The sequence below is a fragment of the Bacillus sp. CH_48 genome (genome assembly GCF_038008465.1).
Classification (GTDB): domain Bacteria; phylum Bacillota; class Bacilli; order Bacillales; family Bacillaceae_G; genus Bacillus_A; species Bacillus_A thuringiensis_S.
In genome coordinates, this window is the sequence record NZ_JBBOZF010000001.1 from 3661589 (window position 1) to 3776931 (window position 115343).

Here is a 115343-nt window from a genome sequence, read left to right on the forward strand (position 1 = left end):
TTAATGGCCTGAAGAATACCATTTAACAGTTTTCGGTTATTATATTGGATCGTTATCTCTAAGTTTAATGTTCGGAACAGCTCAAACGCCATGCTCATGAGTTCCGCTTCAGCCATGACTGATTCTACACCGACTATATCAACGTCGCATTGTATAAATTCACGAAATCTTCCTTGTTTAATTGGCCCATCTCGAAATACTTTCCCAATTTCATAACGTTTAAACGGAAGGCGGATGTTCGGATTCATTGCCACGACTTTTGCGAATGGAATAGTTAAATCGTATCGTAAGGCAAGGTCACGTTTTCCTTGATCCTGAAGTGTATATATTTCTTTTAATATTTCATCGCCACCGCCGTACTTGTAAGACATAAGCTCATACATATTTAACATTGGTGTCTCTAACGGTTTGCATCCGTATCGTTCAAATGTATCTTCGCAAGTTCTTTTAATTTTATTTCGCAGCACTTGCTCCTCTGGTAAATAGTCTTTCGTTCCTTTTACATTTTTCATTTCCATTGTAATCACTCCTTTTTTAATTAAAAAAAGCTATGCAGGTATAAAAATACCCACATAGCTTTATGAACGCTTCGTGGGTCAACAGGAAAAGCCCTGTACCCACGAAGAAAAATTTTTCTTCGGATACACGGCGTTACGTATGATGATGAAGTTGGAAAGAAGTATTAAAATTTCGCATTGCAAATCTCTCCTTAACGTAAGTTTTTCCAAATTATATCAGATGATTTTTGAATTATCAATATTTTTAGTTTTGAAATATACGTGAAGTTATGTAGGAGAAATGGAAAAGGGTGTATAATAAAACTTAATAATATGAAATAACCTTTTAAGGAGAACGTTATGAAAAAAGATAAAACAAATGCGATGCGAATATTAGATAAAGAAAAGATCGAATATTCGATGATGTCATATGATCCAGACGATGGGAAAATTGATGGCGTATCAGTAGCCGAGAAAATTGGACGAGAAGTGAGAGAAGTATATAAAACGTTAATCGCTCAAGGGAATAGTAAAAATTATCATGTTTTTATCATCCCAGTAGATGAGGAATTAAATTTAAAAGCTGCCGCAAAAGCAGTAAGTGAAAAGAAGATTGAAATGATTCCTGTAAAAGATATTACGAAAGTGTCAGGATACATTCGCGGTGGTTGTTCACCAGTCGGAATGAAGAAGTTATTTTCTACATGTATCGATGAAAGCGCCCAATCACTTGAAACGATGATCGTAAGTGGCGGGAAGATTGGTATACAAATTGAGCTGAAAGTGGATGACTTGGCGAAAGTGACGAGAGCGCAGTTTGGAGAGGTAACGAAGTAAATATACATATAAAAAGAAGTTCTAGTTTTATGGGACTTCTTTTTATTTTAGGAAGATTTTCATTAACGATTGCTGTAGGATAAACTAGTTTAGTATATAATTTTTTTACGATGTAAGTTATTTGGGAAGGTTATTTTTTTATCGGATTTATCTTTAAAAACGAACATTTTTAAAAACTTAACGAAAAATGTTCATGTTTTAATTGCGCGCACACTAATAGTTTGTTATATTATCCATATAATAATTTTGAATAACATCACTCGTATATACTCGGTAATATGGTCCGAGCGTTTCTACCTAGTTCCCAATGAAAGAACTGGACTACGGGTTAAAGTATTCGGCCGTTCTATTCTAATGAGCGCTACCGATCTATAATTTGGCATTTGTTTTATCTTTTGCTCAATTAACTTTGACTACCGTAGTTCTAGAAAGTAGAGATTCTTCTACAATTTCTAGAACTTTTTTGTTTGGACCAAAAGCATCGAGTATAGAAAACACAACAAGAGAAAGAGGAGAGATTATTTATGAAGAAGAATACGTTGAAAAAATGTGCTGCCCTAGTAACTACTGTTGCATTGTCATTCTCGATACTTGCGGGATGTAATGCGAGTCCGAAACAAGTTGAGGAAAAAAGCAATCAAAAACCTATCTTAATTCAAGGGCCAATGCCGATAGAAGCAGAAAAGTTTGCGAAAAGGCTAAAAAATGTGAAAGAAGAAAAGTCTGGAACTTTTGTATTTTATAAAGGAACTGTCGACAATTATCCTGTAATCGTTGCGAAAACAGGTAAAGGAATGGAGAATACAGCAGCTGCTACAGCGGTGGCTATTGAAAAATATAAACCTACAGCAATTATTAACCAAGGAACATCAGGTGGACATGATCCAAATTTAAATGTATTTGATATTGTATTAGGAAAACAAGTTGCAAATATAGGTTCATTAAAAACAACAAATATGGATGAGAATCAAGGAATTGAGCCGACAAAATGGATATCTATGGACTTAATGGCTTCTGAAGGAAGTGCAGGAGAAGATCCAAATGCTGAGAAAATCCGATACTACGAAGGAGATAAGGATTTACTTGCAGCAGCTAATGCGGTAAAAGATAAATATACAAAAGGTAAAGTGGTTGAAGGTACTATAGGCTCAGCAGACCTTTGGAATAATGAAGTAGATAGAATTAAGTGGTTCCATACAAAATACGGTACATCTGTAGAAGAAATGGAAGGAGCTGCTGCAGCTCAAATCGCGAAAGCTTATGATGTCCCATTTTTAGGGATTCGAGTATTATCTAATAATAAAACAAACGGCGGGAAATATAACCCAAATACAGCAGCCGCAAATCAAGAATATGTATATGAAGTAGTTAAAAAATATATAGATTCAATGCAAAGTAAATAGTAGTAGTTCTGCTCCAGCATAAACGTCAAGTAACTGTAAATGTTTTTGAGACGGATAAACTTGTCTTAGGAATGGTAGTTGAAAAAAAAAGCTTGTTTCTTATAGAAAATATAAGAAACAAGCTTTTTTATTTAAAATAAATTGGGTAATTAAACTATAACGTCAATATATACCGTTGAATATCATAATAATATAATGGGGGTGATGTTATATGGCACTTACTACAGGACCAATTGAAAACGTAGGAAATCAACCTGCTAATGCAAATAGAGTTAGGGTAAAGATCCTTAACCGTACTGCGGGCCCACTTACTGGAGTAGCTAGAGTTTTTAGACTTGACGGTTCATTAGTATTAATTGAACAGGTAAACTTCAATGTGAATTCTAATGCTTCTACTTTTGCAACTCTAAGTTTAGTTCATCCTGCTTTTGGACAAGCATTTGAATATGAAGTTCAAATTGTTCCTAATCAACCTGGTGGACTATATAGTGTTTATGGACTAACAGCTGACAGTGTTATCATTACTGCACAACGTGTTGTGAACTCAGAATTGACACAGTTTCTTTAATTAAAATAGATTGGTGCCTACATGGTATCCAATCTATTTTTGTACGTATTATTCAGAGAAAGAAAGGTTTTACACAAAAATAAAGACAGTTATAGAAAAGGGAAAAGTCGAGCTATCATCTTGATTTTTATTATTTCTGTCTTAGATTGTATCTGTTTTGTGGCATGGTTTTCTTTGAATGCTTTTTATTCAAACTGTTTTTTAAAGTATTTATCAAATATGCATTATTGCATAAATAAATTTAAATTTATAAGTTAATATTAAACTACTTTTTAATTGTAAAGAATATTTTAATAATCTTTATAAGAGAAGGATATTCCATGTAAAAAGTGAAATTGTTTGGAATGTGAATAAACAAAAAGTTTAGAAGTGATACAGACTGGATAGAGTCGTGTATTAAATAAACAGAAAAGGGGTATGGATTTCTAAAAGGTTTCGGGGGTTAGAAAGCACTTTTTAGTGAATAGCTTCAAATTATATTTTAAAGGGGAATGGGTATATGAAGTTTCGAAATACAAAGATTGCTATGATTACACTATCTTCATTTTTTATTTTAGGTTCTGCATCGCTATCATTCACAGATACTATACACGGTGAAGTAGCTCCTGCATCAGCACAAGAGATTATTGTAAAAAGTTATGACGATACATATTATAATAACGCAATAGGAAAAACGGGGTTAGAATTAAAGAAGGAACTGCATAATATTATTGATAATCATACAAAGTTATCATACAGTGCGGTTTGGGAAGCACTAAGAGATACTGATGAAGATCCAAATAATAAAAATAATGTGTTACTCTTATATACTGGTCGTTCGCAAGGGAAGCTTACGAATGGATCAGGAGTAAATAACTGGAACCGAGAGCATGTTTGGGCAAAATCTCACGGTGACTTTGGAACGACTGCAGGACCTGGAACAGATCTACATCATTTAAGAGCGACGGATGTATCTGTAAATAGTTCACGTGGAAATCTGGATTTTGATAACGGTGGTGTAAATCACTCTGAAGCGACAGAATGTAAATATGATAGTGATTCTTGGGAACCTCGTGATAGTGTAAAAGGAGATATTGCTAGAATGCTGTTTTATATGGCTGTTCGTTACGAGGGGGACAACGGCGAAATAGATTTAGAACTAAATGAAAAAGTGAATAACAATAAAGATGCATACATGGGGAAACTATCTGTTTTATTAAAATGGAATGAACAAGACCCGGTCGATGATTTAGAGCGAAAGCGTAATGAAGTGATTTTTACAAAATATCAACATAACCGCAATCCTTTTATTGATCATCCTGAATGGGTAAATAAAATTTGGAACTAAGATTTTTAAAGGTATTATATTTTGATAAAAGGGATTGATCATTATGATCAATCCCTTCTTATATGTTTACTAGAATAAATGATTTTTATAGGAGTGAAGAGGAGAATAGGATAGATATTTTATCAAGTTAAGTATATATGGGTATTTTAGTACGGTCCCCACTCAATATTCACCCCAATAATAAGAAAAACAAGTCCAATGATAAACCAAATGAATGCAAGTGGAGCCATGAATCGAATCCATTTGCCGTAAGAAATGCCGCTTGCTGCGAGAACGCCCATTAAAACACCGGAAGTTGGATTTAAGCAGTTGACTACACCTTCTCCAAGCATAACAGCCTGTACTGTAACTTGGCGTGTAATGTGCATGAAATCAGCTAATGGAGCTAATATCGGAATAAAAATAACCGATTCTCCTGTCCCGGATGAAATAAGGAAATGTAATGCGGCACTACTTACGTACATACCGATAACACCAAATACAGGGCTTTGTCCTTCGAGAGTTTGTGCGAGTTGGTTAACAATCGTATCAAGCAATTTTCCTTGTTCTAAAATGACTGAAATACAGCGAGCCATTCCAACGATTAAAGCACCGTATATGAGATTTTGGCAACCTGCTAGAAAAGTAGAAGCGATATCGTTTGCTTTCATACCACCTATTATTCCCGCTGTAATTGCTATGAAAATAAAAGTAGCAGTCATTTCTGCGTCCGTCCAATGTAGACGAAAAGCGCCTATTAAAAATGCAATTAATGATAAAGCTGAAACGAGTAAAATTAATTTATGACGTATAGTCCAAGGAACTTCTTTTTTCTCTGTTTCTTTTTCGCTTGAAAGAGCGTTACTTGGAAACCAGTTATCGCCAAGAATGCTTCCTTTATTCGATTTTTTCAAGCGCTTTACATACCAATTTATATAAAGGATAGTGGCAAGTAAAAAAGATATATAGATTGCGGTGCGTAAACCAATTCCGGAAAACATCGGAAGTTCTGCAATCTTTTGTGAAATGCCTAAAGGTGAGGGAGATAAAATAGTAGCATTAAAGCCAGCATAAGTACCTAAATAAATAATTGCTACACCGACGATAGCGTCCCATTTTAATGTGCGTGCAACGATGATGCCGATGGGGATAAAACCGATAACTGAATTAACGATAATGCCAGTCGTTCCAAGAATAGAAAAAAGTGCAGCAACGATACAAATGAAAAGTAATTGCTGATTACGAAATTTGTTAATAACATGATAGATTAAACCGTCAAGGGCACCTGTTTTTTCAAGAATTGCAATGGCTCCACCTGTAAATAAAATTAGAAAGATAATAGGAGCAGCAAGTGTCATTCCTTTTTCAATAGCGGTAAAAAAAGCAACAAATCCTACGGGTGATTGGGGAACAGAATGGTAGCTACCTGGTATTGTTGTTGTAACGGTCCCGTTTGTAACCCTTTTAAATTCTCCAGCAGGAACGAAATACGTAGCAATGGCGCAAAGTAAGGCAATAAAAAATAGTAGTACGTAAGCATCAGGCATTTTAAACTTTTGTTTACTAGGTTGTTTTTTTGCCTCAGTTTGTATTTGCATAAAATCCCCTCCTTCTTCACTTGGTTAATTTTTAATATTCTGAATTTAATCTGTGAAATAGATTATAATAAAGGTGGCTTCTTAAGGCAATAGTTTTTGTATCCTTTCCCGTACATACAAATTATTGCAATGTTAGACAGGGAAACGAAAATAAGCCAAGAATATGTTATGTAGAAAGAAAAAGGAAAAGAGGGAATAAGATGTGGAAAACTACGGATCTATGTGATGAATTTGAAAAGGAATTACAAATATGTCGTCAGTCTTTTCGATCTTTTGGGAAGAAAGAACAATTCCACGGGAAAATTGCAACTGTAAAAGTGAAAGATGATAATGTACTAGTGCAGGAAGGATTGCAAACATTACCAGAAGGAACAGTATTAGTTGTTGATGGCGGAGCGTCTACTAATTGTGCGTTACTCGGTGATAATTTGGCAGCTATTGCGGAAGAAAGAAAGTTAGCAGGAATTATTGTGAATGGGTATGTTCGTGATTCTAGTGAACTAAAGAATATTAATATTGGTATTTTAGCGTTAGGAACGATGCCAAATAGAAGTGTGAAAGAAGGAAAAGGAGAACGAAATATTTCATTGCACTTTGGAAAAGTGGATTGGAATCCAAATGAATATGTTTATGCGGATGAAGATGGCGTCATTATTAGTGAAAAGAGTTTACATAGTTAAGAGTTAATAAGTTATTATTCTTAGAAAATAAATCCGATAAAGCATGGACAAAATTCTTTGTCAATAGTAAAATAATACAGAAATTTAAAATTTACAGAATGTATAGGTTTATCGTTTTACGATAACTTAAATGGAAGTAAGTTGTGCCAAGAAAAGTGAATGTTATCACAATGATACGTTCATAAACAAAATTATTTTTCCTATACAAATATAGCCGCGAATAATGCGGGTAGGAGGTGTTGTACATTTTTGTTCGACACTTACAAAAAGAGAGTGTCAATCGCACGCCCTTGAAGGGCCTTTTTTTGTGTAAATGGTAGTAAGGGAGGAAATTTTGGGATGGCAATGTTGAAAAAGTGGCTGCTTACGTCGTTAATGGCAGTGACACTTGTATTTGTTTCTTTTGCGAATACAGTACATATTACGTTTGCTGAAGAAAATACAGCAAAACTTGCAATTATTGGGGAATCACAAAAAGGCATTATGTTATGTCCGAAAGAAGAGCAAATTAAAGATGGGGAAACAGCTTTAAGTTTGCTGCAAAAGGTCATGGGGGACAAGGTAGAATCTGAAACGATGTCGTTTGGAACATATGTAAAAGGCATCGATGGCTTAATGGCCGGGGCTATAAGTGGTTGGACATACGATGTAAATGATACATCTGCACAAGTTGGGGCAGATAGTTATAAATTAGAGTCTGGTGATGTTGTTGTATTCCGTTTTGTTTCAGACTGGAGCAATATGAGCCAGGAAACATTGAAAGAAACGTTAGATAAGTTCGGGACTTGTAAAACAGAAGAACCTAACGGTGGCAAAACAGAAGAACCAAAATCAGAAGGTCAAGATGATAAAACGCCAGATGGGAAAAACCAAGGCGACCAAGACGGTAAAACGCCAGATGGGAAAAATCAAGGTGACCAAGACGGTGAAAAACCAGATGGAAAAAACCAAGGTGACCAAGACGGTAAAACGCCAGATGAGAAAAACCAAGGTGATCAAGACGGTAAAACGTCAGATGGGAAAAAAACAGAACAACCACAGCAAGAGAACATTCAAGATCCAAGTGCACAATTAAACGAAGCCATTTCTAAAACATCAGATAAGATGTTACAAGATGGAATTGAAAGTGACTGGGTAGCTGTAGCGCTTTCTCGTTCTGGAAAGAATGTGCCAATTGAGGCAAAATTAAATTATGTTAAGTCAGTAACTGAAAAAGTAGAAAAGCGTATTAACCGTTTTTCAGCGACAGATTTAGCTAGAACAATTATTATGATGAATGCAATGAATGCAGACCCTAAAAATGTAGGTGGACATAATTTAGTTCAAAAATTGTATGAGTCAGATAAAGTGAATTCTGTTACAGGTTATGCATTTGCTTTACTTGCATTTGATACGAAGAAGTATGAGATTCCAGTTGAATCAAAATGGAACAGAGTTGCTCTAGTGGAAGCACTGTTAAATAATCAGCATACAGACGGTGGATGGACTTATAATAGTTCAGGTAGTAAAGATAGTGCTAGTAGCGTTGATGTAACAGGTATGGTTTTATCAGCATTAGCTCCTTATCAAGAGCGATCAGATGTGAAACCAGCTATACAAAAAGCTGTTGCGTATTTATATAACGAACAGCTGCAAAATGGCGGTTTTTCAGCTGATGGACAAGAAAATTCAAATAGTACTGCGCAAGCAATTATTGGATTATCACTTGTTAAAGATGTAGATCAAAATCGTCTTCATAAGGCAATGCAAAACCTATTATCATATCAACTTTCAAATGGTGAATTTAAATGGTTACCAAGTGATCAAAATGGTAACGGAATGGCTACAGAACAGGCTCTTTTAGCATTACTTCAATTTAAGGAAATGGGAAAATCTATTTATGATTGGTCTAATGTAGACGCTGGTGATGTAATTAAGCCAAAACCGATTGAAGAGCCAGAAAAGGTCGTTGAACCAGAAAATAATGTAGTAGAAAAAGAAGTTACTGAAGAACCGAAAGAACAAAACCAAGTACAACAAGAAACAAAAGATGAAAATCTAAAAGTAGTTGTAGATAACGAACCGGTTAAGAATAAAAAAATCGGAAACGGTAACAGTCTACCAAAAACAGGAGCATCTTCTCATAGTGCAGCAACAGAAGTAGGTATGGGTGTATTATGTATTGCTTCTGCATATGTATTATGGAGACGTAAAGCAGCTTAACAAAAAATTAGGAGCAATTATTTGCTCCTAATTTTCGTATGAAAGGTGAGAGATAGGATGAGTAAGGTGAAATGGTTCATTTCTTTACTGCTTTCGCTCGGGCTACTTGCCGGATGTGAAGAGGCAGCTGTAAAGCCTGAGAAGAAGGTAGAACCGAAGCAAGAAGAGGTAGCGAAACAAGAAGAACAAAAAGATGAAGCGAAGCCGGAAGAAAAAACAGAAGAAAAGCAAGCTGAATCAGAGCAAAAGCAGCAAGAAGAGCAGAAAGAGAAACAAGAACAAAAAGTAGAAGAGAAGCCGAAAGAGGAAAAGCCGCAGGCACAACCAGAGGTAAAGAAAGAAGAGAAACAACAGGAACAACCGAAAGAACAGCCGGCTGTAAATAAGCAACCAGAGCAGCAACAAGCACAAGAAGAGAAACAACAACCGAAAGCACCAGAAGTAAAAGAAGAAGCAAAGGTTGTGAATCAGCCGAAAGAAACACCGAAGCAGGAGCAAAAGAAAAAGTCAGAAGAGAACAATAGTGTACCAGCTCCACCAACACCGGTACCACCACCAAACCCAGTGCCACCACCAGTACCACCAGTACCTAAAGCAAAACAAGTAACAATCTCGGTAAAAGGAAATAACGGATATATAATGGGTGCGAAAAAGATGGATGTACAAGAAGGCGATACAGTGTATAAAGTATTACAACGTACAGGATTAGATGTTGATGCAAGCGGATCTAGAGATAGTATTTATGTAAAAGGTATTAATGATTTATATGAAAAAGATATTGCGGATACTAGTGGATGGAAATATCGTGTGAACGGTGCTTTTCCAAACCATAGTGCTGGTGTAGCTACGGTAAAACCAGGAGATACAATTGAGTGGGTATACGTATTACAATAAGAAAGGCATTCGGTAAAGGGCTATGAAAATAAGTTTTTCTTCTTTACATCCTTTTGTGAATTTTTTCTATTATATCGGGGTGATGATACTATGTATGATGTGTCTTCATCCTCTTTTTTTAATTGGAGCAATACTATTAATTGTTATTTTAAATGTGATGCAAGGGAATAGCGAAAAGATAAGAAAGATGTTACCAAGCACAATTATTTTCTTTTTTATGGTCATTTTATTTAATTCGTTATTAACGCATAGAGGCCGAACGACATTATTTTGGTTAGGTGATAGCCGTATTAAGCTTGAGGCGATTATGTTTGGAATAGTAATGGGGTTATTACTAGTTGCAGTTATGTTTACGTTTGCGTCATACAATGATATTATTTCCAGTCATAAATTTTTATATCTGTTTTCAAGAATTTCACCGAAAGTTGCATTGTTAACGATGATTACAGTGAGATTTGTTCCTTTGTTTATAAGGCGATTAAAGAAAATCACACTCATTCAAAAGACGAAAGGTGTGCAGGTAGATTCAGGTTCGATAATTGAACGCGTCAAAAATGGTATGCAATTGCTGCAAGTATTATTAATTTGTTCATTGGAAGATGCACTGCAAACGGCAGATTCTATGCAAGCTCGTGGATTTGGTGTAACGAAACGTACGACATATATTCGCTATAGAATGGAAAAACGAGATTGGTATACGCTCAGTTATTTAAGTATTCTATTTATAATTGCTATCATATGTAGTACGTATGGCGGAGGAAAGTTAATCATTTATCCGAAAGTCGAATCTATTTTATTTCAGCAATACGATGGGATGATGTTTATCGTATTTACGATGTTTATTAGTTTACCAATTATAATGGAAGGAAGGGAATGGTTATGGTGGCGCATGCAGAAATAAACAATTTATCATTTGTATATGCTGATGAAAATGAAAAAGCGTTACAGCATATTTCTCTTTCTGTTCAAAAAGGTGAGTTTATTGCACTTGCTGGAGAATCGGGATCTGGGAAGACGACGTTATTAAAACATTTTAAAAAGGAGTTACTTCCAATTGGTACGCGTTCTGGAGAGATATTTTATGAGGGTGTTTTAATAGAGGAAGTAGCTGATTTGTTATCTGCCCAAGAAATTGGGATGGTATTTCAAAACCCAGAAAACCAGATTGTTATGGATACAGTGATTCAAGAATTAGCATTTTCTTTAGAAAATATCGGATTACCATCACATATTATTCAAAAAAGAATAGCAGAGCTTATTAGCTTTTTAGGATTTCAAGATTTATTGCATCAATCTGTTCATACGTTATCTGGTGGGCAGAAGCAGCTTGTCAATTTAGCTGCGGTATTAGTTATGCAGCCGAAATTGCTATTATTAGATGAACCGACAGCGCAGTTAGATCCAATCGCTGCAAAAGAGTTTTTAGGATTATTAAAACGGATTAATGAAGAACTTGGAATTACGATTATTTTAAGTGAACATCGTTTAGATGAAGTTATCCCGCTTGCAACACGCGTTGTTTGTATGGATAATGGCCGTATTATGTATGATGGTAGTCCTAAAATGGTTATTACGGATATGTGGGGAGTAGAAACATTCCGTCCATTTATTCCGCAAATTCCAAGGCTATTTTTAGAGTGGAATGTGAGAGATATTCCGTTTACAGTGCGAGAGGCGCAAATGAAAATGAATGATTTTACAGCGATATCATATGTAAATGAGCCAATAGCACAAAGTGAAAAGCAAGAGGTAATTTTAAGCGCAGAGCATATTTCGTTCCAATATGAAAAAAATAGTCCGCTTATTTTACGTGATTTATCAGTTTCGATTGAAAAAGGAAAATGGGTAGCGCTCGTTGGGAAGAACGGTACAGGTAAGTCTACACTGTTAACGATTTTAGCGGGATTGCAAAAAGCGAGAAGAGGGAAAGTAAAGTGGAATGGGAAAGTGATACATAAAATTGATTCGAAAGAACGATTTAAAAGTATTGGGTATGTATCGCAGCATCCATATTATCATTTTACATTTGATACAGTGTGGGAAGAAGTGTATGAACGTGCACGTGAATTATACGGAGAACAAGGAAAAGAAATAGCAGAAGATACGCTAAAACAGTTTTGGTTGTATTCGCTTAAAGAACGCCATCCGCACGATTGTAGCGGAGGAGAGCAACAATTACTTGCGTTATGTACGACGTTATTATCAAAGCCGACTTTATTATTACTTGATGAACCGACAAAGGGGTTAGATCCATGGAAGAAAGAAAGAGTAGGAGAACTATTTAGGAAGCTGCAAAAAGAAGGAACAACAATTGTAATGGCGACGCATGACATTGAATTTGCAGCGAAATACGTTGATCAATGTATGATGTTATTTGATGGAACAGTCATTATGAATGATGCACCGAAAGAATTTTTTAGCGGCAACTTCTTTTATACAACATCTATTAATCGATTCATTCGAAAAGAATTGCCATATGCATTAACGTGGGAGGATGTGTACGAAGCGTGTCCAAACGATATGTTGCATTCATAATATGTATCTTTGCAGTAATAATCGGCACATTACTTCTTACGACACTTGTCATGGACGGTTATTACATGTTAAGTAGTTTGTTTATATTAGCAGTTATTATGTTACCTTTCTATATCCGTTTTGAAAGAAAGGCGTTTGTTTCACGTGAAATTGTTCTCGTTGCTGTATTAGCGGCAATTGCAGCAGTAAGCCGGGTGCCATTTTCTATTTTACCAAGTGTACAACCAACTTCTTTTGTCATTATCGTTTCTGCAATTGTATTTGGAAGTGAAACTGGTTTTATGATTGGTGCTACAGCAGCAATCGTATCCAATATTTTTTTAGGACAAGGTCCATGGACACCGTGGCAAATGTTTTCATGGGGCATGATTGGTTTTATAGCAGGTCTACTTCGTAATACATTTTTTATGAAAAAGCTATGGGGAAGACTTCTTTACGGAGTAATTGTTGGCTTTTTATTTGGCTGGATTATGAATTTCTGGGGCCTTCTCGGTTTTATACGAGAAGCAACGTGGGAAACTGTCATTTCGTATTATATCGCAAGTTTTTACTTTGATTTGAGCCATGCGATTTCGAATGTTATTTTCTTATTACTATTTAGTACTTCATGGATTACGATTCTTACAAGATTTAAAAAGAAATACGGTATATTAGATGAGCATAACGTGACATAGAAAAGCATACTCATATAAGGTAGGGTCGCGACTTACATATTCGTTTGCCTCTTTCATGCTTCTTACATATTGTAAGGAGCATTTTTTTGTCAAAAAATTGATTTAATATGCATCCGTTATTATATAAAATTATTTGTATAATGGTAGGTGAGAACTTTTTTCAAAAGTGAGGTGTATAGTTAATGAAGTTAGTTATTCCGAAGCAACATGGTGCATGGGCCATGCTTGTTATTCCTTTTTTATTAAGTGTCATACTTGGGAAACCTACTATTTATCATATTCCATTGTTTTTAGCGTGGTTTTTTATCTATTTAGCCACGTATCCATTTCTTACGTACATAAAGCAAAGACGAAAAAAAGAGTTTTTACAAGCTGCCATTGTTTATTTCAGCATTGCGTTCCTATTTGGGATGATTTCTTTATTATATGAGTGGCGAATTCTTTTATTCTTAATAGTAATGATTCCATTATTTATAGTGAATATGTATTACGCCCGTCAAAAAAATGAAAGAGCACTATTAAATGATATTTGTGCAATCATTGTGTTTTGTATCAGTGGGTTAATTAGTTATTACTTTTCAATGAAGCAAATCGATCATACAGCTTTATTCATTGCACTTATTTCATTTTTATACTTTTTAGGTAGTACGTTCTATGTGAAAACGATGATTCGTGAAAAAAATAACCCGAAGTATCGTCTTATATCTTGGGGATATCATATCTTATTAACGATAATTGTATTTGCGATTAATCCGTGGTGTTCTCTTATTTTTATACCAAGTGTCATTCGAGCAATTGTGTTGTATGGCAAAAAAATTTCTATTATAAAAGTAGGAATTTTAGAAATTGCTAATTCTGTATATTTTTTAATCATAACGGCAATAATTATGAAGTATGCCATTTGAAAAAACTTCCCATCAATAGATGGGAAGTTTTTAATCTTTTTCTAAAATGTGAACGGTGTACTCGCAACGTTGAATAGCTTGTTCAACAGCATAAAGTGATTGTTCAATACGAGCGCGATTAAAATCTTTTTCAACTGTTTCGAGCGCTTCTTCTAAACAATTTTTAGCTTCTTGTAATGATTGAAAAGAATCTTGTACATATCCGCGAGCATTTTGATGCATTTCATAATCCTCCTTGCATGTTCGTATATGGGTAGTATGAACAGTAAGGAAGAAAATATAATTTGTTATATTTATTATATTTGTTTGACAATTAAAGTGGAATTACGTATAGTAAGAATTAAGTGAATATTTTCTTATCCAGAGAGGTGGAGGGACTGGCCCGATGAAACCCAGCAACCGCGATGCAGGTGCTAATTCCAGCAGAACATATTTGTTCTGGGAGATAAGACGAAGATATATACGTAACTTCTTCTTATCGGAGAGGTTTTTTTATTGCAAAAAAACCGATTACGAAAATTTATATTAAGAAGAAAGGGGTTGCGCATTACTGTGACACTCGAAAAATACGTAAAACTGCGTAGTACAGTTTATGAATATATGATAGAGCAAGATAAGCCGATATCATTATTAGATATTCAAGAACATATCGTTTCGCATCATGAAGGAAAATTCACGAAAAAGATGTTGCATCAATTTTATTTATCAAGATTATTAGACGAACTAAAACTGGATGGGAAAATTACATTAGCTGATGAATATCTCTATGCTGAAAAAGGGGTATTGTATAAGGCGAGAAAAGGGAGCTAAGCTCTCTTTTTTTCTTAAAATAACGGAGTATGTAGAGTAAAAGACTGCTAAAGCAGCCTGATACAGGGAATGGTGTTGAGTGTGTAGTGTCAAAAATTGAATGTGCCTGAAAGAGGCAATTCATATCGGCTGCAAATGAAAAGAGACACCTTCGCCGAATAGGTGTCAGTCATTTTGTCATATAGACTTGCTATTTGACAGTTATTAGAATAACATGCAGGGGTTGTGGAAGTCAAAAGGGAATTAAAGGAAGAGGTGTTGTTATGTATGCTTATTTAATAAAAGAACTATATAGGCATATTCCGAAATATATTATTGATAGAGGATATGAATATTATGAAGATGGACATGTAGAAGATGTTGAAGTACATGATAATAAAGTATTTGCTTTTGTGAATGGTAATGCAGGAAATTATGAAGTCGTTATCGACCTCAAAGATTTTTCAGAAAGTAACTGTGAGTGTCCCTATGAAAATTATTGTAAACATATGGCGGCAGTTGTTTATGATATTCAAGGCACTGGTGAGAGTGCAGTTAAAGAGAAACTGAAAGATTTAGAAAAGGAAGAGTTACTTACTGTATTAAACCGTTTATTACAAAGTTCGAAAAACGTGCAAATTGTAGAGAAGTTGTTAAAGAAGGGGAAACTTTAACTTATAGAGGGAGTTGTTATGTAGTGAATGTACTAATTGTATACGCTCATCCTAATCCTTCAAGTTTTAACGCGGCGATTTTAAATCATGTGCAAAAAGGACTACAGGAAACAAATCATTCAGTTACCGTACTTGATTTATACAAAGAACAATTTGATCCAGTCCTCGTGTTTCATGAAGAGAAGAAAAGACGTGATTTAGTAAATGAAGAGGAAACAGCTCGGTACAGAACGTTAGTAGAAGAAGCAGATACACTTCTATTCATCTATCCAATATGGTGGTGGGGGATGCCAGCAATTTTAAAAGGATTTATCGATCGTATTTTCGTAGCTGGATTTGCTTATAAATATGAAGGGGCTCTGCCGAAAGGATTATTGCAAGGGAAAAAAGCATGGGTTATTAATACGTTAGACTCGCCTCTATGGTACGTCGCATTGTTATATCGATCAGCAGATTGGATTATGATGAAGAGAGGTGTTTTACGTTTTTGTGGCATTCGCGATATAAAACGGTCAGTGTTTCAATCTGTGAAAACGAGTAAAGTATCAAAGCGTGAAAAATGGTTATTACAAATAGAAGAAAAGGCTCGTACATTATGAATGAAGTCGACCGTATTATAAACTGTGTTCAGTATGATGGCGAACTTTTTCGGAAGTATGTTACGCGTTTACTTCAATTGAAAAAATGCAGCGATACATTTCAACAAATTCAAATTGAGTTAAGAAATGACTACTTGATAAGAGGAATTTGTGAAAGAGAAGTTGATGAGGTAGTACGGGGAAGTAAAGAATATGAAATGCATTTTCTTCCTAAAGTATTACAGTGGAATTTTTTGAGGGAAAATCCATATCTAATTGAAAAAGTGTGTGAAGATTTTTTTGCGTTTGAGGCATTACATCTTAAGGACGTAGAGTGGAATACAGTTATAAATTGCATGGGAAATAAATGATTTATTATGTAAAAAAACTAGTATAAAACTAGCTTTTCGTTTAAATAAATAAGAAGTATAGACTAAATGATAAAACCCGCATATAGTAAGTTCACAACACAAAATCCCATAATGTCACGAGCACCTAAACCAGCTATCGCTAATGCTGGTAATGCCCAGAAAGGTTGAAAGGAACGGTATTTGAATATTGATCTAGTTGATTAATATGCAGCAAGTGCAAAAGGATTTTATTTTCTTTTGTGGAATGTTATTTATATTTACCTTATTAAAATTTAGAAAGGAGAATATTTATGAAACATTCCTTAATGGAGACAAATTCAGAACCAGAAAAGAAAGAATCGTTGCTTACACGATGTGCAAATATATTTTCGAGATGGTCTCAGAAATATGTCCCGGATGCCTTTGTTATTGCAGTGCTGCTCACTTTATTTACTTTCATTATAGCTTTGTTGATGAATCCCTCAAATCCGTACAAAATCGTAAAATCTTGGGGGGATGGGTTTTGGACTTATTTAACGTTTACAATGCAAATGGTATTGCTAATGGTTACAGGGATGACGTTAGCTTCTGTCCCGTTTATTAATAGAGCCTTGCAGTCTGTTGCAAAGTTAGCCGATACACCTCAAAAGGCCTATACGATGACATTTTTGATCAGTGCAATTGCATACTATATCAATTGGGGGCTAGCCGTAGTTGTGGGAGCTATCATTGCAAAGGAAGTAGCAAAAAAGAATGCGAATGCACATTTTCCATTACTTGTAGCAGCTGCTTATGCTCCGACAGCCTTATATAGCGCAGGTCTCTCCAGTTCTATTGGCCTGACAATTGCCACAAAGGATCATTTTCTTGTAGATATGATTGGAATTATTCCTACCTCACAAACAATCTTTAGTTACTCTACTTTAATTATTTTTTTCACTCTATTCATCACGATGCCAATTATTATTGTACTTATGGCTCCCAAAAGTGGGATTATCAGCTATAAAGCAATCGAAACTGATACAAATTCTTTTGTAAAACCTCCTCAAAAAAGTTTAACTCCTGCGGAAAAACTGGAATGGACACCAGTTTTAGGAATAATATTAGGCGCAATCGGCACGTTGTATTGTGTTTATGAATTCATGAACGGTCATAGTTTAGATTTAAATATCATTAATTTGTTTTTCTTGTCACTTGGTTTGCTCCTACATGGTTCTCTTGGTAACTTTGCACAAGGATTTAAAGAATCTGCGCAATCCATTTCTCCAATTATCTTACAGTTTCCATTTTATGCAGGGATTATTGCTGTTTTAGGTAGTTCAGGTTTGGGAAGCTCAATCATTGAATGGATGGCATCCATTGCGTCAAAGGATACATTTGATATATTTACATATTGGTCAGCGGGGCTGGTAAACTTATTGGCGCCATCTGGCGGGGGGCAATGGGCTTTACAAGGACCACTGCAGGTCCCGGCAGGATTGAAGTTAGGTGTAGATCCGGCTACTATCGCTATGGCGGTAGGTTGGGGGGACGCATGGACAAATTTGATTCAGCCGTTCTGGGCATTACCTCTTTTAGGTGTGCTGGGATTGAAAATTAAAGACATTATGGGTTATTGTTTCATTCTTTGCATTTGGGTTGGCATAGTTACAAGTTTATTGATGTTATTTGTATATTAGCTTTAATAGGAATGCCAATACTATCAAGTAATACTATTAAAATGAAAAAACCTATTCTTTCTATAAATATATAGGAAAGGATAGCGTTTTTTTATGTCTATTCTTGTATCTGATGAATTACAATTATTTGCTTAAGAATTTTAAAGATTGTTATCTCCAAATATCTTACGAGAGATTACTAGGGATGTTGGTTTTGTGCAACAAACAGATAGGTACCAAGCAAGTATTTAGTTACTTTATATGCTTGGATGAGTCAAAATACCACTAAAACTTCTTTCACATGTATGGAATGTACGGTTTTTTATCCACAAGCTGTTCTTTATCAAGCTCAGCATGATGATCACCATTAACATTATGGTTGAAAGTATACAATATGGTATGGCAGAACCGAGAGTGTTGGAAGTACTACGAGAACTGTTGGACATTATTAATAAGCGACAATAAAAATTTTTTCCTGAACGCAAGAGGAGTTTTTTATTGGGAATAGTAAGGATGAGGGGAGGTGCATTACATATGGGAAAAGGTAGAAGTAATAATGCAGGTAAAAAGCAACCAAATTTCGATGATTCATCTAATTTCGCTAAACAAAGCCAACCGACAGAAAAGAAGAAGAAATAAAAAAAAGGATCTCTCTATATCAAGAGAGATCCTTTTTTACTATATTGACGTTTTAGCACAACAGATCGAGTGTTCAATTGAATAGTCATAACTGTGCAAGGTTTAAACTCCTGCTTCCACTACTGTGGAAGCTTTTCTAAATGATGTGCAATATCAATATACATATTTGAATAAACCGAATGTATTTCATTACTTGGCGTTGCGTTAGAAGAGAAATGAACGATTACCATATTTGCTTTCGGATCGATGTAAAGTGTTTGTCCGTAACTACCTAACACTTCGAAAGCACCTTGTTCATTGTGGGGAATCCACCATTGATTATGATAAGAAATAGAAGCGCCAATACTAATTTCAAGTTCACCTTCTTGTACATTTTTTACACTTTCTGTAATAGAAGAAGGGAGAATTTGTTTTCCGTTATATTCCCCGTTGTTTAATAGTAATTGCCCGAATCTCGCCATATCTCTAGCAGTTGCATTTAAGCCAGCGCTTGCTTGTTCTATTTTCATTTCATCTGTAACGTAATACGCGTTTTCTTCCATACCAATTTGAGACCAAATTCGTTCGCTTACATTTTCAGCTAGTGATTTACCAGTAATAGTTCTAATAATCCAAGCAAGCGTTTCTGTTGATCCGTTATTGTAAGAAAAGGAAGAACCAGGCGGTGCAGTTTCTTCGGCTTCCCGTAACATATCATAAATTTTCATCGGACCGTCGTAATTTTTGCCGCGGGGTAAAATATTGCTAGCTAAATATAATTGTGCATCTTGATTTTCTAGCCCAGGTTGCTCATATCCATGAGTAGGATATTCAGCTGAAACTTGCATGTCCATTAATTGCTGAAGTGTGGCATTACCGAACGGTGTGTTTTTTAATTCTTTTATGTAAGTGTCAGCTGTTTTTTCTAAGTCAATACGTTTTTCTTCAGCGAGAGATTGTATAATTGCCCCGGTAAAGACTTTTGCTAATGATGCCATACCATGAGGTTCATTCTGTTTATACTCATTGAAATATCGTTCATAAACAAGTTGTCCATTATGTACAACGACAAAAGCATCTGTTTTGTTATCGTCTAAAAGTTTTTTTAGAGGAGTTGTATTTCCGAATCTACGCTCCACAGCAAAATCATCTAAGTTTTGCAATGCGGAAGGGAAGTGAGCAATTTGGTCAGGATTGTTTTTTACGTTATTAACTAAAGTGAATTCTTTCATATGGGTATATGACCAACGTAAGTAAGGGTCATTTAACCAGTTTTCTTTTGTCACATTATGTTTTGATGGGGTCGTTTTATTTTGTTTGAAGTAAGTAAACCCAAGCCCTGTAATTACAAATATGAATGTTAGTATAAGTAAGAGTAGGGGAGATCTTTTTAGTTTCATATATGGCCCTCCTTTTTATTTCTACTATAAGTATACGCTCGTCTTGAAAGAAATACAAAATAAGGAAAGTAAACGGGGAAGTTTACTTTCCTTATTAACGTTAAGCGGAAATTTTTCCGTCTGTAGGTTGTTTCTTGAATTTTTGTTTTCGTCCGTGTAATCCATAATATAAAAGTAAAGTGAACGCAACGATAATAGCTGCGATAAAATACATATTATGATAACTGGATTTCGCTGCGACAATACCTAAAATGAAAGAACCAAAACCAATACCACTATCAAAGAATGAGAAATACGTAGCTGTCGCAGAACCACGTCTATGGTTTGGAGCGGCAGAAATCGCAATCGTTTGGAAACTCGGAATTAATGTTCCGTAACCTAAACCGATTAGCATACCTGCGCCAAGGAACCAAAATGAAGTTTGTGCTTGGCTTAATATGAACATTCCGATTGTGAAAATAATGATAGCAGGGTAAACGAGTACATTTTCACCGAAGCGATCAAAAATCTTTCCTGTAAATGGACGAGAAATGACAACAACAAGTGCGTATAAAATAAAGAAGTAACTTGCAATTTCACTTAAACCGAGTTCTTTCGCATAAATAGGAATAAAGGATAAAATACCACTATAAGAAAAGGCTAAAACAAATCCTGTAAGTGCAATTGGAATAGAAGATGGTTCGATTAAGTCTTTCCATTTCATTTTTTCACGTTTTTGTTTGCTAACAGGTGCTTCGTGAGGAATATCGACAAGTAGTCCTAATAAAAATGCAAGTAATGAAAATACGGAACAAACGATAAATAACACAGTAAACGAAAAATGAGAAATAATTGTTAAACCTAAAAAAGGACCAATTACCATCGGTAGACTCATAAATACGCCGAAATATGCAAGTGCTTCGCCTCGTCGATGAGCTGGCGCAACATCAGTTACGATCGTACCAGTAGCTGTCGTTGCCATCCCGAACCCAATACCGTGTAAGAAGCGAAGGGCAAGTAATAAGAATAAACTTTGCGCACCGAAATACATAACAGTAGCGGCTAAAAATAATGAAAGTGAAATAAATAATATTTTCTTTCTTCCTAAATCATCGAGCCATTTTCCTGTGAATGGTCTACATAAAACAGAAGAAATAAGAAACACAGTTGCAACTAAACCAATTTCCTCAGGTTTTCCTTTTAGGCCGTCTATTACATAGACAGGCAGAGTAGTCATAAGCATGTAAAATGTTAAGAAGAGAAATAGACTACTAAAACAAGTTCCGAGGAAATCCTTCGTCCAAAGTTTCTCACTTTGCATCGTCATCCCTCCAATTTAATCTAAATTTTTAATAATTTGTTGTAACATTTGAAATGCTTGATGTAAATCATCTTCGTTAATACCTTCTAGCGTTTTTTCTTCGAAAGTATCAACTTCTTCTTGCCATACTGGAATCATCTTTATCGCTGTTTCGGATAAAGAAATAAGCTTCTCGCGGCGATCTTTACCTTCTGTACGAATAATCCATCCCATCGTTTCCATACGTGTTAACGTACGAGTCATCGTTGGTGATTCAACATTTAAATACTGGCACAATTCTGTTTGCGTACAAGAACCAGTTTGATTAATGCGGAAAATAACAGCCCATTGCGCACTAAATAACCCTGTTGGAGATACACGTTCATTAAATTTCTTCGTAAACTTTCGAGAAGTCTGGCTGACGATGTGAAAAAAATGTTGTTTTTCGTCCATGTATTTTGATCCTTTCAAATTAGTTACCTAGCTAACTATATACTTTTTTATAATAATTGTCTAGTAATAGACATGTTGATTTATGTAAAAAATTCTTATAGGTTTTATGTTGCGAACGTACATTCTACGTGCTATTCTTTAATTAAGTAAAGAATTTTCTTTCTATTAAATAGAATGGGGGAACTTGTGATGATTAAGCCTGCAACAATGGAGTTTGTTTCACTATCGAACGGAGAAACGATTGCATATCAGGAAGTTGGAAGGCGAAATACAGATATTCTTTTACTCATTCACGGGAACATGACATCGTCACAACATTGGGATTTAGTTATTGAAAAGTTGCAAGATCAATACCATATTTACGCTCTTGATTTAAGAGGGTTTGGACAATCAACGTATAATCAGTCCATAGATTCATTACAAGACTTTGCAGAAGATGTAAAATTATTTATCGACGAGTTAAAGCTAGAGAAATTCTCATTAATGGGCTGGTCAATGGGCGGTGGCGTTGCGATGCAATTTACAGCGAATCACCCAAATTTTGTAGAAAAGTTAATTTTAGTAGAATCAGTAGGAATGAAAGGATACCCAATCTTTAAAAAAGATACGAATGGGCAGCCGATTGTATCAAATTTAGTAAAGACGAAAGAAGAAATTGCGCAAGATCCAGTACAAATCGCTCCAGTATTAGATGCGATAAAAAATATGAACAAACTATATTACCGTACAGTATGGAATCTATTAATATATACGCATAATCAACCTGAACCGGACCGTTATGAAAAGTATTTAGATGATATGTTAACGCAACGTAATTTCGTAGATGTGAATTATGCGCTCATTACATTTAATATTTCAGATGAACATAATGGGGTTGTAGAGGGAAGTAAGCAAATTCATCGTATTAAAGCGCCAACACTCGTCATACAAGGTGATAGAGATTATGTCGTACCGCAAGTAGTCGGTGAGGAATTAGCGAAACATTTGCCAAATGCAGAGTTGAATGTATTAGAAGATTGCGGACACTCACCGTTTATTGATTGTTTAGATGTATTTATAAAACATGTAGAGAATTGGTTAGAACAGAAATAATCCCCGAAATGAGAAGTGTTGCATATACTATAACATTTGTATGTATAAGGGGAGATTATCAATGCATAAACCATCCTTAATCGCTTATTCGCCATATAATCATCATATCTATACAAAAATAATGATAGATCCGATGTATATGCAAGTTTCACCAGCTGTAGTTCCTTTACAATTGCAGCAGCCACTAACAGCTCATATGCAACATTACTTATATGGACCATCATTTTATGAAAATCCATATTTTAAACATTTTCATTACAATGTGAAAGCACAAGTTTGGGAAGGATAAGATAACAAGCTAAAAGGTTCATTCTTTTAGCTTGTTTTTTATTGCGAATATTCGTACACGCATTTGCAGAAACAGTTTATAATGAAAAGTGGAAAGCGTGAGAAGGAGAGGGACAGAGGATGTCGATGCGTTTTACTTTTTGGATTATGGTTGGGATTGTAGCAATCTCGGGTTTATCACAAGGAATGCTCTTACCTGCCATTGCAATGATTTTTGAACAAGAAGGGATTAGTTCAAGTATTAATGGTATTCATGCGACGGCATTGTACATTGGGATATTAGTTATTTCGCCGTTTCTTGAAAAACCGATGCAAAGGTTTGGAATGAAGCCGATTATTGTTATAGGTGGGTTTCTCGTTATTATTTCATTATTCTTTTTTACACAAACATTTTCGTTTTGGGTATGGTTTATCCTTAGATTTCTAGTTGGAGTCGGAGATCATATGCTTCATGTCGGAACACAAACGTGGATCACGACAACATCAGACCCAAGTAAAATAGGGAGACAAGTATCGATATACGGTGTATTCTTCGGAATTGGTTTTGCTGTTGGTCCGTATTTAGCAAGCACTGTGCAGTACGGTCTTGCAACGCCATTTATTATATCTACTATACTTTGTCTAATAGGTTGGCTTTTACTACTTCCAACAAAAAATGCATTCCCAGCGCAAGATGAAAGAGAAGTGAAGAGTGAATCATCATTTTCTCGTTATAAACAAGTTGTTGGATTAGGATGGATTGCACTGCTAGGACCACTTGCATATGGCGTACTTGAAGCAATGCTAAACAGTAACTTACCAGTATACGCACTTCGTAAAGGGTGGTCTGTTTCAGATGTATCCTTCTTATTACCAGCATTTGCAGTTGGGGGTATTATTACACAAATTCCGCTCGGTATATTGAGTGATAAATACGGAAGGGACCGTATATTAACGTGGACGTTTAGCATAAGTACGGGCATTTTTCTACTTGCCGCCGTATTTGATCAATATTACTGGATCGTCTTTGCCTGCATGCTTTTAGCGGGTATGGTTATTGGATCGTGCTTCTCTTTAGGGCTTGGATTTATGACTGATTTATTACCGAGACATTTACTACCGGCAGGTAATATATTATCCGGAATCGCTTTTAGTTTAGGAAGTATTATGGGACCTGTATTAGGCGGCGTATTTATAGAAAAAATACAGTATACAAGCTTTTTTATTGCGGTTATGATTATAATGGGAATTCTCGCAATGTTATATATGGTCTACATGAAAAATCAATTTGCATCAAGAAAAATAGAAAGTAGGTTAGGGCATGACAAAACAACCTAATAAAAAGAAATTTGAAGTACTTGAAAATGAAACAATTACAGACTGCTTAGCACGTATGGAACAAGAAGGCTACGCTCCGTCTCGTCGTATGGAAGAGCCAATCTTTCATGAAGTAAAGAAAGACGGCAAAACAGTAGTTGAGCCGTGCGGTAGGAAGATTGTTTTTGAAGGGAAATTGAAGTAATCCAATAACAAATTCTCTTTATAGTATAGAGCCATCCAATAGTTGGGTGGCTTGTTTTTTTATTAATCAATGAAGGAATTGAATAGAATGAATCTCTCGTTCATTTCTCCTAATGGGCTTCTTTATATGGGACAAAAGATTGCTACTTTTTTCGTATATTGGTAAAATAAGTTCTTGGGTCTTACTTATTGTTATCGGTATAATGTTTGTCGCTTGAATGAAAGAAATTAGTTGCAAAAATTTTGCACTATGCAAAGGGGTACAGCAACGATCCCTTTTTTGGAGGCACTTTAAACATAAAGCGAGAGAAGAGGCTATATGAACGATTCTCCTATCTTGTTTAAATATTAAACGAGTTACTGCAATTGGAATAGGTATATCAAACTAGTCGACATCCTGATGGATCATCTTTTTCTAGTAACCTATCACTTCTGATGGAATCGATAGATTGCTAGAAAGCGGAAAACAATTATTAGTATATTCCGAAGCAGGTGTAACAGAGTGTCCTTCCATAATTAAGGGTAAAACCAAAATACGTTGTTTTAAAGAATGATTTGTTAGAACTGGTTATAAGGAATAAAACAGAAAAGAGGATCACATGTTAGATACTTTACAGAGAAGTAAAAAGTTTTTTTTAGTATGTCTTATTTTTTTAGTGCTTTTAACCGCTTGTGGTAATACAGATGTTAAGACATCTAAAGCTTCATTACCACCGGCTGAATCCAATATAGATACATCATTAAAAGCACCAAATTGGGTAGAGAAAAGTCCTATCCAACAGTCTCCTAATTTTACGGAAGATAAAAAAGTACAATCGGTTGTGAATTTAATAGCAACGGGTGATAATTTATATCATGACGCAGTAATTAAAGATGGCAAACAAAAAGACGGTTCATATGATTATAATTATATTTATGAAAATATCAAAAAAGCTGTTAAATCAAGTGATCTTGCTATAGTGAACCAGGAGACTCCGATTGCCGGAAATAATTTAAAAGTACAGGGATATCCGACTTTCAATACACCTGAAGAAGTAGGACAATCTTTAGTGGACACTGGATTCAATATAGTGACGCAAGCGACAAATCACGCTATGGATATGGGTATTAAAGGTGTTGCGAATACAAGAGAATACTGGAAAAAATATCCGGATGTTATCCCAGTAGGTATTAATGAGAGTAAAAACGAGCGTAATGAAATAAAAACGATTACAAAAAATGGTATTCGTTTTGCGTTACTAAATTATACATATGGTACGAATGGAATTAAAATTCCAGCTGATAAGTCTTGGGCTTTAAATTTAATTGATAAAAAAGCGATACAAAATGATGTGGAAAAGGCAAAGAGTAGCTCTGATATGGTGATTGTTATGGTGCATTGGGGAGTAGAATATACCTCAACACCTTCAAAGCAACAAAAAGAAGTTGCTCAATATTTAACAGATTTAGGTGTAGATGTAGTAATTGGAAATCATCCACATGTAATTCAACCAATTGAGTGGAAACAAAATAAAGATGGACATGAAACGCTAATCTATTATTCTCTTGGAAATCTTATTTCTGCGCAAGAAAAATTAGAAACATTAGTTGGAGGATTATCTTATGTACAATTTGTTAAGTATGAAGATAAAACTTTTGGTATACGACAAGCGGCAATCGTACCGACAGTAACCGACTATGCTGATGGTAAGAAACAATTTAAAATTCAATTTTTAAAAGATTATTCGGATGAAAATTCTAAAAAACATGGAATTAAAAAATTTGTCGGCCCGGTTTCTTTGAAGGATTTCAAGGAGATTCCTAGAGACGTGTTGGGAAATTGGTATAAAGACTAATAAACAAAAAGGGAATGAGATACAATTAAAAAATTTATAATTTTAGCATTGGTATTAGCAATGGGATGGAGTCTTGCTGCTTGTAGTGGAAAGCAAACATCTCAGGCAACTACTAATAATAACGATAAAAATAAAAATGAAATACATGCGAAGAAAAAAGATGTTTTACCTATCTCTGATGTTAATGATTGGAGAATTATCCTTGTAAATAGAGAGCATATGTTATCAAAGGAACTAGGAATTGAATTAACAAGTATCACCCAAAATGCGAAGCCAAATATGAAAATAGATAGTAGAATTGCAACTTCCTATCAGGATATGGTAGCAGCTGCAAAAAAAGAGGGAATCAATCTTTATTTAAGATCAGGTTATCGAGCTATAAAATTACAACAAACTTATTATGATGCTTCAGTTAAAAGCTATAAATCTCAAGGTTTGTCGGATAAAGAGGCTAGTGCTAAGGCATTGGAATATCTTCAGTATCCTGGTGCAAGTGAACATCATACTGGATTAGCGTTAGACATTATTTCAGTTGAATGGCAGAATACTGTAGAAGATTTAAATGCAAAATTTGAAACTACCGATGCATTCAAATGGTTAGATAAGAATGCTGCAGAATATGGATTTACTCTCCGCTATCCAAAAGAGAAAGAGAATATTACTGGCATTAAGTATGAGCCATGGCACTATCGTTATGTAGGAAAAGAAGTTGCTGTCTATCTAAAAGAAAAAGGGTTAACTTTAGAAGAATATAACGAAAAAATTAAGTCTGGTAAGTAAAAATATGCTTTAATTTTATTAAATATTATGCACTGCTACAAGAAAAGGTGAATCTAAGGATGTGTTAACTTTCCGCCTAGTATTGTAAAAACTGAGTATGATAATTTGAGCACGTACGAACCAGTTATCGTGTAAAAAGATGTATGTATTAAGAAATTAAAGTTAAGGATCTGATATTCATATCAGATCCTTTTTCTATCGTTCTTTTAAGAGCGACTGAGCCAAAATATTGGAATGAATATAGAAATAAAACAGCCCAAGGAATAGTATAACGAATCAGGGAGTCTACTCGTACGCTTCATTGGGATTATCGAGAAATAGTTGTTGATGAAATAAGAAAGAATTGGTCTTACTCTCAAGCAAGGATTTAATATGAATGAATTGGATAAAAGGAAATAATAAATACATAGTCATATTGATTAAAGTTTCACTTTATTGAAGAAAAATGCGAAAGCCATTCATAAAATATGGAAATGTTAAAATCCCTTTGATAAAATAGCAATATGTAAAAATAATTATTTGTTAATTCTTAATGTAATGAATATTCATGTTTAAATATACGAATTTAACTACATAGTTATTGTGCTAAAGGGGGAGAAAGATGTTAGATGAATTGTACAATGCTTTTTTAAATGCGTCTGGTTTTACAGAAAGTGCGAGGAAACGAGATCGGTATGATGATTTACATGATTATTTAAAAGATAAAGAAAGAGAGTTAAAGCAATTCATTCAAGAGGCTGAATCAGCGAAGAGAGAGTATGAGAGTAAAAGTAATGGCTTAGAAGCTAATAAAATTCCGGCAGTTGAATTTGAACAAAAACGTCATGAAAAGGATGAAGACTTAAATACAGTATTATCCTATTTTAAAAGTGCATTAAGCGATATTGGATCTGCAAAAAGTACAGCTTATGCAAAGTATTTGGAATATAAAGCGAAAGCAGAATCGGAGAAAGCGTCAGCATACGCTGCAGCGACCAAGTCTTTTGAAGAAAAGAAAAAGGAATTTGAAAACTTTATCCATTAAGCATACAAAGAATGGAGGGAACCAACATGAGTGGTAAAGAGGTTGAAATTATAGGAAGTAACACTGCAAGTGCCATTTCTTACGCACAAAACATTGAAAATGGTATGAAGGATTCTTTAAACCAAGCGAAAGACTTAAAAGCATATGTCACAGGTGCGAAATGGAATGGAAAAACGCGAGATGCTTTTTTAAGTTACCTTGATTTGATCATTCAATATAATTCAGAAATGGTAGAGGCATTTGAAGGGCATACGAAAGCTTTGAAAGAGTTAGATAAAAGCATTCAAACGTACGGAGATAGATCGGAAGTAAGGGCGATAAAACAATTGTGATGGAGAAACGGGGGATAAAAGAATGGGGAAAGAAATGAGTTTTGCACCTGCTGAATTATATGTTCTCGCAGGTGCAGCTGGGGTTACCGATATATTTGGATTGCCAAACCGTGACGCAATTATTTTACTTGATGCAGAATGTGTCACGAAAGCAACTACGAGTTTAAAAGAAAAAGGCCTACTTACAAGTGAAAATGGAATTACCCCTGCAGCTTTTCAAATAATTGAACTATTAAAGGAATATGAAAATTGTCATGAATACACGAGAATGAATAATGTATTAATTGGCTTTTTAAAAGAGGATAAAGACCGAGTGGCTGTATTAACAGAAATAGAACCAAATAAAAAATACGAGATCGACTACATACCAAAACCGGACGTATATTTTTCATTATTAACACGCATACCCTTCTTATTGAGAGAACCGAGAGAAATAGAAGATACATTTTTCTCAAAGAGAATGACAGAGGCAGAACAACAAACATTTGAGGAAAAAGATTTATCAAATAAAGACGTTATAGCGATAGAAACGTATACGAGGCCTCGAAGTAATAGAGGAGGAAAATGGGAATGTTTCTTATATTTCACTGAAGGAGAAGATTTCGTTCAAATAGATGTAGATCGTAATCGATATGACTGGGTGAGCCTCTATGCGGTTAATAAGAAATTGTATGACGTGTTAAAAATGCCATATAAAAAGTTAATTGACCCGAGACAATTCTCGTTAGGAGGTATTCAATAATGCAAGTATCAATGGGAGATAGTGGTTCTGGTGGTGGAGAAGAAGTATTAGTTAATTTTCAAGAACTACTAGATATAGTAATGAAGTTAGAAAATATATATAAAATCCATGTAGACGTCATTGGAACGAATATTGAGAGTTTATTAAGCTGTGATTTTTATCAAAAAGGTGAAGCGATGAGAGTAATTGAAAAATATCCTGATATATTACACAAAACACTAGAATTGGCTGAACACTATTCTAGGTCAGCGACAGTTGTAGGGAATGTATGTGTAGAAATGCTTGAAAAGGACGAACAATTACGTGAAATATTAAGTAAGTTGTAGAAATCACCATACGGCTGGGGGGATGAAAACGAGATGGATGTGAAATATAGACCTGAACCATGGCAAAACATGGGAGATGGTATGAATCGAATTACAAAAGATGCACTCATGAAATTACGGGAAGCAAATGAATCATTAAAAAGAATTGATGGAAGAATACGAGATTTAGACTCGGATGGTAGTATACATTTTAATCCTAAAGATCAATCGCAAAAAATCGGGGAATTACTTGATAGTTATACGACATTACAAAAATATTGCGGAGAAGCAGGGCGATTAGTCTCTGAACATATAGATAAACCTTTTTTAGTAGAAATGGATAAATTCGCTCAAAAAGTGAGAGATACATCTATTCTCAGTTTTGAAACAAATAACCGAATTGGCTCCACAACAACGACAGTATTACCAGGTGCGCATGCGGGCTACGGAAGTGTACCACAAACAATACAGAAGAAGAAAGATAAAATAACAGTAGAAGATATTTTTAAAGATTCACCTGCATTTGATAATGTACTGAGAGAGGAATACAAAGAACTAAAAAAACGAAATCCAGATGCAAAACTAAATTATGAAGAATATAAGAAAGTAGTCCCATCCACACGAGGATTTGAATACAAATCGATAGAAGATGAACAGAAAAAACTAGAAATGGTGCGAGACATAGGAATAGGCGTAGGAATCATCATCACAACAATCCTTTGCCCACCACTCGGGGCCGCTGCCGCAGTAGTATACGGAGGTGTACAAATAAAAAGCGGTATCGACGGAGAAGACTGGGGAACACACCGGAAATTGAGCCAAGAAGAGCGGGTAGGAAACATCATTTTTGGTGGATTAGACGCAATCCCAGTTGTTGGAGCAGTAGGAAAAGGAGTAAAAGCATTCAAAGGGACGAGTGAATTAGCTGATTTAGCCAAATTATTAAAATTCAAAGAAGGAATGCCTGGTTTTAATCCAAATTTGGGTAAAAATGTGGTACAATCGCTTAAGGAAAATAAGACTTTAAAAAATGCACTAGATGCTATGAAAAATACTCCTATTCCAGTAGCAGTTAGGACGGTGGATACTGGAATAGGAATGAAGTTTCCTTATATAGAATCTTCAACTGTTGGAGAAGTAGCCGGAAAGTTTTCAAAGGCAAGTACGGCAGCTAAGGATGATGCTTATCAACTTGCTAAGGGTAGTGGAGGGGTTAAGGGTACGGGTGAAGCTACTAGACTTATTCCAGGTACCCCTGGAAAGGTTACAGGAGGTAGTTCTACAAAATTAGGGCAAAATTTATTGGAATCCATGGGGCTTCCACGTTCTGCATCACGGAAAGGATATCAGGCGCAACATATAATACCTAAAAATTTAAGAAATCATCCGGTATTAAAGAAAATTGGAATGGATATGGATCATGCTGATAACGGGATATTTTTACCGATACCAGCAAAAGATCCAAGTGCTTTGTCTAGGCATAGAGGATTTCATAGTGTATATAATAATGTGGTTAAAGATCAGTTAGATAAATTAAATATCAATCAAAGTATTAAGGAGTTGGAACAACAAGTATTTGAATTGCAACAAAAATTAAAAAAAGGTACAGAAAGTGGCTTGCCATTATACAAATCAAAGGTATTAGAAATTGGTATTGAGAAGTTTTACAAAACAAAATTAAATGAAGAAATAAAGATTTGGCAAAGAGGTGGCGGTGCTACTGAAGAACTTTGGGAAAGGTGGATAAATAAATGAAGTACGGAAAAAACACTCAATTAGTCGAAGAGGTTATTAATTTTATTACAAATTTACAACTTTTTCATAATGAAAACCTTCTAAATCGTGATGTTGTTATGGTTAATGAGTATGAAAGAGCACAAGAATTGGCATGGTCTCAAGATTTGGATGAGGTTGAAAACGTTTGGGAAGATATTAAATCCTCAGAAGGTGGGGAAATAATAGGACAATTATATGAGCATGATTTAAACTCTATGGAGCGTCCTATAAGGGAGATTATTCAATTATCTGAGAACTATCCAGGTGATTTTGTATTACAATATATTGATATTTTTGAAGAAATAATTGGAGATTTACATATGTGTGCACTAAATCGTTTAGTAAATGGAAAAGTTGATAATTTTTATGAAAGAATCTTTGAGGTTTATAAGCTTGGGGGATGGCCTTGTGGATGGGAAGGTGAATATCCACAAGGGAGAATAATTGTATATTCACCAGATAAAAAATAAAGTATATTTGTAGTGGAAAGAAAAACAATAAGTGGTTTAAAAGTAGAGACCCATGATGGTTGTACCATCATGGAGTATTACGTACAATGATAGAACAGAAAACGAGGTGCGAGCTTAGGTGAGATGACATTTTACCGAAAGATGAATATAAACGCATGGAAGAGACATAAAATTAACGAACTCGTACAAGCTCGTTAGTTTTAAATTAATATTTGTCACGATATATATAAGGTGTCATACTATTATTATAAAACTTATAAATTAAAGCTACTTAAAAACAGATGAACTTAAAGCGCTTGATTGTCAATTATGGCAACAAGTGCTTTTTTGCATTTTAGAGTAGAAATAAGTTGGTAAACGTATAATTTTATAAATGTATTAAGTGTTAAATTTTATAAACTGTAGTGGCTTTGTACAGTGTACGACACTACTAGAGAAAAAACTATTGTAAAAATAAAGGGTTGTATTATGTTTTGAAGTCATCGTAAAGTACGTTTTAACGGATTTACGTTACGAACACGTTATCCGCAAAAAAACGGATAAACGTTACAGGGACTCAAATTACTGTAACGGGAGGGGATTTATGATGGGAAAGAAAGTAGTTGGTTACATACGAGTTTCAACGGAAGGACAAGTACGTGATGGGTATAGTTTAGCGTATCAAATAGAAGAGATTGAACGTTACTGTAACGAAAATAATTTAGAACTACTTCGTGTGTATGAAGATAGAGGATTAAGCGGAGCGACTGTTGATGAAGAGGGATTAACAGTTGAACGTGATGGACTACAAGAGCTATTGTCCGATATGGCGTATAAACAAGTAAGCTATGTTGTTGTGTTGAATACATCACGATTGTGGCGCTCTGATATGGCGAAAGTATTGATACAACGAGAACTAAAGAAACATGAAGTAGATGTGAAGGCAATTGAACAATCAAGCTATAGTATTTACACACATGATCCAAATGACTTTTTGGTGAATGGCATGTTAGAACTATTAGACCAATATCAAAGACTTGAAATTGCATTGAAGTTAAGTAGAGGTAGAAAGAAGAAGGCTGAACGAGGTGGATATGCAGGTGGTGGCGTACTTTTTGGCTACAAGGCCAAAAAAGGACAAAAGGTGTTAGAAGTAGATGCTGGGAAAGCAGTAGTTGTACGTAGACTATTTGAGTTAAGACACATTTTTAAACATTGGTCACTTACCCAATTGGCAGAACAATTGAATGTAGAAGGCTACTGCACAGCGAAAGGTAAACAATTTACGAAAGTACAAGTGAAACGCATGTTAGATAGAGAGAATTTTTATCGTGGCATGTATAAATACGGGAAAATACAAACAAAAGGACAACATGCAGCAATTATTTTATAAACTCACTTAAAAAATTAGCTCATTTTACTATACATACTACTAAAGAGATGAAAAATGGATAGGCTTGCGTACCTATGCGCATCGAAAGATGAACGCTCGAACTAAGGTTGCCGACATTTTTGTATATGACTAAATCATTGAATAGAGGGATGAGTTATGCATAATAGACAGAACTATTTGTATGTAGGAGTAGATTTACATAAGGAGTATCATACGGCTGTTATTATTAATTGTTGGCAAGAGAAATTAGGAGAAATACAATTTGAGAATAAACCATCTGCATTTTCGAAGTTTTTATTAGAAGTAGAGACATATGTGAGTGATGGTTTATCAGTTGTATTTGGTTTAGAGGATGTTGGCGGTTATGGAAGAGCATTAGCGAAATATTTAGTAGATCATGAACAAGTAGTGAAAGAAGTAAATCCAGCTTTATCATTTTTAGAACGAAAGAGCCAAGTGATGATACAAAAAAATGATAGTTGGGATGCGGAATGCGTAGCCCGTATACTAATAAATAAGTTAAATCAATTACCAGATGCAAAGCCAAACGATTTATTTTGGTCGATACAACAACTAGTGTCAAGAAGGAATGCATTAGTAAAAGCACAAAGTGCGTTAAAGAACCAATTACATATTCAATTAAACCACCATTATCCAAGTTATAAAAAGTTTTTCTCAGAGTTAGATGGAAAAACAGCATTAGCATTTTGGCAGCAATATCCGTCACCCTCTTGTTTAGAGGGGGCAAATATAAAACAATTAACAGCTTTTTTATTAGATGTTAGCAACAATACATGTTCAGTAAAGAAAGCAAGCGACATATTAAAACTTGTAAAAGAAGATGGACATACAATGAAGGAATATCAAGAAACACGAGACTTTTTAGTAAGAAGTATTGTACGGGACATTGAGTTTAAAAAGACAGAAATGAAATACATCGAAAGAGAATTAAAACAGCTAGTAAATCTACTAGATTATCAATTAGAGACGATGCCGGGAATAGAACTTGTGACGGCATCGGCATTAATTGCAGAAATTGGGGATGTAAGGCGATTTTCAAATGCCAATAAATTAGCACGATTTGCGGGGATTGCACCTGTTTACTTTGGTTCTGGTGGGAAAGGTAAGACACACAAAAGCAAACAAGGAAACAGGGCGCTACACGCTTTATTTTATAATTTAGCAGTACAGCAAGTGCAAGTAGCAAAAGGGAGTAAGATGCCACGAAATCCAGTGTTTCATGCGTACTATCAAAAGAAGCTTAAAGAAGGAAAAACAAAAGGACAAGCATTGGTATGTATTATGAGAAGGCTTGTAAACATTGTATATGGCATGATGAAATATAAAACAGCTTATGAATTGCCGGTAGTGGAAGAAAAAGAAGTAGTTTAATAAGGTTTTACATGGTTTGCTTTTTTATTGTGAGGGTTTAAGATTACAACATAGGGTACGGGTGAGACTCCTAAGATAACTGAAATAAAAGAGAAAGATCTTGGGAAGCACATTGTTAAAGGAAAAAATGGAAGGAAAGAACTTGCGCCAAACGTACGTTATATCACTGAGGATGGTTATAAATATACAACAGATGAGCTTGGTAGAATAGTAGATGTTGGGGCGGAAGGATTAATACTTCAAAAAGGAAAACGAAACACAGGAATGCAAGTGGCTGCAGGAAGAGAAGATAGATTGCCTGATGATGATGGTGGGCACTTGATAGGGACGCAATTCCATGGATCCGGTGACATTGATAATTTAGTCGCTCAAAATAAACAGATTAATCGGTCAGGTGGAGAATGGTATAACATGGAGAAAGAATGGGCTAATGCATTAGGTGGAAAGCCTCCTAAAAAAGTGACAGTAAAGATTGAACCAGTATATAGTGGGCAATCAATGAGACCAAATTCGTTCATGGTAGAATATCAAATTCAAGGGAAGAAACCGGTTATACGTGAAATTTTAAATAAAGCAGGAGGTAAATAATATGTCATTTGAAAATGAATTAAATAAACTTTATCGTAAAATTGCTGAAAAGATAAACGATATGATACCTGTTGAATGGGAAGAGTTTTACTTCAATGGTGAGGTGAAAGATGGGGAAGGAGGAGTTTATTTTTTCTATACAACCTTAGATGAAAAACAAGAATATAAATATTCACACTATATACCTAGAATGTATAATGTTGATAGAAAAATTTATAATCAATTTCTGCACGAATTATTTGATTTGACAGTTCAATTACAACAAGTATTTATTGATAATCAACAAGAGGCATGGTTTTCAGTTACAATGATTGTGAATGGTGAAGGGAAATTAACAGTTCGGTTTAGTTATGTTAACTGGAATGATTCAGAATTTGGACCTTCAGATAGAATTGAATATTTTGAGTATAAATATTTAAATAGAGAACTAACAGATGAAATAGACAAAGAACTGATGGCAAGAATGAAAAAGTATGAAGAAGAGCGGTCTTAATATAAAAAACATAGTGATTTTGTAAGTATTATAACCACATACATGAATAAAAAACAAAGTATATGTGAAGTAGACAGGAAAAATAATAGTGTGTTTGAAAATACGTACACCATGATGATTGTATCACCATGGTGTACAATGTGCATGAAACTAGCGAACTCGTACAAACTCGTAAGTTTTAACGTAGTAGTTGTTACCACATATAAAAGGTGTCATACTGTTACTACAAAACTTACAAATTTATGCTGCTTAAAAACAGATGAAACTTAAAGCACTTGATTGTCTATTTGAGGCAACAAGTGCTTTTTGCGTTTTAGCGTAGAAATAATGTGGTACAATCGCTTAAGGAAAATAATCTATTAAAAAATTTAAAAATACAAGGCTGGAAAACCGTAGATAAGATTAATGATGCGGACTACTTCATTAAAGGTCTAGTAGCCAAAGGTGTGGACTGACCACGAATAATAAAGTTGTTTAAAAAATCGTACAGAATTGAAATTTAATACCATCTTTTGAGTTTCTCGTATAATAAAAGGAATAATGTTTCGATATCTGTGGTTAGTTAATAAAAGGGAATGAGGTTTTGGGAGTGAAAATACCGCCACATATTACAGGTTTGAAAGCAATACATTTAAATTCCCATAATGAAAATGAAACAAAGAGAATATTTTATGATGTATTGAGGACATGTAAATTCAAAATAGTAGAATGGATACAACCACACTATCCCAAAAATTTTTTTGAAGTGATAGTGATAATAGACGATAAGGAATTTATTATTTTATTGCATGAGTTTTATCCTTTCTTAGCTTTTGCGGATAAAAATGTAGAAGGAAAAATTATTTTTAGTTTTATTGATATGCCCATATTAGAAAGTGAATTTGAAGCGTACTATCAAGTTTTGTCGAAAGCTTATTTAGAAAAGCCTTTTATACCTAGGGAACACAACTTAACAGAAGAATTAAAAGATGCTAAATATTGGCGACCAGAAAATATCGGTGAAGTAATTTTTAATGTTTGGGATTGAATATTAAAGGGGTGATTATTAATTATTAGCTATCCAGAAATTAAACACTTTTATTATTCACTTAAATGAAAAAGTGCAACAAATAAAACTTATTTTTAAACAACTTTAATAACCTCGTACCAAATTAACAGGCAGAAGGTTATTGCATTTCTAGACACAAAATTAAACAACTTGATTATCACTGCACATGAACTCCGTATCCCTATTCGTTAAAGGTGTAGAAATACTGCCAGATGGAAGTGTCGCTAGAACTGGAACGAACTATAGCGGGAAATTCCAAGAAGCCCATGATGCCTCAAAGGCGAGTATTCAGAGTAGGATCTCGAATTTGGAGAGTGGTGGGGTTAAGGGTACGGGTGAAGGACCTGTAAAAGTAAACTATGGAGAACAATATGCTAGGGAAAAACGTAAAAAGATATTAAAGCCAAATGTTGAGTATACAAGTAAAGAAGGATATACATATACAACAGATAGTCAAGGGCGTGTTGCAAGTTGCGAGGGTAGCCTTCAATTAGGTGATGGCAAGCGGAATAACTACGCTCAGAGAGTGGTAGGTGGGAATGACCGTTTGGATGATGATGACGGCGGACATTTAATTGCAACTATATTTAAAGGCTCTGGTAATATGGATAATTTAGTTCCAATGAATAGTAACTTAAACAGAGGAGAATGGAAAAAACTAGAGAATGAATGGGCTAATGCTCTTAATGATGGTGATAAAGTTAGGGTGAAAATAACGCCGAATTATAGCGGGAATTCAAAACGTCCAGACAGTTTTGTTATTAGATATAAAATTGGTGATGAAGATAGATGGAGATTAAAGAATTTTGATAATGTACCAGGAGGAAAATTAGATGAATGATGAAAAATTAAGCAAGTTATACAATGAAATAGCAGAGGTTGTAATTGATACAATTCCAGAGAAGTGGTTTAAGGTTTACCTGTATGGTGAGGTTGGGGAAGGTGCTCAAGAATCATATTTTTATTACTACCCTGAAGAGAATAGTACTCCTATTTACAGTCATAGTATTTTTGAACTCTTTAATGTCCCAGAAGAAGAATATTTTAAGAAGTGGCATCGTTTGTTAGATTGTATTAAGAGAATGAAGAAAGAGTTTATTGATAATGATCAAGAAGCTTGGACAAATTTCACTATGATTTTTGATAATACAGGAAAGTTTAATATTGACTTTAATTATGATGACCTTTCAGATGAAAATTCCCACGAGAGAATGATTATTTGGGAATATGAACATCTTGGTCTTATGCCTAAAAGTAATTCAGGGAAAAAATACTTAGAAAAGCATCTTAAAAATCTTGAAGATACAAAAAATTGAGTGCAATACCATATATGATAAAAGTTTATAGTGGTTTAACGTAAACATGCATAAGCATATATGAGAAGTGGGTAGAAAAAGAAATGGCTATTTTGAAGAGTAAACTCCATGATGGTTGTACCATCATGGAGTACTATGTACAATGATAGAAAAGAAAAAGAAGTACGAGCTTTGGCGAGATGACATTTTACTGGGTGCTGAATATAAACACATGGAATATATATTAAACTAACGAACTTGTACAAACTCGTAAGTTTTAACGTAGTAGTTGTTACCACATATAAAAGGTGTCATACTGTTACTACAAAACTTACAAATTTATGCTACTTAAAAACATATGAACTTAAAGCACTTGATTGTCAATTAAAGGCAACGAGTGCTTTTTTGCGTTTTAGCGTAGAAATAATGTGGTACAATCGCTTAAGGAAAATAAGACTTTAAAAAATGCACTAGATGCTATGAAAAATACTCCTATTCCAGTAGCAGTTAGGACGGTGGATACTGGAATAGGAATGAAGCTTCCTTATATAGAATCTTCAACTGTTGGAGAAGTAGCTGGAAAGTTTTCAAAGGCAAGTACGGCAGCTAAGGATGATGCTTATCAACTTGCTCATGGGCATAGTAAATTAGAAGGAAGTAATAAAACTAGCGGAGTGGGTAATAATAGCTCGCGTACTGACGAAATTGGAATCAAATTTAAACGTAATCGGAAACATAATGAAGATGAGTTTATATGACAATTAAAAAACCAAGAAGATGGACTGGGAAAATTGACAGTTTATGAGTTTATTTAGAATCGGAACTAATTTTTAAAATAGGGGAGATCAAAACAAGCAAATTCAGCTCAAAGATTAACACGAAAACAAGCTGTGCAAGATAAAATTGATGAATTTATGGAAGAAGGTTTTTCATTTAGGGAAGCAGAAGAGCAAGCTTTAAAGTGGATAAAGGATAAAGCTACATTACATGACCCAGATCAAATTGCGGGTGGAAATCCATTAAAAATAACTGGCATGGGTGATTCTAGAATTAATTCATCAATAGGTTCGCAGTGGAAAAGCAGGATTGGTAATGTGGATAAGGAAATTAGACTAGTTGCTGACACCTTATCAGAGGAAGAAAAAAATTTGACATATCTTAATGTTAGATTGAAATCGGAGTAGGGGGATACTATGGAAAATATAAATGATTTTATATCTTTCGAAAAACCATCAACAGAGGTTATTGAAAAGTATACAGGGAAAGTTCCAGATCAAATAATAGATTTATGGAAATGCTATGGGTTTGGGAGTATGTTAAATGGATACTTAAGAGCAATAAACCCAGAAAAATATTTAGATATATTAAAGGAAAGTTATATCCGTTATGAAGAAGCTATCCCAATTTTTACAACAGGTATGGGAGATATTCTTGTGTGGGAAAATAACTATTTATTATTACTTAAGTATCGAAAAGGTACGGTAGATGTAGTAGCTGGAAAATTCAAGTTTTTCTTTAAAAATACGAAAGATGATTATTTTTTAGAGAAAGGATTGGATTGGAAGCATTATCAGCAGGCATTAAATAAATACGGAAAGCTTGAAATAGATGAATGTTTTGGTTACACACCTTTACTTGCACTAGGTGGACCAGAAAAAGTAGAAAACTTACAAAAAGTCAAACTTATCGAGCATGTTTATTTAATTACTCAATTTATGGGGCCGATAGAATAATGAAAGAAGAAACTGGAAGGTGGATTAATCCTCTTTCAGTTTTTTTATTTAAAAGGCTATTAATGTAAATGAAGCTTTAAAAGATACGATTGAGTTAATGTTATAATATAGAAATGTGGTAACGAGAAACTTGGGTTAAATTTATAAAAAGTAATTTTTTATGAATTAAGGCTAACATAAATTCCTAGTATTATATAATTGAAAATACATTAGCAAAAGGTGCGGACTCCATATCCCCAATCTTTAAAGGTGTAGAAATACTGCCAGATGGAAGTGTCGTTAGAACTGGAACGAACTATAGCGGGAAATTCCAAGAAGCCCATGATGCCTCAAAGGCGAGTATTCAGAATAGGATCTCGAATTTGGAGAGTGGTGGGGTTAAGGGTACGGGTGAAACTCCTAAGATAACTGAAATAAAAGAGAAAGATCTTGGGAAGCACATTGTTAAAGGAAAAAATGGAAGGAAAGAACTTGCGCCAAACGTACGCTATATCACTGAGGATGGTTATAAATATACAACAGATGAACTTGGTAGAATAGTAGATGTTGAGGCGGAAGGATTAATACTTCAAAAAGGAAAACGAAACACAGGAATGCAAGTGGCTGCAGGAAGAGAAGATAGATTGCCTGATGATGGTGGGCACTTGATAGGGAAGCAATTCCATGGATCCGGTGATATTGATAATTTAATCGCTCAAAATAAACAAATTAATCGTTCGGGTGGAGAATGGTATAATATGGAGAAAGAATGGGTTAATGCATTAGGTGGGAAGCCTCCTAAAAAAGTATCAGTAAAAATTGAACCAGTATACTTAGGTTCATCACTAAGACCAAACTCATTTAAAATAAATACCAAATTGAAGGCCAACGTAAGGTAATACGTGAAATACTTAATAAAACAGGAGGTTGATGTAAAAGTGTTCGAATTAGAATTAAATAAAATCTATCAAAATATAGCGCAAAAAATAAATGATACAATTCCCGTAGAATGGGATATCTTTTATTTTAATGCAGAGATTTATAACCAAGAGGGTGGGGTATTATTCTTTTTCAATACCCCAGATAGATCGGATGAATATATATATTCCCATGATATACCAGATGTATTTAATGTGAGTGAAAAAGAATATGATAAGACATATGATGAATTATTTCATTTAAGTGTAGAGTTACAGGAAATATTTATAAAAAATAATCAGGAACCTTGGTATTCTTTTGATATGATTGTGACATCTGAGGGGAAAGTAAAAATTTATTATGGGTATACTAAATGGTATCAATCTACTTTTGGATCGAATGACCGAGTGGATTATTTTGAATATAAATATTTAGGGAAGAAACCTAGTAATGAAAATGAGCGAAGAAAATTCGAAGAGATGAAAGAATATGAAGAGCAAAATAAATCTTAAAATATTTTTTTGTTAAATTAAGGAATGTATTATTAGCGAGTAAATATGTAAAATATCCAAATTAACTAGCTTTAGTTGGACTATTGAAAAAAGAATAGTGACGGATTAATGTTACTTATAGAACATATGAAGTTAAAGCACTTGATTGTCTACTTGAGGCAACAAGTGCTTTTTTGCGTAGAAATTTAACAGATCACTATAATTTTATTATGTAAACTTTTACATAGTTTTCTATACAACTAAAGAGAAGAAAAATGTTCACTATTACTTTCATTTCCGTTATAAAAATTCTACAATAGAAGACAGAACGTATATTTGGTATAATCAAAATATACTATATGAAATGATGTACATGAGTTTGAAATTCATGTAACGAGGTAAGCGCTACATAACAATGACTAATATTTAAAGTTTTCGTACCTATAGAATTCAATTCATGTTATATAAATCAATTGTTAGAAAGGAACAGGTGTAATGAATCAAATTTCATTTGAAGATTTATTTGAAGAAGAAAAAGAAAAGGTGGAGGTAGCTGAGGTATGTAAGGTACCAGCCTCTTTATCACCATTACAAAAAGATATTTTAGAATTAATTGATTCTGAAGAAATAAGTGCGCTTGAGCTATGTGAACGATTAATACGATCTGGTAAAATACCCGATGAAAGATTCACTACGAATAAGCCTAAAGCATATGGACAAGTATGTTTACTATTAGAAGGTTTTGTTACAGAAGGAAAACTTATTTTTATCAAAGATGATGAGAAAAGAGATAGGGTATATAAATTGAAAGAAGAAGTTTGAGATGTATAGTGGGAGATGAATGATTGGTTCCCTTTAACTTGCAGCTCCGTTAGTCTAGTAATGTCCACAAAAAAGGTGTCAATCTCTCCTACATTGACACCTTCATACTTTTAACACCTTACATACTTACGCTTAAAACCAAGTCTTCCTCTATCAAGTTCTTTCTGAATACTTTCAGAAGCATTTAACAAACTGCTTTTTTTATTATCACGTTTGACTTCAACTACACCAACTTCTTTTGCAATCTCGACTGCTTTTTCATGTAGTGGTACATATGAAATTGCCGCGGTGTTTAGGAAATTATTCATAGCGGATTTTGTTCGTTCTGGAGAATGATGAATTGTATCTTTCACCATTTCAAGCATATCGGAAATTTTACTTTCGGAAAACTCATTGTCTTTGCGATTTCCTAAAAGCCAACAGTAGCAACTCCAGCCGGCAGACATTTTAAGCTCGTCCCCACTTGCAATCCATTTATCAGCAACATCTTGTGCGATATTTGACTCCGATAAAGTTACTGCCACTACATAATCAGATAGCATATAAAAATATGCCCCGTCTATCCAGCGATCAAAATCAGACTCACTCATAGCTTTTGGATCGGCAATAATGCCTGCAAAGTACATAGCGTCGTAGTTACCTGTGGCATAAAGCTCTTCAGCTAACTCTTGATTTAATTTTATTTTTTTAGCGATTGGTTTCATAGCACCTGTAGCTACTCCGAATACTGGCTCATGCGCACCGTTAGATATGTATATTTTTTTCGTTCGTTCCTTACCTAGAGCTTCAAGTTCTTGCATAACTGTTTTAAAATCCATAGTTGTGCAACTTCCTTTCATCATGTAAAAGCCTTTTTAAGCTTTTCATATTTCATATGTTAATACTAATTGTATTCAAGAGGTATGTCTACTTTCTAAAAGTATCGAAACCGGTTAGTAATTTTGAAGGTTTTGATTTTGTGACTGCTACAAGCTATCTATAATGGTAAGAAGGTCACTGTAAGGTAAGGAAGAATGAAAAGTATGTATAGTTTTTCCAGCGAATATTTGGTATGATGGTGAATGGGAAAAATATACAAGTTGTTAGTGGTTCATAAAAGGGGGATTGAATTGAAAAGAACACCTGAATTCGTATTAGGTTTAATTGGTGGCATTTTGGGAATTATTATTTCCATAATATTAATAGTTGTAGCGTTTAATATTATGGAAGGTGTTGATTACGAACTTTTAGCTTATTACTCTATTATTTTAACGGTTCAAATAGGATTGTTCATTTTATCGTGTTTAGTAAACAAGGTTAATAATAAAGTTTATGGAGTTTGTATGATTGTGATTCCTATAGTTATGTTATTTATGTCATTATTCTTTTTACTTATTCCGACAATTTTACAAATTATATCTGGTTCATTTGCATTTAGGACATTAAAGTTAGAATCGAATGTAAGCTAAATATAATTATTAACGTCTGAATATTCGGTTTTTTAAACATTTTCGTTTGCAGTTCAAATTAACATAAAGTACAAAGTTGTACGCTTTAGGAGGAGAAATAGATGATTATTTGGTCTGGTTGGGGTTTTTTAGTCGCAATTATTGTAATTATTAATACTCTTTTGGGTAAGGCTATCTTTGGATCTATAACGGGGGACGCTACATATTTTCAAGACCATAGTTGGCCAATGGCGGTAATGTTTATTATATCAGGGGTTATGTCTTGGTATTTAGGTAAATATATTAATAAGCCAGATGGGAAAGTTTATATAGATGCCGAAACTGGTGAAAAAGTTATGTTTAACAAAAAGCACTCATTATTTTTTATAAAAATGGAATATTGGGGACCGATTCTAGGAGTTATTGCGATTGTAACTTTAATTACAAGATAAAAAAAGAGGATGGGTATAGCAAGAGTAATCTATTCAAGTAAAAGGAGAAATCAGTCATGAATACAAAGAAACTACTAGGGGTAGCAGTTCCGGTCATGTTGTTATTTGGTTGTGGAGTTTCTGAGAAAACGAACACTTCTAAACAGGAGAAAACAGAAGAGTCTAAAGTAAAAGAATCGAAGTCTAATAGTAAGAAAGAAAAAGTTTCAAAGGAAGACTATCCTAATAAAGTGTATAAATTAGGGATAGAGTTTGATAAGTTGTTTGCGGAGCATAACAATATTACAAGAGAGGTTTTTGACGGTAAGAAAAAGAAATCAGATATAGTAGATAGTGTGAAAGAATTAAATAAAACGTTAGATAAATTCGAGTCGATAGATCCCCCTGCAGAGTATGTAAATCAACAAAAGGATTTTGAAAAAGCAATTAGTTATTTTAGAGAGTCTTTTTCTTTAATCAATGAAGTATTCACCCGAAAAGAAAAAAGAGAAAAAGGCGATAAGACTGATAAAGAGTTAATGGAGAAATCCGAAAAGTTAGTGAAAGAAGGAGATATTTACTGGCTTAAGGCATTCAAAGACCTTGAAGGGGATATTAAAATCGGTGACGGTACAGTATCTGTGAAAGATTTGAAAGAGTTAGATAAGAAAGCTGGAATTAATACGGATAACGTTATGAAGAATGTGAAGGATGGTACGGAATTAATTGGTAATTGGGGATTCAAAGGAACAGACGGTTTCATTATGTCACTTATTTTAAAAGGTGATAAGACATTTGAAACGTATGGTAAAGGTGAGTATCCAAATAAAAAGAATTATATTGAAGGCACTTGGGAATATGATAAGGAAGCTTTTACAATCTATTTACATCTCAATAAACGTTTAGTAGACGGTGTAGAAGATACAATTCAAAAAAAGAAAATAGCATATAAAGTTCAAGATTATGATGGGGAAAACTTGCGATTATTTAATGAGACGTCATTTCATACAATTAAGTATGTGAAGCAAAGCTAAAGTTATGTAGGACTAGGTTTAAATGGTCTGGTCCTTCATTAAAGTGTGGGTATGTAAATAATATGTTATCTTTCGTTCTGTTTACTTAGTATCATGTTATTCGTTAATAGAGTAATAAATGGAGTTTTACATTAAATATATGAGGTTGGTTACAAATGATAAAGAAATTCACTAGATTAGTATTAATAGTGGTTATGCCAATCAGTCTTATTACAGGTTGTGGGGCTACTGAAAAAACTGAAGCACAAAAGCCGAAAGCGGTACAAACGGAGAAAAAGGACTATATGGATTATTCATATGGTAGCAAAGGTATATTAGTAAGTGGCAAAGCGAAAGAACGGCAACAATACGAGATTGGATATATGGATGATAATAAGTTAATTGGGATTGACGAAAATATTGAAGACTGCATTATTTTAGATAATAAAGATGAAGCAGGCCTCATTTGGAAACAAATAGAGCGTGGATTTATTATTGAAGTGCAATACGGTAAGGATCGCAATGATATCGTAGGCGTGCAATTCGTAGGAGATCGTGAGCCATACGAAATTAGTGATAAGTTTGATCGAAATACGATAAACGAAATTGTTGAAAACGTTAAAGGGAATTTGTAATAGATGTATTTCGATAGTATAGGATCTCTTATTATGAAATTGTGAATCAACGGCATTTTTTATATGAAAATGCCGTTGATTTGTGTTAAAAAATAAATGCTATTCTATAGTCTTGTAGAAAAACACGTATTAATCATAAATGAATTATTCTTCGTTCAGCTGTGATGATCGCCGCAAGGTTATTATCCAAAATAAAAGAGCACAAGCACTAATAGATACACCTAATATGCATACGCCATCCCAACCATATTTTGCATACGTATTTGTTGAAAGAATTGCACCTGTTGCACTACCGATAGAATAAAAAACCATGTAACTGGCAGTAAGTCGACTTCTTGCTTCGGGACGCACTGTGAACAGCATACTTTGATTGGTGACATGTACAGCTTGCACCGCTAAATCTAAGAGGATAATGCCTAAAATTAGTAATAATAGAGAGTGATTAATAGATTTAATTAGGAGCCATGAAAGTACTAATAAAGATAAAGCTATGCCAGTTGTTCTTTGACCTAATCCTTTATCAGCTAATTGTCCAGCTTTAGTAGCAGCTAATGCACCTGCAACTCCAGCAAGGCCGAATGCACCAATAGCTGTATGTGAAAAATTATGTGGTGTAGCACTTAGAGGTAATACTAAAGAAGTCCATAAAATACTGAATGAAGTGAAAATGAGCAATGCTAATATTCCGCGAATGCGTAAGAGTCGTTCTTCTATAAATAATAAGAGTACAGAACGTATTAACTTCCGGTAAGGCATAGTTGTCATTTTGCTCTGTCCAAGAGTAGGTAAATTACGATATAACAAAACAGTTACGAATAGTATAAGGGTAGCGGAAGTGAGATAAACGGACCGCCATCCAGCTAAGTCTGTTAATGCGCCTGCAAATGTACGCGCAAGGAGAATGCCTATTACAACGCCGCTTGTAACGAAACCTACTATGCGTCCACGTTCTGCTGGATTTGCTAAAATTGATGCGTATGCGACGAGCGTTTGCGTAACTGTTGCAAGAATTCCTACTAAGGCCATACCTATAAAAAGTACGATGGCCGAGGGAGCGGTCCCAATTACAATTAAAGCGATAACGGATAAAACCATTTGAACAATAATGAGTCTTTTTTGGTTTAATAAGTCACCAAGTGGAACTAATAAAAGTAATCCGATTGCATAACAAACTTGAGTAATAGTAATCACAATACCGATAGTTGAATGACTAATCTTAAATTCATTTGATAAAGAATCAAGTAGCGGATGAGCGAAATATATATTTGCCACCGCCATCCCGCAAGCTATTGCGAATAATAGAGTCATGTAGCGGGACATGTTTGTGCTAATAGGTGAATGTAACTGGGGATCATTATGTTTAAGAGTGGTCATCATCTTTTCCTTGCTATTCATAAAATCAGCTCCATTTTGTATTGTTGTAAATAACGTACCGAACGGTATGTTATTTTGTAAGTAAAATATAATCTTGAGTAAATATATATGTCAAGTTTCTTTTGATTTAATTCCATTTTCTTTGACACATCGTTTATAATTTAATACGATATATAATATACTGATTGGTACATAAAGTGTTAGTTTATAATTTGAAAATGTAGAGGAAGGGGATATTTTTAAATGGCTCGACTACGCGAATTTGATGAAGAAAAAGCTTTGGATGCTGCTATGCAACTTTTTTGGGAGAAAGGATACGCTGCTACTTCATTAAGTGATCTAACTGCAAGAATGGAAATACAAAAACCGAGTTTATATTCAGCTTTTGGTGATAAAGAGGGCTTATTTGAAGCGGCATTAAGGAGATACACAAATTTACATGCGGCTCGTATACGAACAAAACTTCAAAACGAACAATCTGTAAAAGAAGCAATTCAGATGTTTTTTGAAAATATGGTGGAAGAGGAATATAAAAAAGAGTTCAGTAAAGGCTGTTTTTGTATTAACACAATGGTTGAGCTTGCTCCTCATAATGAAAAGTTTGAAGTACTGACTAGAGAACACCAAATGTATCTTGCAGTTATTTTTCAAGAATTAATCATGAAAGGAATTCGATCAGGAGAACTACAAAGTGATTTGAACGCTAAAGCATTAGCGCAAACATTAGTCACGTCCTTAATTGGATTAACAGTGTTAATGAAATCACGCCCAGAACGTTCCGTTATAGATAATTCGGTATCTATAATAGTATCGTTAGTAAAATAATTTTTGAGTGAGATGTTAATCAGCAAATTAAATATTAAGAAAGTCGATTCCTTATTAAAATAAGAAATCGACTTGTTATAATTATATATTTTGTAAGTTGTCTTTCCAAAAATTATAGCTATTATCAATAACTTCTTTTAATTTGAAATAATTTTCTCAAGTAACTTGCACGTGGTAGAGAGTTTCTCCATCGTCTGTAAAAATACCTGAGTAATCATCTATATACTTCCACTCATCCTTATTGTTAAAGTAGTACATTGCGAATTGGTTGCCCTCATCATTTAACATGTCGTCTACTAACACGCCATCCCAATTTATATAAATTTGTGTGCCAGTCATTTGTTTAAGTTTAAATTGATTATTTTGACGGCATTTGTAATTAGTTGTAAAATAATGTTTGTTGACGAATTTTATAAAAAGTATGTTAGATGAAATTCATCTGTAGGGATGACATATAAATATTTTCTTAATGGGTATAAAATATAGTAATTTAAATATATAAATAAAAAGAAAATGTATTAGAAGTACATAGTAGATTCATATTTTAAAAAATTAATGTGACAATAAAGGGAGGTTGAGATACATACACGGCGGGAATGTGTATGTATCTATTATAATAATGAATAAGACAATCAAACAACAAGTAATCGCACTATCAACAAGTCTAGTGATTTTAGGGAGCGTACCTTTATCAGCATCAGCAAAAGAGTTGAACAAATCTCAAACTGATCAACTTAATATTGCCCAGGGAGAAAATGGAACGAGCGGATTAAATTATTCTAATTTCAAGTTGGAAGTTCCTGATCATGTACAAGTTAACGAAGCAGAAGTATCTGAAAATGAAAAAATTCTTTTAGAAGAATATAAGCATAAACATGATGAAACAGAAGAATTAAACAAAATGCAAGATGCTAAGAAGGGGCAAGTAGCAGAAAAGGAAGCTATTTCAAACATTGAAAAGGCATTTGAATCTGTAGATGGTCGAAATGATGGATCTGATCGTCAAATGAAACCTGTTGTAAAGCCAAGAGGTATTCAATATAGTGCACCGAGTACGAAGAAATATGGAACACTTGCAGGAGTTCCATTTGTAGAGTGGATTGTTCCAGCAGGAAACTCTGATATTCGTCCTGCAAATCCGATGAAAGCACGTTACATTACAATCCATGAGACGGCAAATACGGCCGCTGGTGCTAATGCTGAAAATCATGCGAAATATTTATATAAGCAAGCAACGGAAGGCACTTTCCGAACAGCTTCATGGCATTTTACTGTAGACGATAAACAAATTTATCAACACTTACCAACAAACGAAAATGGTTGGCATGCAGGAGATGGAGATGGATCTGGAAACAGGGAGTCTATCGGTATTGAGATCGCGGTTAACCAAGACGGTGATTACAATAAAGCGTTAGAAAATGCAAAACGACTTGCAGGTTATTTAATGAACAAAGAAGGAATTGGTGCAGATCATATTTACAAGCATCAACAATGGAGCGGGAAAAAATGTCCTGATATTTTAATTTCACGTGGTAATTGGGCTGGTTTCGTACAAGGAATTCAATGGTATGCAAATATAAATGCGCAGATTGATACGCCTTTACAAGATAAAAATGAATCATTTGATCCAAATGAAAATAATCCAGCTGAACCTAGCATGGAACTAGTGGTAAATGGTAGCGGCATCAATGTGCGTAGTGATGCGGGTATTGAACATCGTGTTGTACGTAAAGCTTCAAACGGAGATCGTTACAAAGTATTAGCGGTTAAAAATGGTTGGTATAAAGTAGGTAATGGAGAATGGATTTTCTATGACCCAAGTTGGATTAAAATTAACTACAATGTACCAAAGGAAGAAGTACAAAAGCCTAAGGAAGAAGTACAAAAACCAAAAGATGATATTACAGGTGGATGGTTTGAAGGGCATATTCGTAAATTAAACAGTCTAGGTATTATGCAAGGCGAAGGCAATGGTGTATTTGCTCCATATCGAAATGTAACGAGAGCGGAGTTTGCGAAATTAATCTCGAATGCTCTTAAACTACCAGAGGGAAATAAGTCATTTGTAGATATTAATGAGGCACATCCATCACTTCATGACGGTATTAAACGTTGTGCAAGTGCAGGAATTATTAATGGTCGTGGTGAAGGGATTTTTGATCCTAACTCACCAATTACTCGTGAAGAAGTATCTATTATGATTGACAAAGCATTACGATACAAAGGAATTACAGGTGAGTTAGTAGCATTACCATTTACAGATAAGCATTTAATAACATACAAAGAATCGGTTCAACGATTATACAGTCTAAAGGTAGTTAATGGTATTGGAAATAATGAGTTTGATCCTCGAGGCACAGCAACTCGTGGTCAGGCGGCTGCCTTTATTGTGAAGATGTTAGATTCAATGCAAAAATAAAATGAAACTTTAATCAGTGAGGGCCACTCGCATTGCAATCAAGCAGTTTATTCACCAAATTTTGAAATGAGAGTGTTACTGCCCACAAATAGCAGAAGAAATTGTATGTAGAAGCTGACATTGGTAGAAGTAAAAAAATAAGAAGAATTTGAAAGGAGCTATCCAAAATAATAATTTGGAATAGCTCCTATTTAGTAGGAAGAACAATTGTATTTGATAGATTGTAATGTAGAATGCCCTTCCAAGCCCCTCATAAGCCCCTACCAAGTAATAAATCACTAAGAAAAAACAAAAACAATAACAACTACAAGAACAAAACAAGCGCGAAAAAATGAAACCGGTGTTGTAGTAGTAAAAAAATTGTAATTCGAATGCCAAAACCATTCCCGCATTCCTATTTTTATAATGAAGGATTAAAATCTTCCTATTTACTAGCAAAGAGTGGAGGGAAACATATGGCGGTATACCGTAATGTGCAGGTGAACTTTTGGCAAGATGAATTCATATTAGATTTAACGCCAGAGGAGCGTTATTTTTACATATATTTGTTAACTGGTACGAAAACGAAGCAATGTGGTATTTACATATTACCGAAGCGTGTGGCAGAGCTTGAAACAGGTTATAGTATGGAGACTGTTGAGAAGTTGCTAAACAGGTTTGTTGAGTATGGAAAGATTTTATATGATACGGAAACGAAAGAGGTATTCATAATAAACTGGTTACACTATAACCCTATTTCAAATACGAATGTAGAAAAGTGCGTATTACGTGAGTTAAAGACTGTAAAAAGTAATGAGTTCATACATATGTTTTTACGTAAATGCCTTGAAGAAGAATACACGATTCCATTATTATTGCAGCATTTTGGTATGCCAAAAGAAGAGGATAATAGTAGTTCACAAGTAGTTATTGAAGAGAAAGAAGAAGCGGAAGAGGTAGAAAGTATAGAAGAGGACGTTCCAAATAGTGAAGTTTATAAGTTTTATGAACAAAATATTAGTAGTTTATCCCCATATATTGTGAAAGAATTGAAGAATTGGATACAAAAATTTTCTGGAGAGAAAGTGTTAGAGGCACTTAAAATTGCGTTTGAAAATAATAAGAAAACGTTAGCTTATGTGAAGGGGATTTTGAGGAATTGGTGTAGCAAAAAGTTAAAGGATTTTAGTGGGGAGAAGTGTGTAATGGGAAGTTTAGAGAGAAGGAAATGTATGTTGAGTAGTGTATTTTAATTTACATTAATTTAATGTAGAATGTACGTTCGTTTTTTGTGGGTTTTATGCTATACTACCATTAAATAAGGGTATTTTTATAATAGATAAAAAGATGCGGGGGGTACAAAGTTTGACTACTAGTACATCTGAGTTGTTTCAATATATTAATATGACAGAAGAACAGGAACAATTAGCACTACGATATATACAGACAAAAGAAGAAGAGATTTTAAAAGATATTGAACTAACGACGATTCGTGATCAAAAAAGAAGCGATTTTGCGGAGCGATTTATAAACGATTTTAGGAAAGTACATAAACAAGATCCGGGTTTCTTTCGGTTATTTTATCATATACTCGAGGAGCAATTATTAAATGTTCTTGTAGTCCGTTTTGCGCATGTCAGTTTTTCTAAAATGAAGGTTTATTTAGAAAAAAGTGCACTACCTTTGGACAAACTTGTAGCAATTGCATGTAGGTATTTATCTAGTATTTCAAGTTACGTCAATGAAGCAGATGTTTTTCTTAGAGAGTTAACAAAAGAGAAACCGAACTATATAGAGGAACAATTACATACTTTACCAACTAAACAGCAAGTAACATTACTTCTCGTAATGTTTGATGTAGAGTATGAAAAGTTTCGTACATATAGTTCTTTATTGAATAAGAGGTTAGAAGAACATACAGAATTTATATTGAAACTGCTAGGGGAAAAGGAAAAGGTTGAAGCAGTTAAACGGTATTTAAAAGGTGAAGATGATAGTGAAGTATTTATAGGTGGGAATTTACCGGAACATATTTGGCGGCTATTATTTTGTGTTCATAAACATTCGAATGTTGCGAGGCGATATATTGAGATATTGGCGAAGAAAAATGTTTGGGGTTTTATAAACTATGCAACACGTTATATGTGTCACACTCTTGGTCAGTCTCAAAACTACAAAAAAACTGGTAGTGTAAATAGAGAAACATATGAAGAAATTCAAAGTTTTTGTACACAGTTTTGGATTTCTAAGGAAAGATTTTTTGCGCATCGTCTAAGGCAACATGATTTGAATAGTGAGGATTTTTGTAAGACGTATGAATATGAATTGCTATGCTTTATGTTGGAGGGAAATCCTGAATTTATTCAACAAACTTTGCAATATGTAAGTAAAATGAATTATCTCATCATCGCACGAACGCTAGCCGAAAAAGGATATGAGCTAAATAGAGGGAAAATGCGAGAAGAATTTTTTGTTGCTGCTTTGCAAATTAAATTGTCTACATTGCGGGATACATATTGTGATTATTTACTAGGGAAGTTGTCACTTGAGGATATAAAGCAAATACTTAAAAATCCGAAATATAGAAGTATGTATTGGGGTATGCCGGTGTTAGAGGTTGCGCTTCTTTGGGATATAGATGATGTAGCGAAAAGGGAAGCTGTACTTACACTACAGTTTGGAGATGATGATAGTGTTAATTTATACGAACTTCTTTACGAATGTTCTGTCAGAGGAGTAGAGCCGAAACAAGTATTAGAAGATCTGCTTTCGTATGGGTTAAGTAAGGAAAAACTTATCGCTTATGCAGTTGAAGAAGCTGCATGCTACAGTGAAGAGAGAAATAAGGCGAAGGAAGCGCTTGTTTGTGTAATTGTAAAAGAACAAGCGTACATCATTGAACGATTTGATGAGTATTCTGCTGTGGCCAAAGCATATATTTTAGAAGAGTTAGCAAAGGATAACATGATTAAAATGCGTCCAATTTTAATTAAAAGCTTAGGAGATTCATCTAAAAAAATGCGTGAGTCTGTAGTTAAACTGCTTTCAAAAGATGTAGAAGCTGCAGCAGATGTAGCAGTTGAACTTCATAATAAAAAGAAAATTGTTCGTGAAAATGTGATGAAAATACTTATAGAGTATAAGCTTGAAAAATATACGAAACTTGTACAGGAAGCTTTGCAAGAAAGTAAAAATGAATCTTTCGCAGGGAAATTCTCGTTTTTATTTCAAACGGAGGAAGAAAAGATAGAAGAACTATGTGCACGTATTTTAACTGAACAAACAAGAAATTCACTTCTGCAATTGATTGGGGATGAGCCACAAATCCGTTTACGTGACTCTGATGAAATTGCTGATGCTGCAATTCCGTTAGCCTATCTACAACAGTATATTTCAGATGTTGTTATTGAGAAGAAAGAAACAGCAGAAGTAATTGGTAGAGCTTTAAATGAAGAGGACTTAAAAGAATATGTGCAAACAATATATCAAATATGGATTTCTCAAGACGCAGATGTGAAGAAACGTGGAATTCTTTCGTTATACGGAATGTATAGTGACGACAAAATGGTCGACATACTTATAAAGCAAATTGATGAATGGGTGCTTCAAATGAGAGGAAAGATAGCAGCGGATGCCGTTCGTGCTTTAGGTTTGTCTTCATCTAAGCTTGCACTTATGTCTATTCATGCAATAGCATTTAAATATAAACATAAGCAAGTACGTAATGCAGCAAAAGAAGCGCTAAGTCTTGCTGCGAAAACACGTGGTATAACAGAGGAAGAGCTGGAAGATCAATTGGTGCCGGACCTCGGCTTTACTATACATGGTGAAAAAATAATTGATTTCGGGAATCGAAGTTTTACTGCCATTTTAACTACAGAGTCAAAAATTGAATTAGAGACAGAAGAAGGAAAACGTATGAAGTCACTTCCAAAGCCGAATGCAAAAGATGATGTAGAAAAGGCTGAAGAGGCTAAAAAAGAATTAGCCTCTTTAAAGAAGGAACTCCGAAATACTCTTTCCATGCAAAAACAACGATTGGAAACGGCACTTTCATTAAAGCGTTATTGGTCACATAATGCATGGAAGTCTGTATTTATGGATAATCCAATTATGAAGCAATTTTCTATTTCACTCATTTGGGGTGAGTATAAGGAAGGGAAGTTGCTGAAGGCATTCCGTTATGCAGAAGGTGGCGTGTTCTGTACAATTGACGGGAAGAGTTATGAACTTTCATCTGGCACTGTTATTGGTTTCGTTCATCCGTTAGAATTGTCTGGGGCGGAGAAGGAATTATGGAAAGAGCAATTAGAAAGTGCGGGAATTGTTCAGCCGTTCCTACAAATTGAGCGTCCAGTGTTTGTAGTAGAAGAGAATGATGAGAGTGCTATTGAGAGATTTGGTGGTATTTTACTAAATGGTCGTTTGTTATTCGGTAAGATGACGAAGCTTGGATGGATCCGTGGATCTGTTCAAGATGGCGGTGTGTATTATACGTTTTATAAAGAAGATACTCGTACTGGATTAGGGGCAGGGCTTTCATTTAGCGGAGCGCCGATTGGTTATGAAGATGAAGAAGATGTATGTGTATTTGACATTCAATTTTATAAAGCAGGTACAGTGAATAATGGTTCATATGAATACGATGAAATTGATGATGAAAGACGCATTGTACCAAAAGAAGTAGATAAACGCTTCTTTAGTGAAATGTTATATGATGTGCAAGTAGCGACAGGTGCAAATCTTGGGCATAATGAAAGTTGGCGTAGCAAACGATAAGAAAGACCCCCTTCATTGGTAGGAAAATGAAGGGGGTTTTTCAATGTTTTTAAAAGGTTCTTTCTCAAAAAGAAGCGAATAGTGTGAGAAAGGGGTGGTTATATGGAGGTAGTTATAAAGAAGAAACGAAAAAGGGGAAGAAGAATTTTTATTTGGGCTAGTAGTATCGTTCTCTTGTTAGTTATTTCCGCTGCGATTTTTTTGAATATATATACGCTGAAATCTATGCCAAAGATAGATGGAACGATAAAGCTAGAGGATTTACAACACGCTGTTACGGTGAAGCGGGATAGTAAAGGTGTCCCGCATATTAAATCGGAAAATGCACATGATTTATATTTTTCACAAGGATATGTACAAGCGCAAGATCGGTTGTTCCAAATGGATTTAAGTAGAAGACAAGCTTCTGGTATGTTAAGTGAAGTTGTTGGGGAAGCAGCTGTTGACCGAGATAAATTGTTTCGAACACTCGGTTTACGGCGAGCGGCAGAAGCTTCAGTTAGTCAATATGATGGAGAAGCAAAATATGCCCTGCAGTCATTTGCTGATGGGGTGAACGCTTTTATACGTGAGGCAAAAGTGGAAAAGAAATTGCCGGTTGAGTTTACTATATTAGGTTATGAGCCTTCTGAATGGTCAATCGTGGATTCTTTAACAATTGGAAAGTATATGGCGTTTGACTTAGGAGGACATTGGCATGGACAGGCGTTTCGATATTGGGCGCTGAAAAACCTTTCGAAAGAGCAAGCAAATGAGCTATTTCCTAAATATCCGAAAGATGCTCCTAGATTGCTAGCTGAACTGAAAAATACAAATGTGGACGTAGCGCAAAGTTTTTCAAAAACGATAATTCCCCCGGAGTTTAACGGTAGTAATAACTGGGTTGTGAGCGGTGAGAAGAGTGCGTCAGGTAAGCCGATTTTAGCAGATGACCCTCATTTATCCCTTGCGACACCTTCTATATGGTATCAAACGAGACTTGAAATGAAAGATTTAAATGTGAGTGGCGTTATTTTCGCTGGAGTACCAGGTGTTATATTAGGCCACAATGACAAAATAGCGTGGGGCGTTACGAATACGGGGCCTGATGTGCAAGATTTATATATTGAGAAGAGAAATCCTAATAATGAAAATGAATTTCTGTATAACGATAAATGGGAGAAAGCTACGGTAGTTGATGAATCGATTAAAGTAAAAGGCGGGAAGACAATTCCTTATAACGTTACGATTACGAGGCATGGGCCAGTAATTTCAGAGTTTGCGGATAAGGGGAAGGAGAAAACGAAAACAGTATTTGCTTTAAAGTGGACTGCTTTAGAACCGTCAGCTGAGTTAAAAGCTGTATTAAATATGAACAAAGCAAAAGACTGGACGGAGTTTGAAACCGCTCTTCAAGATTTCCATACACCAACCCAAAACTTTGTGTTTGCATCAAACGATGGCACGATTGCTTATAAAGCGAATGGAAATATACCAGTGCGTAAAAAAGGCGATGGTAGCTTGCCTGTTCCAGGATGGACAGATGAATATGAATGGGAAGGGTATATTCCATTTGATCAGCTGCCGAAAGTTATAAATCCGAAAGAAGGTTTTATTTCAACTGCGAATAATAAAATTGTTGATGATGATTATCCGTACCATATTAGCAATACGTGGGCACAGCCATATAGGCAAATGCGTATTCAAGAATTTTTGCAAGAGAAGGAAAAGTATACGGTGAAAGATTTAGAAGAGTTACAGATGGATCAAAAGAATTTATACGGGAAAGAGTTTACTCCTATATTTTTAAAAGAGTTAAATAAAGCATCTTTAAATGAGGTAGAGAAAGAAGGCGTAAACCAATTAACAAAGTGGAATTTTTACGATAGTAAAGATGAACCGGCACCATTAATATTCTATTTATTAATGAAAGAGATTTCAAATACGTTATTTTCAAAAGAAATACCGAAAGATGTAATGAAGTTATTTGAAGGGAAGTCACAAGTTGTTGATGAATTGATTCGAAAAGAAGTAGCGGGAGAAAATAGCGCGTGGTTTACGAAGTACGGAGGTTTCACAAAAGTTGTGCATACATCGTACGAGAATGTAATGAAGAAATTGCAGAAGGAATATGGACCGGATGTTGGAGAGTGGAAGTGGGGCGATTACCATCAACTCGCTTTTACACATCCAATTTCAAAATCATCTAGTATGTTAGCACTACTCGCTTTTAATCGTGAGAAACCAGTCCCGATTGGCGGAAGTCAAGTTACCGTGCAAGCAGCGAGTTACGGCGATAACGGCATTGTAAATCACGGAGCGTCTTGGAGATTCATTATTGATACGAAAGATATGTCAAACGGTTATCATATAGTGGGACCAGGACAATCGGGACATTTTAGAAGTGATTGGTATCATGATCAAATAGATGATTGGGTAAGTGGAACGTATCATACGACTACATTGAATACGGAGGGAATAGAGGGGAAGGTGCTAAATTTAGAACCGAAGTGATAGGGGGTTTTTGTTTGTGGAGGGACTAGTAATAATCTTTTTGATAATGAAAGCTTATCATTTAGAACATAACCCAGTTCTTAAATAATTTTAACAGCCAGCCTACTATCATTTAATTTGATAGTAGGCTGTTTCCATCTTCGAAATACGCTGTAGCAACTTCTTCAGGATTACGATTATTTCCACATGCTGCAAGTGCTGTAACAAATAAAGCCATTACAACTATTAACATGATTATTCCAGTTTTGAGGGGAATTAGTTAACAAAGACCAGGTATTATTTGCAACAGAACGGTCCCTCTGTACCCCTTGTTTCGTCATTTTTCTACGCCATCCAACTTGACAAATGTTTTTTTATCAAACTACAATGAAAATCATTATCAATAATATAGGGAGGATACTTTTGTCAATAAATGAAAAACAATATATTTATAGGTTAATAACCAGATCTTGTTAAGTCGTATGTACTATTTTTAGTTTAGCGTTGCCCAGAATGTACACCAATTAATCTCGCGAATTACAAGAAAATTATTATTGAAATGAGGCGTGCATTGTGAAGTTGGACGTGAATGAGTTAGCAGAGTATCTTGCCAATAATCCTTTCCGAGTAGAAGGAGTATATCGTTATGCTAAAAATCCAGGTGTGCCTTGTGCTGAGTCTACAGATTCTTTCCCAGGATTTGTATTTCCACTTACAGGGAAGACGCAATTTCAATTTAATGGTACGCCGTATATCCTTTCCCCAGGAAAAGTTATACATGGGGGTGCAAAAATGACATTAGCCCATAAAATGCTTGGTGAAATAAACTGGGAATATATTCTTGTTTTATATCAGATAAGCAATCCAGAACGAGAAGACTCTGGCTTTACTCATCAGCATTTTGAATTATTAACAGGACAATCTCCTCGTCTTGTCGAATTACTTATGCGTCTTTGGGATCTGTATAATCAGCGTGGAGGCATTTCGATGCTTCAGACCGAAATGCTGTTTCGCGAAGCGTTGAATGAAGCTTTATTAAGTGTTGTCAATAGAGAAAACAACTATGAGTCGCATACTTTATTCGAACGAATATCTAGTTACGTTCGCCAATACTATTATAAAGATATTACAATACATACGCTTACAGAACAAAATAATGTTAATCGAAATCGTCTTTCTTACGTGTTTAGAAAGCATGCAGGTATGGGGCCAGCAGAATATTTATTGAACTATCGTATAAAGATGGCTCAAAAAATGTTATGTACAAGTGGTGTGCCTGTACAACAAATTTCGCAGGCTGTTGGAATTGCAGACCCTTTTTATTTTAGTAGAGTTTTCAAGAAGCGAGTTGGCATTTCGCCTACTAAATATCGCGAGAAGTTCATCAATAATCCATACTAATGTCAACAGGGGTCCATTCTTATTTGAAAATCACTGTTCTATACTTATGGAGAGTTAAAGGAAACATTGGATTGAAAGAACTTTCATTGAAATCACTCCTTTGTACTATCTGAATGAAAAGTTCTGGCCGGAGCATTTTCTTTTTAAGCGTAATGACGACTTTTTTACTTAGATTATTGTAATATAGTGGAAGTTAAAAATGAGGAGGGATTATTATCCATTACCAACCTATTAAACTAAATGACGAGTTATCTAAAATTAACGATTATTGGTATCCACGAGTGATTGGTGAAATGAATGATGATCAAATTCAGCTTTTTAAAGCTAATGGAGATTTTATATGGCATGAGCATCCTGATACGGATAAGCTATTTATTGTGCTTGAAGGGGAGATGTTCATCGATTTCCGTGATGGACAGGTGAAAATTTCTAAGGGCGAGATGTTTATTGTCCCGAGAGGCGTTGAGCATAAACCTTTCACTGAAAAGGAATCCCACATCATGTTGGTAGAGCCTAAAAGGGAAATGGATTGATAATCGTAAAAAGATAAAAAAGGAGCGGAAATCCGTTCCTTTTTTATTTATCTTACTATTTTTAGGGGCTTAGTATGAGTAAGATGTGAATAAAGGATGAATAGCATTTTTATCAATAAAAATTTATTGGATTTTTTGTGGAATATATATGAAACGTTGTATAAAATAATCAAGAAAGCCAAAAATTATAGGGGGAAAGTTGTGAAGAAAAATAAGAGTTTAATAAGTTTTTTAGGAGTGTTTATTATGTTGTTTTCTTTTTGTTTTCAAGGAAATGTACAGGCAGATGTAAATACTGTTCAATCTGGAAAAATCAAATCAGGAAACGTAACAGTATGGGAAGTTGGAAATGTAGCGAAAGTATTAGCGGATGTGGAGCGCTTAAATTTAAATACAGTAAATGTACCGATTCAGGTAGATATCCCAAATGTGACTTCTACTAACATGGTAATTAATCAAGCGCAAAAGCAACAAGCTATTATTTTAATTCAAGAATTATTAAAGCGTAATATTCAAGTTATAGTGGAACCGTTCCCGTATATTCAGCAGGGGAATGTTGGAGAGACAGAATGGAACCCAAGTAACATTAATGATTTCTTCTGGAATTGGAAGACGGTTATTCTGCAAGATATTTTTAATTCCATTACAAGTAAATACAATGTATATGGACTAAAGATTGCTTCTAATTTCGTGAATATGGAGTATGCAGAAGGATACTGGAGCGATACAATTGATTTTGTTCGTAATCAGTATAAAGGAAATGTTTTGTATCAAATGAACTGGTGGTTAACAGCAAGCTGGGACCCTTCTTATGAAGCGAAGTTTAAAGAGAAAATCAATCGTCCGTATTTAAAAAAGGTGGATATTGTAAGTATTGATAGTTGGTTTGAAGTTTCAGGAAAAAGAAATCCAACATATGAAGAAGTAAAGAAAAGTTTATTTGCGACGACAGTGTATAATCGTGGGCAAAATGTTGTTCAGCAATTGGAACAATTACATAATGCAACAGGAAAACCAGTTTACTTTGGTGGGTTTAACGTTCCGGCGCGTGAACTTGGATTACAAAATCCATGGAATCCAGATGTTTCAAATGTGTTTTCGAAAGATGTACAATTAAATGGATGGCGTGCTTACCGCGATGTATTAGAACCGAAACCATATTTTAAAGGTTTTTCAATTTGGTTTATTGGCTCTAATGATAGTACACATGCGTATCAAATACATAGTAAAGAAGCAGAGGCAGTTATTAACGGGTGGTACCGAAAATAAATTTTATAAAATAGGTAAGTTTTAAAGTTTACTACATATATTTCTAGTGAAAGGCCTTTCACCATCTTATCACCTAGGGGGCAATCATAATGAAATTTTTGTCTTACCTTACAGTAATTTTGGTGATTCTCGGCGGTTTGAATTGGTTATTTGTAGCGTTAGATTACAATGTAGTTGAGAAATGGTTTGGTTCTATGCCGGCGCTTGTGGACACTATTTATTGGCTCATTGGTCTTTCTGCTATTTATCAAATTTTTGATCGGTTCTTTACGAACGACTAGCTATTATTATTCTATTATTAGAGTGTTAAGTGCGATTATGTACTTAACACTTTTTTATGTATATATAAAAAGTCTGCACTTGCAAGCGATTCCATCGCGTCTTGCGTCGTAATAATAGAAAACAAATTGACCACATATTATATTTTAGGTTATAATTCAGAAAGTTTAAAAAATAATCAAATGAGAAATAGGGAGGTTATGAGGGTAATGGAGAGAGTCTATAATTTTTCAGCAGGACCATCAATACTCCCTTTGCCAGTTTTAGAGAAAGTGCAAAAGGAGCTTGTAAATTATAACGGGACAGGCATGTCTATTATAGAAATGAGTCATCGATCTTCTTATTTTCAAAGTATTATAGAGGAAGCGAGTAACTTACTTCGTGAATTAATGAGCATCCCTGATGAGTATGATATTTTATTTTTACAAGGCGGTGCGTCATTACAATTCTCTATGATACCGTTCAACTTAATGAATACGTATAAAAAAGCTGGATACGTACTAACTGGCTCATGGTCTAAAAAGGCACTACAAGAAGCCGAAAAAGTTGGGGAAGTACAAGTGATTGCTTCTTCCGAGCAAGAGAAGTTTACTACGATTCCTAAACTGGACGGTTTATTAAGTGATGAAAAACTAGATTATGTACATATTACAACGAATAATACAATTGAGGGGACAAAATATGTGGACATTCCACATGTAGAAAGAGTGCCGCTCGTTGCGGATATGTCCTCAAATATTTTATCAGAGCGATATGATGTTTCGAAGTTTGGTCTTATATATGCGGGGGCGCAAAAGAATTTAGGACCTGCGGGCTTAACGATTGCTATTATAAAAAGAGATTTAATTGGGGGAGCAGATCGCTCTTGTCCGACAATGTTAAATTATGAAACTTACAGTAAAAATAACTCCTTATATAATACACCGCCATCCTTTAGTATTTACGTAACAAAACTTGTACTAGAGTGGTTGAAAGAGCAAGGCGGAGTATCTGCGATTGAAGAACAAAATAAAATGAAATCTTCACTTATTTATCATTTTTTAGATGAATCTAAATTGTTTACTTCACCAGTTGACCCTGCGTATCGATCACTTATGAATATTCCATTTACAACACCGTCAGAAGAGCTGAACAATGAGTTTTTACAAAAAACGAAAGAACGCGGCCTTGTTACGTTAAAAGGACATCGCTCAGTCGGTGGTATGCGTGCAAGTATTTACAATGCGATGCCAGTGGAAGGTGTAAAACAATTAGTAGATTATATGAAGGAATTTGAGCTTGAGAATAGATAGGGAGATGGGGATATGTTTCGTGTTCAAACGTTAAATCAAATTGCAGAAAAGGGTTTGCAAGTTCTTGACGGAGAGCGTTATGAAGTAGGGGATAGAATGGACCACCCAGATGGTATTTTACTTCGCAGCTATTCTTTACACCAAGAAGAGTTTTCAAAAGACTTAAAGGCGATTGCAAGAGCTGGCGCTGGTGTAAATAATATTCCTGTCGAGCGATGTACAGAAAAAGGAATTGTAGTATTTAATACACCAGGAGCGAATGCCAATGCAGTAAAGGAACTTATTATCGCCAGCCTTATTATGTCTTCACGTAACATTATTAACGGTGTAAGCTGGACGAAAAATTTAGAGGGTGAAGAAGTACCGCAGCTTGTTGAATCAGGAAAAAAACAATTCGTTGGATCAGAAATTGCAGGAAAACGTCTAGGTGTAATTGGTCTTGGCGCAATCGGTGCTTTAGTTGCGAACGATGCGTTAGCGTTAGGGATGGACGTTATTGGATATGATCCTTATATTTCAGTTGAAACAGCTTGGCGTCTTTCTACACATGTGCAAAGAGCATTTAGCCTTGATGAAATTTTTGCAACGTGTGATTATATTACCCTTCATATTCCTCTTACAAATCAAACGAAGGGAATTATTGGGGAACACGCTATAGAGAAGATGAAAAAAGGTATGCGTTTATTCAATTTCTCAAGAGGAGAACTTGTAGATGAAAATGTTCTTCAAAAAGCGTTAGAAGAAGATGTTATTACGCATTACGTAACAGACTTCCCGAATGAAAATGTGATAAAGATGAAAAATGTAACAGCGACGCCTCACCTTGGTGCATCTACGTCCGAATCAGAAGAAAACTGTGCATTCATGGCAGCGCGCCAATTACGTGAATATTTAGAGACAGGAAATATTCGTAATTCAGTAAACTATCCAAACGTAGAATTGCCGTATATCGGAAAGAAACGAATTACAATTATGCATCAAAACGTCCCGAATATGGTAGGGCAAATTACAGGATGCTTAGCGGAACATCATATTAATATTGCCGATATGATTAATCGTAGTAAACATTCTTGGGCATACACAATGATTGATATCGATAACGGAATTGATGATATAATAAAAGAGAATATTGTAGAAAATATAAGCAAAATTACAGGTGTTGTAGCCGTTCGAATGATTGTGTAAAGGAGAGAGGAATGTGGCAAAAATACGACCGTTTCGGGCCATTCGTCCAGTAGAGGAAAAAGCGGCACAAGTGGCAGCTTTACCGTATGACGTATTAAATAGTGAAGAGGCAAGGGAAGTTGTAAAAGGGAATCCATATTCTTTCTTGCATGTTGATAAAGCAGAAATTGATTTAGACCCGGCACTTTCACCGTACGATGATCGTGTATATGAAAAAGCGGGTGAAAATTTAAATCGATTTATACGAGAAGAAGTGTTCATTCAAGACGAAGAGCCAGCGTTATACATTTATGAACTGACGATGCAGGGAAGAACGCAGTCAGGCCTTGTCGTTTGTACATCTATTGATGAGTATGAAGATGATACAATTAAAAAACATGAGAGAACGCGTCATGAAAAAGAGCTAGATCGTATTCGTCACGTAGATGTGTGTGATGCAAATACGGGTCCTATCTTTTTAACGTATCGTACAAAAGAAGAGATAAAGCATTTCATTGCCAGCTGGAAAGAAGAACATGCGCCAATCTATACATTTACAGCAGAAGACGGCGTTAGGCACGTTGCTTGGAAAATAGCTGATGAAGAAGTAATTGCAAGTTTAGTAAACTTATTTGAAGATATTCCTAACCTGTACATTGCAGATGGACATCACCGCTCTGCATCAGCTGCAAAAGTAGGGATCATGCGAAGAGAACAATATCCGAATTACACAGGAGAAGAAGAGTTTAATTTCTTCCTATCTGTATTATTCCCTCAGGATGAATTATCGATTTGGGACTATAACCGAGTTGTGAAAGATTTAAATGGCTTATCAGAGGAACAGTTTTTAAATCAAATTACGCAGTACTTTTATGTAGAAGAAGCACCTGTTTCTCCGTATAAACCAAATGAGCCAAAAACATTTGGTATGTATGTAAATGAGAAGTGGTATAAGCTTACTGTGAAAGAAGAAACATTTGATGCGAATGATCTTGTTAGAGGTTTAGATGTATCTATCCTGCAAGATCATTTATTAAGTCAAGTACTTGAAATACATGATCCGCGTTCTGATTCACGCATCGATTTTGTCGGAGGAATCCGCGGATTAGAAGAACTAGAACACCTTGTAAAGAGCGGTGAATATAAAGCAGCATTCGCATTATATCCGACATCAATGGAAGCTTTATTAGCAATCGCAGACGCTGGAGAAGTTATGCCGCCAAAATCAACGTGGTTTGAACCGAAACTGCGCAGCGGGTTGTTTGTACATTCATTAAAATAAATAGACTTCTTTAGATTGAAAAACCGAAATGATTATAGTTTCGGTTTTTCTTATTTTAAAAGAGTTTTTGAGGAGGCGCATGGGATGAAATTACAAGTAGGCGAAAAAATCACCTTTGAACGAACGTTTACAAAAGAAGATGTTGCGCTATTTACGGAAGTATCGAAAGATGAAGGTGTTCATCATGTTACGCCAGATGAGCAAGGGAGATTCGTTGTACAAGGACTATTAACATCAACGCTGCCTATAAAAATTGGTGGTGACTATAACGTACTAGCTCGTCAACAAAAAGGACATTCCTAGTATTACAAGAAATGTCTTTTCCACTAAATTATAGGATATTTTGCTAAAATTCCAACTCTAAAATTAGTTTACTGGTTTGACCTGTAAACTGATAATTATAGGACCCTCTCAGATTTTCTAAGTTACCAGTAGCTTTAATAATTGTTCCTGGGGAATCTAAATTTCCTTTATCAAATATTCCTTGCTCTATAGCTGTAAATGTCCCTTGTTGCCCCTTATAAATTCCTTCAAAGTGTAAAAATCCAGAAATTTTAGCAGTAGCTAAGTGACCATCATTTATATTTGAGTCTAAATAATATAAGAAGTATTCAACAAAAGCTTTTCCTTTTAATTCACCATCAATATCATATTCGACATGTGCAATATTAATAGGGAAATCTTTTCTAGTATCATCGATTGGTTTTTCATCCCATTTACTTACTGTAAATGTTACTTCCATACACGTAATCTCCCTCCAATTATATACTTTTAAAAAGTACCAATTCACAGACATATCTCATAGGAGTGTTTTTATTCATTCCACGCCACTCTCTAAAATAGAAAAAGATACATTTTCACAATCAATTTCTGCCAACGCGCCGTAAGGTAAAATAAACTTTGGCTCGGTATGGCCAAAATTTAAATTATAAAGAATCGGTAAATCTTCTAAATGATGTTCCTTCATAACCAGCAGTATTTCATGTTTATATTCTTCATAATATTGTTCATCTTTCGGTTTACCGAAGATGATACCTTTTGCTTTTTGCAGAATACCTTGCGCTGCATAATTTCGTAACCAATATTTTATATAACTTGGTTCCGGATGATCTTCAGAGGTTTCAAAGAAAAGAATACTATTCTCCCAATGTTTTTTCTCAGGCCAAAGTTCCGTTCCTTTTGCAAATTCCAGTACTTCTATACAACCACCAATTAAACGCCCTTGTACAGTAGTAGAGCCTTGAAGTAGCTCATATCCTTTGTTTTGCTGCATCGTACGTCTTGTATCCTTATTACTCTCTATCCATTCTAAACGCTCACTCGTCCATTCATGAGCTGGTTGAATTTCGTCAATCGTTTCATTTGAAAAGAGAGTTCGATTTACCATTTCAACTGTATATGGATCCATCTCTACATTTTCAGCAAAATCAGTCAAAATTGCTGGACCGTATAAAGAGGAAAGGCCTGCTTTATGACAAAATAAATGTGAAATAGTAACGTCAGAGTACCCCATAAAAATTTTCGGGTTTTCGCGTATCACATTAAAATCTATATAGGGGAGTAACCGGATGCTATCTTCACCGCCAATATTCGCGATAATTGCTTTCACGCGTGTATCTTTAAATGCAGTCATTATATCTTCCGCACGAGCCTCTGGATTGTTATAAAGGTATTCGCTACCTTTTAAACTATTTGGCATTGGGATAACGGTAAGACGAAAAACCTCTTCTAATCTTTTTACTCCTTGCTCATATCGCCATCTTATTTCAGAATCACCTGCTCCTCCCCATGAAGGACTTACTGTCGCCACGATATCTTCTGGCTGTAATCTCTTTGGTTTTATTAACATATGAATCCCGCTCCTACATAATGTAATGAACTACGGCTATACAAATCGTAGCGCTGAAAAATATGATGCATAACATTAGCTTCTTCATCATCAACAATTTCACCTGCTGTAACTCGAGAATCTAGACTCATTGTTGTATATTTAAAAATTACAGTATGCAACATTGCATGAGGAAAACGGTTGTTATTTTCACAACCTGTAACTATAATGATTACAGGTTGGTCGATACCAATCAAACAAATACAATCATCATGAATGGAGATGTTTCATAATGGGTATGAAAAAAATAATTTTAGCAGGTGCTTTAGGGATCGCAGCATTATCAGGAACAAATTTACCAGGACTAGAAGTAACAAAAGCGAGTGCAGCTTCTATTGAATCGAACTTCTCGACGTTAGAAGGACGAGTAGTAGAAGTAGATAACGGTGTAATTGTCGTAAAATCTAAGCAATACGAAGAACCTGTTAGTGTGTATATTGATTCATTTTCAAATGTGAAAGTAGGAGATGAAGTAAAAGCTACTGGATCTATGATGCGTAATTTTACAGAATATATGGTTGCAACTGCAGTTGAAAATACAACAAACAAGTTAGGTATGCACATGAAAGAAGATGGCTCACCTAATTATGTAATTGGAGAAGTATCAAAAGTAGGAACGATGGAAGATGAGGGAGACGGTGCTACTAAATATGTTGTAGTTGAGTATCCATCGCTAAATGGGAAGAAAGATATTATTGATGTTTTCTTAACAAAGGGACAAGTATTTAATGTGGGTGAGAAAGTGAAAATTGATATGGAGTATGTGGGCTGGGGTGGTATTTCTATTAACTGGAACACAGTTGATCATATTGAAAAAGTTCATGAAGCAAAGACGAACGCTGAAAATAATGATGATGTATGGATTTGGTCTTAATAAGGCGAGTATAGGTCGTTATTTGCAATTTTCTCCAAACAATACATGTAAAAACTAAATGTATCATGCAGTACCCATCTAATTCTCATGGCGTATGACAATTAGATGGGTACTTTTTTATTTGAAATTTGTGCAAGTCAATGTTTAGCATTTCTTTTTAAGAGTAAATTACGGTTGAAATCAAAACTTTATTTGCAGTACATAATAAATAATGTTGATTTTTTATCTTATATTAAAATAAAAACAAACCACTGTTCGATTTGAATATTCCACGATATAATAGTGAGAGTTTATGGCAGAATAAATATTTACATAAGAAGTGAGGTACTGTATGAAAAAAAGAACGACAGACATTATTTTTATTATTATCGGTGCATTTCTTTTTGCGTTAGGTGTTAATTTGTTTGTTATCCCGAACGAGTTTGGTGAGGGTGGGGTAACAGGTATCACGATTATTACGTACTATTTATTTGAATGGTCACCGGGCTTAGTTAACTTAATTTTAAATGCGATTTTGTTAATAGCCGGTTATAAGTTTTTAAATAAGATTACAACAATTTATACGATTATCGCTGTAGTTACGAACTCGCTATTTCTTCATTTGACAGAAGGCTGGACGATTGCTTCGGATGAAATGCTTGTAAATGCCATTTTCGGAGGAATATTTATTGGGTGCGGGATTGGTCTTATTATTCGCGTTGGTGGAACAACAGCAGGTACTACCATCTTAGCAAGGATGACGCATAAATATTTAGGCTGGAGCATTAGCTACGGTCTACTGTTCTTCGATTTAATTGTTGCGTTTTCATCTTATTTCATCATTGGTGCAGAAAAACTGATGATAACAATTATTATGCTATATGTAGCAACGAAAGTGATGGAGTTTGTAATTGAAGGTTTAAATCCGAAGAAAGCCATTACGATTATTTCTGATAACCCGAATGAAATAGCTGGGAAGGTAACTACCTTAATGGGCAGAGGGGTTACTGTGTACTCAGGTCATGGCTATTACACGAAAACTCCAAAGGAAATTCTTTATGTTGTTATTAATAAGCAAGAAGTAGTGAAGCTAAAGCGGATTGTTCAAACTACGGATCCGGCGGCGTTCATCGCTATACACGATGTTCGTGATGTGTTCGGAGAAGGATTTGTTGATATTTCGAAGGCTTAGAAATTATTTTTGATTAAAATAATCTTAATACTAAAACGTAAGAATCTATTTTGAATAATCTTTTTTCAAAATAGATTCTTTTTCTTTTTCTTGCAAAAAATCCAATTGTTTCTTAAGGTAAGGATGTAGAAGGATGAACGAGAGAGGGTTTAATGAAGATGATACATATTTTATTAGCTGATGATGATAAACATATTAGAGAGTTATTGCATTATCATTTACAAAAAGAGGGGTTTAAAGTTTTTGAGGCTGAAGATGGAAAGATAGCGCAAGAAGTATTAGAGAAGGAAAATATTCATCTTGCGATTGTAGACATTATGATGCCGTTTGTTGATGGTTATACGTTATGTGAAGAAATTCGTAAGTATCATGATATTCCTGTTATTTTATTAACTGCGAAAGACCAGTTAGTGGATAAAGAAAAAGGATTCATTTCTGGTACAGACGATTATATCGTAAAACCATTTGAGCCAGCTGAAGTCATTTTCCGTATGAAAGCATTACTTCGTCGTTATCAAATGCTGAGTGCTGATATTATTACGTTGCACGGTACAATAATTGACCGAAAAGGCTTTGAAGTGAAGTGTAACGGACAAACGATTTTGCTTCCACTGAAGGAATTTGAATTGTTATCGCAACTGGCTAGTTATCCTGGAAGAACATTTTCAAGGGAAGAATTAATTGAATTAGTATGGGGAATGGATTTTGAAGGGGATGAACGAACGGTTGACGTTCATGTAAAGCGATTAAGAGATCGTTTTTCAAAACGAACGGATGATTTTCAAATTACAACGGTGCGCGGCCTCGGGTATAAGTTGGAGCTGAAATAAGATGAAATCACTATATTCTAGATTTGTATTTATGACGGTCGGCATTATGCTACTTAGTAGTATTATAGGCTTTTTATTAACGAACGTATATTATCAAGTGAAGTTAAAACCGTATAATAGTGAAAAGATTTTAAAGTATGCTGAAGAAGTAAAATCGTTATATGAAAAGCAAAGTGAAGAAAATCAAGAGGCATACTTACGGTCTATTGCGAAGCTAGGATATGAAATTTATATTGTCGATGATCAAAAGAATGGAAAGCGTATCGGAAATGCATTTCGTAAGACGACAATAAGTGATGATACCGTTCATAAAGTATTGCAGGGGGAGACATTTAATGGTGTTTCTACTTATCCAACGCGCCTTTTCATTACAGGATTTTTCGATAATGAATTAATTAATAGCGTCGGTGTCCCGGTAAAACACGGTGATAAACAGTACGCTTTATTCATTCGCCCTGACATTCAGCAACAATTTGGCGAGATGCGAATTTTCTTAGCGGTATTACTTGGGTTTATCGTTTTACTAAGTATTATTTTTATAGCGATTGCAGCAGGTTACATCGTTCGTCCCATTCGTAAATTTACGAAGGCTACGCAAAAAATTGCGAGTGGGGAATATGAAATTGAATTAGACGTAAAACGAAAAGATGAAATAGGAACGTTATCTACAAGCTTCCAAAAGATGACGAAGAGTATTAAAGAACTAGATGAAATGAGACAAGAATTCGTTTCGAACGTTTCACATGAATTTCAGTCGCCACTTTCTTCCATACAAGGTTTTTCAAAGACGTTGCAAACAGAAAAGATGAGTGAGGAAGAAAGAAATCATTACTTACAAATTATTGAGGGTGAAAGTAAGCGAATGTCTAGTTTATGTAAACAGTTACTTACGCTCGCTTCATTAGATAAAGAGGAAAAGGTTCTACAAATAAGAGGATTCAATCTACAGAAGCAAATTAAAGACGTCATTTTTATGCTTGAGTGGAAATGGCGGGAAAAAGATATCGCCGTTGAATTTGATGTGCCAGATATCACTATAAAAGGTGATGAAAACTTACTTCATCAAGTATGGAGTAACATTTTCACGAATAGCATTAAGTTTTCAAACGATGGTGGGACGATTGAGTTTTTCGTCGAAGAGTTAGAGTCTAGTGTCATTATCTCTATATCTGATAACGGAATTGGTATGGAAAAAGAAGAGATGGACCGTATATTTGATCGTTTTTACAAAGTAGATACGGCAAGAGCGAGAAACGTAGAAGGTAGTGGTTTAGGATTATCGATTGTGCAGAAGATTGTGGAACTGCATAACGGAGACGTTTCAGTGTATAGCACGAAAGGGGAAGGGACTACTGTTCGGGTGGAGCTTCCGAAATAGATGGAAGAGGCTGTTTGGAAACGGCCTCTTCTTTTTTTGGGCGCTAGTATACGTGTAAAGTGAAAGAATGGGAGTCATTTTAATTACATAATTGGACCGATTTGTGGCATAAGATTAGCAGGAAGTTTATTTAAAAATGTAGAATCTCTACAGAGTTATAAGGATTGTATTAAAACTTGAACCGTGTAGGGAGGAAATTAATTTGAAACGAACTGACTTGTTATTAAACGCACTAGATTCAACATTCGATAAAGAGAGTTGGTATGCACCGTTTAAACATGCTATAGAAGGACTTACAGCCGAACAGGCTATGTGGAAACCATCTGGTGAGGAAACGAATACCATTTGGGAGAACGTTAATCATCTCATTTATTACAAAGAGAGGCTTGCTGCAAACTTGGAAGGTCATGGATGGGCACATAACCTTGACGGTAATGACACTTTTTATCTTACTAAGCAATCTAATGATGACACGGAATGGAAGGAAGTCGTTGAACGTTCTGAAAATGCTCAGCGTAATTTAAGACAGGTATTGAGCGTGATTTCTGAAAAAGAGCTTGAACAAAATTCACTTGAAGAGAAATTACTGGACATCATGCTTCATGATGCTTATCATACAGGCCAAATTATTCAATTAAGGAAAATGCAGGGGGCATGGCCAGCAAAGCGTTAACGGAACGTATTAGTTATTCCATTAAAGGGTGCTATTTTGCATCAAAAAGTAAACAAGCATAACTTCGTTCGAAATTTCGAATAGGGTTATGCTTGTTTGAGCTTTGTAACAGAAAGAAAATATTTTCTTTCTGTTACAAAGCAGTACCTTTCACCTGTTCTTCCTTAAACCGAAGCTCAAAAGTATCCGCCGTAATTTCATCAGCTTTCGGCAAAGCCCGTAATTTTGGATGAAGCAGCCATACGAGGGAGATGAATAAAATCCCGATGCTAGCGAGCGCAAAAATGATTTGGCTACTATATACATTCGCAGTGTATCCGCCAATTAAAGAACCGAACGGCATAGCAATTGTGCCCATACTCCGTGTGACTGAATTGATACGCCCAAGATATTGGTTTGGAATTACAATTTGACCAATAGTCGCAAATAATATGTTGGTCGCACCAATTGGTATCCAAGCTAAGCCGAATAAAAAAATAGATAACCATTGAAACGGTACAACCGTAGAGAGAAACCAAAAGAAAGCACCAGTGGCAAAGCTAATAATGGAGACACGGCCAACATTATATTTACCAACCGATGAACTGAATAGTGCTCCAATTAAACAACCGGCGGATATAGCGGCTAAAAAGAAACCATATAATTTCACACCGCCTAAAGAATCAGCGAAAGAAGGGAGTATTGCCATCGTCATACCGATTGAAAAATTAGCGACAACGGAACCGATTAAGAATACGCCCATTAAGGAACGGAAGACAATTGAAAAACCTTCTTTTAAATCTGAGAAATATTGTTTTGTTGAAAGTGATGTGCCCGTTTCGGTTTGCTTTGGCATTTTCAATGAAAAGAACAAAAGGGCAGTAATCGCAAATGTTAAGGAGTCGACCACATATAAAGTAATGGCACCAAGTAGTGCTACTAATATGCCAGAAAGAGTCGTACAAATTAAGTCAATGCCTTGATACGCAAATGAGAAGAGTGAGTTTCCTTTTAATAATTGTGTTTTATGCAGTAGAAGTGGTAAAGCTTTCGATTGTGCGGGATAGGCGAATTGTTCGATAAAGGCTACGATTGGCATAATGATGAGTAGTAGTTGGACTGTTAATAGATCGAAGTAGTGTGTAATAGGAATGATTAAAATAAGAATGCATTGCAGAACTTGTGTGATGACGAGGGTGTTTTTAATGGACCATCTATCAACGAATGGACCAGTAAGAAATTGAAGTGCAGAAGGTAATAATGTAAGAAAACCAGCTAATCCAGAATAAAAAGGATTACCACTTAGCTTATATACGAGCCACATCGCGGCTACATAATACAAACTATCTCCTATGTTTGTAAAAATTCTCCCTAAAAATAATAAGAGGAAATTCCGGTTTTTTAATATGTCCACTTTATCTACTCCTTTATAATAAATTTATTCGGTAAAATAAATTTGACCGTCTCAGTAAAAAAAATCGTATTACGATTTTTCTTCTTCTTTAATAAATTGCTGCATTGTTCTCTCAGCGATTTGAAGTGCAGTAGTAGAAATATAATAAGGTTTGCTATTCGGATCTTTATCTGCACCTTTTGTGATTTCGTTTAATTCAGCCATTAATTCATAAAACTTTTTCACCCACACTTGAAATTGTTCTGGCGTAGCATCAAATTCCCAGCAGGATGAAACGTAATTCCACTTAGCTGGATCTTCACTTGCATTTTGTAATGTAAAAGCTTCTTCTGGTGCAGCAAGAATTTGGCTTTTCGTTCTTTCTATCATTTGTAAAAAGATTTGGCGACCTGATTTACTTAATATTTCTAAATGAGGTAATAGATCTGCGGCAGGGGTGAAGCCTTTAGCGACAGATTGATAAAACTTTTGAACAATGCCATTCTTTTCTTCTGTATAAACAATCTCTATAAGACCATTCTTTTCTAATTCTTTTAAATGATAATGAATTTTCGCCCTTGAAATGCCGAATTTCTCAGATAGTAATTGTCCAGTATAAGGACGTTCGCATAGACGTATCATCATTTCGGCACGTAGTGGATCGCTTAATGCTTTTAGTTGGCTATAAGTGGTTAGTGTTAATACGGGCTTCAACATGATCAACTCCTTTAATAAAATTACTCGGTCAATATTATTTGACTGAATTGTATCAAGGATTCTATTTATTTTCAATACTTTCAGAAAATTTATTTTTTACTCTGTAATCTTCTGTTCATATTCCGTTCATATTTCTTTTTTATGATAAGTGCATAGAAAGAAAGAGGAAGGAGCGAGCATAATGTTTTTAGCTCTGCGTGAATTGAAACAATCAAAATTAAGATACGGATTAATCGGACTTATCATGGTTTTATTATCATTTTTAGTTCTTGTTATTTCAGGATTAGCAAATGGATTATCATATGATAATGCTTCATCGATTCAAAATATGGAGGCAAATAAGTTCGTTTTAGCAGATGATGCGGAAAATAAATTACTTCGTTCACAAATTAAGAAAGACGATGTAGATAACGTAGTAAATCAAGTGGACGAGAAAGAGGCAGTTCCATTTCGGGTGAAAGTTTCAACGTATGAAAAGAAAGATAGTTCGAAAAAGGTTGATATCGCTATTTTTTCAAGTGAACGTGATTCATTTTTAGAACCGAACATTGTAAAAGGTGAGAAATTAGGTACAGCAAATAATGAAATGGTTGCTGATGAATCAATTAAAGAAAAAGGAATCGATATTGGGGATACAATTATCGATCCTGTTTCAAAGAAAGAATTTACAATCGTCGGATTTACGAAAGATCAAATGTTTAGCCATACACCAGTCGTTTATGTAAATGAAGACGTATGGGGCGCTATTTCACAACCAAACCAAAAAGATTATAGTGCAATCGCACTTAATACAGATAAAGAAGTAAAAAATGCACACGTAATTGACAAAAAAGAAGTGCTGCAAAGTATTCCAGGGTTTAAAGAAGAGCAAGGAACATTAACAATGATCATTGCATTCTTACTTGTTATCGCTGCATTACTAATTGGTGTATTCTTCTACGTCATTACACTGCAAAAAACACAGCAATTAGGTGTATTAAAAGCAATCGGTACAAAGAACTCGTATTTAGCAAATAGCTTAGTCGTGCAGGCGTTATTCTTATCAGTCGTTGCGATGGTAATCAGTATCGTTCTTGTACAAGGGTTAGAACAAATTTTACCAGCAGGTATGCCGTTCTTATTAACAACACCGATGATTGCACAATATGCAGCAATCTTTATCGTAATTAGTATTTTAGGAACACTTATTTCGTTATACCAAGTATTAAAAGTTGATGCGCTAGAGGCAATTGGAGGCGGGATGTAATGACTTCATTATTAAAATTAGACAAAGTAAGTAAAGTGTACGGAGAAGGGAATACGGAAGTAACAGCCCTTCATCCGATATCGCTTGATGTGAAAGCCGGAGAATTTATCGGAATCGTCGGTCCTTCTGGATCAGGGAAAAGTACGTTATTATCAATCGCGGGTGCATTATTATCACCATCAAAAGGGGATATTTACATTCGTGAGCAAAATATTACACAGTTATCAGAGAAGGAAATGACAGACATTCGTTTGAAAAAAATCGGCTTCATTTTCCAGTTTGCAAATCTTGTTCCATATTTAAATGTGAAAGAACAATTGCTTTACATTGCAAATCTGAAAAAAGAAAGTAAACAAGAATCGGAAAAGCGTGCAGATCATTTATTAGCGGCATTTGGATTAGGAGAAAGAAAGAATCATTATCCAAATCAACTATCTGGCGGGGAAAAACAAAGGGTAGCAATCGCTCGTGCGTTCATGAACAACCCAGATTTAATATTAGCGGATGAGCCAACGGCAAGCTTAGACTCAAAACGTGCACGTGAAGTTGTAGAAATGATGAAACGTGAAGTGAAAGAGAGCCAAAAAGCAGCAATTATGATTACACATGATGAAAGAATGCTTGATGTATGTGATCGTATATTGATGCTTCGAGATGGACAGTTAATATAAAAAAAGGAAACCCGTACATGTATGTGCGGGTTTCCTTTTTTTTAATGGATTTATTTAGAGAATAACGTTTTAATTTTATTACGAGTAAGTAATAAAACACCGCCTAATACAGATAGCATTCCTAGAGCCATATTGTTTGATTGCTCGCTACCAGCGTTAGGAAGTTCTTTAGCGTTATTGTTTTTAGTACCATTAGTTTGTTTAGCCTGTGATACTTCATTAATCTTATTATCAACATTTTGCTTCGTTGTATGTATCTCAGCTAATTTGTCATCAATTTTTTTCTCAGTGTGTTTAAAGTCGTTGATTTTAATATCTAAGTCTTGTTTTTTCTTTGATAAATCGTCTGAAACAGTTTGTTTTGATTGTTTAATTTCGTTAATTTTATTGATTAAATCTTGTCTAGCTTCTTGTAATGCAGCTAGTTTGTTTTTCACATCTTGTTTAGCTAGTTCTAAGTTAGCGGAAAGACTGTCTAAATTGCCTTTAATTTTCTTAAGTTCCTCTAACGTGTTACCAGTATTCGGCTTGTTTTCTTTTAACTCAGCAAGTTTGTCCTCAGCAGTTTGTTTCGCTTTCTTTAACTCAGCTAATTTTTCATCTACTTGTTTTTTTACTTCCTTAAGTTCATTAACCTTTTGATCGATGTTCTCTTTATGTTGCTTCATTTCATTCACTTTTTCATCAACAGTTTGTTTATGTTCTTTAATCTCATTCACTTTGTTATCGATATTTTGCTTATGCTCTTTTACTTCAGCAACTTTATCTTCTACTTGTTTTTTATGCTCTTTAATTTCAGCGATTTTATCTTCGGCGATTTGTTTGTCTTGCTGAAGTTTTGCATCTAACTCTTGTTTATGTTGTTTAATCTCGTTAATTTTTTCATCAGCAACTTGTTTACGTTCATGTAGTTCATTCACCTTCGTATCAACATTTTCCTTAACCTTGTTAAGTTCATTCAATGTTTGATCCACGTTTTCTTTGTGTTGCTGCAATTTCGCATCTAACTCTTGTTTATGTTGCTTAATTTCAGCTAATCGATCTCCCGTACTTTGCTGAGGAGTAGCATCATTTACTTCCGCATGAGCAGGGTTCGCGCCAGCAATCATTGCTAAAGCTAGTGTAGACGCAGCGATTGTTTGTTTTGTTTTCATATTTTTGTACCTCTTTTCTTTCATATGCATGAACTGTTTTGTGTAAAAATGAGCATATAGAAGTAGATTATCTTATTATTATATACTATGTTAGGCGCTTAGAGGAAGGATTTGCATAATAATCTATGATTATGTAATTTTTATAATCTCTTATTTGGGGGTAGGGGATAAACCTTTAGCTAGATGAACAATTTCTTCTATAGTAAAGCTTACATCTTTATTATTGCGAATAACAAACAAATAATCAGCCTCGTTTTCTACAGGATCTACCACATCATCGTGAAGTGATTCAGTTTGTTGTCGATCAAGTACTTCTTTGAAACTAGAATATCCACCTCTAAAAATATTCGTACTTCGCGTGCTTCGAGCCACTCTTTCGTAAAGTACATCATCTGGAATGTCAAAATGAACTAATATGCGTACATATTCATTCTGTGGAAATAATTCGTTTAGTAAATAGAATCTTCCGCTTTTACTGCGATTGGAATTACAAATAATAAGGTGTAAATTTGTATGTTCTTTCGCATAATCAACAATGAATTTTGAAAGACCGTGCTTAAATGTATTAGCACCTTCAGCCGGCTGTAATTTTTCATAATGCGTGTTAATAAATTCAGCTTGGTTATCTTGATCCATAACGAAAGAGTGGGGTAACTCTTTTTCTAAAGCTTTTGCAAATGTAGTTTTTCCACTGTGTGTTTTTCCAACTGTAATGATGACTAATCTTTTCATGACGCCCTCCATTTGTATTGTTATAATTTGGGTATTCGGTATGAATCGACAATTTTCCTGCTGGAGGATATGCAAAGTGGCTGAGTAGCAATGGGCTGAAAGTTTTACAAAAAAATATTCTGTTTAGAAAGGAGGCAGTAATGCTATCGTTACTGAAATATATTATGAAAATGTTCTTGATGAAAAGGAGATTTAAAACAAATATTAATAATAAAAAGGTAAAAACATATACCCTTTATTATTAAATACAGCCTTTCATAAAATCTATGTTGAAGTGATTGGAAAATTAATGGGAAAGTGTTATGGTTTATTTGGAAGCTGCGCATGATTTATGTTCAGTAAAAAAAGGGGGATTAAAGTGGGAGCTAAAATTTTTAACGGCAGGCATATAGCTAATAGTAAGGATCAAGAATTTGTTGTTTTTATTATTGGTATGCGTATTAATAACCTATTAAAATTTTGGAAGTGGATACCAGTTTTTAATGCTATGGGACCTATGATTAAAGAATTGTATCAAAACCCACAATGGGGTTTCTTACATACAGAATTCTTCTTTAGTTGGAGAAAGGTGGTCTTAATTCAATACTGGAAGGGATTCGATGAATTAGTAAACTATGCTCACGGAAAAAATCATTCAAATGCTTGGAAATCATATAATAATAAGATTAAAGATAATGGGAGTGTCGGTGTTTTTCACGAAACGTATCAAATAGAAAAAGGCGCTTCTGAAGCAATCTATGTTAATATGCCAAAAACAGGTTTATCTAGAGCTACCGAACATATACCAGTATCTCAAGATACTAATACTGCTCAAAAAAGATTGGATAAATAATTCGAAAACTTGTGTAAATAATTACGGTTTTCCTGCCAGAGAATATACAAAGTGTCGGAGTGGTAGTAGGCTAGAAACTTGACAAAAAAACTTATTTATGCTATAATTTACCAATATAAAAATAAAGTGTATAATAGGGTTCTCCTGGCCAGGGGAACCCTATTTTTTTGTCAAAATGAAGGAGTGTATGTGCGTGAAAAAAGGTGAAGCAAGTGTAACGTCGCTAGTATCAGCTTTCGGAAGAGCGTATCATAGTGAATTTGATCGTCCTAAAATCTTTGATGATTATGTAGCGAAAGATTTCATTTCACAAAAAGAACGTAACAATATTGAAACGAATATGGTTCAAGGAATACATTTTTTCGATACAGACATTGCACAGCAGTTTCAAGACAATCCACAAGAAATATTAAAATGGATTACACAAGTTCAATTATCCCCAACACCTTTGGCACGCGCGGCGTATTGTGAAAGAGTATTGCTGCATGAAATTGCATTAGGCGCGACACAATACGTCATACTCGGTGCAGGCTTAGACACATTTAGTTTTAGACATCGAGAATTAGAAAATCAAATAAAAATATTTGAAGTGGATCATCCTTCTACGCAAAGATTTAAGAAGGAGAGAATAAAAGAAGCAGAACTTGAAATTCCAAACAACCTTCATTTTGTTTCAATGGATTTTACGAAAGGATTTTCTTACGAACAGTTACGGAATGAAGGATTTGAAAATAAAAAGACTTTCTTTAGTCTATTAGGTGTTACGTACTATTTAACGAAAGAAGAACTTTCTAGTTTAATAGAATGTCTATTTGCGATGGTTCCAGAGGGAAGCTCTATCGTATTCGATTATCCGGATGAAAACTTATTTACGGAAAAAGGATTGTCCAATCGAGTGGAAAATATGGTGAAAATGGCTACAGTAGGTGGAGAACCGATGAAATCATGTTTTTCTTATACCGAAATGGAAGCACTGTTAGAGAAGGCGGGCTTACTCATTTATGAGCATTTATCACCTGAGGATATTCATATATTATACTTTGAAGGACGAAACGATTATTTAAAAGCTTTTGAGACGGTGCATTACGTGCATGCGGTGAAGAAGTAGAGGATTAGTAGGCATGGGGAGAAATCTCTGTGTCTTTTTTCTAATGATATAACCGGATTCAGGACTTTTCACGTTGGTTAAAAGTCCTGAATTAGAAAGTATGGTAGAGTGCTACTGTCAGAAGGAATCTCTTTTATGTTTTCTATTACTAACGGCGGAGTTGATCTACAGCATCTGCTGCATCCCTTGCCGCATTTGCAGCCTGTTTTGTTGTACGTATTTGCTGTTTCAAAAGAGTATTTTGTTCTTCTAACAAAGTATACTGCACTGTACTTGTTTCAGTAACTTGCCAGATTGCTAAAGCTTCTTTTAAATCATCTGCTGCTCCGCTTTCTAGCGCTACTATACATGCATCAATTTTTTTGACTGAAAAATACTTAATTGGGATTGGTATACTACTTTGAAATTTTTGATCATATTCTTGAATCTGAGGGTCATATTTAGAAGCAGTAAATTTTCTAAACACGTGTATTATAGATGGCCACGCAGCAACAAATACAATTAAAAAGACCCACATAATAAACATACTACTTGTATCATTATAACTAAATAATCCTCCTGGTAAGATCATCAATAATACGAATGCAATTAATATCCCAGGTATACGGCTAGGACGTTTGTGTATCTTTTTCATGATATTTTCATAAGAAGTTACATAATATCGACCCTCTTTTAATCTTTGAACCCATTCTTCCTTTTGCATATACATAGCACCATCCTTTTTTTGTGAAGTATATTACTACCTAATTATAGAACTTAAAGGGGTAAATAAACAGAAAATTCAGTGTAAAAATATTTTTTCGCTCTGTAGGAAAATTATTTCATTTAATAAATCTATCTTGCTGTAGAGTTTGCTCTAGTTTTTAATCCTTATATACTACATCCATGAATAATATGCGAGATTCATTATATGATGCAGACAACGGGAATACCGATACATTGGGATTTAGTAAACATTCAAAGGCCAGAGTATGGCGGCGGTGAAATTTGGTTTGATGATGTACTGATAAGAAAGATGGACGGTTTATTTTACAAGAGTTGTTCGGATTAAATGAAGAAAATTTGAAAAGATAAAAACTACGTTTATTTAAGTAAGCTACATAAAATAATCAATCTTTTTCATGAAAATTTAAGGAAGCCAGAAGAACCCCACACATTTTAATCAAAATGTGTGGGGTTCTTCTTTTTATAGAATAAATATTTGCAGCAATACTTTGGTCAAATTCTAATTAAAACTAAAATCCACCTTTTCTATTATAAATTTTTGTAGTTTGGAATATATCTATTTGATTAACCAAACTAGTATTTTAGGGGCCTTAACTGAAACAATAAATATAACTTCATATCAATCTTGTTAATGAATTTCATTGCCCTCAGATAAAGGACAATAGTAGATCTTTGATTTTTATTACAATTTTGTAAGTTTAAGTAATAAAAATCGATAGAATGGGATATTAGAATGGGGTACTCTGATTGACGGGTAGAATATTCTGAAAAAAGGGGTAGAGCAAATGAAGAATAGACAAAAAGCATCGATAATATGCAAAAGTATTTTATGTTTCATCATTTGTATATTTATTACGAATGAAGCATGGTTTACAAATGTGGTGAGGGCAGAATCGGGCACGTTGACTGATAGGAGTATAGAGGATTTCAAAAAAAAGCTGGATGAACAGGTACCAAAATGGCAAGAGAATTATGAGGTACCAGGGGTTGCAATAGGGATTGTACATGAGGGGCGTATTGCTTATACACTTAACTACGGTTATGTAGATAAAAAGACAAAAAAAGTGGTGAGTGATGATACTTTATTTCAAGCTGGTTCCATATCTAAAAGCCTTACAGCGTGGGGAATCTTGCATCTTGTAGATGAAGGTCGTTTATCACTAGATGATCCCGTTGGAAAATATCTGACCAAATGGAAATTACCTAATTCAGAGTTTCATAATAATGAAGTCACAATAAGAAGATTGTTAAGTCATACAGCAGGGCTGTCTGCACATAAAGGATATCTTGGGGTTGCACCAGGGAAACATCTTGACTCTATTGAGGAATCTCTGTCTGGAAAAGGATGGCTTAATGAACGAGTGGAGGTTACCAATAAACCAGGTTCAGAAACAATTTACTCTGGTGGCGGATATACAATTTTACAACTTGTAATGGAAGAGGTTACCGGAATACCGTTTGATCGTTATATGGAAGAACAAATTATGAAACCTTTAGGAATGAAATCTAGTTCATTCTTACAACGTCCTGAAAACTATAACCTTTCGAAAGCTTATGGATATTTTGGAGAAGAGCTCCCTAGTTACCAATTTACCGAACAGGCTGCTGCAGGTCTCAAGACAAATGTTACGGATATGATGACATTGATACTTGCAAGCATGGATGCAAATAATAAAGGGAATAGTGTCATTAAAAGTGAACGTGTTGAAGAAATGCAAAAGCCAGTATTAGGGGAGAATGGTTTAGGTATATTTGAAAAAAAACTATCTAATCAATGGAAATTACTTTATCATTCTGGTGACAATCGAGGCTGGCATTCTTTTTATGGTTTCATTCCTAATACAAAGGATGGATTGGTAATCCTTACAAATGGTGAAGGTGGCATAGACTTACGACAGGATATTTACCATGCATGGATTGAACATGAAACTGGAAAATTACCTGAAAGTTACTTCTCTCTAGCTGAGCAGAGAAAAAGTAATTCCATTACATCAATTGTTATTGGAGCCATACTTAGTGTATATTTGCTGCTATTTGTAATTAGATTGTACAAAGGTAGAAGAACTTTCATTTTTAAGCAAGAGAAGAAATCCTACATCGGATTAGTAGTTAGGACATTTTTACTTATTATTACTGCTATCTTCGTTTTTTGTGCTGCCTATTTGTGGAGAGTTTTCAGCTTGAATTCCGGTAATACAATAAATTTTATTCTAATAATGGTATGGATTATAACATTATTAATTAGTGGATTTTTCCCGAAAATTAGAAGTAATAAAAAACAACGTATGAAACGAAAAGATTTAACATCAAAATTTACATTTATGTAATGTTAAAGGCTAGAAAGCTAGATTGGCGCGAATCTCGAATTGTGGAGTGCAACGAAAAGACAAAATCTCTTAAAAAACACTTAATTTTTTAACCCATTTACATTTACAATCGCCCCCTATAATGTGAATTGGACAAGCACCTAAGAGAAATCAGAACATGTCAGTTTGTACAATTATTTATTAAGGGGAGAATTTGTATGAAAAAGACAGTTGCTTCGTTAGCAGTTATGGCGGCATTATTGCCGACGTTTTCAGCACATGCGGAAGGGAAAGAGCAAGTTCGAAAATCAGCTACAACTTTTAATGTTATTAGTGATATTCAAGGGGATTTAGGAGACTTTGATCATGTTTTAAAAGATATGAACAAAGTGACACCACTTTCTAGAGCGCTTATTATGAATGGGGATATAACGCCAACTGGACAGCAGTCACAATATGATGATGTAAAGCGTGTGCTAAACAAAAATAAGCATCCAGAGAATGTATGGTCAACTGTTGGCAATCATGAGTTTTATGCTGGTAAATGGACAGTTGATGGGAAGCTCTCTCAAAGTACATGGCCAAATGGTGTAACGGAAGAAACGCTATTCAACCGTTACTTACAATTTAGCGGACAAGAAAAGGTGTATCATAAAAAAGAATTAGACGGTTATCCGCTTTTATTTTTAGGAACTGAAAAATATATGAAATACCACGATTCAAAAATGTGGGATGAAGTATTTATGAGTGATGAGCAATTAGGTTGGTTAAAACAAAATTTAGAAGAATATAGTCAAAAAGATAAAAATAAGCCAATTTTCATTTTCTCTCATCACGTTTTACCTGATACAGTATCTGGATCAAGACAATCACCGTACTTACAAGATTATTTAAACGTCGATAAGTTGTATGATATATTAAAAGACTATCCGCAAGTTGTTTTCTTCACGAGTCATACGCATTGGGATTTAAACTTGCCAGACTGGGCTAGTAAAAAGAAAATTGCAGGCGGAGATAAAAAAGGATTTACTGTTGTAAATACAGGCGGAATTGAAACAGGATGGATGTCGGCTGGACCAAATGGCGGAGAGAAAACTGCTCCTGATGGTTATTCATTTAAACAAGGGCTACAAGTGAAAGCATATGGTAACGATGTAATTGTAACAGCTTACGACTATAAACGTGATAAGGATATAAAGAAGCTATTAATTAGTGATGCGAAAGTCGCACAAATGGCACCAAATATAACAGCTGACGATAGTAAAAATGTAATTGTCGGTGCAACGGAATATATGGAGTACTCTGTAGAAGGAACGAGTGAGTGGAATACGTATAATCCAGGAAACCCACCAAAATTTGATGGGGACAAAATTGTACACGTACGTCATAAAGGCGAAATGAATTTAGAGCCGGGATTAACACAGTTACTTCGTTTTTCGATAAATAAGTGATTGGAGGGAGTCTGCATTTGAATGTGTGGGCTCTTTTTTTGTTGATGAGAAAGGGGTTGCCTGTCTGTCGTTTTTTGTCGTTAGATCGATATATTTGAAAAATCGTTGATATATTGTAAGTAATGAACGATATATTTAAAAAATCGTTGATATATTGTAAGTAATGAACGATATATTTAAAAAATCGTTGATATAAATTTCATGTACCGTAATTAAGTTAAAATCATTAATACGGTTTTACTTATCAAAACGAAATTCTAATACATTTTTAACCCAGAAAGATGACTTCACCATTTTTACGTGTAATAATAGTAACGTTACATATATTGTGAAAGAAGTACAAAAGGAGCGTTACAATGAATTTAGCTAAATTCCCGAGAAAAAAATATACAGAGTCATATACACCAATTGAAAAATTAAACAATTTTTCTGAAGTACTTGGTGGGCCGACTATTTATTTTAAACGAGATGATTTACTTGGTTTAACAGCTGGTGGTAATAAGACGAGAAAGTTAGAGTTTCTAGTTGCGGATGCACAGGCAAAAGGTGCAGATACGTTAATTACAGCTGGTGGTATTCAGTCAAACCATTGCCGTCTAACACTGGCAGCTGCGGTAAAAGAAAAAATGAAATGTATCCTTGTATTAGAAGAAGGGCTTGAACCAGAAGAGAAGCCAGACTTTAACGGAAACTATTTCTTATATCATTTACTAGGTGCTGAAAATGTAATTGTTGTACCAAACGGGGCAGATCTTATGGAAGAGATGCATAAAGTAGCGAAAGAAGTTAGTGAAAAAGGTAATACACCATATGTAATTCCAGTTGGTGGATCAAATCCTACGGGCGCAATGGGATACGTTGCTTGTGCGCAAGAAATTATGGCGCAATCATTTGAGCAAGGAATTGATTTCAGTTCAGTTGTTTGTGTAAGTGGTAGCGGCGGTATGCATGCTGGTTTAATTACTGGTTTTGCTGGAACACAAAGCCACATTCCTGTAATTGGAATCAACGTAAGTAGAGGAAAAGCTGAGCAAGAAGAGAAAGTAGCAAAACTTGTAGATGAAACTTCAGCACACGTTGGTATTCCAAACTTTATCTCGCGCGACGCTGTTACGTGCTTTGATCAATATGTAGGACCAGGCTATGCGTTACCAACGCAGGAAATGGTAGAGGCAGTTCAGTTACTTGCGAAAACAGAAGGTATTTTACTTGATCCAGTGTATACAGGTAAAGCGGTAGCGGGATTAATCGACTTAATTAAAAAAGGGACATTTAATAAAGAAGACAACATTTTATTCGTACATTCAGGTGGTTCACCAGCTTTATATGCGAATACGTCTTTATTTGCGTAAGTGTAAAAGCATTGGGTATCCAATGCTTTTTTTGTTATATACTGGAATATTTGAGTTGCGGATCAATTCTATCACTTTAATTAACTAAAAGAAGAACTTCCCCATCCCGATTAGACTACTAATCATTCCTATTCCACTCATGGTGCCTTTTCCTGCTGTAAATAAGTTTCCAAGCATTCCTAGCTGACCGTTACCTCCGTTATTTCCCCATCCCATTGGGGCCCACGGACTACCCCATCCTGGAGGGTTTCCAAAAACACCCGAGTTATTGGTATTGATATGAAAAGGCTTAGCTGGCGGCGATAATAAAGCGGCAAGATGACCTTGTGCGAACATCCCTGTATGATTGAATGGTTGGGCCCAGGGGAAGGGAGGTTTTTGAAAATTAAAACCTGCATGACCTGGTAATGGAGGCCAATTAGTAGGGTGACCTTGTGGCATTATCCCTGCATAATTGATTGGTTCCCCCCAAGAGAAGGGAGGGGGTTGGGGAGTGAATCCCGTATAATTGGCTGATGAATCCCAACTAACTGGATAGACTCGGTAACTCCAATTCTCAGGAATCTTCAAATCATTCATTACCTCAGATTTAGTTATTTCGGGCTGTGAATATAATGAAATTTGGTTAGTATATTGTTCCCCGTTTCCCTTTGAATTCAAATACCAATATTGGTGCATACGCTTATTCTCCTCACTTTAAAAATGTAATGTTAGACTTAGCCTATGTAATATTCCTTTTTATGGATGGTTACATAACTAGATCTACAAGCCTGTATTTAAAGGAATGGGTGTGTGGCCTTGTTGATTTAAAGTTTCACTTTATTTTAGAAGGGTATTTTCAGTCGCTTCTTTTATATATTTCAGCCTAATTTAAATTCCGTTAACAAACGTTTTTATAAAGGTTTAATCAAAAAAAAGATTTTAAAATGTTATGTTGGGCAAGTGGAATTGCTAAAAAGAGAATATCCATTCGAAGAGTTTGGCAAAATACTGCAAGGGTAATGTTTTCTTGTGCAAATATGTAAACGATTTAAACGAATCAATGAAATTTATAATGAAGGGGCAATTAAATATATGAGTGAAACATTACATAAAAGAAAACCACCATATTTAATGCTTGTAATCCTTTTTATTGGGGCATTTGTTTCATTTCTAAATAACTCGCTTTTAAATGTAGCCTTGCCATCAATAATGAAAGATTTAGACATTCAAGATTATTCAACGATCCAGTGGCTTTCTACAGGGTATATGCTTGTAAGTGGTATATTAATTCCGGCATCAGCATTTTTAATAACGCGTTTCTCGAATAGAAGCCTATTCATTACATCTATGGTGATTTTTATTCTTGGTACTGCCTTAGCAGCTGTAGCGCCGAATTTTGGTTTATTACTTACTGGTCGGATGGTTCAAGCGGCAGGCTCTTCAGTTATGGGGCCTTTGTTAATGAATATTATGCTAGTAAGCTTTCCAAGAGAAAAAAGGGGAACAGCAATGGGGATTTTTGGACTAGTTATGATTACAGCTCCAGCAATTGGACCGACACTATCAGGTTATATTGTAGAGTATTATGACTGGCGTTTGCTTTTTGAAATGATTTTACCGTTAGCAATCATTAGCTTACTGTTAGGGATTTGGAAATCTGAGAATGTCATGAAACAAAACAAAAATGCAAAACTTGATTATCTCTCATTACTATTATCTTCTGTCGGTTTTGGCGGTTTGTTATATGGATTCAGTTCTGCAAGCTCCGATGGTTGGACAAATAAAGTTGTCTTAACAACCTTAATCATAGGCGCTATTGCCCTAATTGCTTTTATTATCCGCCAATTAAAAATGGATGAGCCGTTATTGGATTTACGTGTTTACAAGTACCCAATGTTTGCACTTGCGTCTGTAATTGCAATTGTCAACGCAGTGGCCATGTTTTCGGGGATGATTTTAACACCAGCTTATGTACAAAACGTCCGCGGTATTTCACCGCTGAGCTCTGGGCTGATGATGCTTCCAGGTGCGGTAATAATGGGGATTATGTCACCAATTACAGGTAAATTATTTGATAAATATGGCCCTCGGATTCTTGGCATAGTAGGGCTTTCCATTACAGCTGTTTCAACTTATATGCTGGCAAACCTGCAAATCGACTCTAGTCACACACATATTATTCTTATTTACACATTGCGGATGTTTGGGATGGCGATGGTGATGATGCCACTTATGACAAATGGCCTCAATCAATTGCCAACGCGCTTAAATCCGCACGGTACAGCTGTTAATAATACAGCTCAACAAGTGTCCGGTTCGATTGGTACTGCTATTCTTGTTACGATTATGAACTCTGTAACAAAAACAAAAGCTGAAAGTTTAATGTCTGATATAGATCCAACAACCTTCACAGAGGCTACGAAGGCAATAGTAACTCAGAAGGCTTTATTATCCGGAATTCAATATTCATTCTATGTAGCGCTTGGCATGAATGTTGTTGCACTACTATTAGTTTTTTTCGTTAAACGTGTAGATACAAGTGCGGAAGCTGTCGAGAAGTTAAATCGGTAGAGAAGAATAAAACGCTAGATAATGATTCCTACAAGTTTTTTTGCTGCTAAGGCGCCGATATTTAAAGCTGGAAAAGAGCTGAAAGAAGCAGTGAAATAATTATATATAGTGAAAGAGGACCTGACGTTCATATCAGGTCCTCTTTCATTAGTAACACGGTATACTTGCTTATCGTATTGGTTTAACTAAACTACTGATTTTTCGAATACTACAATCTTAAGCTCGTCAACTTCTCTATTTTGGGGTGTTTTAGAAGAAAATAAATCAAAATGATCGTTTTATAAACAAATGCAAGAGATGAGATCCGTTTGCAAATTCTCATAAACATTATAATTTTAGCTTATCTTTTAACACCAATATTAAAAGGATCCAATTATATTTATTCGCTTCATTTTAATTTAGTATTTTTCTACAATTTATAAATCTAATTGCCAAGCTTATACGCAATATCATAATCATGAATAGTTAGGGAAAAGATAAAATAAGGTAATCAATTACATATCTGTATCCCAGGCAATTAGTTGCTATTTCCTCTTTATTAAATGGGATATTTTATCCCGCATTAACGGGCAGTAAGACCCCCACCTCAAAATTTAGCGGAAGCAAAGAAGTTAGGTGGGGGACCAACTGCCCGTAAAAGCCCGATTGGTTCAACTAATAATCAGTGGGGGATGAACAAAACCCCCACTGATTAAAGTTTCACTTTATTTCATGCTTTTTGAAAGGGTGTTTTAAATGGAAAAAAAAGTATCTGCCATTCCCCAGCCGAAAACATATGGACCGCTGGGTAATCTCCCATTAATCGATAAAGATAAACCGACTCTATCGTTTATTAAGCTGGCGGAAGAGTATGGTCCCATTTTTCGAATTCAAACTTTAAGTGATGCCATAATTGTCGTTTCTGGACATGAACTGGTAGCAGAAGTTTGTGACGAAACGCGGTTCGATAAAAGCATAGAGGGTGCTTTGGCAAAGGTTCGTGCCTTTGCTGGAGACGGATTATTTACTAGCGAGACTCACGAGCCTAACTGGAAAAAAGCTCATAATATTTTGATGCCTACATTTAGCCAACGGGCAATGAAAGATTACCATGCCATGATGGTCGATCTTGCTGTACAACTCGTTCAAAAATGGGCACGGCTTAATCCGAATGAAGACGTAGATGTTCCGGAGGATATGACTCGCCTTACGTTAGATACAATTGGTCTATGTGGTTTTAATTACCGATTTAATAGCTTTTATCGTGAGACCCCTCATCCTTTTATCACTAGCATGAGCCGTGCTCTAGATGAGGCAATGCACCAATTGCAGCGGCTGGATATAGAAGACAAACTCATGTGGAGAACGAAACGTCAATTTCAGCATGATATCCAATCTATGTTTTCTTTAGTAGATAATATTATTGCTGAACGTAAAAGTAGTGGAGATCAGGAAGAAAATGATTTACTTTCCCGTATGTTAAATGTACAGGATCCGGAAACTGGTGAAAAATTAGATGATGAAAACATTCGTTTCCAAATTATCACTTTTTTAATAGCTGGGCATGAGACAACAAGTGGATTGTTATCTTTTGCAATTTACTTTTTATTAAAGAATCCGGATAAGTTAAAAAAAGCCTATGAAGAAGTAGACCGTATTTTGACAGATCCTACTCCAACATACCAACAAGTTATGAAACTGAAGTATATACGGATGATTTTAAATGAATCGCTACGTCTATGGCCTACCGCTCCAGCATTCAGTCTCTATGCAAAAGAAGATACAGTGATTGGCGGGAAATACCCAATTAAGAAAGGAGAAGATCGTATTTCTGTTCTTATTCCACAGCTGCATAGGGATAAAGATGCATGGGGAGACAATGTGGAAGAATTCCAACCTGAACGATTTGAAGAGCTGGATAAGGTTCCTCATCATGCTTATAAGCCATTTGGAAATGGCCAGAGAGCATGTATCGGTATGCAATTTGCACTTCATGAAGCCACTCTTGTAATGGGAATGCTTCTTCAACATTTTGAATTAATCGATTATCAAAACTATCAGCTGGACGTAAAACAAACATTAACGCTAAAGCCCGGTGATTTTAAGATTAGGATTCTACCCCGAAAACAAACTATTAGTCATCCTACTGTTCTTGCACCTACAGAGGACAAGCTGAAAAACCATGAAATTAAGCAGCACGTTCAGAAGACACCTTCTATTATTGGGGCTGATAATCTTTCACTTCTTGTTCTGTACGGCTCGGATACAGGTGTAGCAGAAGGTATTGCAAGAGAATTAGCAGATACAGCTAGTTTAGAAGGGGTTCAAACGGAAGTGGTAGCTCTTAACGATCGAATTGGAAGTCTACCGAAAGAAGGAGCGGTTCTTATTGTAACTTCTTCTTATAATGGAAAACCGCCAAGTAATGCAGGACAGTTTGTGCAATGGTTGGAGGAACTAAAACCAGATGAGCTAAAAGGTGTTCAATACGCAGTTTTTGGTTGTGGAGATCATAATTGGGCTAGTACCTATCAACGGATTCCAAGATACATTGATGAGCAGATGGCTCAAAAAGGAGCAACAAGGTTTTCTAAACGCGGAGAAGCAGATGCAAGTGGTGATTTTGAGGAACAGCTCGAGCAATGGAAACAAGGCATGTGGTCTGATGCGATGAAGGCATTTGGATTGGAATTTAACAAAAATATGGAGAAAGAGCGTAGTACTTTGAGTCTGCAATTTGTCAGTCGTCTTGGAGGATCTCCTCTTGCACGAACATATGAAGCAGTTTATGCAACTATACTAGAAAATCGTGAACTCCAATCATCCAGCAGCGATAGAAGTACACGACATATCGAGGTATCCTTGCCAGAAGGCGCTACATATCAAGAAGGAGACCACCTTGGAGTGCTGCCAATTAATAGCGAGAAGAATGTTAATCGAATTTTAAAACGCTTTGGATTAAACGGAAAGGATCAAGTCATACTGAGTGCAAGTGGACGAAGTATAAATCACATACCTTTAGACAGTCCTGTTAGTTTATTGGACCTTCTTAGTTATAGTGTCGAAGTTCAAGAAGCAGCCACTCGTGCACAAATACGAGAAATGGTAACATTCACAGCATGCCCTCCTCATAAAAAAGAATTGGAAGCATTATTAGAAGAAGGGGTCTATCATGAACAAATACTAAAGAAACGTATTTCAATGTTGGATCTTCTTGAAAAGTATGAGGCTTGTGAAATCCGATTTGAACGCTTTTTAGAACTGCTTCCTGCGCTCAAACCGCGTTACTATTCTATTTCAAGCTCTCCACTTGTTGCACAGAATCGTCTGAGCATTACGGTCGGTGTTGTTAATGCGCCTGCATGGAGTGGAGAAGGGACATATGAAGGAGTCGCTTCTAATTATTTAGCTCAGCGTCATAATAAAGATGAGATTATTTGTTTCATTCGAACGCCACAATCAAACTTTGAATTACCTAAAGATCCAGAAACACCAATTATTATGGTTGGGCCAGGTACTGGAATTGCACCATTCCGTGGATTCTTGCAAGCGCGTCGTGTTCAAAAGCAAAAAGGTATTAATTTAGGACAAGCGCATCTATATTTTGGTTGTCGTCATCCTGAAAAAGATTATCTCTATCGTACAGAACTAGAAAATGATGAAAGAGATGGATTAATCTCTTTACACACAGCTTTTTCTCGTCTAGAGGGACATCCCAAAACATATGTACAGCATTTAATAAAACAAGATAGTATCAATTTAATTTCGTTATTAGATAATGGAGCTCATCTTTATATATGTGGTGATGGCAGTAAAATGGCTCCGGATGTAGAAGATACCCTTTGTCAAGCATATCAAGAAATTCATGAAGTCAGTGAACAAGAAGCAAGGAATTGGTTGGATCGTGTGCAAGATGAAGGGCGATATGGAAAAGATGTTTGGGCTGGTATATGAATGTTTCTTAATTAGATACGTAGTAACTAATGAACTTCTTTCGAATAAATTTCACTTTATTAGTATCGTGTATTTAGCTGAATAATGATTAACCGGACTATTTAGTATCTACTAAATAAAAAACAGGACCTGATATGCATCTATCAGGTCCTGTTTCACATAGACATTATACATGGATATTTTCCACACATTATCAATGTTTGTAATGTAGTTAGCCTTGTGGGTCAGCTATAAAATCAGATATTATTTTTTCAATATCGAAAGGAGTAATCCCTTTATCCAAAGTGAAAATAGTTTCTGCTTCTTCGATGTCTTGAACGAGTTCACCTCTAGCTTCAATATGTAATCGGAACAAGTCATATAAATTCGGTTTAACTAAATTAGTTAAAGCCTTTCCAACTAGTATCATACCTTTTTGATTAGCCTCGATGGTATTATCATAAGTTAGATCTCTTGTAAGAGATAAATCTGTCCAAATCAATTTTCGTTCCTTTAAGTCTAAGATAACTGGAATAGAGATTTGGGTGTCGGCAGTAATATCCACTTTATCTTGAACAGTAGAAGGTTCAAATATTTCACCTGAACCAGGATATTGACGAACCATCCAACCAGTAAAGCATTCTGGTAAATCTTTATATGGTTGGTCTGTGTAAGAAAGCAAAGTCATGACTACATAGCGTCCACCATATTTCAGCACAGACGGAATATCGAAATCAATGAATTCAGATGCCCCCTTTGGTGCAGAAGTAATGTCTCCGCTATGGTAGGCTTTGAAATTTTTTGAACGTAAGTTCGTGAAGGATACATGTTCTTTGTATTGCCAATCTTCGTCGTACATTGCAGCAGACAAATCAATGTCAACGCGTCCTGTATGTTGTCCATTCACATAGCCTTCTTTCCACCATAGGAAAAAACGAATCGTATCTCCTTCTGGCAAATCTACTTTACTTCCTCGAGATAATGTGCGAAGCGCTTTGCTGGCTGAACGTTGAGAGAAGGGGACTAAGTGATTTTTTAACTGTTCATCCAAAAATACTTTTCCGAGACTTGGAAGTTTTGCGAAGCGATTTTTTAAAGTATCTTCACACATTTTTACAATCATTAAACAAATATCCTCTGAGATAAATGGAAGTGTATTTTCAATACCTATAGCTTTTGCTACATTTCCCTTTGGAAAAAAGGTACGAAATTCATTTTTATCATTTCGATGCTTAAAATGAGCTGTGAGTTGAAGTAATACAGGAGTAGAAACGTCTCCTATTATACTTAGAAACTCTTCGAGAATATGGAAAACATCTGTTGACTTATCACTACATAAACGGATTAAATGATCCAAGCGTCTGGCAAATTCCCCAGGGCGAGTTTTTAAAAGATTTTTCGCTGTCATGATATCACGATTCAACAAAGCTGCTTCTATTTTTCCATTAAATGTTTCAACTTTAATGTTGTTGCGAAGAATCTCAAATGCTCGGTGGGTTTTTGGGAAACGAGTATGATATTCTGCTGGATGAAGAATTTCACCTAGACGAATCCAACGTTTTTTGTATCGAAGCATATCTTCGGTAATGTTTCCGCATTGCTCTAACAATCCTAAAAGGAAGCGTCTTTCTGCTCGGTTAAACTTCTTGAATCGAACGGAAGATGCTAAACTCACATCGCCTTCAGATAAAGCAACTGCAAGGCGAAGAACATCAGTTGCTGTTTTAAAATACTTTGCAGCAGCATCGGCTGATATTTTTCTATTTATTAATAAAACTCCAATTATAAAAGACATATTTTCCTTATGAGGAATTACATTAGGTAGAAAACAGGAAACATCTTCAGTGTGTGTAATAGCCCATTCTACATCTGTCTTATCAGTTGAGGAAATAGAGCTGTTTGCACTAATCAATTGAGAAATCATTTGATTGAAATCTTCTTCACTTCCTAAGTTAATAACTTTCAAATCAACGCTATCTAAAAGAGGAAGTCGTTCTTCTACTTTTGATACAGGTAGGCGCAACGTCACATAATGAATAATAGCATTAATGTATAAATCAGCGTCACTTAAATCCATCATTTGTTGCGGAAAGTTTGGATACATAGGAGCAAACTGAATATGTGCACCAACCATTTCTTTTAAATGTTTTACCAACTCTTTGTAAAACGATGTGAATGTATCAACCGAAAGTGTTTGCAACTCTTCTATTAAAGGCTCGGAAAAAGTAAATCCTAAACTTTCCAAGTTTTTTAAAACAGTGGCTAAATAAATGTTCGGTAGTTTATTTTCTTCTCTTTTTATAATTACTTTCAAACTTCTTCTTATGTAAATAGAATTTTTCATGAGAACGCCAGCTATTCACTCCTTATAAAAGAGGGGAATAGTCTGACTGTCCTCCTTTCAGTGGTAGATTTTTATTTTTACATGCATAAACACACTAATTATAGAGAAATGCACTGAGGGTACATAGCTATTTTTTAGTGGAAAATTAGGGGTATAACATTTAGTTGTTAAGTGGTAATTTGTTAATTAAGAAAAGAAAACCTCTACATCAATGGTTGATAAACTAAAGTTTATTCAATCCCAAAGAAGAAAGAGGTTTTATAGTCTAATTATTTTCATAGGAAATTGACAACTCTAAAACAATTTGAAATTTCTGGAAAAGAAGGAAGAATTGTCATAGCCTATGTGTTTAGCAGGAAAGTAACATCCCTATTTCGCCAAAGAAGTTAGAAGGAAGGAACGTCATAGCCTGCTTTATTAGTATATTCTCTTGCGAAGAGCAATTCAAGTATACTGTCTGATTTTTTATATTTTTCTTAAAGGGGAATTTTCATGTTTATCCCGCATTAACGGGTAGCCCGATTGGTGAGTGGGATTAAAGTTTCACTTTATAAATAGGGAGACCATCACATGCCCTTTTTATAATACTATTACGGGAGGATTTTTATTTTTGATATATTATACTATTTATTTAATGGTATAATATGGTATTGGTTCTATGGAATGGAGTTGAATGAGTATTATAAATACAAAAGGTGAAATTAAAAAAACAAAAAGAAAAGTATTACTAACTATAATTACTATGTTAGTAATTATAATTGGGTTTGGATATTGGAAATTTTTTAGTTTGCAAGGTGTTCCAAAAGGGGAATTAATTCGAACAGTGAAATCTCCAGATGGAAAATATCTCATCAAGACTTATTTTCATAATGCAGGATCATTAAGTGCGGATGCTGTTAGGGGTGAATTAGTTAACCTTGATACAGATTCAGAGAAAAATATATATTGGAATTATCCAGATACCGATCCATATATTGAATGGGTAAATAAGAATATTGTTAGAATTGGAGATCAAACTTTAGATATTTCACAGAAAGAAACCTATGATTGGCGTGATGATGATAAGCACGTTAAAGAAATGCCTAAACAGTTTAGTAGATAAAGCAAGAAAATTTAAATTTATTTAATCTTATTCGTTTAACTATAGATAGGATTATATGAGTGAAAAAGTCCATTTAGATCTTCTAAATGGACTTTTTTAGGTTTCTAGATACGACTACTGATAAAAATGGAACAAACTTGTTACTTAAGTTGTCTATTAAGTATACGTATAAAACAGGTGTTCATGATAATTCGCTCATTTTATCCCGCTATTTACCCGTAAAAGCCCGATTGGTGAGGGCTTCTTGCATTTCACTTTATGAAAAGTGAGATGCAAGAAGAGTGATATCCGATAGACTTTTTCATTGTGTCGGTATGTATAACACCTAGAAAAACTATATATTCTTGAAAGAGGTTGAAAATGTATGATAGTCTTAAACAAGTTTTTTAACATTTTACATTACAAAAAGATGGTACCTGTAGTATTTCTTTCATGTGCAACGCTTATAGGCTGTTCCGATGGTAATACTCAATCTGAATCACTTAAACAAACGAAACAAACAAATCAAATCAAACAAGAAACTACTGGTAATGATTCTTTTGCTAAACTTGAAAAAGAATTTGATGCTAAACTTGGTATTTATGCATTGGACACTGATACGAATCAAACCGTTACGTATCAATCAGATAAACGGTTTGCATACGCATCTACCCACAAAGCTTTAGCTGTGGGAGTACTTTTACAAAAGAAATCAATAGAAGATCTAAATCAAAGAGTTTTGTATACTCGTGAAGATCTTGTTAATTACAATCCAATTACAGAAAAGTATGTTGATAGGGGGATGACTCTGAAAGAGCTTGCAGATGCTTCCCTTCGATATAGTGATAATACTGCACAAAATCTTATTCTTAAACAATTAGGTGGACCTAGCGAATTCAAAAAATCACTGAGAGAAATAGGAGATACCGTTACAAATCCTGAACGTTTTGAACCAGAGTTAAACGAAGTGCATCCAGGAGACGTACATGATACTAGTACCCCAAAGGCATTAGCTACTAGTCTTCAGGCTTTTGCGTTAGGAGATGTACTTTCAACTGAGAAACGGGATTTATTAATAGATTGGATGAAAAGGAATACTACCGGAGACAACTTAATTCGTGCTGGAGTTCCAGGAGGATGGGAAGTAGCTGATAAGACGGGCTCGGGATCTTATGGAACCAGAAATGATATCGCAATTATTTGGCCACCAAATAAAAAGCCAATTGTTCTTGCGATACTTTCTAATCATGATAAAGAGGATGCTAAATACGATGATAAGCTTATTGCAGAAGCAACCAAAATAGCGCTGGGTGTCTTAAAAGCTAAAAATAAATAATAATAGTATTAGTTATTGAAATTTTCCTGTTTTTCCGTCACAATACTGTGACGGTCTTTTTGTGTATTTTACAAAGAATCGTCTTAATTAAAGAAAAAAAGATAGAAACTATCTCTAGTAAGTTTATTAATTAAGTAACAACAAATATATGCTTTATTGTATACTTATTGCATTTAATGTGGAGGAATAATATGGAGTCAAAAATTCTTATTGTTGATGATGATAAAGAGATTAGAAATCTTATCTCTGTATATCTAGAAAATGAAGGCCTAAAAACTCAAAAGGCAGAAGATGCTATACAAGCTTTACAACTGTTAGAAGAAAAGGAATTTGATTTGGTTATTTTAGATATTATGATGCCGAATATGGATGGCATTGAAGCATGTATGAAAATTAGGGAAGATCGCAATATGCCTATCATTATGCTATCTGCAAAATCTGAGGATATAGACAAAATTCAGGGCCTAGCCTCTGGTGCAGACGATTATTTATCAAAACCGTTTAACCCATTAGAATTAATCGCTAGAGTGAAATCCCAATTAAGAAGATTTAAAAAATACAATACGTCCGTAGAACATAATAAAAGCATTCTAGAAATTGGTGACTTAACCGTAAATACAGATACACGTCAAGTATGGGTAAGAGGAAAAGAAACAAGGTTAACTCCAAAAGAGTTTGCTATTCTCGAACTACTTGCCCGCAACAAAGGGATTGTCCTGAGTGTAGCAAAAATATATGAAGCAGTTTGGAAAGAGGTTTTTTATAAATCAGACAATACCGTCATGGTGCATATTACAAAAATAAGAGACAAAATTGAAGAGGATTCTAAACATCCCATTTACATTAAAACTGTTTGGGGAATTGGGTATAAAATATGAAGAATGTTAGTTTCAGAAATAAGATCATTATAAAACTTCTTGGTGCTGTTGCAATTAGTTTTTTTATTTCATTTGGTTTAACAATCCTCATTTTGGCATACGTCATAGATCCATTATTTATAAAACACGAAGAATTTGGTATGTTTGAATTCAATGTCGCAATGTTGTTCTTATTCGCGTTCGCAATCTTTACCTTTATTATACTTTTTTTGATATTGGTTCGAAAGAAAATAGTATATTTGAAGCTTATTTCTGATAACGTGAATGATATTGCCAATGGAAAACTAGGTCTAATAATTGGGATTAAGGGGAAGGACGAATTGACCCAACTTGCTAAAAATATCAACTATATGTCTAAGGAATTGGAAAATACATTTGAACAAGAAAGACGATTAGAACGTACAAAAAATGAACTCATAACTAACGTATCTCATGACTTACGCACACCGTTGACATCTATTATTGGTTATTTAGATTTATTAAAAAGAGGGCAATACAACAATAACACACAATTACAGGAATACCTTGAAACCACTTATTCAAAGTCACAGAGACTGAAATATTTAATTGATGAGCTGTTTGAATATACTCGTTTATCAGGCATAGATGCTAAGTTAAATCTTAATGAAGTTGATTTATCAGGTCTGTTGGAGCAAATAGTTGGAGAATACATTCCTATATTTGAAAAGGAAAGTTTAATCGTTCAAAAATCAATTACACAAGAAATAATACCTATCTTCATAGATGCAGAAAAAATGGTACGTGTATATGAAAATCTGTTTATGAATGCGATAAAGTACAGCATGAAACCATCCCAATTATTCATATGTCTTGAATTAATGGATAACAAAGCAATTTTAAAAGTATCAAATAAAGTCGAGAGACCGCCTGTTAGCGATCCAAATAAATTGTTTGAAAGGTTTTTCAGGGGTGATAAGGCAAGAAAAAATGATCAAGGAAATGGACTGGGACTTGCTATCTCAAAAAGAATTGTTGAACTTCATGATGGTAATATACATGCAGAATATGAAGATGGCTGGATGTCCTTTATTGTTGAACATCCAATCAAATAGACCGGCTTATGGAATTACAGGTTCCATAAGCTTTTTTTATAAAACTTAAGAATTCTTAAGGATTTTACAGGGTGTTTCCTAATTTTCATAGTTTATCATGGGTGTATTCAAAGTGATGAGGTGAGCAAAGAAGAAAAAAGGAAAGACTTCATTGTAGCTTTAGGGTGAATGCAATATGACTATTTTATTAGTAGTAAACAAACGTAGTAGCTTATTGTAATGAAATAAAAAATGTAGGAGGATATAAATGATAAAGCCAGTTGTAGATGTAAAAAACATTCAAAAATTGTACGGTAAAAAAGGTGAGAATCAATCACATGCATTAAAAGGTGTATCATTCTCAATTCAAGAGGGGGAGTTTGTCGGTATTATGGGGCCTTCTGGTTCTGGTAAAACAACATTATTAAATGTAATTTCAACGTTAGATAAAGCGACAGGCGGCATTGTTGAAATTGCAGGAACGGATATTACGAGAATGAAGCAAGGTGAACTTTCTGATTTTCGTTCACAAAAGTTAGGGTTCATTTTCCAAGACTTTAACTTATTAGAAAATTTATCTATCTATGAAAATATCGCACTCCCACTTTCACTTCAAGGTGTTTCATCTCGTAATATTGGAAAGAAAGTAGAAAAAGTAGCTGATATGTTAGGTATTACAGCTATACTTCAAAAATATCCTTCTGAAGTATCTGGTGGACAAAAGCAACGTTCTGCAGGAGCACGTGCGTTAGTTCATGAACCAGCAATTATTTTGGGAGACGAACCGACTGGAGCTCTAGATTCTAAAAATGCAACGAGTTTACTTAATGCCATGACAAGCTTAAATAAAGAGCAAGGTGTATCCATTATGATGGTTACGCATGATCCTTATAGCGCAAGTTACTGTCAGCGTATTTTATTCATTCAAGATGGTGAGTTATATAAAGAAATTCATCGCGGTGGTACCCGTGAAGAATTCTATAAAGAAATTTTAGACGTGCTTGCAAACTTAGGCACACAAAAAGCGTAAGGAAGGAAGTTCAATCATGTTATTTAAGCTTTCTATGTCAGGCCTAAAAAGTAAGTTGCAAGATTACATTGTTTTACTTGTTGGTCTTATTGTCTCTATTTCAACTTTTTATATGTTTCAAACGCTAGCATCCAATAAAACGTTCCTTGAATCTAACTCTTCTATTAGGGATATTGTGGCTGTCTTTAAAATTGGTTCCTTTTTGTTAGCGGTTATCACATTTTTTTATATTTTATATGCAAACTCTTTCTTATCAGCTCTTCGTCAAAAAGAATTTGGTATGTATATGATGTTAGGAGCAAAAAAGCATAAAGTTACATTACTTATGTTTATCGAAACAATCGTATTAGGCGCTGCGTCTCTTGCGATTGGTATTACAGTTGGTGTAGGACTTGCAGAAGGAATCGGTCAGTTATTAATGAAACAACTCGAGTTTGCTGGTGAAGGTTATAAAGCATTTTATCTGCCATCAATAGCTATTACTTGCGTCTTCTTCTTTGCACTATTTGTATTATCTGCAATTATGAATAGTATTAAATTATCGCGTATTTCTGTACTGCAACTTGTACATGCAGATGCACAAACAGAACGTGTTGCCATAAAAGGAAAAATGACAGTTGTAATTGCATTCCTTGGTATTCTTTTATTAGGTATTGGTTATGCATCACTGATCTATATGTCATATGCAAATCCGCTAATTGCTTTGGGATTAATGGCCGTTGGATTAATCTCAGCAACCGTTGGTACTTACCTTATATTTGGATCCCTTCTTCCAGTTATGATTAACAAGCTAAAGAGTAATAAAAAACGTAGTGAAAAAGGCCTCAATGCTTTTACTTTTGCACAATTAAATTTCCGCATTAATAGTCTAACAAATGTGCTTGCAACAGTAGCAATTTTAGTGGCTCTTGGTGCTGGTGGAATTGCTTGTGGTATGGCATTTAAAAACAACATTATAAACATGACAGATCAAATGCGAATTTACGATTCAGTCATTCATAATCCAACTGCGGAAGAAAAGACAATTTTGGGTGGTATCTTATTTCAAGAAAAATTTGAATACCATTACAAAGTTGATGATAGGTATGTTTATTATCTTAAAGAAGATGTAGAAAAAAATCGTCCTTTCTTGCAAGGTATGAAAATAGAGAAAGTTTCAGAGGAAATACCAATTGGTGCATTTTCAATAAAATGGGTTAAAGGAGAGATCGACACAAAACAATGGATTCAGGCTTTCAGAACGATCCAGCCAAATTATATGTATCCTGATTATGAAATCAAAATTGTAGAACAAAACATATACGATGGGTTGAAGGGTAAAGAAAGTACTGTATTTATAGGGAAAACAGATGATTTTGGATCATACATAAAAGAATGGAAAAAACTTGATGAATTACAGATAGCAAAATATAAAAATGTGAAAGCGGAAGAATTGGATAGTAAGTATCAAAAATATATTATGAGTCATGATTTTTCCAGCGGACTAATGTTTATGGGCTTTTTCGTTGGAGTTGCATTTTTAGCAATGATGGCAAGTTGCTTAATGTTTAAAGTTCTGTCGGGAGCATCAAAAGATGTAGCACGTTATCAAATGCTTCGTAAAATTGGTGTTCGCCGAGAATTATTAACAAAATCAATCTATAAAGAGTTATTCTTCATATTCTTATTCCCAGCAATTGTGGGGATTACTCACATATTAGTTGGTATGAACATGTTTGGATCGCTTTTAATCGATCCGTACTTTCGTATTTGGTTACCACTTGTTATTTTTGTAGTAATTTACTCGATTTATTACTTGATTACAGTTCAATTATATAAAGGGATTGTACTCCCGAAAAAAGATTAATGTAATGATGTTATTTATACGAAGTATAGACATAATCGGACCTCGTTTTATTGATTATTTTGAATGGGTACAAGAAATTTAGAAATAATAGGTGGACTAGCACTACGGTCCATAAACTATTTATTTTAGATTTTAAATTAAAAATTTATCTTTTATCTAAGAAGGGGCGCGGCAACGATTACTACTTTTAGGGGCCATTGGCAAGTTTTATTTAATAGGATTAATTTGTATGAGTTTTCTTTAAAGCTTGTAATGCTATAATCTCATAAGTTAAAGTTTCACCCTGAAAATCTATTATTTATAATGAGTAGCCCGAAAGAGAAAGGATTGTTGCCGTGTCCTATCACCATCAAGCAAGGTTGATAGGTATGCGTCACTACGCCATATAGTAAAAATAAAGGCTCAAAAACGGCTTTTGTCGATTTAAAAGCTGCACGGATTTGTTTAATTTTATGAAAAAAAGTAAGAATCACCAATATAATTGGCGGTTCTTACTTTTTTTTACATACATATTATTAGCATGATAGCATTAAAAATTTTTGTACGGAGAGAGAGGTTTCTATATGCTCTATGATGAAAATATAAGTTTAACAGGACGTATTGTATCGCCTGGTGAAGCGCAATATGATTCAGCACGTCAAGCGTTCAACACATTTTTTAATAGATTCCCTTTTGTTATTGTCTTTGCACAAAATACTCAAGACGTTGTGAATGCAGTACGATGGTCGTTACATAATAACGTACCTATCCGAGTACGTTCAGGAGGGCACAATTATGAAGGCTTGTCAGTTTTAGATGGTGGTATTGTAATTGATGTCAGTGAGATAAATCAAATAAAAATAGATCCAACATCAAAAACTGTTACAGTAGGAGCTGGTTGTAAAAATCTCCATCTAGCTGAGCTTCTTGGGAAAGAGGGATTAGCTATTCCTAATGGGGTCTGTCCTAAACCAGCTATCGCAGGAATAGCGCTAGGTGGTGGGCAAGGTATTCTTTCTCGACCATTAGGACTACTACTTGATCATGTCGTAGAAATAGAAATGGTTGATGCTAACGGCTGTGTATTGCAGGTTAATGATCAGGAGCATCATGATCTATTTTGGGCTTTACGTGGTGGAGGCGGAAGTTTCGGTATTTGTACATCTTTTCGCTTTCGTACTCAGGAAATTAAGACTGTTGGTTTTGTTGAAGTTAGTTGGAGGCATCAAGATTTAAAAGCCGTTATACAGGAATGGCAAAAGTATACTCTACCTACTTCTGATAAACGCTTTACTCCTACATTATTATTGTCTTCAGAAAAGACAGCTCCTGTGTTGATGCATGGGATTTTTCATGGATCAGTTACAGACTTACAGAAATTGATACAACCACTTCTCAAAATTGGATCACCTATAAAGGTAGACATAAAAGAACTCTCTTATTTAGAAGCTATAACGTTAATATCCAATCATCAGCCTACAACTCCTTTTCCATTTAAAAGCGTAGCACCTTTTATGGATTCTTTATTACCTGAAGAAGGTATTGCTACGATTCAACATTTTATGAGTCAATCTCCACCTAATTCTACTGTTTCTATATTTTTTCAGGGCTTAGGGGGGACTGTTTCTGCAGTACCCGAGGAAGCAACTGCTTATTTTTATCGAAAAGCTCTAATGAATATGGTGTTATTTTCCACTTGGGACAAACCTGAGGGAGCTGCACAAGGGATTCGTTGGGTAGAAGCTTTTCGTCACGCGTTAATTCCTTTTACGAAAGGTGTCTATGTTAACACACCTGACCTCTCAATGAAAGATTGGTCGGATTTATATTATGGTGAAAACTTTAAACGATTGACTCAAGTGAAAGCTAAATACGATCCAGAAGATATTTTCAATTTTCCACAAAGCATTCCACCTGTTTATAAAAAATAGAAATCCTTTGCCGACCTTAAATTTTGCAATTTATAAAGAATGATAGATAATCCTTTTTGGAAATAACAATTAAAAGAGAGAGATAACATTGATTATTGACTGTATCAAAAGTTAAATCACTTCTTTACAGAAGGAGAAGGAGAATTAAGTCAATCGGATGAATAGTATAGTCCTGCTAATATCCCAGAGTATGTTATAAATGATATTGCCACTTGGGTGCAAGGAAGAGTGAAATGAAATTAGCAACTATATTTTTAAATGACTATTTTCAGAGACAACAAGTGAATTAGGGGGGACTGGTTTAGAGGAATCCCCACATGAAAAGACCTGAAACTGTCTTCCGTATAGCGATAATAAAGATGTTTAATTTCTAATATAGAAAACAATAGCGTTGCTACATTCAATATGTAGTAACGCTATTTAAATTTTTTAAAACAGGGTTAAATTTTTCAAAAAAATTACCTATCAAAAATAATATTCAATTAAATTCATAAGTTTATCCCGCATTAACGGACAGTGAGACCCCCACCTCAAAATTCAGCGAGAGCAAAGAAGTGAGGTGGGGCGGGCTGCCCGTAAAAGCCCGATTGGTGAGGGCTGATAATCAGTGGGGGATGAACAAAACTCCCACTGATTAAAGTTTCACTTTATCCTTTACTGTATCTTGTAACTACATTTTACCTTGCTGTAGAGAAACAAAAAACATTTTTCTTATTCAATAATTCCAATTTCTAGAACCTTTTGAACAGCTTCTTCTTTGTTGCGGACTCCTAGCTTTGTATAAGCTGTGGAAGCATAATTTCTGACCGTACCATTCGATAAATATAACCTTGATGCTATGGTAGTGTATCGAAGTCCCTTTGCCACTAGCTGCAATATTTCTATCTCCCTAGCTGTTAGCTCATAAGCGGTTGCTTTTGATTGTGGTGTCTCTTTTTGCTCATCAAACTTCTCAAATATTTTGTGAGACATTCCCTGATCAATCAGTGTCCCACCTTTGTGAATAAGTCGGATCGTATTAGCTAGCTCCAATGTTTCAATAGATTTGAGTAAAAAACCATCCGCACCGTTGCGAAGTGATTCCAACGCCTGTTCGGTATCCTGAAAAGTTGTGAAAATCAATACGCGGATATGTGGCCATTGTTGCTTAATCTTTTTGGTTGCTTCAACTCCATCCATGTGCTGCATATCTAAATCCATAAGTATAACATGGGGTTGAAGGCGCCCACACAAATCGATGGCTTGATTGCCATCCTCAGCTAAACCGACTACATTTAAATCTTCATATCTATCGAGTAGTGTCCTCAAACTTTCCCGAACAAATGGTTGATCGTCTACAATTAACAAACGAATAAGTCCATCTTTTATTTCAGTTTGTCGCGGTATGGTACATGTAACAAGCATTCCTTCCTCTGGCTTTGTATATACAGACAATTGCCCTTGTAAATTCATTGCTCGTTCTTTCATCGCATTCAGACCGAAGCCTTCCTGCCATTCTACATTTCCTTTTCCATTATCTTGAACTTCTAATCTCGTATATTGTTGTTCAAACTGCAATGAAACTATAATTTCAGTTCCCTGACCATGACGTACTGCATTCGTAAGGGACTCTTGTAAACAACGAATGAATGCGATCTTCGCTTGCCGAGACAGTGGATATTCCTCTCCGAATGTCCTAAAACTTACATTTACCTGAGCGTGCTCCTGAAATTCGACCCCAAGATTTTGTAGAGATTGAATCAAGGAAGGCGATTGACACGGAGACTCCATTTGATGTAAGTAACCTCTCACATCTTCGATGCTTTTACGTCCCATTTCAAGCAGAGAATCTAGCCTCTGTATACCCATTTCAGTAGCAATTTCGGTACGCAACGTTTCCATCCCCATAATAATAGAAGTATAAGCGTGACCAACTGTATCATGAAGCTCACTCGACAGTCTGTTTCGTTCTTCCGCCAGTGTAATGCGTTCAATCTGAGACATATATTGCTCAAGTACCGCGTTTTGTTTACGAATCGCTTCATTTTGCTTATGATTGACGATTAATAAATGGAAAGCGAAGCCCATTACATAAGCAAGTCCATAGTAGGTAACTAAAATCCAATAGCTATTACTTGGCGCAACCGCATAGAGAATTCCAGTTGTTATAAAAACTGTTGTTGGAGCTGTCCAATAATAGGACAAATGCTTACTATTCGCAGCAATTAGAAAAGCCGATATCAGAAATGTAACGTTAGCTTCCGGAAATAAAGAGGTTAAATATATACACAGTCCACCATATAGCAGTATTTCTGTGAACAAGTAATATTTGTAATTGAACAGTAAGGCTACCCATGGAATCGAGAAGGCAACAACCTCCCAAAAAATAACAATCCAAAGTGGCAATGTTAAACTATCCTGAAAATCGAATGTGGTTATGGCGATAGAGACACTAACAAGTATACGGACTCCTAACATAATCCAATCGTACCAAAACCAATACTTAACCATATCTAACAAGTCATTTACCCCCTAAGTAGCCTACCTTTTTACTTCATATATTATAATTTAATCCTTCATGCCTATTATACTTTTAAATTTAAAACTGCGATACTACTCACAGATTGCAAACTTCTATTGATTTAGTTGCTGAATCATACTACGTGTATAGCCCCCAATTTTCTGTGTCAAACCTTCTACTATTCTAATACTTATGGCGGTAAATACTATACCCATAAACATTACAAAGAGTGACTTGGCAAACGTATCTATCTGTATGAATATAATATTCATATCGATGTATCGATACAGTAGTGGTGCCAACAGGAACATAAGTGGCATTACATAAAAAATGATTGCACTAATAAGACTGAAAATGCCAATCACAAATTTCTGCATTAACCAATAGACAGCAGACCAAGTGCGACGATCTGTAAGTACTAATTTCACCTGAGCCCAGTTCGATGTATCCATTGTTATATTTCTATCGTAAGAGTCTGTTGAAATATCTGTATAAATTTTCGTCTGTATGCGCTCGAATTGGATAAAGTGTGTGGTAGTCTGTAGTACGCGCATAATTAATGGAATCCCAACAACAGTAAATGAAAGGGTGAAACTAAATAGCAGAGCTATTAGATAAAAACAAAAATAAAACAATCCTGTAACGAAAGTTAGCAATAAAAAATAACCATTCTGGATGAATTTTGATTTCATAAAGTTCATCGCTCCTATCTATGTAATAACCGAATCATACTGCTTTTTTTGTCATTCTCACTAGTGTAAAAGTGTCATATGACATTTCTAAATGATGCTAAAAAGGGGAGAGCAGCCTACTGCTGGTTAAAAAGATGCTTATATCCCGCTATTTGCCGGGCAGTAAGACCCCCACCTCAAAATTCAGGTGGAAGCAAAGAAGTTAGGTGGGGGTCGGGCTGTCCGTAAAAGCCCGATTGGTGAGGGTTGATAATCAGTGGGGATGAACAAAACCCCTACTGAATAAAGTTTCACTTTATTAATCCTCCACAAAACAATCCCGTTTTTGCATTTGCAAGAACGGGATTGTTTTGTACTTTTATTTAATATGAGATGGACTTGTTTTTCGAATGTGAAAAATAATATCAAATTGCTCAAGCAATGATTTATCAAAGTATGTCGATTCGTTTGGGAATATTTGTCCCCCTATACTTAGTAATGGTCTTTTGGCTTTAACCCATTTCTCTGCTTGTCCTTTAAGGTGACGGTTATCCAATAAAAACATGTTATATGGTACTTTTCCGAGGGTATAGTTAAAACTATTTACATTTTGTGGAATCGCACGCGTTGTAATCTTACCTCCAGTAGAAGGATCATATTCGCTGTATAAGGTGAAATTCCCCTTCGTAGTTGTACTACCAATTGTGACATAATTATTGTCTAAACGTTCCTTCAAAAATTGCCCCGCAACATAAGGGTATAATTTCTCATCGATAATTCCTTTAGCAATATGAATATTGTGTCCCCATACCATCGTTTTACCACCAAATGTTTCTTGTGCCCACATTGCATGATCGGCCAAGTATTGCTCATGTAGCTTTAACATACTTGGATAGTCGTTAGGAATTAGCATTGTGGTAAATTTCTCTATTGCACTTGCCGTTGCTTTCGCCCAGATGTACTCGGGTGAAACTATTTCTGTGTTGGCTTGTTTATTCTCATCTTTTAGTAATCGAGCTACTCTCTCAGCGTTTGCTTTGAACTTTTCTTTTATTTCAGGAGCAAGGTCCATATATTCCTGTGTACTTCCATTAAAAGCCGACAATTCTTTATAATTTTCTTCTACTTCTGCCAGCAAATTTGGTCGATGCAGCCTTACATAATCAATTACTTTATTAAAGCAACCTTGGTCCAATTCCTTTAAGTCGAGCCCAATAAATTGGATCTTTTTTTTATTGGATGGATCGGCATTATAATCTTTCATCCACTCAATCATGGCTATAATTTCATCAGTAGGATATAACAAGTTTAAAAACTCCCTAGGGTTTCCTTTTCCTGTTTGGATATATTCATTTAGCTTTAAGCCGTTTCCCCAATCTTCTTCCATTGCGAAATTTGTAAAACCCATCTCAGTAACCAAATATTTCACAAGGCGAAATTTCATAGTGAAAATTTCAGAGCTTCCATGAGTATTCTCTCCTAACCCCACATATTGCGCGCTCCCAATCATTTTCTTAAGTGGTTTTAAATCCTCAAATGGTTTTGACGGATCTATCGTTTTTAATGGGTTAGCCTGTGATTGTATTGATTTAACTATATTTTTTTGGATTGATTGACCTGAATTTTCGACTGCTACCGTTTGAGCGTTTCCTACTTCCCCACATCCTGTGACTAATAAAGCTGTACTAACCATTGTAATTATTCTTTTCTTATTCATTTTTTTCACCCCAATTGAATTATTTTTAAAAGCAAGATTGATTCATGTACTTGCACGTATCAATTGCCTTAATTCAATTGTTATCTATCCCATATCATATTTTCTAGTTACATATTGTCATAAGGTTAATTGACACAGGTCATAGACTAATCATTACACTTTTGTACTATCGGCTATGACAACTTATAAATAATAATTACATTGATGAGTCGCAAGTAAGACTAGATTATAAATTTGGGAGGGATTTTAAAGATGAATGAATCTGTATGCCAAAATATTTTTATGCTAAGTTGTGTCTGTGGAAATGAGAAGAATTAAATTCGATAAACAAGTGAATGAAAGGGGAAGGGCGGATTACAATGATATTACACGCAAAATCGTTTCACAATAAAGATAAAATCCAACGTGCTAAAATAGGACTTCAACTCTTTCTGAGTATCTTAATCATTACTTCTATTATCTTAAATGTAGTAGTAATAATTACTAAAAGTATGCCGCTTATTGTGGTATATATGTTTACCCCAGCATTTTCTTCTATTTTGACTCGCATAATACTGAAAGAAGGGTTTAAAGATGTATCTTTTAGTCTCGGTAACTTAAAGATATGGAAGGGGATTGGGTTTGCTCTGCTAATACCTATGATTATTTGTGGAATTACTTATTCTATCTCCTGGTTGAGCGGAATTGCGGGGTTTCAGCATCCCGAAGGTGGTATGTTAGAACCGATCTACAATATACTTGGACTTCAGTATCTACCGGAACCAATCAGTTTCATTTATCTAGTAGTATTGAGCGGCGTTTTAGGAAGCTTGCTTAACTTAATCCCAGTTTTAGGAGAAGAAATGGGCTGGCGAGGTTATATGCTCACAAGGCTAATCGATGCAGAGTTTTCACGGCCTATCCTTATTAGTGGATTGATTTGGGCAACGTGGCATGTTCCAATTGTTATCGCTGGTCTATATGTAGAGGGAACATCTGTCTTTCTTTCAGTACTTGGCATCTATTTTTGTATTGTGCCATTCAGTTACATTACAGATTATTTACGACTTATCACAGGTAGCGTTTGGCCTTCGGTTATCATCCATACTACTTGGAATGCCATTATTCAAGGACCTTTTGCACGTGCAAGTACAGGATATCAAACTGAGATTTGGATTGGAGAATCTGGCTTGATAACCGCTATTATTATCTTGGCTACTGCAATAATTATGTCTCGAATCGTAAATTTTACTAAATAGCATACGGATGTGTTTTAAATAAAATTGGTGCAATATGCCAAGGAGAAATAAGATGCTCCTAAAAATATTAGAAAAAATCTAGTTGAACGGACTCTTACTTAATCTTAGGCTGTTGGACATGTGGTGATACCCCATCGTCATCAAGCTAAGAAAATAAAGTTGGTTGCCATAAAAAACATAATGTTTTCATTTTAAGGCTATGAGATGAAATTTCATCATCTTCATCACGTTTGACCTTCAGGAAGTAAAAAGTTAAGCGATTATACAAATACTCTAACTGAAAAAACGGTATTCTTTCTATCTAAGATGTAGAAGGACTATCGTTTATTTTTTTGACAAAATTAGGGGGTGATGTTCATAAAATGGAGAATATAATTCGTATTTTACGTAAAGAGGAAAAATTTTCCGAATAAGATTTAGCTAATTTTCTTGATGTATAACGATTGATTGAAATTTCACTTTATGACTTGTAAAGGGCTGTTCAATGCATCGTACCATTAAAAAATCTAAATTTAATCGATGAATTGCGATAAAATGTGGTCGGAAATAATGAAATTTTAGGAAAAATAAGGTACACTAGTCTATGATTTTAGTTGAAAATCGTTTGACGTTAATGCATACGGGGGAAAGATTGATGAACAACAATACAACAAATGAATCAGTTGAAGAAATTGATCAAAAACGAGTAAGATCAAAAAAACGTTATACAAATTGGAAGTTTATCGCAGTGGGTATTGGTGTAATTGCACTTCTTATTGGGGGAATGAGTTATTATCAGGCAACTCACTTCAATTCGAATGTTACAATTAATGACACAAAAGTTGGTGGTCTGAGCGCTGATCAGGCAATACAGAAATTAAAGACATCTGGACTAGCAAACAAAGTCTATGTTGATCAACAACAAATTTTAGATGAAAAAGATACAAAAACGGAACTTACGGAAAAAGATTTGCCTCAAGTTAAGAAACTATTAAAAAGTCAGTGGACATTTTTCCCTACCTCAAAGGGAGAAAATTATTCATTGCTACCAGAGAAGGCAGATCAGTATCGTAGTGAAACGATGAAAAAACTTGTAGAAGAAAAGCTCATCTCTATGAATGCAAAATTAAAAGCGCCTCAAGATGCTATGGCGAAGCTAGAACAAGGAAAAATAGTTATTTCGAAAAGTGTTGAAGGAAAACAGTATGACGTTACTAGTCTACTAAAAGATTACGATAAGCAAAAATATAAAAGCGAAATTCACCTGAAGTCTGCATACATAAAACCTATTAAAGAAGACGATCCAATTGTCAAAAAAGAGGAGAAAGCACTACAGAATCTTCTTGGGCAGTCTGTTGAGTATAAAGTGCAGAATGAAGTTTATCCTTTAAAAGCGAAAGATTTAATTCAAAATGCCTCTATGTCAAAGGATATGAAAGTTACAATTGACGCGAGCGACATTAAGAAGAAAATTATTGAAATTAATAATGCCAAATCAACATTAAATAAAGATTTCTCATTTAAAACGCATTCCGGTTCAATCATATCAGTAAAAGGGCAAGGCTACGGCTGGGCACTAGATGTTGAAAAAGAAACTAAACAAGTTCAACAAGCCTTTGAGAAAGGCGAAAAATCGCTTTCTGCTTCTAATATTCATGGAAATGGTTGGGAGAAGGAAGGTATCGGTTATAAAACAACATCGAATAATGGCATCGGAGACACATATGCAGAAGTTTCAATTGCAGAGCAACAAATTTGGATTTATAAAGATGGAAAATTAGTTGTTACAACAAATGTAGTAACTGGTAAACATAGCACGGGTGAAGATACATCACCAGGTGTTTGGTACGTCCTATATAAACGAACACCATACACGCTCAGAGGCAGCGCAGTAGGTAAAGCTGATTATGCAGTTAAAGTAGATTACTGGGTCCCATTCACAAATAGCGGTCAAGGGTTCCACGATGCCGGTTGGCGAAAAGACTGGGCAAATAATGCTTATTTAACAGGAGGATCAGGTGGGTGTGTGAACCTTCTTCCTAATGTTGCAAAAACTGTATATGATAGTTTGAACACTTATGATCCAGTTATCGTGTACTAAAAAATAGCTACGTATCAAGAAATAAACAAAGCAGGAAATCTTACCTGATGGTATATGAAAAAAACACCTCTTGCATTCGCATACTAAGTGTGCAAATGCAATGGAGGTGTTTTTGTTTGAATACAAGAGTGTATTGCTTATAAGAAACAAAGTAGGAAGAGATTAAGAATAAGTATTCAAATAGTCAATAAAATTGACAATGAATATCATTTTCACTTAATATAGAATCGTCGTATTTAATTAGACATGAATTTTTTGTTAATATAATAGATTTCTATTAAGTTGTCACATGTAAGAACTATCATTAAATCTTTTAAGAATTTAAACGTAGGAAAGGGTAATATAAAATGAACTGGAAAAAAGGCGGATTATGGGTTATTATTTTTTTCGTTGTAAAAGGCACAATTTCTACACTTTTAATCGTTACAGGTGCTAAATATTTTGATTTATCATTTATGCAACTTATCTTATTAATTCTGACCTTATTAGTGATTTCTCTAATAAGTCGAAAATTGCTGTATAGACATAAACAAAACAAAAAGCAAAAAGAGCTAAATATATAATGGAGCCCCAGAGACCGTTGGATTTCTGGGGTTTTATTTCGATAGTTTTTTCGCATGTATATCAATTTAACAGAATAGGTTGTCCAAAATGATAAAATCGATGATGTTTAAAATGCGTCAGTTATTTTTACATAAGGATTGTAGAGAGCCTTTAAATATCAATCTTTATTTTGAAGCGACAGACGCGCATAAATTATGCTCTTTTTTCAATTGGTAGTTTAAATGTAAAAGTACTGCCTTCTCCTAATGCACTTTCAACTGTAATTTCTCCTCCGTGTAGTTCGACAATCCATTTTACCATAGACAATCCTAAACCTGTGTTTCCGATGTTTGAAGATGTTCGTGCTGCGTCAACTCGATAGAAGCGGTCCCATATTTTAGTAATATGTTGCTCGCTGATGCCTATACCATTATCAGAGACTTTACCTATTATGTTGGTTTCATCACGGAATAGTTGCATATTCACAGTTCCACTCGCTTTGCTATATGCAATTGCATTCGTTAGTAAATTCATTAATAAACGCATCATCAATGTTTGATCTGCTTTAATAAAGAGGTCTTCCTCTATATTAGTTGTTATATCAATCGAAGCCTCTTGCACCATTAATGAGAGCTCTTCTACGACGATTTCCGTTAATTCACTCATATTGATACATTCAAATTGGAAAGTATTATGTTTCCCTTGGTCAGCTCTTGCCAATAATAAGAGTTGTGAGATTAGAGTGGACATTTTACGTGATTGCCTTAAAATTACTTCTAACGATTCTTCCGTTTCTTTCGGATTATTCCTCTGTGATAAAGCGTATTCGCATTGCGAAATAATAACAGATGTTGGTGTTCTTAATTCATGAGATGCGTCAGATGTAAATTGTTTTTCACTTTCAAATGATGTCTCCAATCGCTCGAACATTTTGTCAAAGGTTTGTGCTAAATGATACATTTCATCTTTTGGTGAACCTTGTAAATTAATTCTTTTCGAAAGGTCTTTACCATCACCAATTTTACTAGCTGAATCACTCATTTGTTGCACAGGTCGAAACGCTCTTTGCGTAATAAAATATCCTCCGACTGCCGCAATGAGAATAAGTAATGGGAATGAGATGATTGTTACCACGATAAGCGTATTCATCGTTGATGATAATTGGTTCATAGTCATTATTCCACGAACCCAGATTTGCTCATCGCCGCCTGCATTATGGAGAAAATCATATACTATCCATTCTTTATTACCATCTTTAATGGTTTGTATTTCATCAGATTTAAGCGATATATTTTTATTAAAGCTTGTAGGACTATTTCCTGCTAGCAGCTCACCTTGTTTATTATAAATACTTATATTTACGCCATCTTCTAAGGCTTCAAAATCATCGTCCATCTTTAATTGTCCATGCTTATATTCGATATCTTCCATGCTTTCTTTTACTGTGCTCTTCAATTTATCTTTCATATTAAAAAGCAAAACTTTATCTGAAGAAGTTAAAATAAAAGCTAACACGAGTGCCATAATAATTACAATTAGCCCCGTATACCACAGGGTTACTCTCATTTTTATTGATAGTCTTTTCATGATTCTACTCGCAATACGTAACCAGTTCCTCGCACTGTATGAATTAACTTCGTTTCAAACTGGCTATCAATTTTTTTACGAAGATAGCGGACGTAAACATCAATAATATTCGAGCCACCTTCATAATCGTAATTCCACACATGTTGCTCAATTTTATCTCGTGTCAACACAACTTCTTTATTACGAATCATATATTCTAAAATAGCAAATTCCTTACTGGAAAGAGTGATAACTTGGTCTCCTCGTATTACTTTATGCATATTGCAATCTACCACTAGGTCAGCGATTTCAAACACATTAGATGTATTTCCTGTTTTTCTTCGCATTAACACTCGAATTCTTGCTAACAGTTCGTCAAAAGCAAACGGCTTTACTAAATAATCATCCGCACCTAAGTCGAGTCCTGTTACACGATCATCAATTGTATCTTTAGCTGTAAGAAGCAAGACAGGAGTCTCATTATTGTCCCCGCGTAATCTTTGTAAGACGTGTAAACCATCTATTCCGGGAATCATAATGTCAAGGACAATCAAATCGTAGGTAGCCATGTTTATATAATCCAAGGCATCTTCTCCATTCCCACATGCATCGACACTATAATGTTCTGCATTTAATCGTTTTACCAATATATTTTGTAAGTCTTGTTCATCTTCGACAATAAGAACTCGCATTAACATTCTCCTTTTCTTCTTATTAATATGTATCACTATAATTCAAAAACATTAAAGCAAGATTAGAAACGATTTAATTATATCATTTTATCCAGCATTAACGGGCAGTAAGACTCCTCCTTCAAAATTCGGCGAATGCGAGGGAGTTAGGGGAAGTCGGGCTACCCGTAAAAGTCTTCACTTTATTTTTTTATACATTAATCTTCCTTTAATGTTTGTTCAGTAATATAAAGGCAAGGATAAGGTGCACATGTAAAGGGAGGAAAACAGAATGGGAAAATGGATGCTGATTGGAGCAATGTCTTGTTTATTCTTAACAGCTTGTTCTACTCAAGCTGATAACAATACAGAAGTACAACAACTGAAAGTGGAAAATGATAAATTACAGAAAGAAGTTGCTCAACTACAACAAGAACCAAACAAAATAGGGCCTGCTACGAATGGTACGAAGCAAACACAAGATTTCAAAAACGAAGTCACATCTATTGTAGAAAAAGCAAATAACACGAAACCAGTTGGAGCAAAAGAAGAAAACTTAAATACGTACTTAGCAGCAAAAAAAGAAATTGACCAATTGGATGACAAGATAGATCTATCTGATAATCAGCTAGAAGCAGATTATCACGCTGGAACGATAACTGTTGAACAATATCAAACGCTAGAAAAAGAACACGATATACTGGAAGATCAATTAGAGCAAGCAGAAAATGCACTTGAAGCAAGATTTGGAATAGAGGATTAATCATTAAGGAGTAGATGGAAATGTTAAAACATAAAAAGAAAATAATTATAAGTGTAATTACTATTTTAGTAAGTGGTATTGCTATTGTTGGTGGATATTATGGTATGGGTTACAATTATGCAAAAAAGAATGAAAACTACACAGAGAAACAAGTTCGTGAAATTTCTTTAACTCATACAAATGGAGAAATTATTAATGTGAAAAAAGAATTCGAATTAGAAGATGACAACTTAGCACAATCAAAATTTGAATATGAAGTGGAAATTAAGACACCTGATAATCTGTTAAATATTTTAAAGGTTAGTGCTAGAACGGGTACAATAGAAATCGATAATGAAGATTGAAAAAATATCGACAAATAAAATATTACGTACTTGATTTTTGTTATCGATAGCGAAGAAAAAGACGGTTCCCTAATTTTACA

The 115343-nt window shown here is 34.9% G+C and carries 103 protein-coding genes, 8 pseudogenes and 2 riboswitches (1 of these 113 cut by a window edge); of the genes and pseudogenes, 86 read left to right on the top strand and 25 right to left on the bottom strand.

The features are described 5' to 3' along the window. Positions 1-518 carry the beginning of a histidine--tRNA ligase gene (locus tag N2V92_RS18430; RefSeq protein ID WP_000425329.1) on the bottom strand. It extends 760 nt beyond the left edge of the window, so 518 of the gene's 1278 nt are visible here — the first part of the coding sequence; it begins with the start codon at positions 516-518; the stop codon falls past the left edge of the window. Between the two features lie 339 nt (positions 519-857). Between N2V92_RS18430 and ybaK the strand changes: the two genes are divergently transcribed. From ybaK to N2V92_RS18450, 4 genes are all read left to right on the top strand, one after another. Beyond that, a complete protein-coding gene (ybaK, locus tag N2V92_RS18435) occupies positions 858-1334 on the top strand; it encodes a Cys-tRNA(Pro) deacylase (RefSeq protein WP_000710860.1) in 477 nt (158 codons plus the stop codon). A gap of 240 nt (positions 1335-1574) precedes the next feature. Beyond that, positions 1575-1678: riboswitch (purine riboswitch) on the top strand. 180 nt (positions 1679-1858) lie between these two features. Continuing rightward, a complete protein-coding gene (locus tag N2V92_RS18440) occupies positions 1859-2737 on the top strand; it encodes a 5'-methylthioadenosine/S-adenosylhomocysteine nucleosidase (protein ID WP_000742457.1) in 879 nt (292 codons plus the stop codon). A 211-nt stretch (positions 2738-2948) separates the two neighbouring features. Further along, complete coding sequence (locus N2V92_RS18445) at positions 2949-3305, top strand: hypothetical protein (RefSeq protein ID WP_001229421.1); 357 nt, start codon at positions 2949-2951, stop codon at positions 3303-3305. A gap of 499 nt (positions 3306-3804) precedes the next feature. Continuing rightward, complete coding sequence (locus tag N2V92_RS18450; RefSeq protein WP_000672181.1) at positions 3805-4632, top strand: endonuclease I family protein; 828 nt, start codon at positions 3805-3807, stop codon at positions 4630-4632. A gap of 146 nt (positions 4633-4778) precedes the next feature. On the opposite strand, the gene N2V92_RS18455 is transcribed toward N2V92_RS18450, so the two are convergent. Further along, positions 4779-6209, bottom strand: a complete 1431-nt coding sequence (locus tag N2V92_RS18455; RefSeq protein WP_042598381.1) for a YfcC family protein — start codon at positions 6207-6209, stop codon at positions 4779-4781. A 200-nt stretch (positions 6210-6409) separates the two neighbouring features. Here N2V92_RS18455 and rraA point away from each other — a divergent pair, with 200 nt between their 5' ends. The 7 genes from rraA (at position 6410) to N2V92_RS18490 (ending at position 14099) form a co-directional block, all read left to right on the top strand. Then, positions 6410-6889 (top strand): ribonuclease E activity regulator RraA, encoded by a 480-nt coding sequence (gene rraA, locus N2V92_RS18460; RefSeq protein ID WP_000266045.1) that lies wholly within the window; start codon positions 6410-6412, stop codon positions 6887-6889. Between the two features lie 339 nt (positions 6890-7228). Then, positions 7229-9091 carry a DUF4430 domain-containing protein gene (locus N2V92_RS18465; RefSeq protein ID WP_016077453.1) on the top strand — a complete coding sequence of 621 codons (1863 nt, stop codon included), beginning with the start codon at positions 7229-7231 and terminating at the stop codon, positions 9089-9091. 57 nt (positions 9092-9148) lie between these two features. Beyond that, positions 9149-9985: a DUF4430 domain-containing protein gene (locus N2V92_RS18470; protein ID WP_016077454.1), complete on the top strand. Its 837-nt coding sequence runs from the start codon at positions 9149-9151 to the stop codon at positions 9983-9985. A gap of 22 nt (positions 9986-10007) precedes the next feature. Then, positions 10008-10886: an energy-coupling factor transporter transmembrane component T gene (locus tag N2V92_RS18475; RefSeq protein ID WP_016077455.1), complete on the top strand. Its 879-nt coding sequence runs from the start codon at positions 10008-10010 to the stop codon at positions 10884-10886. Beyond that, a complete protein-coding gene (locus tag N2V92_RS18480; protein ID WP_016077456.1) occupies positions 10859-12520 on the top strand; it encodes an ABC transporter ATP-binding protein in 1662 nt (553 codons plus the stop codon). Before N2V92_RS18475 ends, N2V92_RS18480 begins: the two co-directional genes overlap by 28 nt. Continuing rightward, complete coding sequence (locus N2V92_RS18485; RefSeq protein WP_000044907.1) at positions 12493-13194, top strand: ECF transporter S component; 702 nt, start codon at positions 12493-12495, stop codon at positions 13192-13194. Before N2V92_RS18480 ends, N2V92_RS18485 begins: the two co-directional genes overlap by 28 nt. A 182-nt stretch (positions 13195-13376) precedes the next feature. Continuing rightward, a complete protein-coding gene (locus N2V92_RS18490; RefSeq protein WP_016077457.1) occupies positions 13377-14099 on the top strand; it encodes a YwiC-like family protein in 723 nt (240 codons plus the stop codon). A 30-nt stretch (positions 14100-14129) separates the two neighbouring features. Here N2V92_RS18490 and N2V92_RS18495 read toward each other — a convergent pair whose 3' ends face one another. Further along, complete coding sequence (locus N2V92_RS18495; protein ID WP_000554032.1) at positions 14130-14321, bottom strand: hypothetical protein; 192 nt, start codon at positions 14319-14321, stop codon at positions 14130-14132. A 131-nt stretch (positions 14322-14452) separates the two neighbouring features. Continuing rightward, a riboswitch (SAM riboswitch) is annotated at positions 14453-14551 on the top strand. Between the two features lie 100 nt (positions 14552-14651). Here N2V92_RS18495 and N2V92_RS18500 point away from each other — a divergent pair. From N2V92_RS18500 to N2V92_RS18515, 4 genes are all read left to right on the top strand, one after another. After that, entirely contained in the window at positions 14652-14909 is a 258-nt protein-coding gene (locus N2V92_RS18500; protein WP_000171476.1) for a hypothetical protein, read from the top strand. 263 nt (positions 14910-15172) lie between these two features. Beyond that, the gene (locus tag N2V92_RS18505) at positions 15173-15562 is read left to right on the top strand and encodes an SWIM zinc finger family protein (RefSeq protein WP_000271475.1); all 390 of its coding nucleotides are present in this window, start codon (positions 15173-15175) and stop codon (positions 15560-15562) included. A 23-nt stretch (positions 15563-15585) separates the two neighbouring features. Beyond that, positions 15586-16161: an NAD(P)H-dependent oxidoreductase gene (locus tag N2V92_RS18510; protein WP_001101653.1), complete on the top strand. Its 576-nt coding sequence runs from the start codon at positions 15586-15588 to the stop codon at positions 16159-16161. Next, positions 16158-16511 carry a hypothetical protein gene (locus N2V92_RS18515; protein ID WP_001006485.1) on the top strand — a complete coding sequence of 118 codons (354 nt, stop codon included), beginning with the start codon at positions 16158-16160 and terminating at the stop codon, positions 16509-16511. The genes N2V92_RS18510 and N2V92_RS18515 overlap by 4 nt, the downstream gene beginning before the upstream one ends. 40 nt (positions 16512-16551) lie before the next feature. On the opposite strand, the pseudogene N2V92_RS18520 reads toward N2V92_RS18515, so the two are convergent. After that, a pseudogene (locus N2V92_RS18520) lies at positions 16552-16678 on the bottom strand (TIGR00366 family protein); the annotation flags it as partial. Positions 16679-16801: 123 nt separating this feature from the next. On the opposite strand from N2V92_RS18520, the gene N2V92_RS18525 reads away from it, so the two are divergent. Together N2V92_RS18525 and N2V92_RS30045 are read left to right on the top strand one after the other, a co-directional pair. Beyond that, entirely contained in the window at positions 16802-18169 is a 1368-nt protein-coding gene (locus tag N2V92_RS18525) for a short-chain fatty acid transporter (RefSeq protein ID WP_000682890.1), read from the top strand. Positions 18170-18316: 147 nt separating this feature from the next. Continuing rightward, positions 18317-18465, top strand: a pseudogene (locus N2V92_RS30045) (IS4 family transposase); the annotation flags it as partial. 441 nt (positions 18466-18906) lie between these two features. Here N2V92_RS30045 and N2V92_RS18530 read toward each other — a convergent pair. The 3 genes from N2V92_RS18530 to N2V92_RS18540 form a co-directional block, all read right to left on the bottom strand. Beyond that, positions 18907-20166 (bottom strand): serine hydrolase domain-containing protein, encoded by a 1260-nt coding sequence (locus N2V92_RS18530; RefSeq protein ID WP_000769540.1) that lies wholly within the window; start codon positions 20164-20166, stop codon positions 18907-18909. Between the two features lie 100 nt (positions 20167-20266). Beyond that, positions 20267-21466 (bottom strand): MFS transporter, encoded by a 1200-nt coding sequence (locus tag N2V92_RS18535; RefSeq protein ID WP_001190318.1) that lies wholly within the window; start codon positions 21464-21466, stop codon positions 20267-20269. A gap of 15 nt (positions 21467-21481) precedes the next feature. Beyond that, on the bottom strand, positions 21482-21898 hold the full coding sequence (locus N2V92_RS18540) for a MarR family winged helix-turn-helix transcriptional regulator (protein WP_000343679.1): 417 nt from the start codon (positions 21896-21898) through the stop codon (positions 21482-21484). Between the two features lie 189 nt (positions 21899-22087). Between N2V92_RS18540 and phaZ the strand changes: the two genes are divergently transcribed. From phaZ to N2V92_RS18660, 24 genes and pseudogenes are all read left to right on the top strand, one after another. Continuing rightward, positions 22088-22990 (top strand): intracellular short-chain-length polyhydroxyalkanoate depolymerase, encoded by a 903-nt coding sequence (gene phaZ, locus N2V92_RS18545; protein WP_016077458.1) that lies wholly within the window; start codon positions 22088-22090, stop codon positions 22988-22990. 61 nt (positions 22991-23051) lie between these two features. Further along, complete coding sequence (locus N2V92_RS18550) at positions 23052-23279, top strand: hypothetical protein (RefSeq protein WP_000549498.1); 228 nt, start codon at positions 23052-23054, stop codon at positions 23277-23279. 119 nt (positions 23280-23398) lie between these two features. After that, positions 23399-24595 (top strand): MFS transporter, encoded by a 1197-nt coding sequence (locus tag N2V92_RS18555; protein WP_000062776.1) that lies wholly within the window; start codon positions 23399-23401, stop codon positions 24593-24595. Then, on the top strand, positions 24579-24779 hold the full coding sequence (locus N2V92_RS18560) for an NETI motif-containing protein (RefSeq protein WP_000166303.1): 201 nt from the start codon (positions 24579-24581) through the stop codon (positions 24777-24779). Before N2V92_RS18555 ends, N2V92_RS18560 begins: the two co-directional genes overlap by 17 nt. Positions 24780-25377: 598 nt before the next feature. Beyond that, positions 25378-26613, top strand: a complete 1236-nt coding sequence (locus N2V92_RS18565) for a CapA family protein (protein WP_000887606.1) — start codon at positions 25378-25380, stop codon at positions 26611-26613. Between the two features lie 48 nt (positions 26614-26661). Then, the gene (locus tag N2V92_RS18570; RefSeq protein WP_000241987.1) at positions 26662-27393 is read left to right on the top strand and encodes a M15 family metallopeptidase; all 732 of its coding nucleotides are present in this window, start codon (positions 26662-26664) and stop codon (positions 27391-27393) included. A 601-nt stretch (positions 27394-27994) separates the two neighbouring features. Continuing rightward, entirely contained in the window at positions 27995-28417 is a 423-nt protein-coding gene (locus N2V92_RS18575) for a hypothetical protein (RefSeq protein WP_016077459.1), read from the top strand. A gap of 26 nt (positions 28418-28443) precedes the next feature. After that, positions 28444-28749: a WXG100 family type VII secretion target gene (locus tag N2V92_RS18580; protein ID WP_000014538.1), complete on the top strand. Its 306-nt coding sequence runs from the start codon at positions 28444-28446 to the stop codon at positions 28747-28749. 22 nt (positions 28750-28771) lie between these two features. Then, positions 28772-29491, top strand: coding sequence for a DUF5081 family protein (locus N2V92_RS18585; RefSeq protein WP_000514121.1), 720 nt, complete (start codon positions 28772-28774; stop codon positions 29489-29491). Further along, the gene (locus N2V92_RS18590) at positions 29491-29817 is read left to right on the top strand and encodes a hypothetical protein (protein ID WP_001198201.1); all 327 of its coding nucleotides are present in this window, start codon (positions 29491-29493) and stop codon (positions 29815-29817) included. The genes N2V92_RS18585 and N2V92_RS18590 overlap by 1 nt, the downstream gene beginning before the upstream one ends. Positions 29818-29850: 33 nt before the next feature. After that, a complete protein-coding gene (locus tag N2V92_RS18595; RefSeq protein ID WP_000382747.1) occupies positions 29851-31551 on the top strand; it encodes an AHH domain-containing protein in 1701 nt (566 codons plus the stop codon). Continuing rightward, complete coding sequence (locus tag N2V92_RS18600) at positions 31548-32042, top strand: hypothetical protein (protein ID WP_000873544.1); 495 nt, start codon at positions 31548-31550, stop codon at positions 32040-32042. The genes N2V92_RS18595 and N2V92_RS18600 overlap by 4 nt, the downstream gene beginning before the upstream one ends. Before the next feature lie 586 nt (positions 32043-32628). Then, positions 32629-33414 carry a recombinase family protein gene (locus tag N2V92_RS18605; protein ID WP_000516939.1) on the top strand — a complete coding sequence of 262 codons (786 nt, stop codon included), beginning with the start codon at positions 32629-32631 and terminating at the stop codon, positions 33412-33414. Between the two features lie 156 nt (positions 33415-33570). Continuing rightward, positions 33571-34806, top strand: coding sequence for an IS110 family transposase (locus tag N2V92_RS18610; protein WP_000551903.1), 1236 nt, complete (start codon positions 33571-33573; stop codon positions 34804-34806). 75 nt (positions 34807-34881) lie between these two features. Next, on the top strand, positions 34882-35394 hold the full coding sequence (locus N2V92_RS18615) for a DNA/RNA non-specific endonuclease (RefSeq protein WP_080117638.1): 513 nt from the start codon (positions 34882-34884) through the stop codon (positions 35392-35394). Between the two features lies 1 nt (position 35395). After that, positions 35396-35887, top strand: a complete 492-nt coding sequence (locus tag N2V92_RS18620; RefSeq protein ID WP_000007322.1) for an immunity protein YezG family protein — start codon at positions 35396-35398, stop codon at positions 35885-35887. 589 nt (positions 35888-36476) lie between these two features. Beyond that, entirely contained in the window at positions 36477-36914 is a 438-nt protein-coding gene (locus tag N2V92_RS18625) for a hypothetical protein (protein ID WP_000701307.1), read from the top strand. A gap of 187 nt (positions 36915-37101) precedes the next feature. Next, a complete protein-coding gene (locus N2V92_RS18630; RefSeq protein ID WP_002082483.1) occupies positions 37102-37776 on the top strand; it encodes a DNA/RNA non-specific endonuclease in 675 nt (224 codons plus the stop codon). Further along, on the top strand, positions 37769-38251 hold the full coding sequence (locus N2V92_RS18635; RefSeq protein ID WP_000997350.1) for an antitoxin YezG family protein: 483 nt from the start codon (positions 37769-37771) through the stop codon (positions 38249-38251). The genes N2V92_RS18630 and N2V92_RS18635 overlap by 8 nt, the downstream gene beginning before the upstream one ends. 404 nt (positions 38252-38655) lie before the next feature. After that, positions 38656-39414, top strand: a pseudogene (locus N2V92_RS18640) (polymorphic toxin type 15 domain-containing protein); the annotation flags it as partial. 9 nt (positions 39415-39423) lie between these two features. Beyond that, positions 39424-39963, top strand: coding sequence for a T6SS immunity protein Tdi1 domain-containing protein (locus N2V92_RS18645; protein WP_000427865.1), 540 nt, complete (start codon positions 39424-39426; stop codon positions 39961-39963). A gap of 239 nt (positions 39964-40202) precedes the next feature. After that, positions 40203-40873, top strand: a pseudogene (locus N2V92_RS18650) (DNA/RNA non-specific endonuclease). 7 nt (positions 40874-40880) lie between these two features. Beyond that, positions 40881-41372: an immunity protein YezG family protein gene (locus tag N2V92_RS18655; protein ID WP_000462362.1), complete on the top strand. Its 492-nt coding sequence runs from the start codon at positions 40881-40883 to the stop codon at positions 41370-41372. A gap of 474 nt (positions 41373-41846) precedes the next feature. Next, the gene (locus N2V92_RS18660; RefSeq protein ID WP_001071910.1) at positions 41847-42173 is read left to right on the top strand and encodes a DUF3895 domain-containing protein; all 327 of its coding nucleotides are present in this window, start codon (positions 41847-41849) and stop codon (positions 42171-42173) included. 110 nt (positions 42174-42283) lie between these two features. Here the strand turns inward: N2V92_RS18660 and N2V92_RS18665 are convergent, their stop codons facing one another. After that, positions 42284-42991: a DNA alkylation repair protein gene (locus tag N2V92_RS18665; protein WP_000346316.1), complete on the bottom strand. Its 708-nt coding sequence runs from the start codon at positions 42989-42991 to the stop codon at positions 42284-42286. Between the two features lie 291 nt (positions 42992-43282). On the opposite strand from N2V92_RS18665, the gene N2V92_RS18670 reads away from it, so the two are divergent. From N2V92_RS18670 to N2V92_RS18685, 4 genes are all read left to right on the top strand, one after another. Continuing rightward, positions 43283-43621, top strand: a complete 339-nt coding sequence (locus tag N2V92_RS18670) for a DUF4064 domain-containing protein (RefSeq protein WP_000831724.1) — start codon at positions 43283-43285, stop codon at positions 43619-43621. 101 nt (positions 43622-43722) lie between these two features. Next, positions 43723-44052 carry a hypothetical protein gene (locus N2V92_RS18675; RefSeq protein WP_000587853.1) on the top strand — a complete coding sequence of 110 codons (330 nt, stop codon included), beginning with the start codon at positions 43723-43725 and terminating at the stop codon, positions 44050-44052. A gap of 56 nt (positions 44053-44108) precedes the next feature. Next, on the top strand, positions 44109-45065 hold the full coding sequence (locus N2V92_RS18680) for a DUF3994 domain-containing protein (RefSeq protein ID WP_042598369.1): 957 nt from the start codon (positions 44109-44111) through the stop codon (positions 45063-45065). 155 nt (positions 45066-45220) lie between these two features. Beyond that, positions 45221-45679, top strand: a complete 459-nt coding sequence (locus tag N2V92_RS18685) for a hypothetical protein (RefSeq protein ID WP_000591639.1) — start codon at positions 45221-45223, stop codon at positions 45677-45679. 144 nt (positions 45680-45823) lie between these two features. Here the strand turns inward: N2V92_RS18685 and N2V92_RS18690 are convergent, their stop codons facing one another. Next, entirely contained in the window at positions 45824-47074 is a 1251-nt protein-coding gene (locus N2V92_RS18690) for an MFS transporter (RefSeq protein ID WP_016077463.1), read from the bottom strand. A 222-nt stretch (positions 47075-47296) separates the two neighbouring features. Here N2V92_RS18690 and N2V92_RS18695 point away from each other — a divergent pair, with 222 nt between their 5' ends. Further along, entirely contained in the window at positions 47297-47878 is a 582-nt protein-coding gene (locus N2V92_RS18695) for a TetR/AcrR family transcriptional regulator (RefSeq protein WP_000113331.1), read from the top strand. Between the two features lie 81 nt (positions 47879-47959). On the opposite strand, the pseudogene N2V92_RS18700 reads toward N2V92_RS18695, so the two are convergent. Further along, positions 47960-48238, bottom strand: a pseudogene (locus tag N2V92_RS18700) (DUF7832 domain-containing protein); the annotation flags it as partial. A 259-nt stretch (positions 48239-48497) separates the two neighbouring features. Here N2V92_RS18700 and N2V92_RS18705 point away from each other — a divergent pair. From N2V92_RS18705 to N2V92_RS18760, 12 genes and pseudogenes are all read left to right on the top strand, one after another. Beyond that, entirely contained in the window at positions 48498-50297 is a 1800-nt protein-coding gene (locus tag N2V92_RS18705) for an S-layer homology domain-containing protein (RefSeq protein ID WP_033668942.1), read from the top strand. 455 nt (positions 50298-50752) lie between these two features. Then, positions 50753-51529, top strand: a complete 777-nt coding sequence (locus N2V92_RS18710) for a DnaD domain-containing protein (RefSeq protein ID WP_016077465.1) — start codon at positions 50753-50755, stop codon at positions 51527-51529. 112 nt (positions 51530-51641) lie between these two features. Further along, a complete protein-coding gene (locus N2V92_RS18715; RefSeq protein WP_016077466.1) occupies positions 51642-55055 on the top strand; it encodes a DUF4132 domain-containing protein in 3414 nt (1137 codons plus the stop codon). A 102-nt stretch (positions 55056-55157) separates the two neighbouring features. Continuing rightward, on the top strand, positions 55158-57548 hold the full coding sequence (locus tag N2V92_RS18720) for a penicillin acylase family protein (protein WP_016077467.1): 2391 nt from the start codon (positions 55158-55160) through the stop codon (positions 57546-57548). 552 nt (positions 57549-58100) lie between these two features. Further along, positions 58101-58928, top strand: a complete 828-nt coding sequence (locus N2V92_RS18725) for a helix-turn-helix transcriptional regulator (protein ID WP_000762790.1) — start codon at positions 58101-58103, stop codon at positions 58926-58928. 293 nt (positions 58929-59221) lie between these two features. Next, positions 59222-59461 carry a cupin domain-containing protein gene (locus N2V92_RS18730; protein ID WP_000997179.1) on the top strand — a complete coding sequence of 80 codons (240 nt, stop codon included), beginning with the start codon at positions 59222-59224 and terminating at the stop codon, positions 59459-59461. A gap of 201 nt (positions 59462-59662) precedes the next feature. After that, a complete protein-coding gene (locus N2V92_RS18735) occupies positions 59663-60730 on the top strand; it encodes a glycoside hydrolase family 113 (RefSeq protein WP_000739768.1) in 1068 nt (355 codons plus the stop codon). 89 nt (positions 60731-60819) lie between these two features. Next, the gene (locus tag N2V92_RS18740) at positions 60820-61011 is read left to right on the top strand and encodes a DUF378 domain-containing protein (protein ID WP_000670804.1); all 192 of its coding nucleotides are present in this window, start codon (positions 60820-60822) and stop codon (positions 61009-61011) included. A gap of 207 nt (positions 61012-61218) precedes the next feature. Then, on the top strand, positions 61219-62301 hold the full coding sequence (gene serC, locus N2V92_RS18745; RefSeq protein ID WP_000442926.1) for a 3-phosphoserine/phosphohydroxythreonine transaminase: 1083 nt from the start codon (positions 61219-61221) through the stop codon (positions 62299-62301). A 12-nt stretch (positions 62302-62313) separates the two neighbouring features. After that, positions 62314-63486 carry a 3-phosphoglycerate dehydrogenase family protein gene (locus N2V92_RS18750; protein ID WP_000490235.1) on the top strand — a complete coding sequence of 391 codons (1173 nt, stop codon included), beginning with the start codon at positions 62314-62316 and terminating at the stop codon, positions 63484-63486. Between the two features lie 13 nt (positions 63487-63499). Then, positions 63500-64747, top strand: a complete 1248-nt coding sequence (locus N2V92_RS18755; protein ID WP_001063062.1) for a DUF1015 domain-containing protein — start codon at positions 63500-63502, stop codon at positions 64745-64747. An 84-nt stretch (positions 64748-64831) separates the two neighbouring features. Then, a pseudogene (locus tag N2V92_RS18760) lies at positions 64832-65032 on the top strand (dehydratase); the annotation flags it as partial. A 61-nt stretch (positions 65033-65093) separates the two neighbouring features. Here the strand turns inward: N2V92_RS18760 and N2V92_RS18765 are convergent. The 3 genes from N2V92_RS18765 to N2V92_RS18775 form a co-directional block, all read right to left on the bottom strand. Next, positions 65094-65489 (bottom strand): DUF3224 domain-containing protein, encoded by a 396-nt coding sequence (locus tag N2V92_RS18765; protein WP_000454103.1) that lies wholly within the window; start codon positions 65487-65489, stop codon positions 65094-65096. 75 nt (positions 65490-65564) lie between these two features. Further along, positions 65565-66596 (bottom strand): S66 family peptidase, encoded by a 1032-nt coding sequence (locus tag N2V92_RS18770; RefSeq protein ID WP_042598365.1) that lies wholly within the window; start codon positions 66594-66596, stop codon positions 65565-65567. Then, entirely contained in the window at positions 66590-66832 is a 243-nt protein-coding gene (locus N2V92_RS18775) for a hypothetical protein (protein WP_000579227.1), read from the bottom strand. The genes N2V92_RS18770 and N2V92_RS18775 overlap by 7 nt, the downstream gene beginning before the upstream one ends. A gap of 35 nt (positions 66833-66867) precedes the next feature. Here N2V92_RS18775 and N2V92_RS18780 point away from each other — a divergent pair, with 35 nt between their 5' ends. The 5 genes from N2V92_RS18780 (at position 66868) to N2V92_RS18800 (ending at position 71561) form a co-directional block, all read left to right on the top strand. Further along, positions 66868-67509 (top strand): F0F1 ATP synthase subunit alpha, encoded by a 642-nt coding sequence (locus N2V92_RS18780; protein ID WP_016077469.1) that lies wholly within the window; start codon positions 66868-66870, stop codon positions 67507-67509. Between the two features lie 331 nt (positions 67510-67840). Further along, positions 67841-68680, top strand: coding sequence for a YitT family protein (locus tag N2V92_RS18785; RefSeq protein WP_000747488.1), 840 nt, complete (start codon positions 67841-67843; stop codon positions 68678-68680). Between the two features lie 152 nt (positions 68681-68832). After that, the gene (locus N2V92_RS18790) at positions 68833-69510 is read left to right on the top strand and encodes a response regulator transcription factor (protein WP_016077470.1); all 678 of its coding nucleotides are present in this window, start codon (positions 68833-68835) and stop codon (positions 69508-69510) included. 1 nt (position 69511) lies between these two features. Further along, complete coding sequence (locus N2V92_RS18795; protein WP_016077471.1) at positions 69512-70888, top strand: sensor histidine kinase; 1377 nt, start codon at positions 69512-69514, stop codon at positions 70886-70888. Between the two features lie 202 nt (positions 70889-71090). Beyond that, entirely contained in the window at positions 71091-71561 is a 471-nt protein-coding gene (locus N2V92_RS18800) for a DinB family protein (RefSeq protein WP_000831311.1), read from the top strand. 133 nt (positions 71562-71694) lie between these two features. Here the strand turns inward: N2V92_RS18800 and N2V92_RS18805 are convergent, their stop codons facing one another. Together N2V92_RS18805 and N2V92_RS18810 are read right to left on the bottom strand one after the other, a co-directional pair. Then, a complete protein-coding gene (locus N2V92_RS18805; RefSeq protein ID WP_016077472.1) occupies positions 71695-72954 on the bottom strand; it encodes an MFS transporter in 1260 nt (419 codons plus the stop codon). A 69-nt stretch (positions 72955-73023) separates the two neighbouring features. Next, entirely contained in the window at positions 73024-73647 is a 624-nt protein-coding gene (locus N2V92_RS18810) for an ArsR/SmtB family transcription factor (RefSeq protein ID WP_033668946.1), read from the bottom strand. Positions 73648-73831: 184 nt separating this feature from the next. Between N2V92_RS18810 and N2V92_RS18815 the strand changes: the two genes are divergently transcribed. Continuing rightward, entirely contained in the window at positions 73832-74896 is a 1065-nt protein-coding gene (locus N2V92_RS18815) for an ABC transporter permease (protein ID WP_000477741.1), read from the top strand. Continuing rightward, a complete protein-coding gene (locus N2V92_RS18820) occupies positions 74896-75567 on the top strand; it encodes an ABC transporter ATP-binding protein (protein WP_000202598.1) in 672 nt (223 codons plus the stop codon). The genes N2V92_RS18815 and N2V92_RS18820 overlap by 1 nt, the downstream gene beginning before the upstream one ends. Before the next feature lie 50 nt (positions 75568-75617). Here the strand turns inward: N2V92_RS18820 and N2V92_RS18825 are convergent, their stop codons facing one another. Then, the gene (locus N2V92_RS18825; RefSeq protein WP_000850999.1) at positions 75618-76721 is read right to left on the bottom strand and encodes an LPXTG cell wall anchor domain-containing protein; all 1104 of its coding nucleotides are present in this window, start codon (positions 76719-76721) and stop codon (positions 75618-75620) included. A 150-nt stretch (positions 76722-76871) separates the two neighbouring features. Beyond that, positions 76872-77453, bottom strand: coding sequence for an AAA family ATPase (locus N2V92_RS18830; RefSeq protein ID WP_000826967.1), 582 nt, complete (start codon positions 77451-77453; stop codon positions 76872-76874). Positions 77454-77811: 358 nt separating this feature from the next. Between N2V92_RS18830 and N2V92_RS18835 the strand changes: the two genes are divergently transcribed. Then, positions 77812-78285 carry a DUF4188 domain-containing protein gene (locus tag N2V92_RS18835; protein WP_016077475.1) on the top strand — a complete coding sequence of 158 codons (474 nt, stop codon included), beginning with the start codon at positions 77812-77814 and terminating at the stop codon, positions 78283-78285. A 187-nt stretch (positions 78286-78472) separates the two neighbouring features. Continuing rightward, positions 78473-79393, top strand: a complete 921-nt coding sequence (locus N2V92_RS18840) for a class I SAM-dependent methyltransferase (RefSeq protein WP_080117640.1) — start codon at positions 78473-78475, stop codon at positions 79391-79393. A gap of 148 nt (positions 79394-79541) precedes the next feature. Here N2V92_RS18840 and N2V92_RS18845 read toward each other — a convergent pair whose 3' ends face one another. After that, positions 79542-80102 carry a hypothetical protein gene (locus N2V92_RS18845; protein WP_016077477.1) on the bottom strand — a complete coding sequence of 187 codons (561 nt, stop codon included), beginning with the start codon at positions 80100-80102 and terminating at the stop codon, positions 79542-79544. A gap of 138 nt (positions 80103-80240) precedes the next feature. Here N2V92_RS18845 and N2V92_RS18850 point away from each other — a divergent pair. The 4 genes and pseudogenes from N2V92_RS18850 to N2V92_RS18865 all read left to right on the top strand — a co-directional run. Continuing rightward, positions 80241-80467, top strand: a pseudogene (locus N2V92_RS18850) (aminopeptidase); the annotation flags it as partial. A 437-nt stretch (positions 80468-80904) separates the two neighbouring features. Further along, a complete protein-coding gene (locus tag N2V92_RS18855; protein ID WP_016077479.1) occupies positions 80905-82446 on the top strand; it encodes a serine hydrolase domain-containing protein in 1542 nt (513 codons plus the stop codon). Positions 82447-82643: 197 nt separating this feature from the next. After that, complete coding sequence (locus N2V92_RS18860) at positions 82644-83876, top strand: DUF4073 domain-containing protein (RefSeq protein ID WP_016077480.1); 1233 nt, start codon at positions 82644-82646, stop codon at positions 83874-83876. Between the two features lie 356 nt (positions 83877-84232). Further along, positions 84233-85228 (top strand): D-cysteine desulfhydrase, encoded by a 996-nt coding sequence (locus tag N2V92_RS18865; protein ID WP_001046625.1) that lies wholly within the window; start codon positions 84233-84235, stop codon positions 85226-85228. A gap of 84 nt (positions 85229-85312) precedes the next feature. Here the strand turns inward: N2V92_RS18865 and N2V92_RS18870 are convergent, their stop codons facing one another. Beyond that, positions 85313-85906, bottom strand: coding sequence for a hypothetical protein (locus N2V92_RS18870; protein ID WP_000554429.1), 594 nt, complete (start codon positions 85904-85906; stop codon positions 85313-85315). Between the two features lie 396 nt (positions 85907-86302). On the opposite strand from N2V92_RS18870, the gene N2V92_RS18875 reads away from it, so the two are divergent. Continuing rightward, positions 86303-87781 carry a DHA2 family efflux MFS transporter permease subunit gene (locus N2V92_RS18875; RefSeq protein ID WP_016077482.1) on the top strand — a complete coding sequence of 493 codons (1479 nt, stop codon included), beginning with the start codon at positions 86303-86305 and terminating at the stop codon, positions 87779-87781. Positions 87782-88516: 735 nt separating this feature from the next. After that, the gene (cypD, locus tag N2V92_RS18880; protein WP_016077483.1) at positions 88517-91714 is read left to right on the top strand and encodes a bifunctional P-450/NADPH--P450 reductase; all 3198 of its coding nucleotides are present in this window, start codon (positions 88517-88519) and stop codon (positions 91712-91714) included. 211 nt (positions 91715-91925) lie between these two features. Here the strand turns inward: cypD and N2V92_RS18885 are convergent, their stop codons facing one another. Beyond that, positions 91926-94037 (bottom strand): TerD family protein, encoded by a 2112-nt coding sequence (locus tag N2V92_RS18885; RefSeq protein ID WP_033668790.1) that lies wholly within the window; start codon positions 94035-94037, stop codon positions 91926-91928. 673 nt (positions 94038-94710) lie between these two features. Between N2V92_RS18885 and N2V92_RS18890 the strand changes: the two genes are divergently transcribed. From N2V92_RS18890 to N2V92_RS18925, 8 genes and pseudogenes are all read left to right on the top strand, one after another. Continuing rightward, complete coding sequence (locus N2V92_RS18890; RefSeq protein ID WP_000022536.1) at positions 94711-95139, top strand: DUF5412 domain-containing protein; 429 nt, start codon at positions 94711-94713, stop codon at positions 95137-95139. A 364-nt stretch (positions 95140-95503) separates the two neighbouring features. Beyond that, positions 95504-96454 (top strand): class A beta-lactamase, encoded by a 951-nt coding sequence (gene bla / locus N2V92_RS18895; RefSeq protein ID WP_000636466.1) that lies wholly within the window; start codon positions 95504-95506, stop codon positions 96452-96454. A gap of 191 nt (positions 96455-96645) precedes the next feature. Further along, positions 96646-97332, top strand: a complete 687-nt coding sequence (locus N2V92_RS18900; protein WP_000444082.1) for a response regulator transcription factor — start codon at positions 96646-96648, stop codon at positions 97330-97332. After that, on the top strand, positions 97329-98405 hold the full coding sequence (locus N2V92_RS18905) for a sensor histidine kinase (RefSeq protein ID WP_016077485.1): 1077 nt from the start codon (positions 97329-97331) through the stop codon (positions 98403-98405). Before N2V92_RS18900 ends, N2V92_RS18905 begins: the two co-directional genes overlap by 4 nt. A gap of 247 nt (positions 98406-98652) precedes the next feature. Further along, positions 98653-99414 carry an ABC transporter ATP-binding protein gene (locus tag N2V92_RS18910; protein ID WP_016077486.1) on the top strand — a complete coding sequence of 254 codons (762 nt, stop codon included), beginning with the start codon at positions 98653-98655 and terminating at the stop codon, positions 99412-99414. A 16-nt stretch (positions 99415-99430) separates the two neighbouring features. Further along, positions 99431-101260: an FtsX-like permease family protein gene (locus N2V92_RS18915; RefSeq protein ID WP_016077487.1), complete on the top strand. Its 1830-nt coding sequence runs from the start codon at positions 99431-99433 to the stop codon at positions 101258-101260. A 563-nt stretch (positions 101261-101823) separates the two neighbouring features. Further along, positions 101824-103170, top strand: a complete 1347-nt coding sequence (locus N2V92_RS18920; protein ID WP_016077488.1) for an FAD-binding oxidoreductase — start codon at positions 101824-101826, stop codon at positions 103168-103170. Between the two features lie 42 nt (positions 103171-103212). Continuing rightward, a pseudogene (locus tag N2V92_RS18925) lies at positions 103213-103407 on the top strand (alpha/beta hydrolase); the annotation flags it as partial. A gap of 474 nt (positions 103408-103881) precedes the next feature. On the opposite strand, the gene N2V92_RS18930 reads toward N2V92_RS18925, so the two are convergent. The 3 genes from N2V92_RS18930 to N2V92_RS18940 form a co-directional block, all read right to left on the bottom strand. Then, positions 103882-105669: a helix-turn-helix transcriptional regulator gene (locus tag N2V92_RS18930; protein ID WP_042598280.1), complete on the bottom strand. Its 1788-nt coding sequence runs from the start codon at positions 105667-105669 to the stop codon at positions 103882-103884. Positions 105670-105783: 114 nt separating this feature from the next. After that, positions 105784-106362, bottom strand: a complete 579-nt coding sequence (locus N2V92_RS18935) for a sensor domain-containing protein (RefSeq protein WP_000836849.1) — start codon at positions 106360-106362, stop codon at positions 105784-105786. Between the two features lie 358 nt (positions 106363-106720). Further along, positions 106721-108058 (bottom strand): erythromycin esterase family protein, encoded by a 1338-nt coding sequence (locus N2V92_RS18940; protein ID WP_016077491.1) that lies wholly within the window; start codon positions 108056-108058, stop codon positions 106721-106723. Positions 108059-108417: 359 nt separating this feature from the next. Here N2V92_RS18940 and N2V92_RS18945 point away from each other — a divergent pair, with 359 nt between their 5' ends. The 3 genes from N2V92_RS18945 (at position 108418) to N2V92_RS18955 (ending at position 111939) form a co-directional block, all read left to right on the top strand. Beyond that, on the top strand, positions 108418-109296 hold the full coding sequence (locus N2V92_RS18945; RefSeq protein ID WP_170264891.1) for a CPBP family intramembrane glutamic endopeptidase: 879 nt from the start codon (positions 108418-108420) through the stop codon (positions 109294-109296). A 634-nt stretch (positions 109297-109930) separates the two neighbouring features. After that, positions 109931-111376 carry a L,D-transpeptidase family protein gene (locus N2V92_RS18950; RefSeq protein ID WP_001064075.1) on the top strand — a complete coding sequence of 482 codons (1446 nt, stop codon included), beginning with the start codon at positions 109931-109933 and terminating at the stop codon, positions 111374-111376. A 347-nt stretch (positions 111377-111723) separates the two neighbouring features. Beyond that, positions 111724-111939: a hypothetical protein gene (locus N2V92_RS18955; protein WP_001104104.1), complete on the top strand. Its 216-nt coding sequence runs from the start codon at positions 111724-111726 to the stop codon at positions 111937-111939. Between the two features lie 193 nt (positions 111940-112132). Here N2V92_RS18955 and N2V92_RS18960 read toward each other — a convergent pair whose 3' ends face one another. Both N2V92_RS18960 and N2V92_RS18965 read right to left on the bottom strand, forming a co-directional pair. Continuing rightward, positions 112133-113506 carry a sensor histidine kinase gene (locus N2V92_RS18960; RefSeq protein ID WP_042598275.1) on the bottom strand — a complete coding sequence of 458 codons (1374 nt, stop codon included), beginning with the start codon at positions 113504-113506 and terminating at the stop codon, positions 112133-112135. Continuing rightward, positions 113503-114177, bottom strand: coding sequence for a response regulator transcription factor (locus N2V92_RS18965; RefSeq protein ID WP_042598273.1), 675 nt, complete (start codon positions 114175-114177; stop codon positions 113503-113505). The genes N2V92_RS18960 and N2V92_RS18965 overlap by 4 nt, the downstream gene beginning before the upstream one ends. A 271-nt stretch (positions 114178-114448) precedes the next feature. Here N2V92_RS18965 and N2V92_RS18970 point away from each other — a divergent pair, with 271 nt between their 5' ends. Both N2V92_RS18970 and N2V92_RS18975 read left to right on the top strand, forming a co-directional pair. Beyond that, entirely contained in the window at positions 114449-114919 is a 471-nt protein-coding gene (locus N2V92_RS18970; RefSeq protein WP_042598271.1) for a lipoprotein, read from the top strand. A gap of 20 nt (positions 114920-114939) precedes the next feature. After that, positions 114940-115263: a PepSY domain-containing protein gene (locus tag N2V92_RS18975; protein WP_042598269.1), complete on the top strand. Its 324-nt coding sequence runs from the start codon at positions 114940-114942 to the stop codon at positions 115261-115263. The last annotated feature ends 80 nt before the right edge of the window (positions 115264-115343 follow it).

What these genes read in the sequence shown, in the direction of transcription:
- ybaK (WP_000710860.1), top strand. Translation starts at nt 858, where the DNA reads ATGAAAAAAGATAAAACAAATGCGATGCGAATATTAGATAAAGAAAAG.
- N2V92_RS18440 (WP_000742457.1), top strand. Translation starts at nt 1,859, where the DNA reads ATGAAGAAGAATACGTTGAAAAAATGTGCTGCCCTAGTAACTACTGTT.
- N2V92_RS18445 (WP_001229421.1), top strand. Translation starts at nt 2,949, where the DNA reads ATGGCACTTACTACAGGACCAATTGAAAACGTAGGAAATCAACCTGCT.
- N2V92_RS18450 (WP_000672181.1), top strand. Translation starts at nt 3,805, where the DNA reads ATGAAGTTTCGAAATACAAAGATTGCTATGATTACACTATCTTCATTT.
- N2V92_RS18455 (WP_042598381.1), bottom strand. Translation starts at nt 6,209, where the DNA reads ATGCAAATACAAACTGAGGCAAAAAAACAACCTAGTAAACAAAAGTTT.
- rraA (WP_000266045.1), top strand. Translation starts at nt 6,410, where the DNA reads ATGTGGAAAACTACGGATCTATGTGATGAATTTGAAAAGGAATTACAA.
- N2V92_RS18465 (WP_016077453.1), top strand. Translation starts at nt 7,229, where the DNA reads ATGGCAATGTTGAAAAAGTGGCTGCTTACGTCGTTAATGGCAGTGACA.
- N2V92_RS18470 (WP_016077454.1), top strand. Translation starts at nt 9,149, where the DNA reads ATGAGTAAGGTGAAATGGTTCATTTCTTTACTGCTTTCGCTCGGGCTA.
- N2V92_RS18475 (WP_016077455.1), top strand. Translation starts at nt 10,008, where the DNA reads ATGAAAATAAGTTTTTCTTCTTTACATCCTTTTGTGAATTTTTTCTAT.
- N2V92_RS18480 (WP_016077456.1), top strand. Translation starts at nt 10,859, where the DNA reads ATGGTTATGGTGGCGCATGCAGAAATAAACAATTTATCATTTGTATAT.
- N2V92_RS18490 (WP_016077457.1), top strand. Translation starts at nt 13,377, where the DNA reads ATGAAGTTAGTTATTCCGAAGCAACATGGTGCATGGGCCATGCTTGTT.
- N2V92_RS18495 (WP_000554032.1), bottom strand. Translation starts at nt 14,321, where the DNA reads ATGCATCAAAATGCTCGCGGATATGTACAAGATTCTTTTCAATCATTA.
- N2V92_RS18505 (WP_000271475.1), top strand. Translation starts at nt 15,173, where the DNA reads ATGTATGCTTATTTAATAAAAGAACTATATAGGCATATTCCGAAATAT.
- N2V92_RS18515 (WP_001006485.1), top strand. Translation starts at nt 16,158, where the DNA reads ATGAATGAAGTCGACCGTATTATAAACTGTGTTCAGTATGATGGCGAA.
- N2V92_RS18525 (WP_000682890.1), top strand. Translation starts at nt 16,802, where the DNA reads ATGAAACATTCCTTAATGGAGACAAATTCAGAACCAGAAAAGAAAGAA.
- N2V92_RS18530 (WP_000769540.1), bottom strand. Translation starts at nt 20,166, where the DNA reads ATGAAACTAAAAAGATCTCCCCTACTCTTACTTATACTAACATTCATA.
- N2V92_RS18535 (WP_001190318.1), bottom strand. Translation starts at nt 21,466, where the DNA reads ATGCAAAGTGAGAAACTTTGGACGAAGGATTTCCTCGGAACTTGTTTT.
- N2V92_RS18540 (WP_000343679.1), bottom strand. Translation starts at nt 21,898, where the DNA reads ATGGACGAAAAACAACATTTTTTTCACATCGTCAGCCAGACTTCTCGA.
- phaZ (WP_016077458.1), top strand. Translation starts at nt 22,088, where the DNA reads ATGATTAAGCCTGCAACAATGGAGTTTGTTTCACTATCGAACGGAGAA.
- N2V92_RS18550 (WP_000549498.1), top strand. Translation starts at nt 23,052, where the DNA reads ATGCATAAACCATCCTTAATCGCTTATTCGCCATATAATCATCATATC.
- N2V92_RS18555 (WP_000062776.1), top strand. Translation starts at nt 23,399, where the DNA reads ATGTCGATGCGTTTTACTTTTTGGATTATGGTTGGGATTGTAGCAATC.
- N2V92_RS18560 (WP_000166303.1), top strand. Translation starts at nt 24,579, where the DNA reads ATGACAAAACAACCTAATAAAAAGAAATTTGAAGTACTTGAAAATGAA.
- N2V92_RS18565 (WP_000887606.1), top strand. Translation starts at nt 25,378, where the DNA reads ATGTTAGATACTTTACAGAGAAGTAAAAAGTTTTTTTTAGTATGTCTT.
- N2V92_RS18575 (WP_016077459.1), top strand. Translation starts at nt 27,995, where the DNA reads ATGTTAGATGAATTGTACAATGCTTTTTTAAATGCGTCTGGTTTTACA.
- N2V92_RS18580 (WP_000014538.1), top strand. Translation starts at nt 28,444, where the DNA reads ATGAGTGGTAAAGAGGTTGAAATTATAGGAAGTAACACTGCAAGTGCC.
- N2V92_RS18585 (WP_000514121.1), top strand. Translation starts at nt 28,772, where the DNA reads ATGGGGAAAGAAATGAGTTTTGCACCTGCTGAATTATATGTTCTCGCA.
- N2V92_RS18590 (WP_001198201.1), top strand. Translation starts at nt 29,491, where the DNA reads ATGCAAGTATCAATGGGAGATAGTGGTTCTGGTGGTGGAGAAGAAGTA.
- N2V92_RS18595 (WP_000382747.1), top strand. Translation starts at nt 29,851, where the DNA reads ATGGATGTGAAATATAGACCTGAACCATGGCAAAACATGGGAGATGGT.
- N2V92_RS18600 (WP_000873544.1), top strand. Translation starts at nt 31,548, where the DNA reads ATGAAGTACGGAAAAAACACTCAATTAGTCGAAGAGGTTATTAATTTT.
- N2V92_RS18605 (WP_000516939.1), top strand. Translation starts at nt 32,629, where the DNA reads ATGGGAAAGAAAGTAGTTGGTTACATACGAGTTTCAACGGAAGGACAA.
- N2V92_RS18610 (WP_000551903.1), top strand. Translation starts at nt 33,571, where the DNA reads ATGCATAATAGACAGAACTATTTGTATGTAGGAGTAGATTTACATAAG.
- N2V92_RS18620 (WP_000007322.1), top strand. Translation starts at nt 35,396, where the DNA reads ATGTCATTTGAAAATGAATTAAATAAACTTTATCGTAAAATTGCTGAA.
- N2V92_RS18630 (WP_002082483.1), top strand. Translation starts at nt 37,102, where the DNA reads ATGAACTCCGTATCCCTATTCGTTAAAGGTGTAGAAATACTGCCAGAT.
- N2V92_RS18635 (WP_000997350.1), top strand. Translation starts at nt 37,769, where the DNA reads ATGAATGATGAAAAATTAAGCAAGTTATACAATGAAATAGCAGAGGTT.
- N2V92_RS18645 (WP_000427865.1), top strand. Translation starts at nt 39,424, where the DNA reads ATGGAAAATATAAATGATTTTATATCTTTCGAAAAACCATCAACAGAG.
- N2V92_RS18660 (WP_001071910.1), top strand. Translation starts at nt 41,847, where the DNA reads ATGAATCAAATTTCATTTGAAGATTTATTTGAAGAAGAAAAAGAAAAG.
- N2V92_RS18665 (WP_000346316.1), bottom strand. Translation starts at nt 42,991, where the DNA reads ATGGATTTTAAAACAGTTATGCAAGAACTTGAAGCTCTAGGTAAGGAA.
- N2V92_RS18675 (WP_000587853.1), top strand. Translation starts at nt 43,723, where the DNA reads ATGATTATTTGGTCTGGTTGGGGTTTTTTAGTCGCAATTATTGTAATT.
- N2V92_RS18680 (WP_042598369.1), top strand. Translation starts at nt 44,109, where the DNA reads ATGAATACAAAGAAACTACTAGGGGTAGCAGTTCCGGTCATGTTGTTA.
- N2V92_RS18685 (WP_000591639.1), top strand. Translation starts at nt 45,221, where the DNA reads ATGATAAAGAAATTCACTAGATTAGTATTAATAGTGGTTATGCCAATC.
- N2V92_RS18690 (WP_016077463.1), bottom strand. Translation starts at nt 47,074, where the DNA reads ATGAATAGCAAGGAAAAGATGATGACCACTCTTAAACATAATGATCCC.
- N2V92_RS18695 (WP_000113331.1), top strand. Translation starts at nt 47,297, where the DNA reads ATGGCTCGACTACGCGAATTTGATGAAGAAAAAGCTTTGGATGCTGCT.
- N2V92_RS18705 (WP_033668942.1), top strand. Translation starts at nt 48,498, where the DNA reads ATGAATAAGACAATCAAACAACAAGTAATCGCACTATCAACAAGTCTA.
- N2V92_RS18710 (WP_016077465.1), top strand. Translation starts at nt 50,753, where the DNA reads ATGGCGGTATACCGTAATGTGCAGGTGAACTTTTGGCAAGATGAATTC.
- N2V92_RS18720 (WP_016077467.1), top strand. Translation starts at nt 55,158, where the DNA reads ATGGAGGTAGTTATAAAGAAGAAACGAAAAAGGGGAAGAAGAATTTTT.
- N2V92_RS18730 (WP_000997179.1), top strand. Translation starts at nt 59,222, where the DNA reads ATGAATGATGATCAAATTCAGCTTTTTAAAGCTAATGGAGATTTTATA.
- N2V92_RS18740 (WP_000670804.1), top strand. Translation starts at nt 60,820, where the DNA reads ATGAAATTTTTGTCTTACCTTACAGTAATTTTGGTGATTCTCGGCGGT.
- serC (WP_000442926.1), top strand. Translation starts at nt 61,219, where the DNA reads ATGGAGAGAGTCTATAATTTTTCAGCAGGACCATCAATACTCCCTTTG.
- N2V92_RS18750 (WP_000490235.1), top strand. Translation starts at nt 62,314, where the DNA reads ATGTTTCGTGTTCAAACGTTAAATCAAATTGCAGAAAAGGGTTTGCAA.
- N2V92_RS18765 (WP_000454103.1), bottom strand. Translation starts at nt 65,489, where the DNA reads ATGGAAGTAACATTTACAGTAAGTAAATGGGATGAAAAACCAATCGAT.
- N2V92_RS18770 (WP_042598365.1), bottom strand. Translation starts at nt 66,596, where the DNA reads ATGTTAATAAAACCAAAGAGATTACAGCCAGAAGATATCGTGGCGACA.
- N2V92_RS18780 (WP_016077469.1), top strand. Translation starts at nt 66,868, where the DNA reads ATGGGTATGAAAAAAATAATTTTAGCAGGTGCTTTAGGGATCGCAGCA.
- N2V92_RS18785 (WP_000747488.1), top strand. Translation starts at nt 67,841, where the DNA reads ATGAAAAAAAGAACGACAGACATTATTTTTATTATTATCGGTGCATTT.
- N2V92_RS18790 (WP_016077470.1), top strand. Translation starts at nt 68,833, where the DNA reads ATGAAGATGATACATATTTTATTAGCTGATGATGATAAACATATTAGA.
- N2V92_RS18795 (WP_016077471.1), top strand. Translation starts at nt 69,512, where the DNA reads ATGAAATCACTATATTCTAGATTTGTATTTATGACGGTCGGCATTATG.
- N2V92_RS18815 (WP_000477741.1), top strand. Translation starts at nt 73,832, where the DNA reads ATGTTTTTAGCTCTGCGTGAATTGAAACAATCAAAATTAAGATACGGA.
- N2V92_RS18820 (WP_000202598.1), top strand. Translation starts at nt 74,896, where the DNA reads ATGACTTCATTATTAAAATTAGACAAAGTAAGTAAAGTGTACGGAGAA.
- N2V92_RS18825 (WP_000850999.1), bottom strand. Translation starts at nt 76,721, where the DNA reads ATGAAAACAAAACAAACAATCGCTGCGTCTACACTAGCTTTAGCAATG.
- N2V92_RS18830 (WP_000826967.1), bottom strand. Translation starts at nt 77,453, where the DNA reads ATGAAAAGATTAGTCATCATTACAGTTGGAAAAACACACAGTGGAAAA.
- N2V92_RS18840 (WP_080117640.1), top strand. Translation starts at nt 78,473, where the DNA reads ATGTGCGTGAAAAAAGGTGAAGCAAGTGTAACGTCGCTAGTATCAGCT.
- N2V92_RS18845 (WP_016077477.1), bottom strand. Translation starts at nt 80,102, where the DNA reads ATGTATATGCAAAAGGAAGAATGGGTTCAAAGATTAAAAGAGGGTCGA.
- N2V92_RS18855 (WP_016077479.1), top strand. Translation starts at nt 80,905, where the DNA reads ATGAAGAATAGACAAAAAGCATCGATAATATGCAAAAGTATTTTATGT.
- N2V92_RS18860 (WP_016077480.1), top strand. Translation starts at nt 82,644, where the DNA reads ATGAAAAAGACAGTTGCTTCGTTAGCAGTTATGGCGGCATTATTGCCG.
- N2V92_RS18865 (WP_001046625.1), top strand. Translation starts at nt 84,233, where the DNA reads ATGAATTTAGCTAAATTCCCGAGAAAAAAATATACAGAGTCATATACA.
- N2V92_RS18870 (WP_000554429.1), bottom strand. Translation starts at nt 85,906, where the DNA reads ATGCACCAATATTGGTATTTGAATTCAAAGGGAAACGGGGAACAATAT.
- N2V92_RS18875 (WP_016077482.1), top strand. Translation starts at nt 86,303, where the DNA reads ATGAGTGAAACATTACATAAAAGAAAACCACCATATTTAATGCTTGTA.
- cypD (WP_016077483.1), top strand. Translation starts at nt 88,517, where the DNA reads ATGGAAAAAAAAGTATCTGCCATTCCCCAGCCGAAAACATATGGACCG.
- N2V92_RS18885 (WP_033668790.1), bottom strand. Translation starts at nt 94,037, where the DNA reads ATGAAAAATTCTATTTACATAAGAAGAAGTTTGAAAGTAATTATAAAA.
- N2V92_RS18890 (WP_000022536.1), top strand. Translation starts at nt 94,711, where the DNA reads ATGAGTATTATAAATACAAAAGGTGAAATTAAAAAAACAAAAAGAAAA.
- bla (WP_000636466.1), top strand. Translation starts at nt 95,504, where the DNA reads ATGATAGTCTTAAACAAGTTTTTTAACATTTTACATTACAAAAAGATG.
- N2V92_RS18900 (WP_000444082.1), top strand. Translation starts at nt 96,646, where the DNA reads ATGGAGTCAAAAATTCTTATTGTTGATGATGATAAAGAGATTAGAAAT.
- N2V92_RS18905 (WP_016077485.1), top strand. Translation starts at nt 97,329, where the DNA reads ATGAAGAATGTTAGTTTCAGAAATAAGATCATTATAAAACTTCTTGGT.
- N2V92_RS18910 (WP_016077486.1), top strand. Translation starts at nt 98,653, where the DNA reads ATGATAAAGCCAGTTGTAGATGTAAAAAACATTCAAAAATTGTACGGT.
- N2V92_RS18915 (WP_016077487.1), top strand. Translation starts at nt 99,431, where the DNA reads ATGTTATTTAAGCTTTCTATGTCAGGCCTAAAAAGTAAGTTGCAAGAT.
- N2V92_RS18920 (WP_016077488.1), top strand. Translation starts at nt 101,824, where the DNA reads ATGCTCTATGATGAAAATATAAGTTTAACAGGACGTATTGTATCGCCT.
- N2V92_RS18935 (WP_000836849.1), bottom strand. Translation starts at nt 106,362, where the DNA reads ATGAAATCAAAATTCATCCAGAATGGTTATTTTTTATTGCTAACTTTC.
- N2V92_RS18940 (WP_016077491.1), bottom strand. Translation starts at nt 108,058, where the DNA reads ATGAATAAGAAAAGAATAATTACAATGGTTAGTACAGCTTTATTAGTC.
- N2V92_RS18945 (WP_170264891.1), top strand. Translation starts at nt 108,418, where the DNA reads ATGATATTACACGCAAAATCGTTTCACAATAAAGATAAAATCCAACGT.
- N2V92_RS18950 (WP_001064075.1), top strand. Translation starts at nt 109,931, where the DNA reads ATGAACAACAATACAACAAATGAATCAGTTGAAGAAATTGATCAAAAA.
- N2V92_RS18955 (WP_001104104.1), top strand. Translation starts at nt 111,724, where the DNA reads ATGAACTGGAAAAAAGGCGGATTATGGGTTATTATTTTTTTCGTTGTA.
- N2V92_RS18960 (WP_042598275.1), bottom strand. Translation starts at nt 113,506, where the DNA reads ATGAAAAGACTATCAATAAAAATGAGAGTAACCCTGTGGTATACGGGG.
- N2V92_RS18965 (WP_042598273.1), bottom strand. Translation starts at nt 114,177, where the DNA reads ATGCGAGTTCTTATTGTCGAAGATGAACAAGACTTACAAAATATATTG.
- N2V92_RS18970 (WP_042598271.1), top strand. Translation starts at nt 114,449, where the DNA reads ATGGGAAAATGGATGCTGATTGGAGCAATGTCTTGTTTATTCTTAACA.
- N2V92_RS18975 (WP_042598269.1), top strand. Translation starts at nt 114,940, where the DNA reads ATGTTAAAACATAAAAAGAAAATAATTATAAGTGTAATTACTATTTTA.